The organism is Kocuria sp. KD4, assembly GCF_011769905.1.
Classification (GTDB): Bacteria; Actinomycetota; Actinomycetes; order Actinomycetales; family Micrococcaceae; genus Kocuria; species Kocuria marina.
In genome coordinates, this window is sequence record NZ_CP050449.1 from 455,993 (window position 1) to 570,289 (window position 114,297).

A 114,297-nucleotide genomic window follows, 5' to 3' on the forward strand; every position below is an offset into this window, starting at 1 on the left:
GGTGACCGTGGGCGCCATGGTGCTCACGCTGATCCTGAACGCGTTCATGCTCGCGAACGTATGGAACCAGGGTCCGCAGGTCGTGCACCTGGGGGACTGGGCCGCCCCGTACGGCATCGTGATGGTCGTGGACCAGTTGTCCGCGCTCATGCTCGTGGTCTCCGTGGTGGTGTCCCTCGCGGTGTTGATCTATGCGGTCAGCGAGGGTGTGGCCAGCGGGGACGACGAGGGCCCCATCTCCATCTTCTACCCCACGTTCCTGTTGCTGGTCGCGGGTGTGTCCCACGCGTTCCTCGCGGGTGACCTCTTCAACCTCTACGTGGGCTTCGAGATCCTGTTGACCGCCTCCTACGTCCTGCTCACCATGGGTGGCACGGCGCAGCGGATCCGCGCGGGCGTGACCTACGTGGTCGTCTCGGTGATCTCCTCGATCCTGTTCCTGATCTCCCTGGGGATGATCTACGGCGCCACCGCCACCGTGAACATGGCGGACCTGTCCGTGAAGCTCGCGGACCTGCCGCAGGGCACCCAGATGCAGTTGCACCTGATGCTGCTGATCGCGTTCGGTGTCAAGGCCGCGATCTTCCCGCTGTCCTTCTGGCTGCCCGACTCCTACCCGACCGCGTCCGCACCGGTGACCGCGGTGTTCGCAGGCCTGTTGACCAAGGTGGGCGTCTACTCGATCATCCGCACCGAGACCCTGTTGTTCCCCGGGACGCAGATCAAAGACCTGCTGATGTGGGTCGCGTTGCTGACCATGATCGTGGGCATCCTGGGCGCGCTCGCCCAGATCGACATCAAACGTATGCTCTCGTTCACGCTGATCAGTCACATCGGCTACATGATCTTCGGCATTGCACTGGGCACGCAGGCCGCCCTGGCCGCGGTGGTCTACTACATCGCGCACCACATCGTGATCCAGACCAGCTTGTTCCTGGTCGCCGGGCTGATCGAGCGCCGCGGTGGCTCCACCAACGTGGACCGCCTCGCCGGGATGCTCAAGATCTCCCCGCTGCTGGGGGTGCTGTACATGATCCCGGCCCTGAACCTGGGCGGCATCCCGCCGTTCTCGGGCTTCCTGGGCAAGGTGGCCCTCCTGGAGGCCGGTGTCGAGGCCGGGACGTGGCTGAGCTACCTACTCGTGGGCGTGTCCGTGTTCGTCTCGCTGCTCACGCTCATGGCCCTGATCCGCGTGTGGAACCGCGTGTTCCTGCGCAACGTGGATGACGCCGAGTACCCGGACCCCGTGCTGCGCGCCACCACCGCGGAGGGCCGCCGCCCCCGCACGTCCCGCGCGGTGGCGGGCAAGTCCGGCAGCCGCTTCTCCGGCCGGTCCCCCGTGGTGCTGCTGCCCGGGACCATGGTGGGCGCGACCACCGCGCTCGTGGCGGTGGGTGTGGCACTCACGGTCTTCGCCGGGCCGCTGTTCGATCTCGCGGACAACGCGTCCGAGAACCTGATCAATCCGGATCGATACGTCAATGCCGTGCTGGCCCCCGTGGGTCCCGGTGGCGTGAGCGAGGAGGGCTGATGAGTACGTCCCCGATGCAGCGACGCTCCCGGAACTCCTTGCGGGCCGAGCTGCCCCTGATCCTGTGGCTCGTGGTCGTGTGGGGTGCCCTGTGGGGTGACTGGAGCGTGGGCAACCTGGTCTTCGGGTTGATCCTCGCGGTGTTCGTGACCCGCACGCTCACGCTGCCCCCGGTGCGGTTGTCCGGGCGGTTCAACGTCCTGCATTTCGCGCTGTTCGTGGTCACATTCATCTGGCAGGTGGCCCGGGCCAGCATCCACGTGTTCGGTGTCGCGCTCATGCAGGGCCCCAAGGTGCACAACGCGGTGCTGCGAGTGAAGCTGCGGCAGAACAACGACCTGCTCATGACGGCCGTGGGTCACACCATGGCGCTGATCCCGGGCTCGCTCGTGGTGGAGGTGGATCGCGGCAACGGGATCCTGTACTTCCACGTGCTGGACGTCTCCACGCCGGAGGAAGCGGAGTCGTTCCGGGAGTCCGCGCTTAATATCGAGGCGGCGTGGATCAAGATCATGGGCTCCAAGGAGGACCTCGCGAAACTGGAGGCCTCGGGTGGCGCGGGCGGCGCGGACGCCTCCGGCGCCGTCGCGTCGCCGACCACCAAGATGAACAAGGCCCTGGACGGCCGTGGGGAGGAGCGGCCATGACCATGTTAGACGTCGCCGTGTGGGTGTGCGGTGCGATTCTCACCGTGGCGGCCGCGGGCACGATCTACCGGCTGGCCAAGGGCCCGTCCCTGTTGGACCGGGTGATCGCCACGGACGTGTTGCTCGCGATCGTGGGTGCGGGTCTCGCCATCGAGATGGTGTACAACCACCACTCCAGCAACATCATCCTGCTCGTGATCATCTCCCTGGTGGGCTTCCTGGGGTCTGTGACGGTCGCGCGCAATGTGGGGTTGGAGCGCTCATGAACTGGCACACCGTCCTGGACGTCATCGCGCTGCTGTGCCTCGTGGGGGGGTCCCTCATGTCCCTGGCCGCGGCGGTGGGTTTGGTGCGCTTCCCCGATCTGCTCTCGCGCATGCACGCCGGCACCAAACCCCAGGTCCTGGGGTTGCTCCTGCTGCTCACGGCCGTGGCGATCGAGAGCGGCAATCCCGGCATGATCCCGCTGATGATCCTCGCGTGGCTGTTCCAGCTGCTCACGGTGCCCGTGTCCGCGCACATGGTGGGCCGCGCCGCCTACCGCTCCAAGCACCTGAACCAGAAGAACCTCGTGGAGGACGAGCTGCGCGAGGTCGTCGCTCGCGCCGGCGAGGAAGAATCTCGCTGAGGACGTAATTCTCGGTGGGACCGGGTTCCTTCCGCCCCGTCGCGCCCGGCGCTTCGTATGCTGGGCAACGAGCACGACGTCGTCGGCCGCCCGGTGCCGACGGCACCCACAAGACAAGGAGAACCTCATGAACAAGGCAATGGACATTTTCGGCACGGTGGCGTCCCTGGGTGGTGTGGCCCTGGCCAACAAGGGTCTGTCCGCGGTGTGGAAGCAGGTCACCGGCAACGAGCCCCCCGCCAAGAACCCGGACCCGGACGAGGCATGGACCGGCATCATCATCTGGGCCGTGATCACCGGTGTTGTGGGCACCGTCATCAAGGTGGGGATCTCCCGCCAGGTGGCCAAGTTCGAGTCCAAGGACTCTGATCCTTCCCATAGCTCCCAGAGCGAGATCTGAGCCGCGGGTACCGCGCCCCCCGTACGGGTGGGCCGGGGCCGCGTAGGACGTACGCACGACGGCGGGTGGCCGGGCACGCGAGATGCCCGGCCACCCGCCGTCGTGGTCTAGACTGGCGTCTCAACGACAGGGGAGCGCCACCGCGGCGCTGAGAGTGCGCGTGAGCGCAGACCCTCGAACCTGATCCGGCTCGTACCGGCGCTAGGGAGTCGAGTATCTCAAGGACCCGCTCGCAACGGCGGGTGGTGTTCTTCCCCTCCTGGGATCTTCAGGAGGATTCAGCATGACGCAGGTCGGTAACACCCCCACCCGTACACCGCGCGCAAGCGGCTACCGCAGCTCGTCGTGGCGGGTCGTGGACATCGTGGTCACCGCCGTGCTGGCCGCGGTGTGCGCCGTGATCTTCTGGATGTGGTCCAACCTCCTGTACCCGGCGGTCTCGGCGGGTACGGTGGCCTACCCGCCGTCCGCGGGCCTCATCGCGGGGGGCTGGCTCGTGGCGGGCACCCTGGGCGCCCTGATCATCCGCAAACCGGGCGCGGCCCTGTTCTGCGAGTTGCTCGCGGCCGTGATCGAGGGCTTCCTGGGAACGCATTTCGGGTGGCTCGTGGTGCTCTCCGGTCTGGTGCAGGGCCTCGGTGTGGAGGTCGTGTTCCTCCTGACCCGTTACCGCCGGTTCGGTCCCGTGACCGCGGCGATCGGTGGGGCGGTATCCGGGCTGTTCCTGGGCGTGAGCGAGAACATCATGTACAACTTCGAGTGGGCCCTGGATCAGCAGGTCGTCTACGCGGCGCTGACCACGCTTTCCGGGGCCGTGATCGCAGGGTTGCTCATGTGGGCCGTGATGAAGGCCCTGCAGGCCACGGGTGTCCTCGGAGCACTGGCCTCCGGCGCCGTGCGCCGATGACCGCGGAATCGACCGTGCAACTCACGGGCGCGCGGGTGGTCCTGGAGGGGTTCGGATGGCATCACCCCGGCCGCGAGACGCCCAGTCTGGTGGACCTGGACCTGATCATCGAGCCCGGCGAACGCGTCCTGCTCCTGGGCCCGTCCGGGGCGGGCAAGTCCACGCTCTTGCAGGCGCTCGCCGGTGTGGACCAGGACCCTGACGGCCGCTCCGCATCGGGCGGGTTGACCGTCGGGGGTGTCGACCCGCGCGACGCCCGCGGCACGGTGGGCTTCATGCATCAGGACCCCGAGACGCAGGTGGTCCTCTCGCGCGTGGGGGACGACGTCGCGTTCGGCCTCGAGAACCTCGCCGTCCCTCGCGAGCGGATCTGGCCGCGCGTGCGGGAAGCGCTCGCGCGCACGGGTCTGGAGCTTCTCCTGGATCACCCCACCACGGCGCTGTCCGGGGGGCAGAAACAACGTCTCGCGCTCGCCGGGACCCTGGCCATGTGCCCGCGGCTGCTGTTGCTGGACGAACCCACGGCGAGCGTGGACCACGAGGGGGCGCAGCAGCTGTGCCGCGCCGTGGCCGATGCGGTGCGCGAGGACGGGACCACCCTTGTGGTCGTGGAGCACAGGGTGGCCCTGTGGGAACCGGTCGTGGACCGTGTGATCGTGCTGGGCGACGACGGTCGGGTGGCCTTCGACGGTCCCGCGCAGCAGACCCTGCAGGACGCCCGGGAGCTGCTGCAGCACCAGGGTACGTGGGTCCCCGGCTGGGTGCCGCGCACTCGCACTCCCGTGCATGCCTCGAATGGCATGGATCCCGCGGTACGGCAGACGGCTGTCTCCGCGGCGCCACACGACATCACGCCGCCCGCTGCGCCTACGGAGAATGCGCCGGCCGCGTCGTCGATGAGGGCTTCGGATGTCGCGGAGTCTGCGCAGGATACGGGTGGTTTTGCCGCCGTGCCCGCCGCCGTCGCACCGGGCACCACCTTGTTGAGCGCCCGCGATCTCGCCGTGTCCCGGAGCCAACCGCGCCGGCGGGCGCTCGCGCGGCGGCGTCGTCGGGCGCTCGCCGCGTGGCGGCGCGGGGAAGCGTACCCGGAACCGGACGTGCGCACGGGGGCGGCGCCGGCGGCCGAGAACATCACCGTGGACGTCCGCGCGGGGCACGCGCTGGCCGTCACAGGCGTCAACGGCGCGGGGAAGTCCACCCTCGCGCTGACCCTCGCCGGACTGCTGCTGCCCGTGCGCGGCACCGTGTGGGCCACGGACGCCCTCGCGACCGACGCGCCCGCTGATCCCTCCCTGTGGGACGGCGCGGAACTGGTCTCCCGCGTGGGCACCGTGTTCCAGCATCCCGAACACCAGTTCCTGCGCCCCACCGTGCGCGAGGAACTCGAGTTCGGTCCCCGGCAACGACGACGCCGCGTGGGCCGTCGCGATGCGCGCGCCCTCGAGGCGATGGAGGACCAGGACGACGCCCGGGTGGCCGAGCTGCTGCGACGGCTGCGCCTCGAGGAGCTCGCCGAGGCCAACCCGTTCACCCTGTCCGGCGGGCAGAAGCGGCGGCTGTCCGTGGGCACGGTTCTCGCGGCGTCCCCGCGGGTGCTGATCCTGGACGAACCCACGTTCGGGCAGGACGCCCGGACCTGGAAGGAGCTCGTGGACCTGTTGGTCGAGGAACTGGACGGGGGAACGGCCGTGGTGGTCGTGACCCACGACCGGGATCTGGTCGCGGCCCTGGGTGCGCACGAGCTGAGGCTCGGCTCATGAGCACGGTCGCGAGCGTGCTGCCCGCCGTGGCCCGCACGGGATTGCTCGCCCGGACGAATGCCGTGGTGAAACTGCTCGGGGCTCTCGTGATCACGGCGGTGCTCGTGGTCAGCGCGGACCCCGTGACGAGCGGCGTGGCGCTCGGGGGCCAACTGCTCCTGCTCGCTGCCGCCGGGATCGGTCCGTGGCGGCTGCTCACGACCCTATGGCCGATCGTGGTGGCCGCCCTGATCAGCGGGTGGGGGACCGCGGTGCTCTCCCCGGAGGGCGGTCTCGTCCTGCTACACCTGGGGTGGATCACGATCACCACGGGGTCGCTCGCGGCCGGTGGGGCGATCGCCCTGCGTGGTCTCGCGATCGCGCTTTCCGGGATCACCGTGCTGCTCACGACCGACCCCACGGACCTCGCGGACGGTCTCGCCCAAACCCTCAAGCTGCCGGCACGCTTCGTGCTCGCGGCGCTCGCAGCCCTGCGGCTCGTGGAGGTCATGGTCACCGAGTGGGGTGTGCTCGCGGCGGCCCGGCGCGCCCGCGGTGCGGGGGGAGCGCGGGGCCCGTGGGCCGCTCTCACCGAGTTCGCCGGTCTCGCGTTCACGTTGCTCGTGCAGTCCTTGCGCCGGGCCACGCGCCTGGCCATGACCATGGAGGCGCGCGGTTTCGGGGCGGGTCCGCGCACATGGGCGCGCGTGCCCCGTTTCGGCCGCGTGGACGTGGTCGTGGGGTGTGCCACCGCGCTCATCGCGGTCGCCGCGGTGATGCTGTCCCTGCTCACGGGGGCGCACCGCTTCATCTGGCAGTGATGCGCCGAAGGTGGCGGGGGAGCACTCGCGCCCGGGCATGTCGAGATGGGACGGGCGGTGCGGGCGCGACCACCCGTGACGCGCTCAGCGCCCCGGGCGGCCCAGCAGGAAATCCGTGAGGGTGCGGGTGAGTTGCGGGTCCGAGGCCACGGGCCGCCCGTCCACGCTCGTCACTGGGACCGCGAGCCGCACCGAAGACGTGAGCCACACGGCGCTCGCTGCGAAGAGGTCCTCGGGGTACAGCGGTCCGTAGTCCACGGCCCAGCCGCGCTCGCGGGCGGCGTCGAAGATCCGGGCTTGCGAGGTCCCCGGCAGGACCCCGCGGGACGGTTCGGGCGTGAGCAGGGTGGGCGCAGCGCCGTCGTCGTGCCGTGCGCACACCACCGAGGACGTGGCGCCCTCCAGGATCCTGTGGTCCGTGGAGGTCATGAACACGGCGTCCTGCGCGCCGTGGGCGTGGGCGTAGCGCACCGCGGCCATGTTGACCGCGTAGGACAGGGTCTTGACCCCCGGGAGCAGCCACGGCAACCCGGTGTCCTCCGCGGGGTCGTGGCCGCGCTCGAGCAACACCACGGACACCCCCGTGCGCCGGGCGGCGAACGTCCGCTTGGGGACGGGCGCGACCGTGAGCCACGCCCACGGCTGGTCACCGGGGACACCGCGGCTGATGCTCAACTTGACCGTGTGCTCCGCCCCGAGATCGGCTGAGGGGTCGCTGGCGCCGGGACCGGCCGCCGCGAGTGCCGTCGTCAGGGCCTCGCGCCACGCATCCGCGGACGGTGCGGGCAATTGGGCGGTCCCCGCGGAATGCCCCAGCCTGACCAGGTGGGCGTCGAGCTTGTACGCGGTGCCGTCCAGGACGTGGAGGGTCTCGAAGACGCCGTCCCCGCGGGTGAGCCCCTGGTCCTCGAGGCTCACGTGGGCCTCATGCGGGTCCACGAGCCGCGGCGGGGCACCGATCGGGGAGATCAGCACGGCCGCGGCGGGTCCGGGTGCTGCGGGGGACGGAGCGGGTGTCCCGGCACCGGGCGACATCACGGGGTGTCCCGCTGTTCCGTGCCCGGTTCCTGGGGTGAGGGTCCGGGGTGGAGGATCTCGGCGGACTCCCACACGGGGTCCTCACCGAGGTACTGCTCCTCCTGCTCCGCCCACACGTCCCAGTACTTCTCGTACGTGACGCCGTCCCGGTCCAGGGCGCGCTGTTTGCGCTGTGAGGCGGGAAGTTCGACCCACACCGAGACGTCCAGCAACGCCCGGGCCTCGCGGTGGCACGCCCCGACGCCCTCCACGAGCACGATCTGAGCGGTGCGGGTCAGACGCGGGGTGCCGGGCTCGTTGGTCAGCCAGTCCCACGCAGTCCAGTGGGCATCCTCCTCGCGGCGCAGCGGTTCGAGGATCTCACCGCGGTACCGTTCCATGCCCTCGAGCAGTCCGTTCCACCCAGGGTAGATGTCCTCGAGGTGGAAGCTCACGACATCGTGCGAGCGCTCCAGCACCCGCGAGAGTTGCTCGGTCAGCGTGGTCTTGCCCGCTCCGGAACGGCCGTCGATGCCCACGATGAACGGCTTGCGCGTGGGTGGGGGCAGCAACCGTGCAAGGTTGACGCCTTCCGGGTACTGGGCGATCTCGTCGTCCTGGAAACCCTCGTCCGGGGAGATCACCGCGCGTCGATTCGATCCTCGACCCACGAGACCACGCCCGGGACGGCGGCCGTAATCTGTTCCCACGCGGTGTCGAAGTCGTCCGAACCGCCGTACCACGGGTCGGCGATGTCGAGGTCCGCCTGTGAGTCGGCCACGGCCGGGTCGAAGCTGCGCATGAGCCGGACCTTCCGGGCGTCGTCCGTGGGCAGTCGGCGCTGCAGCTGGTCCCTGTGGGACCGGGTCATGGCGAGGATCAGGTCCGCGTCCGCGAGCTCGGCGTCAGTGATCCTGTGTGCCTGATGCTCGGGCAGTTCCAGGTGGTTCCTGTTCAGGACGGTGCGGGCGCGGGGATCCACGGGGTTGCCGTGTTCCTCGTCACTCATGCCCGCCGAGCTGACGCGGACGCGCTGCGCGAGACCGGCGTCGGTGAGCTCGGATCGCAGCAGGGCCTCGGCCATGGGCGAGCGGCAGATGTTGCCCGTGCAAACCGTGACGATGGAGAACATGACCTCCACTGTACGAAAAATCCGTTCCCCGTGAGTGGCCTCAAGGTGTCGAGGAGCCACCCCACGTCTGACGTTCGATGCCCGCGAGCAGCAGTTCCAGGCCCGCGATGTATTCCGAGCGGTCGTCGTGGTCACCGAACGAGCCCAGCATGGCACGCACCACAGGGAGCATCCCCGGCCCCGAATGGCCCGCCCGTTCCAGCTTTTCGTGCACCTGCCGGGCGGATTCCTCCGCGGCGGGCCGGTTGTGACGGTGGGCGATTCCCGCGCCCGTTCCGAACGCGTAGTTGGCCACGGCGAGGGATGCGTAGAACCGCTGTTCGGCGTCGAGCTCCATGCGCTGCAGCAACTGTCCCGCGCACTCCCACGTGCGCAACGCGTTCTCCTCGCTGCGGGCGGTACTGAGCAGCTGCCCGGCGAGCCACGGGTGCTCGCGCATCTGGGAGAACAAGCACAGGCACAGGCACCGCAGTTCCTCGAGGGCCTGCGCCGTGGCCGCGCTCGTACGGGGATCCGCCCTGGGTGCCGGGAAGGCCTCGAACTCCTCCGGCCCCGGCTCGCCGTCCCCGCACAGCGCGTGGAACTGGCCCAGCGCGCGGCCCAGGACCTCGCTCGTGACCAGGGCCATGAGGTCGTCCTTGCCGGTGGTGTACCAGTAGAGACTCGCCACGCCGCTGTTGAGCTCGGTCGCGAGCCCGCGCAGGGTCAGGCGCCGCGACCCCTCGCGGTCCAGTACCGCGATCGAGGTGTCCACGATCGTCTCCAGGGACAGCGACGCACGACGCTGCTGGGTCCCCTTCCCGCTCGCCCCGCCCGTGCCGGGGGCGCCGGGCGCGTGCTCGCGCGCGGCGTCGTCGGGCCCGTCTCCCGATGGGCTCATGGGCCGGGGCCGGGAATCGGGATCCGGATCGGGGGATCGTGGTGGGCCGTCGTTCATGCGCACCAACGTACGCAGCGTGGCCGTGCGGGACCAAACGGTGTCCCGGTACGCGAACGCGGGGTGCGCGTCCCATGACGTGCACCCCGCGTTCGGGAGGGGGGCCCGGTTCAGCGGGCCATCGGTGTCACTGGTCGTTGCGGTGCTTCGGCGTGGTCTGTTCCCACGGGGCCTCGCCCTCGGGGGTGCCGTCCGCGATGTCGTCGGCGGCCGAGGAGACCCACGCCGACTTGTACGCGAAGTCGGTCTCGTCCCCGTTCTCATCCGTCTGGCGATACCACTCGGTGATCGCCGGATCGTGGGAGTCGAATGTGTTGCCCGCGGCGCGGTGACCCTCGGCGTGCTCCACCTGCAGGGCGAAGTTGTCGCCGTGCTCGGCGAGACCCGCGGACACGGCCTTCTCCACGGCGGACACCGCGAAGCGGGTGCGCAGGCTGGCCGGATCGTTGCGCAGGTCCCGGTACAGGGCGACCATCATCATGGCCACGACCACCGCGAACGGCAGCGCCGAGACGATCACCAAGCGCTGCATGCCGGCCAGGGCGTCGTTGCCCGCCACCAGGATCATGACGATCGCGATGCCGGCGAGGCACGCGCCCCAAAAGATGACGATCCACTTGCTGGGGTCCGGGCGTCCGCGCTGGGTCATGGTGCCCATGACCACGGAGGCGGAGTCCGCACTCGTCACGAAGAAGATGCCGATGACGACCATGGCCAGCACCGAGGTGACGGCCGTGAGCGGGAGCTGGTCGAAGAGTCCGAAGAGCATGGACTCGGCGCCGTTTTCCACGGAGAGGTCCGCCCCGTTCTTCGCGAAGAACATGGCGGAGCCGCCGAAGACGATGAACCACAGGATGCACACCGAGGCCGGGACCACGAGCACGACGGTCACGAACTGGCGGATGGTGCGGCCACGGGAGATCTTGGCGATGAACATGCCCACGAACGGGGACCACGAGAGCCACCAGGCCCAGTAGTACACGGTCCACGTGTTGGAGAACTCGGCGCTCTGCGGGCCCCACGCGGCCGACTGGCCGGTCATGAAGAGGTACTCGGACACGTATGTGGAGAACGTGGAGGGGATCAGCGTCAGCAGGAAGACAGTGGGCCCCACGAGGAACACGAACAGCGCCAGCACGAAGGCGAGTGAGAGGTTGATGTTCGACAGGTAGCGGATGCCGCGCGAAACGCCCGACACGGCGGAGATGATGAAGCCCACGGACAGCAGCACGATGATCACGATCAGCGCGTTGTTGCTGAGCTTGTCGATGCCGCCCACGATCGAGATGCCGGAGCCTATCTGCATGGCTCCCACGCCCAGGGACGCAGCGGTGCCGAAGAGGGTTGCGAAGATCGCGAAGACGTCGATCAGCTTGCCCATGGTGCCGTCCACGCGCTTGTGGCCGAGCAGCGCGGTGAACACACGCGAGATCAGCGGCGCGCGGCCGCGGCGGTAGGCGCCGTAGGCCACGGAGACGCCGACGACGGCGTAGATGGCCCACGGGTTCAGGGCCCAGTGGAAGGCGGACTGCACGAGGGCGTAGACGATCATGGAGTCGCTGCCGGCCTCGGCCGCGTGCGCGAAGCCGGGGATCCCGCCCTCGTAGTAGGTCATCGGCTCGAACGCGCCGTAGAAGACCAGGCCGATGCCCATGCCCGCAGCGAAGAGCATCGCGAGCCAGGAGAAGAAGGAGTACTCGGGCTCCTCGTCGTCGCGGCCCAGCTTGATTCTTCCGGTGCGGGTGAAGCCGATGAAGATCATGAAGACCACGGCCGCTGTGGAGAGCAGGATGAAGAACCAGCCGGTGTTGTCCGTGACCCACGCGAGCGCCGTGGCGGAGACCGTGGAGAGGCTGTCCGTGCTGAGGACACCCCATGCGATGAAGCCCACCACGAGGACCGCGGTGATGGCGAAGACCACCTTGTCGGTGCCGAACTTGACCTTGCGGTCCTCCACGCCGACGCCCGGCACCAGTGCCGGGTGGATGCCGTGGGGGTAGGTGAGCTCGTCGATGATCTTCCGGGGGCGGCTGCGGGCGGTCGATCCCTGGGTGGCGTGGTCGTGGGGCGGGGTGGTCGATGGTTCTCGGTCCGTGGAATGCGGTGGCGTGCTCAAGACAGTTCTCCTGACTGCGGCGGTGGGTGATCGGTGAGCTCGTGTGGTGCGGTGGCGCTCCTGGAGGGGTCGGGGGCAGTGCGGGCCCGGCACGTTTCGCCCTGGGCGTACAAACCCATCAGTGTAACGCGGCTAAGTGTCCACCCCCGTATTGCTGTGGAATTCCCGGCAGCTCGGGCGAGACGCGGTGTGCAGATACTTGAGCCGTTGCGACTCAACTTAGGTTGACAGGGGTAGCTCAAGGTGTAAACTTGAGTCTCGAAAGCTCAAGTCTTGAAGGTTCACGGACGGGCCGCGTCGGTGCCCCTCCCGGACCGCATCGGAACAACGAAGGGATAGAACATGTCTCGTGCAGTAGGAATCGACCTCGGTACCACTAACTCCGTGGTATCCGTACTGGAAGGCGGCGAGCCCGTCGTCATTGCGAACGCCGAGGGCAACCGCACCACCCCGTCCGTTGTCGCCTTCTCCAAGGATGGCGAGACCCTCGTGGGCGACGTGGCCAAGCGCCAGGCCGTGACCAACGTGGACCGCACCGTGGCCTCCGTGAAGCGCCACATGGGCACGGACTGGACCACCGAGATCGACGGCAAGAAGTACACCCCGCAGGAGATCTCCGCCCGTACGCTCATGAAGCTCAAGGCGGACGCCGAGTCCTACCTGGGCGACACGGTCACGGATGCCGTGATCACTGTTCCCGCGTACTTCAACGACGCCGAGCGCCAGGCCACCAAGGAGGCCGGTGAGATCGCCGGCATGAACGTGCTGCGCATCGTCAACGAGCCCACCGCCGCGGCCCTGGCATACGGTCTGGAGAAGGGCAAGGAGGACGAGCTCATCCTGGTCTTCGACCTCGGTGGCGGCACGTTCGACGTCTCCCTGCTGGAGGTCGGCAAGGACGAGGACGACTTCTCCACCATCCAGGTCCGCGCCACCGCCGGTGACAACCGCCTCGGTGGCGACGACTGGGACCAGCGCATCGTGGACTGGCTGCTGGAGCAGGTGAAGTCCAAGACCGGTGCGGACCTGTCCAAGGACAAGATCGCCCTGCAGCGCTTGAAGGAGGCGGCCGAGCAGGCCAAGAAGGAACTGTCCTCCGCGACGTCCACGACCATCTCCCTGCAGTACCTGTCCGTGACCCCCGAGGGCCCCGTGCACCTGGACGAGAAGCTCTCCCGTGCCAAGTTCGAGGACCTCACCAAGGACCTGCTGGCCCGCACCGAGAAGCCGTTCAAGGACGTCATCTCCGAGGCCGGGATCAACGTCTCCGACATCGACCACGTGGTGCTCGTGGGTGGTTCCACCCGTATGCCCGCCGTGGTCGAGAAGGTCACCGAGCTCGCGGGTAAGGCCCCCAACAAGGGCGTGAACCCGGACGAGGTCGTGGCCATCGGCGCCGCGATCCAGGCCGGTGTGCTCAAGGGCGACCGCAAGGACGTGCTGCTGATCGACGTGACCCCGCTGTCGCTGGGCATCGAGACCAAGGGCGGCGTGATGACCAAGCTCATCGAGCGCAACACGGCCATCCCCACCAAGCGGTCCGAGACCTTCACCACCGCGGAGGACAACCAGCCGTCCGTGTCCATCCAGGTCTTCCAGGGCGAGCGCGAGTTCACCCGGGACAACAAGAACCTGGGCACGTTCGAGCTCACGGGCATCGCCCCGGCCCCGCGCGGCATGCCGCAGATCGAGGTCACGTTCGACATCGACGCGAACGGCATCGTGCACGTGTCCGCCAAGGACAAGGGCACGGGCAAGGAACAGTCCATGACCATCACGGGCGGTACCTCGCTGTCCAAGGAGGACATCGACCGCATGGTCAAGGACGCCGAGGCGAACGCCGACGCGGACAAGCAGCGCCGTGAGGCCGCCGACCGTCGCAACAACGCGGAACAGCAGGCGTACTCCGTGGAGAAGCTGCTCAACGACGACGAGGGCAAGATCCCCGAGGACGTCAAGACCGAGGTCCAGGCCGACGTCGACGCCGTGAAGTCCGCCCTCGAGGGTGACGACGACGACGCCGTGAAGACCGCGTTCGAGAAGTTGCAGGCCTCCCAGACCAAGATCGGTGAGGCGCTGTACGCCCAGGCCCAGAGCGAGGGTGCCGCCGGTGCCCAACCGGGTGCCGAGGGCGCTCAGGGTGCGCAGGCCAAGGACGACGACGACATCGTCGACGCCGAGGTCGTGGACGACGAAGACGGTAAGAACGGGAGGAAGTGAGCATGAGCGATTCCGAGAACACCAAGGGTCACGGCGAGTCCGTGCCGGAGGACCCGGATCATTCAGCTCAGGACTCCACCGGCACCGAGCGTTCCGAGGGCGGTGAGGGGCTGACCGTGGACGACATCCTGGACACCCCTCAGTCCCAGGACGCCCAGGCCGGGGACACGCAGGCCGCGGACGCGGCGTCGTCGCAGGACGACGCCGCCCCGGCGGGCGAGTCCGCCGCGCAGAAGCTCGCGGACGAGCGCCTCGAGGACCTGCGTCGGCTGCAGGCGGAGTTCGTGAACTTCAAGAACCGCACCGCGCGGGAGAAGGATCAGCTGCGGGACTTCGTCTCCGGCGAGATGATCACCGCGCTGTTGCCGGTCCTGGACGACGTCGACGCCGCTCGCAAGGCCGGGGACCTCGAGGACGGCCCGTTCGCCGCGATCGCGACCAAGCTCGAGGACGCCCTGGGCAAGAAGGGCCTCACCCGGATCGGGGAGGTAGGGGAGGTCTTCGACCCCACCGTCCACGAGGCCGTGCTGCAGCAACCCACCGACGAGGTGGAACCGGACCACGTGTCCATGGTGCTGCGCTCGGGCTTCCGAGTGGGCGCTCGAGTGGTCCGGGCGGCCCAGGTGGCCGTGGCCACGAAGCCGTAACGCAAGAAATTCCTCGGGGCGGGTCCACATGACGGGACCCGCCCCGAGCCACACAGGGAAGTACCAGGAGGAAGGAGGCGTCATGGCCAGTCAGGACTGGATCGACAAAGATTTCTACACTGTCCTGGGCGTCTCCAAGGACGCATCCCAGGCGGACATCAAGAAGGCTTACCGCAAGCTGGCCCGCAAGTACCACCCGGACCAGAATCCGGGGGATGCGGCCGCGGAGAAGAAGTTCAAGGACATCACCGAGGCCAATTCGGTGCTGTCGGACCCCGAGGAACGCAAACAGTACGACGCGATCCGGGCCATGGGTTCCGGGGCGCGGTTCACCGCCGGTGGCCCCGGTGGTGCGAGCAACGCTGGTGGCGCCGGGTTCGAGGACCTCTTCGGGGGTCTGTTCAACGGCGGCGGTGGCCGCAGGAGCTACTCCACCTCCGGGGGTGGCGGGTTCGAGGACCTGTTCGCGCAGTTCGGCGGCCAGGGCGGCAATTCGCGGTTCGGCGGGGGCTTCAGTGGCGGCCAGGGCGGATTCGGCGGAGGTCAGGGCGGATTCGGTGGCTACCAGGCACCGCCCGCCAAGGGTGAGGACATCCACACCACGACCACGATCCCGCTGCGTTCCGCGTACAACGGCACCACGGTGAAACTGCGCCGGGGCAACGGCCAGTCCACCACGGTGCGCGTGCCCAAGGGCGTCAAGGATGGGCAGCGATTGAAGATCGCGGGCAAGGGACATTCTGGGCCCGGTGGCCACGGGGACCTGTTCGTGACCGTCAAGGTCAAGGAGCACCCGTTCTTCACCCGCGAGGGCCAGGACGTGCACGTGGACATCCCGGTGACCGCTGCGGAGGCCGGACTCGGGACCACCGTGCAGGTGCCCACGCTGGACGGGGGCCACGTGACCGTGCGGGTCCCCGCGGGGACGTCGTCCGGGCACCGGATGCGTGTCAAGGGCAAGGGCTTCACGTCCGGGTCCACCACGGGCAACATGATCGTGACGGTGCAGATCCAGTTCCCGGCAGACCTGGACGATGCCGCACGGGAAGCACTGCAGGAGTTCGCGCGGGCCACCGAGGACTTCGACCCCCGCGCGAACCTGAGCGAGGAGGCGGCGCTCTGACATGGCCATCGACTTCACCCAGCCAGTGTTCGTGATCTCGGTGGCCGCGGAGCTCGCGGACATGCACCCCCAGACCCTGCGCCAGTACGACCGCATGGGTCTCGTGACCCCGTCCCGGGCCTCCGGGCGGGCCCGCCGGTACTCCCAGCTGGACGTGCAGAAACTGCGTCAGATCCAGGAGCTCGCCCAGGAGGGCGTGTCCCTCGAAGGGGTCAAGCGCATCATCCAGCTCGAGAACCAGGTGCAGGCGCTGCAGACCCGGGTCACGGAACTGTCCGAGGAACTCGAACGGGAGCGCCGGGCGCGGCAGGAGCGGGACATGATCTTTACCGCCGGTTCCGCCGGGGATGTGGTGCGTATGGCCCGTGGCACCCGGCGCTCACCCCGCAAGGTGTCCCAGGCGCTCATGCTCTACCGCCCGGCCAAGCCCGAGGCTGCGGCCACCGGCCGGGACGCCATACTGGGCCGGGATACGGCCCCGGGCTGGGACGCGGCGTCCGCGCGGCGGGATGCGACGTCGTCGTCGACCACGAAGCGGCGCGGCTCGCAGAAGTAGACGACCCGCGAACGGCGAGATCCCCGCGGCTCCTCTCGGGAGGGGCCGCAGGGATCTCGTCATCCGGGGGTACCGCGAAGGACTACTCCTGGATCGTGTTGCCGTCGAAGAAGTCGTCCGTGGTGGCGTTGGGGTGCTTGGCCAGCGGGGTCACCTTGACGTTCATGTATGCGAACATGGGGAACCCGGACAGGACGGTCTGCAGCTCGTCGTTGTCCTCGACGTCGTAGATCGAGTAGTTGGCGTACTCGCCCACCACGCGCCAGATGCCCTTCAAGACACCCGTGCGCTGGAGTTCACCGGAGTAGGCCTTCTCGCGGTGCTGGTAATCAGCCTTGGTCTCGTCGGTCATCGATTCCGGGAAGACCACGTCCATGCGAGCCAGGAACAACATGCGGGGCTACTTTCTCTCGGGGTCCGTGGAGGGTGCGTCGGGTTCCACCCTAGGCGCTGCCGCGCGCTCGCCGGGGTGTACGACGTCGTGCGAATCGGTGAACTCGCCCGTCTCGTAGTCGTAGGCCACGGGGTTGCCGTCCTCGTCCGTGCGCCGGTACCACTCGGTGACCTCCGGGGCGCTCGAGTCGAAGTCCGCGCCCGCCGCCCACTTGCTGTCCGGGGCGCGTTCCACCGAGAACGTGAAGTCGTCCCCGTACTCGTCGATGCCGTGGCGTACGGACTTGTCCACGGCCCAGCGCGAGTACTGCTCGCGGATGACCATGGGGTCCCGGCGCAGGTCCTTGTGGAAGGCCACGGCCATGACGAACATGATCAGCGTGAACGGCAGGGCCGTGACGGTGATCAGGTTCTGCAGACCCGTGAGTGCGTTCTGTCCGCCGATCAACAACATCACCACGGCGATCCCGGCCATGCACAGTCCCCAGAACACGGTGATCCGCCGCTTGGGGTTCGGGTTGCCCCGCTGGGACATCTGGGACGTCACCACGGAGGCGGAGTCCGCGGTGGTGATGAAGAAGATGGCCAGCATGAGCACCACGATTCCCGCCATGATGCCGGCCGCGGGCATGCCGTCCAGGACGGTGAAGAAGATCTCTTCCGGGGCCGGCAGGGTCTGCGCGGTGCCGTCCGGGGCGATCGCGTGGTCCTGCATCTGCTGGTGGATGGCGGTCCCGCCGAGCACCGTGAAGGCCATCACCACGATGGACGAGGGGATGAACAGCACCCCCAGGATGAACTGGCGGATGGTGCGGCCCCGGGAGATCTTGGCCACGAAGACCCCCACGAAGGGTGCCCAGGAGACCCACCAGGCCCAGTAGAACGTGGTCCACGAGGACAGGAACGCCTGCATCTCGGGGCCGTCCGACATGGACGCGGACAGCATGGTGGGCAGCTCGGCGAAGTACGTGACGATCACGGAGGGCACGAAGTTGAGCAGGAACGTGGTGGGTCCCAGGACGAAGAAGAACAGTGCCAGACCCACGGCGAGGACCATGTTGATGTTGGACAACCATCGGATCCCGCGGGCCACGCCCGAGACCGCCGAGGCGATGAACCCCGCGGTGAGCACCGCGATGATGACGACCGCCGCGGCGTTGCCCGAGGGGCCCAGACCCGTGAAGATCTCCACACCGCGCCCGATCTGCAGGGCACCGATGCCCAGGGACGCCGCGGTGCCGAACAGGGTGGCCAGGATCGCCAGGATGTCGATGATCCGGCCGGCCAGGTTGTCGGTGTTGCCGTTGTGGAAGAACGGTGCGAACACGGAACTCATGAGTGGAACGCGTCCGCGCCGGTAGGACGTGTAGGCCACCGCCACGCCCACGAGACCGTAGATGGCCCACGCGTTGAGCCCCCAGTGCAGCGCGGCCTGCGCGGAGGCCTTCTTCATGGCGTCCACCGTGCCGGGGTCCGCGGAACCCGGGCGCGGGGACAGGAAGTAGGTCATGGGCTCGAAAGGGCCGAAGAAGATGATCCCGATCCCGATCCCCGCCGCGAACAGCATGGCCGCCCACGACGCCGTGGAGTACTCGGGCCGGTCCCCGTCCAGGCCCAGCGGGATCCGCCCGTAGCGGGACACCGCGATGTACAGCAGGTAGAGCAACAGCCCGATCGCCAGGACGTTGAACGCCCACCCCATGTTGAGCATCGTCCAGTTCAGCGCCGCACCGGACACGGCCGTGAGTGACGCGGTGTCCACGACACCCCACCCGATGAACGCGACGATCAACCCGCCGGCCACGCCCACCACGATCTTGTCGATTCCGTAGCGCACCTTCTGGTCCTCCACGGACACGCCCGGCACCACGGCCGGGTGGATGTTGTGGGGGTAGTTGATCTCGTCGAGGAACGAGCGCGTGGCGTCCTTGCGGTTCGCCGGTTTGCGGGCGCCCCCGCGTGGCGAGGGCTCGGGCTCCGCGTCCGACGGGTGGGACGGTCGTGTACTGGAGGACACCGGGACTCCTGCGGGTCGGTCGGTCAGGGACCTTCCCACAGTAGGCCCCCGGACCGGTTCGCCCCGGGTCCGGCTAACGACGGCGGTAGGTCAGGTCCCGCGGGATCCGCCCGGCTTCCGTGGCTTTGCGTTCGAAACTCGTGAGGATCCGGCCCTCCCAGCGCGGGGCCCACCCGGCGTCCGGGTGCTCGTCGTCCGCGAGCGGACCCGGATGCACGTTCTCGAAGTCCGCGTCCGCGTCGTCCAGGACCTCGCGCATCACCACCGCGTACTCCTGCCAGTCCGTGGCCAACCGCCACAGTCCACCCGGTTCCAGGACGCGGGCGGCCAGTTCGGCGAAACCGGGGGAGACCAGGCGCCGCTTGTGGTGGCGGGTCTTGTGCCACGGGTCCGGGAAGAAGACCCACAGTTCGTGCACGGAACCGGGTTCCAGCATGTGCTCGAGCACCTCGGGGGCGTTGGCCTGCGCCACGCGCACATTGGTCACGCCGGCCTGGGCGGCCTTCATGAGTAGATCCGCCACACCGGGCTTGTAGACCTCCACGGCCAGGTGGTCCAGCTCCGGGTGGGCCGCCGCATGGGCCACGATGGCCTCGCCCAGGCCCGAGCCCACCTCCACGACGACCGGTGCCACACGGCCGAACACGGCCTCCCTGTCCAGTCGGTAGGCCGGATCCACGGAGGTGTCGGTCATGACGCGGGGGATGTCCAGGACCCACTCGTCCGCATGCTCGTCCCACGCCTTCTGGCGCTTGGGGGACAACCGGTCACCGCGGCGCACGAACGAGTACGGCTGCCGCGGGAACGCCACGCCCGCGGGGGCACCGCCGGTCGCCGCGGCGGGACCCGCGGGAGCGTCGTCGCCTGTCGTAGCGGCGTCGTTCGTCGGGGTGGCATCGGCATCGGTGTGCTCGGATGACGATGGCGCGGCACCGGCCGCACGGGCCTCGGCGGGCTGTTCGGTGCGGTGTTCGGGGGCCGGGGACGCCTCCGGGGCGCTGCCCGGGGAGTCCGGGAGGGCCGCGTCGTGCGCGGACGTGTCAGGGGTGCGATCGCTGGATTCCATCGTGGATCATCCTAGGCGCGAGGGCGTCGCAGGAAGGGATCGGGTGACCCGCGGCACCTACTATTTGAACAGCCCACCCACCCCTCAGCGCCCAGGCGCGTGCCAGGAGAGCCCGCATGACCCAGAACCCCGCGTCCCCCGAGCCCGGTCGCAGCAGGCTGGGATTGAGCCCGCGCCTGGACTGGATCGTGCTCGTGGGCGCCCTGGGCATCCTCTCCGCCGTGAGCCCGCTGGCCACGGACATGTACCTCGCGTCCATGCCGGAGATGGGCGAGTGGTTCGGCTCCCCGGCCAGCATGATCCAGCTGACCCTCACTGCGTACATGGTGGGCATGGCGCTGGGTCAATTCCTGCTGGGCCCGCTCTCGGACGTGCTGGGGCGGCACAAACTCATGGTCACGGGGAACCTGATCTTCCTGCTCGCGTCCGTGGGGATCATCGTGGCCCCGGACATCCACTGGGTGCTCGCCCTGCGGTTCGTGCAGGGTCTCGCCGGGGCGGCGGGCGTGGTGATCGCCCGGGCCGTGGTCTCGGACATCGCCCATGGCCACCGCGCGGCCCAGCTGTACTCGGTGCTCGCGCTCATCACGTCCCTGGCACCCGTGGTCGCACCGCTCGCGGGCGGTGTGATCGCGACCGTGGCCGACTGGCGTGTGGTGTTCTGGGTGCTCGCGATCTTCGGGGCCGTGATGCTCGCGTGCTCCGTGTTCATCGTGCCGGAGACCCTCCCGCCGGGGCAGCGCTCGCGGGGCGGGCTGGGGCGCATCCTGCGCAACGCCGGGCAGGTGATCAGTGATCGGCACTTCACGCTCTACGCCCTGAGCTTCGCCTTCGCGTTCGGTGCGCTGTTCTCCTACATCTCCGCGTCCTCGTTCGTGATCCAGAACGTGCTGGGCTTCAGCGCCCTGGTCTACTCCGTGATCTTCGCGATCAACGCGTGCGGTTCGATCACCATGGGAGTGGTCAACACCAAGCTCGTGGGCAGTCGGAACCCCTCCTCCCTGTTGCTCGTGGGGGTCACGGGACTCGCAACCTTCTCCGTGCTCAACATGGTCCTGGTGCTGCTGGGCGTGGTCGGAGCGATCACCCTGGTGCTGTTGTTCCTGGCCCAGTCCTGCATGGGACTCGTCCTGGGCAACGCCGTGGCTATGGCCCAGCGCCAGGCCCAACGGCTGCGCCTCTCCGGCACAGGTTCCGCCGTGGTGGGCATGGCCCAGTTCATCCTGGCCGGGCTCGTCACGCCCCTCACGGGCCTCGGCGGGGAGTACACCGCGGTGCCCATGGTGCTGAGCATGGCGGCATGCGCCGTGATCTCCGTGGGGCTGGTCCTCACGGCGCGCCGGCAGGGGACGCCCGTCGGGTGAACCACCCGGCGCTGCGACGTCGTTCGTCGGGCGGACGTCCCGGCCGCGTCATCCGGAGGGTGAATGTCCCGACCCGGCGGTGTCGCCCGTCGGGTGAATGCCCAGACCCGGCGGCGTCGTCCCGCGAGCCGTGGAACATGGCCCCCGCTCCGCGCGCCGACGGGCCCGGAACCGCGCGGGATGTGGTTCACTGTCCGGGACAGTGACATTGTTCACACACCGTCCGTGGCATCCTGCCCCAGTTGAACGAGGGACACCTTCATGCTCGATTCGCTCCAATCCATTCTCGACACGATCGGTGGGTTCGTGTGGGGGCCGTTCCTCCTGATCCCGCTGCTGCTCGGAACGGGCATCTACCTGACCATCCGGCTGTCCGGACTGCAGATCACCAAGTTGATCCCCGCACTGCGCCTCGCGTTGTTCGAACGCAAGGACAAGGACGCCCCCGGCGGTGACGTCTCCCAGTTCCAGGCATTGACCACGGCGCTCGCCGCGACCGTGGGTACCGGCAACATCGTGGGCGTGGCCACGGCCATCTCGATCGGCGGCCCCGGCGCCCTGTTCTGGATGTGGGTCACGGGCGTGCTGGGCATGGCGTCCAAGTACTCGGAGGCCTTCCTGGGCGTGCGGTTCCGCACCCGAGACGCCAAGGGCGAGATCTCCGGCGGTCCGCAGTACTACCTGTTCCGCGGGATCCCCAACGGTTTCGGCAAGTTCCTCTCCCTGTTCTTCGCGATCGCCGCGGTGCTCGCGTCCTTCGGGATCGGCAACATGACCCAGGGCAACTCCATCTCCGCGAACGTGGAGTCCTCCTTCGGTGTGCCCGTGTGGGTCACGGGCCTCGTGCTCGCGGCGCTGACGCTGCTCGTGCTCGTGGGCGGGATCAAGTCCATCGGCAAGGTCACCGCCGCGCTCGTGCCCATCATGATTGTCTTCTACGTCCTGGGCGCGCTCTACATCCTGGCGGTCAACATCGAGTCCGTTCCCGCGGCGTTCGGGAGCATCTTCAGCACGGCCTTCACGGGGCACTCCGCGGTGGGCGGCTTCGCCGGATCCGCGATCATCCTGGTGGTGCAGATGGGTGTGGCCCGCGGCATCTTCTCCAACGAGTCCGGCATGGGGTCCGCGGCCATCGCCGCAGCGGCCGCGCAGACCACTCACCCCGTCCGTCAGGGGCTGGTGTCCATGACCCAGACGTTCATCGACACCATCATCGTGGTGACCTGCACGGGCCTCGTGATCGTGACCACCGGCGTGTGGGACCAGGGCAAGGACTTCGCGGCCACCATGACCGGGGACGCCTTCAGCCATGGGCTGCCCGGCGGGTGGGGCCACCTGATCGTGACCCTGGGCCTGATCCTCTTCGCGTACTCCACGATCCTGGGCTGGGCCTACTACGGCGAGCGCTGCATGGAGCGGCTGTTCGGCCGCAGGTCCGTGATGCCGTACCGCGTGTTCTTCTCGCTGATCGTGTTCGTGGGCTGCAGCGTGCCGTTGGCCATCGTGTGGTCCTTCGCGGACCTCATGAACGGGCTCATGGCGCTGCCCAACCTGCTGGGTCTGCTCATCCTCTCCGGGCTGATCGCCCGCGAGACCAAGCACTACCTGCGCAACGACCCGCAGTTGCGCGCGGACAAGCTGCAGATCGACGGGTTCATGGAGGGCCGCCCCGGGGCCATCGACAGCTACGTCTCCACCGACTCCGGACGCCCGGACCGGGCGCAGCGCGTGCGTTGACCGCCACTCCGCCCGCTCGCCGAGCTTGTCGGGGCCCTCGGTCCCGACGGCGCTGAACAGCCAGGGCCCGAAACGGCATGTGATCCGCGGATCACCTGCCGTTTCGGGCCTCAGCTGTTCCCGACACCCGGGCGCAGGCCCCGCTACGGTTGGGCGCCCGCCCGGGAGTACCCTCTGACTCCATGACGAACAGCTCCACCGCGGTGTCGTCACCGCACACGCACTCCGAGCCCAGCAGGGGCCTGAGCAATCGACACATCCAACTGATCGCGATCGGCGGTGCGATCGGCACCGGGTTGTTCATGGGATCGGGGCGCACCATCTCCCTGGCGGGCCCGGCCGTGGTGTTCATCTACGTGGTGATCGGTTTCTTCCTCTTCTTCATGATGCGCGCCATGGGCGAGCTGTTGCTGTCCAATCTGCGCTATAAGACCTTCGCGGACTTCGCCGCCGATCTGATCGGCCCGTGGGCGGGGTTCTTCGTGGGTTGGTCCTACTGGTTCTGCTGGATCGTCACGGCGATCGCCGAGCTCGTGGCCATCACGGGCTACGTCCAGTTCTGGTGGGCGGCCGTCCCGCTGTGGCTGCCCACCGTCCTCGTGGTCCTCATCGTGTTCCTGCTCAACGCCGTGAGCGTGAAGAACTTCGGGGAGATGGAGTTCTGGTTCGCGCTCATCAAGATCGTGGCCATCCTGGCCCTGATCGTGGTGGGTGCGATCATGGCGCTGACCCACTTCGCATCTCCGGACGGGCACACCGCCCAGCTCGCGAACCTGTGGAACGACGGCGGGTGGTTCCCGAACGGCGCCATGGGCGTGGTTGCGGGGTTCCAGATCGCGGTCTTCGCGTTCGTGGGCATCGAGCTCGTGGGCACCACCGCGGCCGAGGCCCGTGATCCCCGCACGACCCTTCCCCGGGCGATCAACTCCGTCCCGGTGCGCATCCTCATCTTCTACGTGGGATCCCTCCTGGCCATCCTGGTGGTCACCCCATGGCGCTCGATCAACCCCGAGCAGTCCCCGTTCGTGGCCATGTTCGCGCTGGCCGGGCTCGCGGGCGCCGCGTCCGTGGTGAACTTCGTGGTGCTGACCTCCGCGATGTCCTCGTCCAACTCCGGGGTGTTCTCCACGTCCCGGATGATGTTCGGTCTCTCCGCGGAGGGCAGCGCACCCGGAATCTTCAAGGGTCTCAACCGCGTGGGCGTACCCGTGCGGGCCCTGTACCTCACGGCGGGCATCCTGCTGCTGACCATCCCCGTGCTCTACGCGGGGGACTCGATCATCGAGGCGTTCACGCTGATCACGTCCGTGGCGTCCCTCTTGTTCGTGTTCGTGTGGTCCATGATCCTGATCTCCTACATCCGCTACCGCATGAAGTTCCCCGAGCGTCACGCCACCTCCGAGTACAAGATGCCCGGCGGCGTGGTGATGTGCGCTGTGGTGCTCGCGTTCTTCGTGTTCGTGGCGTGGGCGCTGAGCACGGATCCCCAGACCGCCACGGGGCTGGTAGCGGTGGCCGCGTGGCTCGTGGTGCTGGGAATCTCGTGGGCCTTCGTACGCCGCACGGAGTCCCACCGGCAGACCTTCGAGTGGTTCAAGCAGGAGATGGCCCGCCCCGTGGAGCACGAACACCCGTCCCGATAGAACACACCTGGCCCCCTGTTCAGCACGCACCCCATGCTTAAGCTGGGGACATGACTCGACTGCCGGAACCCCTGTCCCTGTCCTGCGCCGACGGCTCGGGATCCGTCCTGAGCTACGGCGCGCACGTGGTGTCGTGGGCACCGGAGGATCACGAGCCCGTGCTGTGGGTCTCCTCCCGCTCCTACAACGAGACGGGCAGAGCGGTCCGCGGCGGTGTCCCCATCTGCTTCCCGTGGTTTGGCCCCGGGCGCACGGGGGACATGGACCCCGCGCACGGGTTCGCGCGGATCACCGAGTGGCAGCTCGCCGAGCAGGGGGAGGACACCGAGGGTCACGCCTACGCCGAGTTCACCCTCACGCCCGCGGACGTGGCCGAGCACCTGCGCGAGACGTTCCCCCACGAGTTCGAGGCCCGGTTCCGGGTCACCGTGGGCGCCCGCTTGCGTATGGCGCTCACCGTGACGAATACCGGCACCGGGACCTTCGACTTCGAGGAGGCGCTGCACAGCTACCTCCACGTGGGCGATTCCCGGCGCGTGAGCGTGACCGGCCTCGACGGTGTCTCCTACTACGACAAGCTGGCCAAGGAGCAGCGGCGCCAGAGCGGGGAACTCACGATCACGGGCGAGACCGACGCCGTGTTCGCCCATCGCGGCGAGGTGCGGGTTTCCGACCCCGAGCTCGGTCGCACCCTCGTGATCACCAAGGAGGGCTCGGACAGCACCGTGGTGTGGAACCCCTGGGCGGACAAATCCGTGGCCATGGCGGACTTCGCGGACGACGAGTGGCAGCAGATGCTGTGCGTGGAAGCGGGCAACGTGATGGGCTCCCCGGTCCGGCTCGCCGCCGGCGAGTCACACACCCTCGTGCAGAGCATCGAGGTGCAGGAGCTCACGGCGCAGGATCCCGCCGCCCACGACGCCTGAGCGGGCACCCGTCGCCCACGACACCTGAGCGCGCTCTCGCCACGCGACGTCGCTGGCGCCCGGCGAGAGCGCCGGGGAGACCGCCGCTCGGCCCGTCCCGCACCCCGCGGGGAACGCCCCGGTGTGGGAATGACCCGGGGCGAAAGCCCCGGGGTGCGGGACCGTCAGTCGCGCTCGGCGGACGACGCCGCGGCGTCGCCCCCCGGTGCCGCACCGGTAGCGGCCCCGGCGCGCGGGGACTCGGCGGGCGGGACCACGGGCAGCGTACCCGTCTCCGACAGCGCCGGGTTGGCCGAGGAGAGGTCCACCGTGTGGTGGATCTGGGCGTCCAGGGCACCGGGATGGGTGCCCATGAACGCGTCGATCTGATCGGTCGTGGCGTTGAACTTGGGATCGTTCTTCAGATACAGGTTGGTCTCCCGGACCACCAGGCCGGAGAGGATGATCAGCCCGATCAGGTTGGGGATGGCCATGAGCCCGTTCATGATGTCCGAGAAGGACCACACGAGCGTGAGCGGGGCGAGGGCGCCCAGACCGGCCGCGAGGGAGAAGATCACGCGGTACACGATGGCCGCTCGGGCCCCCGCGAGGCGTTCCACGTTGCGCTCGCCGTAGTACGCCCACCCCAGGACGGTGGAGTAACCCAGCAGCACCAGGCATATGGTGACCACGATCCCGCCCCACGAACCGGGCAGGCCCGTGGAGAACGCCACGGAGGTCATGGTCGCGGTGTCCGCGCCGTTCCACACCCCGGTCGTGAGGATCACGAAACCGGTGATGGAGATGACCACCAGGGTGTCCACGAAGGTCTGGGTCATGGACACGAGACCCTGACGCACGGGGTGGCTCGTCTGCGCCACGGACGCGGCGATCGAGGCGGTGCCCATGCCGGACTCGTTGGAGAACAGGGAGCGGGCGGCACCCATCTGGATGGCCATGAGCACCGTGGAGCCCACGAAACCGCCGGCGGCACCCATGGGGGTGAACGCGCCGGTGAAGATGAGGCGCAGCGCCTCGGGGATCCCCTGGAAGTTCACGCCGATGATGTACAGCCCCGAACCGATGTAGAGCACGATCATGAGCGGGACCATGTATGTGGTGACCTTGGCGATCGACTGGATCCCGCCCAGCAGGGCGAGCCCGGTGCCCACGGCCAGGACCACGGCCGTGATCACGGGGGAGACGTTGAAGGTGTGTTCCAGGTTGGACGCGATCGCGTTGCCCTGGGTCATGTTGCCGATCCCGAACGTGGCCACCACGCAGCACACCGCGAACATCACGGACAGGAAGCGGCCGAACTTGTTGGGGATGCCGCGGGCCAGGTACACCTGCGGTCCGCCGGTGAGCTGACCGGCGGTGTCCCGGGTGCGGAAGCGCACGCCCAGGAAGCACTCTGCGTACTTGGACGCCATGCCGAACAGCGCGGTGATCCACATCCAGAACAGGGCGCCGGGGCCGCCAATGGACATGGCCGCTGCCACACCCACGATGTTGCCCGTCCCCACCGTGGCGGCCAGCGCCGTGGACATCGCTGCGAAGGAGGAGATGTCGCCCTTCTCCCCGGTGGCCCGGGAACGGCGCCCGAATCCCAGGCTCATGGCCTTGGTGAAGAGTCGGAACTGGATGCCGCGCAAGCGGAACGTCAGGAATATCCCCGTTCCCAGCAGCAGGGGGATCAGGAGCCACGGCCCCCAGATCAGGTCACGAACCAAGTCCAGATTGTGTTGGAGGGTTTCCATGGGGGTACGGAGCTTTCCGTGAGCAACGGTGCGAATTGCTGACTAACGTAGCAGCTCGGCGCGCGTCCCGGGGGGCGGTCCCGGCAGGGAAGACGACGACGCCGCAGTGGCGGACCACTGCGGCGTCGTCGGGAAAGCGTGGTGCTTGCGTTACTTCTGCAGCACGAGGGCCGCGCCGATGGCGGCCAGGAACGCGTCCTTGGACAGCGTCAGGCCCTGCTCGGACGGGCGGATGCCATCCTCCTGGGTCATGTCCGAGTTGCGGAAGTACATGCTCAGCAGCCCGGCGCTGAAGGCGAGCAGGCCCGCGCCGGCCAGGCGCTTGGACACGAACGGGGTCAGCAGGGCGGTGCCCAGGGCCAGTTCGGTGCCGGCGATGAACTTGGTGAAGGTCTGGGAGTCCCAGTCCGCGAACTGGGGGACACCGGTGGAGGCGAACTGCTTGAGGCCCTCGGCGGACTCGGCGTCCATGCCGAGCTTGCCGTAGCCGGACTGGAGCAGGAACGCGCCGGGGACACCGCGCAGGATGGCGTTGGAAATGCGCATGACTGAGCCTTTCGTCGGGAGGTGCGGTGGGGGCGGAGCAGGGCCCTGGGTACCCACCGGGGATCGCTGTTCATCCTAACAGCGGGCCTTTTCACGGCGGCGGGGTGGGTGCAACATGCCGACAGTGAACGCACGGACGCCGCCCACGGTGCGATGTCTACTGTGGTGCCACGTCGCGCGCACCGCGCGCCCTCGGAAAGGAGAACCATGGACATCGAGACCATGAAGAAGATCCTCCTGGTGCTGACCAGCCAGGACACCCTGGGAGACACGGGGGAGGCCACCGGTTACAACGTGGCCGAGGCGTCCCACCCGTGGAAGGTCTTCCGGGACGCCGGCTATTTCGTGGACTTCGCCTCGATCGCCGGGGGTCAGCCCCCGCGTGACGAGGTCCAGGAGGACGACCCCGTCCAAGTGGAGTTCACGCAGGATGAGACCGTCAAGGCGTCCCTCTACAACACGCCGCGGGTCTCCGTGGTGGACCCCTCCCAGTACGACGCCGTCTACCTCGTGGGCGGGCACGGCACCATGTGGGACTTCACCGGGGACGCGGACCTGCAGAAGCTCATCGCGTCCGTCTACGACTCCGGTGGCGTGGTGGGCGCGGTGTGCCACGGCCCCGCCGGCCTCGTGGACGTGGAGCTCGGCACGGGCGTGGCGTTGCTGTCCGGGCGCAAGGTGGCCGCATTCACCAATGCGGAGGAGAAAGCCGTGGGCAAGCAGGACGTGGTGCCGTACCTGCTCCAGGACAAGCTCGAGGAACAGGGCGCCACGGTCAAGCTCGCCGACAACTGGGAGGAGAACGTCCAGGTGGACGAGCGCCTCGTCACGGGGCAGAACCCCCAGTCCGCCGCGGGTGTGGCCAAGGAGATGACCAAGCTGCTCACCGAGGTCGTGCGCGAACAGAAGGCGGAGGAGGAAGAGGCCGCCCAGAAGCTGCGTGCGGAGCGGGACGCGGAGAAGGCCGCGGAGGACGACGAGTGACGGCGTCCTGACTCATTGCCGCACGCCCTGGTGGTCGGCGGCGACACGGGTGAGACTGGAAGCGGTCCCCATGGATTCGACGCCAGGAGTTGTCATGCCAGAGTTCACGTCCCGTGTCGCGCTGGTCACCGGCGCCGCCTCCGGTATCGGTGAGGCCATTGCCAAACACCTGGCCCGGCAGGGCGCCAAGGTGGTGGTCACGGACATCGATGCCACCGGGATTGACGACGTGGTCCAGGCCATCATGGCGGACGGCGGGGACGCCGCCGGGATCCACCAGGACGTCTCCAAGCGCGAGGACGCCGTGGCCGCCGTCGACTTCGCGGTGCAGACCTACGGCGGACTGCACTACGCCGTGAACAATGCTGGCGTGGGCGGGCAGATGGCGGCCCTCGGGGAGACCGATATCGAGGCGTGGGAGCGCACGCTCGCGATCGATCTCACCGGCGTGGCCTACGGGATGCACGCCCAGCTGCCCGTGATCGAACAGCACGGGGGAGGGGCCATCGTGAACATCGGCTCCATCCATTCCACCGTGGCCACTGCCGTGGGCAACAGCGCGTACACCGCGGCCAAGCACGGTCTGGTGGGTCTCACCAAGCAGACGGGCGTGGACTACGCCCGACGCGGCGTACGCGTGAACGCGGTGGGTCCCGCCTACATCGACACCCCGCTGCTCAAGAACCTGCCCCCGCAGACGCTGTCGGAACTGATCGACAAGCACCCCATGGGGCGGCTGGGCACCTCGCAGGAAGTGGCTCAGCTGACCACGTTCCTGCTCTCGGACGGCGCGTCCTTCATCACCGGGGGCTACTTCCTGGTGGATGGCGGGTACACGGCGGTCTGAGTAGCGGCGACACCCGCGGGTCACGGGTGTTCCGGCACGCGTGTAGAATGGTCAGGTTCCCCCGTACACAGTGCGGGGTAGAGGCGCGCCGGTCCGAGGCGCGCAGTTCGCGCCCCAACATGGCGCGTGCGCGCGGAATCGTTTCGCGCGGACCAACCTGAAAGACGTTCTTTGTCTCATTCCTTTGAAGACCTCGGTGTATCCGAGGCGCTTTCCGCTGACCTCGCCCGCGTGGGCATCACGGAAGCTTTCCCCATCCAAGAGAAAACTCTCCCCGATTCACTGTCCGGGCGTGACGTGCTCGGCCGCGGCCGCACCGGCTCGGGCAAGACGGTCGCGTTCGCGCTGCCGCTCGTGTCCCGGCTCGCGGGACTCGCCCCCGGTTCGTCCCGCGTGGCCCGCCGGGCGAACCGCCCCACCGGCCTGGTGCTGGCTCCCACGCGTGAGCTCGCGACCCAGATCGATCGCACGGTGGCGCCCCTGGCCAAGGCCGCGGGGCTGAACACCACCGTGATCTTCGGCGGTGTCTCCCAGAAGCACCAGGAGAAGGCGCTCGCGGGCGGTGTGGACATCGTCGTGGCCTGCCCGGGCCGGCTCGAGGACCTCATCAAGCAAGGTCTGCTCACGCTCGACGACGTCCGCGTGACCGTCCTGGACGAGGCCGACCACATGGCCGACATGGGCTTCCTGCCCGTGGTCACCCGGATCCTGTCCCGCACCCCCAAGGGCTCCCAGCGGTTGCTGTTCTCCGCAACCCTGGACAACGGCGTGGACATCCTGGTCAAGAAGTTCCTCAAGGACCCGGTGCTGCACTCGGCGGACAACGCCCAGGCCGCGGTGACCACCATGGACCACCACGTCCTGGTCACCGACAGCGATCACAAGCAAGCGCTGATCGAGACCCTCGCGTCGGGCACCGGTCGGCGGATGATGTTCACCCGCACCAAGTATCGCGCCAAGAAGATGGCCAAGAAGCTCAGCCAGGCGGGGATCCCCGCGGTGGACCTGCAGGGTAACCTGTCCCAGGGCGCGCGGGACCGCAATCTCGCCGCGTTCTCCGCGGGTGACGTGCGGGTCCTCGTGGCCACGGACGTGGCCGCGCGCGGTGTCCACGTGGACGACGTCGAACTCGTCGTACACATCGACCCGCCCGCCGAGCACAAGTCCTACCTGCACCGTTCCGGCCGCACGGCGCGGGCCGGCGCCTCCGGGTCCGTGATCACGATCGCGACCACCGAGGAGCGCTCGGACGTCAACAAGCTCATGAAGAAGGCCGGTGTCACGCCCCGCGTGGACCAGGTCGCACCCGGTTCCGAGGTCGTGAAGGACCTCGTGGGCGAGCGCGCCGAGCGCGTTGCGCCGGGTGCCACCCCGACCGGCGCGACCGGTGGCTCGCCTTCCGCTTCCCGTTCCGGCGGGGGTGCCTCCGGGTCCCGCCGCGGTGGCCGTGGCGGTTCGGGCCGGGGCCGCGGTCGCGGTTCCGCTCAGGCCGCCGGACGCGGCAACGGTACTCGTTCCGGCGACGCCGGTGCCGGGCGCGGTCCCTCGAACGGGCGTTCGCAGGCTCGCTCCAGTGAACGACGCCGCGGTGGCAGCGTCGATGGCGCGGCCTCCGGTAGCGCACGCCCCGGCGCGTCCCGCTCCGCCCGCGGCGGTTCCGCCCAGCGCGGCCACGGGGCGGACCGGGTTCCGGACCGCGCCACGGCGGCGGCGCAGCGGCGTCGTGAGAACAACCGGGCGGGTCAGCCCACTCGCTGATCGCTCGGCGAGGGTCGCCGCGAGCGCTGTCCCACCTCGACCCCGGGGTGGAACGGTGCTCGCGGAACTGCGCTTCCCAGTGGAGAACTCCCGGTCCGATGAGTCATCGGACCGGGAGTTCTCCATTGCTGGTTCGGACCGGGGCGGTTCCGGCATCATGCCCGCGGGCCTACTCCGGAGGAGTGAGCGAGCGCAGGAAGTCCAGGGTGACGTCCTCGTGCGCGTTGACGAACACCCGGTGCGGGCCGTCAGGGACGGGCTTGTCACCCGGGACGACCACCACGGTCATGCCCGCGGCAACCGCACTGCGCACCCCCGGTTCCGAGTCCTCGATGGCCACGCAATTCCGCGGGGCGACCCCGAGCAGTTCGGCACCCGTGAGGTACGGTTCGGGATCCGGCTTGGGACGGGTCACGTCGTCCTGGGAGACGATCCGGGTGAGCACGTCCGGGGCACCAGCGGCGGTGGTCCCCGCGACCGAGCTCAGCGCGTTCGTGACGATCGCCGCCGGGATACCGGCCTCGCTCAGTTCGCTCAACAGCGAGCGCATGCCGGGCAGGAAGGGTACACGGTCGCCCATGCTGTCGATCACGTGCTCGGCGAGTTGCTGCGTGATGTCCTCGACGGAATCGGTGGCCCCGCGTTCCACGAACTTGCGGGCCGCATCCGGCACGGTCCCCCCGAGGGTCGCGTGATCGTCCTCCACGGTCCAGCTCTGGTCGTACCGCTGCGCGACCTTGCGCTTGGCGGCCGCCCATTGGGGCTCCGTGTCCACGAGGGTGCCGTCGTGATCGAAGAGCACAGCCAGGGGGTAGGTCATGGCCACCTTTCGGAAGCATCGGGGGTGGGATATGGGACCCCAGTTTACCGGCGAACCCCGGGGCCGGAGGCGGCGTCGTCGGGATGCCGCCGCGCTATGCAGGGGCCAGACCGCGCAGGAAGTCCAGGGTGAGCGCCGCGTGATCGGCCACGTGCACGATGCCGGGTCCGGGCAGGACCTGCTGCACCCCCGGGACCACGACCGTGGTGATCCCCGCGGCCACGCCGGACGCCGCGCCGGAGGGCGAATCCTCCACGACCACGCACGCCCCGGGCGCCACGCCCAGACGCCTGGCGGCCTCGAGGTACGCGTCCGGATCCGGTTTGGGCCTGACCCCCTGGGCCACCTCCTGGTCCCCGATGATCACCCGGAACAGGTTGTCCGGGGCCAGGGACGCGGTGTAGCGGGCCACCTCGGAGGTCGCGTTCGTGACGATCGCCGCGGGGATCCCGGCACGGTCCAGGTCCTCCAGGAGAGGTACGACCCCGGGAATGAACGTGGGCGGGTTCTCCTCCAACACCGCCTGCAGCACCCCGTAGAACTCGCGGTAGACCTCGTCCAGCGACCCCGGTACGCCCAGCGCGCTCAACCGCTCCACGGTGGTCGCGAGCGGCCTGCCCAGGGTGTCCTGGGTGTCCCGCTCGGTCCACTCACCCCCGTGCGCGGCCACGATCCGCTGCTTGCCCAGTTCCCACAGCGGTTCGGTGTCCACCAGGGTGCCGTCGTGGTCGAAGAGGACGGCCTGCGGGAAGTCGTGGGTGCTCATGACCCCACGGTACGTGCCCGCCCCGACACGGACCGCGCCCTACGATGGACGTATGAGTGCTTCCGATCCCGCGTCCGCCCATCACAGACCGGGATCCGCGCTGTCCGGCGCCTTCCCGGTGATCATGATCGCGGTGGCCGCGGCGTTGGCCCTGTGGGTCGGCTTCGGCCGGGGCGTCGCGGGTCTGCTCGGCTCCCTCACCCCGGTCTACGCGGCGGCGATCGGGCTGCCCATCCTGCTGTTACACGTCATCGCGGCGGCGCTGTTCCGCCGGGACGCACTCAGCTACCCGTCCCACGCCATGAGCCGGCGGGGCATGCTCACTGCGGTGGCCTCATGGGCGATCACGCTGTGCTTCGGGTTCTTCCTCCCGGATTCCACCGCCCACGGTATGCAGTCCCTGTTCACCCATACGGTCGGCGCCGAGTACGTGGAGTTGAGTTACGGGTTTGTCAACATCTTCGGCGTGCTGTCCGTGGCGCTCGCGGTCGCCCTGGTGTTGCTCGCGCTCACGGATCTGCGCGTCACGGCGCGCCGGCTGCGCGGTGAGCCCCTCACGGAGGACGAGCGCCTGGACCGCCTTGAGGCGCACCCCCGCGGTCTCGACGCTGCCTCCGACGCCGACGCCGCCGGTGCCGGGCCCGCGCCGGCGAGCGCGACGTCGTCGTCCCGGGAACGACCGTGACGGTGCCGCTGCGCACGCCGCGACTCATGCTGCGTGCCTACCGCGCGGACGACGCCGCGTTCGTGCGTGACCTGTATGCACGCGCCGAGGTGCAGCGCTACATCGGGGACGGCACGCAGCGCGTGAGCTCGGACGGGCAGGCCCGGGAGAAGATCCGGGGCTGGGACCAGGGCTACGCGCACGAGCCGGTGCTCGGTGTGTGGGCCATCGTCGACCCGGTCGGCGCCCTCGCGGGGACCCTGCTGCTCAAGCCCATTCCCGATTCCGGCACGAACACCGCGACCGACGTGGAGGTCGGGTGGCATCTGCACCCGCGCGCGTGGGGACGCGGATACGCCACGGAGGCGGCCCGTGCCGTGCTGGCCCACGCCTTCGAGCACGGTCAGGACCGGGTGGTCGCCGTGACGCACCCAGCCAACCGGGCGTCGCAGGCCGTGTGTCGTCGCCTGGGCATGACCCACCGCGGTCTCAGCCGAGCGTACTACGACGCCGAGTGCGCACTCTTCGAGCTCCGGGCACCCACCGCGCACGAAGGGGAGGCAGCATGAGTGATCCCGATCTCGTGATCGGTGCGGACGGTCTCGCCCGGCCCAGATGGGCGGCCTCGGACCCACTGCTCAGGGAGTACTACGACCACGAGTGGGGCGTGCCGGTGCGGGACGAGACCGGGCTGTTCGAGCGCGTGACGCTCGAGGCGTTCCAATCCGGGCTGTCATGGCGCACGGTGCTCGCGAAACGGCCGGCGTTCTGGGAGGTCTTTCACGGCTTCGACCCGGAGGCCGTGGCGGCCATGGACGAACGGGACGTCGAGCGGCTCCTGGGGGACGCGCGGATCATCCGCAACCGGCGCAAGATCGAGGCGACCGTGACGAACGCGCGAGCCACCGTGGCTCTGCGCGAGGACGGCGGTCTGGCGGACCTCGTGTGGTCCTTCATGCCGAGCAGTACCCCGCATCCCGATCGCTTCGCGGACGTCCCGACCACCTCGGATGAGAGCAGGGCCCTGTCCCGCGAACTGAAACGGCGCGGGTTCGTGTTCGTGGGTCCCACGACCATGTACGCGCTCATGGAAGCGATCGGGATGGTGGACACCCATTTGGTGGGCAGTCACCGCCGCGGGACCTCCGGGGTCTGGACGTGAGACCGGGTGCCGCGGGCGCTAGCGATCACGACGGCGCAGATAGCTGCGGCCGTCGGAATCCCTGACCATCTCGTAGTCGTCCTGGAGGTTGCGGTACCAGTCCTGGGCCTCGGGGGTCATCTCGGTGTTGCCCCGCAGGTTCATGGAGCTGCGGTTGGCCGGTCCCACGAAGCGCATCACCACCTTGTTGAAACGCTGCAGCCGACTCGGCTTGCGCGGGGTGGTCTCATCGGACGGTGAATCGGTGTCCACGGCGGGTTCCTTTGGAGACTGCGGGTGGGGAGAGAACTCTGGGGAGCGCACGCGCGTCCCACCTCCATTATGCCCGACGCAGGGGTGAGAAAGGCCCGAGGGCCCCTGACCGTTCCCGGTCAGGGGCCCTCGGGTGCGATTACGAGCGGATCAGGCCCGCTGCGTGTCGTCCTTGACGTTTTTGGCGTGCTCCTGCGCGGAGCCCTTGAGCTGGCCGGCTTCCTGCTGACCCTGCTCCTTGACCTCCTGGGCGCCGGACTGCGCGGTCTGCTTGACCGACTCCGCAGCCTCCTTGGCCGGTTTTTTCAGGTCGTCCGCGATCTCCTGCGCGGCTTCCTTGGTGGAATCCATGGCGCTCTGCAGGTGCGGCTGGACGCGGTCGGCGGCCTCGGCCACGAGCTCCTGCTCCTTCTGGCTCGAGGGCAGCAGGGAACCGATCAACCAACCGGCACCGAGGGCGATCAGGCCCGCGGCCATGGGGTTGCCACGGGTCTTGGCCCGGGCGGCCGCCGGGGCGTTGCTGATGGCATCGCCGGCCTGGTCCATGCGGTGGGAGGCCTCGTCACGAAGGTCGCGGCCTGTGTCCCGGGCGTCCTCTGCGGAGCCCATGATGGACTCACGGACGTCCTGGATCTTGTGGCGGGCCTTGCTCTTCTGACGGTCGACCACCTTTTCCGGGGTCACCTTCTCCGCCACGGCGTCCACGTCCGCATTCAGGCGTGCACGGGTGGCTTCGATATCGGCGCGGATCTGATCAGGGTTCTGCTGGCTCATCGGGTCTCCTTGGAAGGCTTCACGGTATCCGGAATTTCGCTGACGGTTTCGCGGGTTCGGGGCAGCGGGTCCTTGGTGGCCTGGGCCATCTTGCGCTTGCCGCGGTCCAGGTTCTTCTTGCCCACCGCGGCGAGGATCGCGGCGATGATCGCCCAGATGACCGCCACGATCACGGCCGACCAGCCAAGACCCACCAGGTTGCCCAGGGCCCACATGAGGGCCAGGGATAGGAACAGGAGCACGAAGTGGCCGGCCACACCGGCGCCTCCCAACAGTCCCGCGCCCTTACCTGTGACCTTTACGGAGTCCGTGGCCTTCTGGATCGCCATGTTCGCCTCGGCCTTGGCCAGCGCGATCTCCTGCTGGATCAGGGTGGTCAGGTTGGTGCTCAGAGACTTGAACATCTCACCGAGCGACTCGTGCTCCGCCCGCTCTTCGGGTTCCGACGGGGGAATGGGGTGACTCATCGACGCTCACTGCCTTGTCCGGGGTAGGTGGTGCCGGGGACCTGGGTGTCGCCCTGACCGGGGTACGTGGTGCCGGGAACCTGCGCGTCGCGCTGATCCGGGTAGACCGTGCCGGGAACCCGGTCGGTGTAGGTGCGGGTGCCCTCGCCACGGGTGTCGTTGCGGTACGCGTACGTGTCACCCGTGCTGGGGGTGCCGTACGCGGGTGCCTGGGTGCGGGCGACGGTGTCGTGGTGGTCGTTGCCGATCTCGTCGCTGTCCTTGGCGCTGCGCGTGGCGCGCCCGGCGAGCAGACCGATGCCGGCCGCGATGGCCAGGAAGGTCCCGGGACGGCGGGCGGCGAAACGGCGTACGTCACCGAGCAGCTGCTGCGGGTCCTTGTTCTCCAGCGAGGACGCGAGGGAGTTCACGGTGCCCGAGGCGTTGCCGAGCAGGCCACTGACGTACTCGGTCTCCGGCTTCTTGCCCTGGGAGATGGCGTCCACCTCGTCGCTCACGGAGCGGACGGTCGATGCGAGGCGCTCCTGCTGCGGGCCCACGTAGCCCTGTAGGTCCTCCTTGAGGCGGCCCCACAGGTCGTGCGCCTGGCCCATGGCCTCGTCCTTGGCGGCGACGGCCTGCTCCTTGGCGGTCTCTTTCACGCGGCGGCCGGATCCAGCCGCCTCGTTCTTGAGCTGTTGCGCCTCGACCTTGCCGGATTCCGCGGCGACGTCCTTCTTGGACGGGACCTCGGTGGAACCCTGGGAGTGGGTCTGTTGACCAGCTCGACGCTGATCGTTGTTGTTGCTCATAGTGGCACCTTTCCTGCAGTATGTGGTCGATTTAATAAGGTTACATATTATCGAGGGATCAGTATAGAGCATTCGATAATCCACTTCCACCCGAAGGGGCCGAAAATGCGGAATAAAAAATGAATTAACAAATCATTTCGCACTGAGCAGAATGTCGGGCTTCCCGTACCAAGTTGAGCGTGGTAGACTCAAGTTAACTGAAGTCAACGTCATCACTACTGTCGGAAGGAGCCGCCGTGGACACCAAGTTCACGACCAAGTCCCAAGAAGCCCTGAGCGCTGCAGCGTCGAACGCCGCGACCGCGGGCAACCCCAACATCGAGCCCGCCCACGTCCTCAAGGCGCTCATGGACCAGCGCGACGGCGTGGCCGTCGCCGTCCTACAGGCCACCGGTGCCAACGCGGACGCCGTGTCCATCAAGGCGAGCAACATCATCCACGAGATGCCCAGCGCATCCGGGACCTCCACGGCCCAGCCCCAGCTGAGCCGCACCGCGCTGCAGGCACTGCAGGCTGCGGAGAACTACGCGCGTGAACTCAAGGACGAGTACGTCTCCACCGAGCACCTGCTCTACGGTCTGGCCGCGGGACGCGACAAGACCGCCGAGGCGCTGCAGGCTGCGGGCGTGACCACGGAGGCGCTCGCACAGGCCATCCCGCAGGTGCGCGGTGACCGCCGGGTCACCAGCCCGGACCCGGAGGGGACCTTCCAATCCCTCGAGAAGTTCGGCACGGACCTCACGGCGATCGCCCGCGAGGGGAAGCTCGATCCCGTGATCGGGCGTGACTCGGAGATCCGCCGCGTGGTTCAGGTGCTCTCGCGCCGAACCAAGAACAACCCCGTGCTGATCGGTGAGCCCGGTGTGGGTAAGACCGCCGTGGTCGAGGGGCTCGCCCAGCGCATGGTGGCCGGGGACGTACCCGAGTCGCTGCGCGGCAAGACCCTGATCTCCCTGGACCTGGGGTCCATGGTGGCCGGCGCCAAGTACCGCGGGGAGTTCGAGGAACGTCTCAAGGCCGTCCTGGACGAGATCAAGAAGTCCGAGGGTCAGATCGTCACGTTCATCGACGAGATCCACACGGTCGTGGGCGCGGGTGCGTCCGAGGGGTCCATGGACGCGGGCAACATGCTCAAGCCCATGCTGGCCCGCGGTGAGCTGCGCCTGATCGGTGCCACCACGCTGGACGAGTACCGCGAGAACATCGAGAAGGACGCCGCCCTGGAGCGTCGGTTCCAGCAGGTCTACGTAGGGGAACCCTCGGTCGAGGACACCGTGGCGATCCTGCGCGGGTTGAAGGAGCGTTACGAGGCGCACCACAAGGTGCAGATCGCGGATTCGGCCCTCGTTGCCGCCGCCCAACTGTCCCAGCGTTACATCCCCAGCCGTCAGCTCCCGGACAAGGCCATCGACCTGATTGACGAGGCCGCGTCCCGGTTGCGCATGGAGATCGATTCCGCCCCGGAGGAGATCGACGAGCTGCGCCGCTCCGTGGACCGCTTGACCATGGAGGAACTGGCCCTGGACGGGGAGACAGACCCCGCGTCCGTCGAACGTCTGGCCGCTCTGCGCCAGGACAAGGCGGACAAGGAGGCCGAGCTGGATGCCCTCAACGCGCGGTGGGAGGCCGAGAAGGCCGGACTCAACCGCGTGGGTGACCTCAAGGCGCAGATCGACGACCTGCGCTCGCAGGCCGAACGCGCCCAGCGCAACGGTGACCTGGGGGAGGCCTCCCGCTTGCTGTACGGCGAGATCCCGGCTCTGCAGAAGGACCTGGACGCCGCACAGGCGCAGGAGGAGGCCGGGGCCCGGCATGACACCATGGTCTCGGAGGAGGTTACCGCGGACGACATCGCCGAGGTGATCTCCGCGTGGACCGGTATCCCCGCGGGCAAGATGCTGCAGGGCGAGTCCGACAAGCTGCTGCACATGGAGCAGCTGCTGGGCAAGCGCCTGATCGGGCAGAAGCCGGCCGTGAGTGCGGTCGCGGACGCCGTACGGCGTTCCCGCGCGGGGATCTCGGACCCGGACCGCCCCATCGGCTCGTTCCTGTTCCTGGGTCCCACGGGCGTGGGCAAGACCGAGCTGGCCAAGTCCCTCGCGGACTTCCAGTTCGACGACGAGCGCGCCCTGATCCGCATCGACATGTCCGAGTACTCGGAGAAGCACTCCGTCTCACGCCTGGTCGGTGCCCCTCCGGGGTACGTGGGCTACGACGAGGGCGGGCAGCTGACCGAGGCCGTGCGGCGTCGTCCGTACTCGGTGGTGCTGCTCGACGAGGTCGAGAAGGCCCATCCCGAGGTCTTCGACATCCTGCTGCAGGTCCTGGATGACGGTCGCCTGACCGACGGGCAGGGCCGCACGGTGGACTTCCGCAACGTGATTCTGATCCTGACCTCGAACATGGGCAGCCAGTTCCTGGTGGATCCCACCATGGACGAGGAGGCCAAGAAGAACGCCGTGATGGGCGTGGTCAACGCCTCGTTCAAGCCGGAGTTCCTCAACCGGTTGGACGACATCATCATGTTCGACCCGCTGAGCACCGAGGACCTGGCCAAGATCGTGGACATCCAGGTGGCCCAGCTCGCGCACCGTCTCGAGCAGCGGCGCCTGTCCCTGGAGGTCACGCCCGGGGCTAGCGAGTGGCTGGGCATCACGGGCTACGACCCCGCCTACGGTGCCCGCCCGCTGCGCCGGCTCGTGCAGCGCGAGATCGGTGACCGCTTGGCGCGCGGGCTGCTCTCCGGCGCCATCACGGACGGGGACACCGTGCTCGTGGACGTCAACCCGGACGTCGCCCAGGACGGCCTGACTGTCACCGCTTCGCACGGCGACGACCCGCAGGACGACGACGCCGCGCACGCCCACGACGCCGCGGCGCGGGACAGCGGCGACGACGTCGTGGACGCGGAGATCGTCGACGAGTGACACCCCGGCCACCGCGGATGCGTTCGCGGTGACCGAGACCGCCCGAGGAGCCTAGTGCTGCTCGGGCGGTCGTCCGTTCCGGGGCGACCGCTCATCCACGGTGGGCCTCTCGCCCGCGGCCGGCTGATCGGCCACGGCCGGCCGCGCGTCCACGTAGGTGTCCTGACGGTAGTCGTACTCCACGGGCTGATCGTTCTCGTCGGTGCGCTGGTACCACGAACTCATGCGCTCCCCCGTGGAGTCCACGTCGTGACCGGCCGCGGCGGGGCCCTCCTGGTGGCGGACCTCCAGGGCGAAGTCGTCCCCGTGCTCGTCCATGCCCTGGCGTACCGCGTTGTCGAGCGCCGTGCGCGCGTAGTGGTGGCGCAGACTCATGGGATCGGTGGAGAGGTCCCGCAGGAACGCCGGGATCAGGGCCAGCAGGATCACCGCGAACGGCAGCGCCGCCACGGTCACGAGGTCCTGCAGACCCTGCAGGGCGTTCGCCCCGCCCACCGCGAGCATCACGGAGGACACCCCGGCCAGGGCCACACCCCAGAAGATGATGATCTTCCGGTCCGGTTCGGGCTTGCCCTGCTGGGACATGGACGCCATCACGAGCGTCGCGGAGTCCGCGGACGTAATGAAGAAGACGGCCAGCAGCACGATGATCGCAATGGGCATGATCTGCGCGAACGGCAGGGCGTCCAGGACGCGGAAGAGCATGTCCTCGGGGGACGCGGCACCCGCGATGTCCACGCCGTCGCGCTGCAACCAGATGGCGGTGCCGCCGAAGACCGAGAACGCGAGCACACAGATCACGGTGGGTGCCAGCAGTACCACGCTCACATACTGGCGCAGGGTGCGCCCGCGGGAGATGCGGGCCACGAACACGCCCACGAACGGCGCCCACGAGACCCACCATGCCCAGTAGAACAGGGTCCACGAGCGCATGAATTCCTCGGCCTCCGTGCCCCAGGACGCGGAGAGGGACAGCATCTGGAACATCTCACCGAAGTACGTGCCCACGACCGAGGGGATGAAGTTCAGCAGGAACACGGTGGGGCCCGCCACGAACAGGAAGAACGCGACCACGGCCGCGAGCACCATGTTGAAGTTCGAGAGCCTGCGGATCCCCTTGGCCACGCCGGAGACCGCGGAGATCAGGAACACGCACGTGAGCACCGCGATGATCGCGATCAGCACCGCGTTGCCCACCTCACCGAGACCGGTGATGATCTGCAGACCGCGGCCGATCTGCAGCGTGCCCAATCCCAGGGAGGCGGAGGTCGCGAAGAGGATGCCCACGATCGCGAACATGTCGATGAGCCGCCCGCCCACGCTCAGGTGCGCGCGCTGGCCGAAGATCGCGGACATCAGCAGGGGCCGCCCACGGCGATAGCCCGCGTAGCCCACGGCCGCCCCCACGAGCGCGTAGATGGCCCACGCCTGCAGTCCCCAGTGGAAGATGGTCTGTGCGAGTGCGGAATGCATCGCGTGGTAGCTCTCCGCCGCGGCGCGTCCCGGGGGAGGGGTCATGTAGTACGTGACGGGTTCGTAGACACCGAAGAAGATGAGCCCCACGCCCATCCCCGCCGCGAAGAGCATGGCGATCCACGACCCCATGGAGTAGGCCGGTTCCTCGCCGTCCTTGCCCAGAGGGATCCGGCCGTAGCGTGAGAACCCCACGAAGAGCAGGAACAACAGCATCACGGCGGCCAACAGGGTGAAGACCCATCCGCCGTAGGTCACCACCGCGTCCAGCGCACCCTTGGACACCGTGGTGAGCGATTCGGTGGAGACCGCACCCCACACCACGAACCCCACGATCAGTGCTCCGGCGACCCCGAACGTGATCTTGTCCGTGCGGTAGCGCACCCGCTGCTCCTCCACCGAGACCCCGGGCACCAGGCCCGGGTGGGTATCATGGGGATACGGACTCTCGGAGGGCGGGACCCTCCGCAGGGATGAACTCATGGCAAACCTGCTCTGGTGCGGGGAATGTGCGGACTGCGCCGCCGGGGCCGTTTCACTGTACCGGCCGAATTCGCCCCGCGAGTTTCCTCGAACGACGCCGTGAGGGCCCGGGATTCGCCCGGGGTGGACGCACGGGGTGCGGGTGCGCGAGAAGCGTCCAAAACATGTACCCTGGACACACGAAAAACTGACAAGACACTCCGGGGCCGTACTGTGTGCTCAACACGGTACCGCCGATCGGACACGAGACGCAGAGGGGGTCACGCCATGGGGCGCGGCCGTCAAAAGGCGAAGGCGACACGACAGGCGCGGGAGATGAAGTACTTCAGCCCGCAGACCGACTATTCGGCGTTGCAGCGGGAGTTGCGCAGCAGCAAACCGTCCTCCCGAGCCATGGATCACGAGGAACGTCCCGAGGATGAGGACGACTACTCGACCTACGCGGAGAAGTACTCGGACTACGACTGATCCGCTCGCCGCGCCACCGCGGCGGCGTCGTCATCGTGACCAGCAGAGCAAGGAACCGCCCACACGAGCGTGTGGGCGGTTCCTTGCGTGCCCGTCGCGTCGCGGGCGCTCGGTGCGCGTTCAGAGGGCGTAGTCACCCGTCATGAGCACGCCGCCGCCAGCCACGCCCTTGGCGCCCTGCACCCAGTCACTGCCGTGGCGGGAGGCGTCCGGGTCCACGGGACCCACGCGGCCCATGATCCAGGACGGCAGCCCGCGTTCGGTGAGGTGGGCCACGGCGGCGTCGGCCACGGCGGGGTCCACGATCGCGACCATGCCCACGCCCAGGTTGAGCGTGCGCTCGAGGTCCGCCAGGGGCACCTGACCGAGCTGCGCCACGAGCTGGAACACGGGCGGCAGGGACCACGTGGAGCGCTCCACCGTGGCCTGCAGGTCCGCGGGCAGAACACGCGCCAGGTTGGCCGCGAGACCACCGCCGGTCACGTGGGAGAAGCCGCGCACGCCGTGGCCCGTGGTGCCGTCCGGACCGTTCACGGGGAACGCCCGCGCGAGGTCCAGGACATCCGCCGCGTAGACGCGCGTGGGTTCGAGCAGTTCCTCGCCCAGGGTCCGGCCCAGTTCGCTGACCTGGCGGTCCAGCTGCCAACCGGCCACGTTGATGACCCGGCGCACCAGGGAGTACCCGTTGGAGTGCAGCCCGGAGGACGCCATGCCGATCACGACGTCCCCGTCACGCACGCGCTGCGGGCCGAGCAGTTCGTCCGCCTCGATCACGCCGGTGGCCGCACCGGCGACGTCGTACTCGTCCACGCCCAGCAGCCCGGGGTGCTCGGCGGTCTCTCCGCCCACGAGGGCGGTGCCCGCGGCCTCGCACGCCGCGGCGATGCCCCGCACGATGTCCGCGATGCGTTCCGGGACCACCTTGCCGGTCGCGATGTAGTCGGTCATGAACAGCGGCTTGGCGCCCACGACCACGATGTCGTCCACGACCATGCCCACGAGGTCCCACCCGATGGTGTCGTGGACGTCCAGGGACTGGGCGATCGCGACCTTGGTGCCCACGCCGTCCGTGGACGTGGCCAGGTAGGGCTTGCGGTAGCCGGTGAGCTCGGAGACGTCGAAGAGCCCGGCGAAGCCGCCCACGCCGCCCACCACGCCGGACGTGTGGGTCGCCTTCACGGCGGACTTCATGAGTTCGACGGCGCGGTCCCCGGCCTCGACGTCCACCCCCGCGCTCGCGTAGGTGACGGCTTCCGTGCCGTGGGCTCGGGACTGGCTCATGCGGTGGTCTCCTCGTGGGCGGTGTCGGTGCGCGGTGCTGGGTCCACGAGGTCCTCGGAGGGTTCCGCGTGAGCCCCGGGGGATTCCAGCACGGACTTGCCGAGCCGGTCCGCCTTGGGCAGGGCCGTGGGGTAATCACCCGAGAAGCACGCGGTGCACAGGGTGGAACGGGGGCGGGCGGTGGCCTCGATCATCCCCTCCTCGGAGATGTACCCCAGGGAATCGGCGCCCAGGGAGGCGCGGACGTCCTCCACGGCGAGCCCGTTGGCGATCAGCTCCGCGGGGGACGCGAAGTCGATGCCGTAGAAGCACGGCCACTTGATGGGCGGGGAGGAGATCCGCACGTGGATCTCCGCCGCCCCCGCTTCACGCAGCATGCGCACGAGGGCCCGCTGGGTGTTGCCGCGCACGATCGAGTCGTCCACGACCACCAGGCGCTTGCCCGCCACGATCGAACGCAGGGGGTTGAGCTTGAGCCGGATCCCGAGCTGACGGATGGTGTCCGAGGGCTCGATGAACGTGCGGCCCACGTAGGAGTTCTTCACGAGTCCGTGTCCGAACGGGATGCCCGAGGCCTCCGCGTATCCGATCGCGGCGGGGGTCCCGGACTCGGGGGTGGGCATCACGAGGTCGGCGTTCACGGCGTGCTCGCGCGCGAGTTGTCGGCCCATCTCCACGCGGGACTCGTACACGGAGCGCCCGGCGATCGTGGTGTCGGGGCGGGCCAGGTACACGTACTCGAACACACACCCCGCGGGCTTCGCCTCCGCGAAACGGCGCGAACGCAGGCCGTTCTCGTCGATCGCGATGAACTCACCGGGTTCCACCTCGCGCACGAGGGAGGCGCCCACGATGTCCAGCGCAGCGGTCTCGGAGGCCACGACCCAGCCGCGTTCCAGTCTGCCCAGCACGAGGGGACGCACGCCCAGGGGATCGCGCGCGGCGTAGAGTGTGGCCTCGTCCATGAACGTGAGACAGAAGGACCCCACGAGCCGGGGCAGCAGCATCATGGCCGCCTCCTCGAGCGAGTTCAGGGGGTGCTCCGCGAGCAGCGCGGTGATCAACGCGGTGTCCGTGGTGTTGCCCCGGGCGATCTCACCGCGGGACGGGAACCCGGACTTGTCGAGCAGCAGGTCGTAGAGCTCGGCGGAGTTGGTCAGGTTGCCGTTGTGCGCGAGCGCGAGCGTGCCGTGCGGGGTGGCACCCAGGGTGGGCTGGGCATTGGCCCAGTGGGACGCACCCGTGGTGGAGTAGCGCGCATGTCCCACGGCCAGGTACCCCTTGAGGGTGTTGAGCGTGGTCTCGTCGAAGACCTGGGACACGAGCCCCATGTCCTTGTAGACCGAGATCCGTTCCCCGTCGGACGTCGCGATGCCCGCGGACTCCTGCCCGCGGTGCTGCAGCGCGTACAGGCCGTAGTACGTCAATTTGGCGACGTCCTCGCCCGGGGCCCACACGCCGAACACGCCGCACGCGTCCTGGGGGCCTTTTTCTCCGGGCAAGAGGTCGTGAGAGAGTTTTCCGTCAGCTCGAACCACGCAGACAGTGTCTCATGTGCCGGGGCGCTCGTCCGCCCCGTGAAGATCCTGGACCTCCGCGGTCACGTGCCGGGAGCGTTTGAGGGAGATCCGGTCCAGGACGAGTGCCACCACGGCGCCCACGGTCGCACCCACGATCAGGAACGTCATGAGGAAGAACCCGATGATGGCCCCGCGGGTGTAGGCGAGCGATCCGGGGCCCAGCGCCCCCACGAGCAGTCCCGCGATGGCCCCGATGGCCGCGCCCGTGATGAGGAACGCGATCATGTTGGGGGCGCGGCGCACCGTCATCCGTTCGGTGGCGGAACCGGGCTGCGGGGCGGGCGCGGGCGTCTCGGGATCGGCGGAACTCATGGTTTCCAGGTTATCGCGCATCCGGGCGTGCGCGGGCCACGCGATGTCGTCGGTGGGGCGTGGGTGGTGCCTCAGCCGAACAGCGGGAGCCACGCGCTGAGGTCGGTGCGCGTCCCGGACGCCGCGACGCTGCCCTCGCGGACGCTGTCGGTCCACCGTGCGCGTCCGGTCGCGAGCGCGAGCCACGTGGTGGCGTCGGTCTCCACCACGTTGGGTGGGGTGCCGCGCGTGTGGCGCGGACCGGGGACGCACTGGGTCACGCCGAAGGGCGGCACGCGCACCTCCACGGAATTGCCCTCCGCGCGACTCGCGAGTTCCTCGAGGCAGTAGCGCACCGCGGTGGCCGTGGTGCGGCGGTCGGCCTCGTCAGGGGATCGGCGCCAGCGCGCGAGCGCGAGGCTGCCGTCCGCCGGGTCGACCTTGCGTCGGATCGTCATGGCCCACCTCTGGGATCGTGGATCTCGGATTGAGGATCGGGGGGGGCGGTCAGCCCAGGAGTTCCCGCATCGGCTCGGCGAGCTGGATGGCACCCACGGGCCGCCCGGCCCCGGTGATCGGGTGCGTGACGCGTTCGAGGACGCGATCGGCGTCGGCCCGGGAAACGGCACCCGCGTGCGCGAGCAGCGTGAGGCCCACGAGTGAGTTGGCGCGCGAGGAACCGTCCAGCATCTTGATGGCCACGGACCACCCGGAACGGGTGCCCAGCCCCAGCACGCCCTCCGCGCCGAGCTTGGTGATCACGTCCAGCTCCTCCATGATCACGGTGTTCGAACGCCCCGGGCCCTGGACGTACTCGGGGTAGTCGAGCATGGACGTGGCCACGGTCGCGGCGCGGGCGTCAGCCTGGACGTTGCGTGCGGCGCGCCCCAGCGTGGAGTACATGCGGGCGAGGCCGGTGAGGGTGATCGCCGTGAGCGGTGCACCGCAGCCGTCCACGCCCACGTGCTGGGCGCGCTCGCCGGAGAACTCCTCGATGGTCTCGATCACGAGCTGCTGCAGCGGGTGCTCGGGATTCAGGTAGGAGTCGATGGGCCACCCGTTGGTCACGCACGCGAGCAGGAACGCCGCGTGCTTGCCCGAACAGTTCATGCACATGCGGTTGCGGCCGCGTTCGGTGCGGATCAACCACGCGCGCGTGTCCTCGTCCTGGGGCCAGTCCGGCGGGCACTGCAGCGCCTCGGGGCCCAGCTCGGCCGCCTTGAGGATCGAGTTGACCGCGTCCAGGTGGTCGAACGTGGCGGTGTGCGACGCCGCCGCGATCGCCACCTGCTCGCCGCGCAGCGGGGCCCCGGCCTTCATCGCGGCGATCGCCTGGAACGGCTTGAGGGTCGAGCGCGGGAAGATCGCATCGTCCGGAGCGCCCACGGAGAACGCCACGGATCCGTCAGGTGCCAGCACCACGGCGGATCCGCTGTGCCGGGACTCCACGAAGCCGCTGCGTTGCACCACGGCGAGTTCCACGGCCTGGTCCGAGCTGAAGGTCTGCATACCCTCCAGTATGGCAGCGTGGCCCGCGCAATCGTTGCCCGGGCGGGGGCTGTGGCCGATACGCTGAGCGCGTGAAGGTTTTGGTGGTGGGCCCAGGGGGCCGCGAACACGCGATGATCACGTCCCTGTTACGGGACCCGCACGTCAGCGAGGTGCACAGCGCACCCGGTAACCAGGGGATCGCCCAGGACGTCCCGGTACATCCCCTCAACGCGCAGGACCCGGAGGCCGTGGTCGCGCTGGCTCGGGAGTTGGACGCTGATCTCGTGGTCGTGGGACCGGAGGCACCGCTCGTCGCCGGTGTCGCAGACGCCCTCACTCGTGCGGGCATCCCCGTGTTCGGTCCGTCCGCACAGGCCGCGCGGATCGAGGGCTCCAAGGCGTTCGCCAAGGAGATCATGGCGGCGGCGGGTGTCCCCACCGCGCGATCGGTGGCCACGACGGATCTCGCGGACGTGCGGGCGGCCTTCGAACGTTTCGGTGCGCCCTACGTGGTTAAGGACGACGGGTTGGCCGCGGGCAAGGGCGTGGTGGTCACGCCGGACCGGGACCGTGCCGAGGCCCACGCGCGCGAATGCCTGGACGCGGGCGGTGCCGTGGTCGTCGAGGAGTTCCTGGACGGCCCGGAAGTGTCCCTGTTCGTGCTCAGCGACGGCGAGAACGTGGTCCCACTGCAACCGGCCCAGGACTTCAAGCGCGTCCGCGACGGTGACCAGGGCCCCAACACGGGTGGCATGGGCGCCTACACGCCGCTCGAGTGGCTGCCCGAGGGGTTCACGGACGAGGTTGTGCGCCGCGTGGCCCGCCCCGTGATCGACGAACTGCGACGCCGCGGCACCCCCTTCGTGGGGGTGCTCTACTGCGGTCTCGCCGTGACCGAGCGCGGCATCCAGGTCATCGAGTTCAACGCCCGCTTCGGCGATCCCGAGACCCAGTCCGTCCTGGCGGTGCTCGAAACCCCGCTGGGCGAACTGCTGCTCGACGCCGCGCAGGGCCGGTTGTCCGAGCGCGAGGAGCTTCAGTGGGCCTCCGGCGCGTCCGTGACCATCGTGCTCGCGGCCCACAACTACCCGGGCGCCCCGCGCAAGGGAGACGTGATCACGGGGCTGGCCGAGGCTGCCCAGGACCCGGACACGTGGGTCATCCACGCCGGCACAGACCGCAACGCCGCCGGGGAGATCGTCTCGGCGGGCGGGCGCGTGCTCGCCGTCGTCTCCCGCGGGGCGGACCTGCGGGAAGCGCGCGAGCGTGGCTATCGTGGGATGGAGCGCATCACCCTTCCCGGATCGCACTACCGCACCGACATCGCACTGGCCGCGTCCGAGGGACGGATCACGGCCCCCGGGGGCCAACCGGGTCCCGGCACCACGGACGCCCCGGGCGGGACGCCGGGTCGCACCGGGGCGCCCACCGCGACCACAGCAGAGGAGCAGGCATGAGCGAGCACGGCACACCCCTCGAGATCCCGGGCTGGAAGCACGTCTACTCCGGCAAGGTTCGGGAACTCTACGTCCCGGACGAGTCCCGCCTCAGCGCCACGGGTGTGGCGATCCACGACGACGCCGAGTACCGGGCCGGTGCCGTGCTCGTGGTCGCGAGCGACCGGATCTCCGCGTTCGACCAGGTGCTGCCCACCACCATCCCGGACAAGGGCGTCATCCTCACCCAGTTGTCCCTGTGGTGGTTCCAGCAGTTGGACGGAATCGCGAACCACATCCTGACCACGGACGTTCACGAGTCCGTGCGCGGTCGCGCGGTCGTGTGCAAGAACCTGTCCATGTTTCCCGTGGAGAACATCGTGCGCGGGTATCTCACCGGCTCCGGGCTCAAGGACTACCGCGCCACCGGGTCGGTGTGCGGGATCGAGCTGCCGGAGGGCCTCGAGGACGGCGACCGGCTGGAGCAGCCCATCTTCACCCCCACGGGCAAGGCCGAACTGGGGGAGCACGACGAGCCCATCACATATCAGGAAATGGCGAACGTCGTGGGCAATTCCGTGGCGGACCGGTTGCGGGAGCTGTCCCTGAAGATCTACTCGAGCGCCGAGCGGATCGCCCGGGAGCGGGGGATCATCGTGGCGGACACCAAGGTGGAGTTCGGCCTGGACTCCTACCGCGGGGCCATCACCCTGGGGGACGAGGTGCTCACCCCGGACTCCTCACGGTTCTGGGACCTGGAGACCTACAAGCCGGGCCGCCCGCAACCGTCCTTCGACAAACAGTACGTGCGGGACTGGTTGCGCTCGGACGCCTCCGGATGGGACGGCCAGGGCCCCGTGCCCGAGCTGCCCGAGGAGGTCGTGGCCAAGACACGCGAGCGCTACGTGGAGGCGTACGAGCGGCTCACCGGTCGGGTGTTTGACGCCCGCGGCCCGTTCTTCGAGGTCGCCGGCCCGCCCGAGTACTGATCCGGCCGAGTACGGATCCTGCCCGGCGCTAGGTCGGCGGCAGCGCGGGTCCTACTTCGTCGAGACTGATGCCTCGGCGCGCTCACGCGCCGGTGCTCACCGGCCGTCCCAGCGCCCGGTGCGCATATCCACGCGGACCCAATGGGCGTCGGTCTCGCGCAGGGGCGTGCCCTCGCGTTCGTAGTGTTCCCGCGCAGTGATCTGCAGGTGGTCGGGCAGCGTGCCGTCCGCGCGCACCACACGCCACCACGGGACGTCCGTCCCGGCCAGGCCCATGGCCATGATCCGCGCCGCGAGCCGCGGGGTGCTCAACCACGCGAGTTCCGCCACGTCCCCGTAGCTGAGCACCGCGCCCGGTGGGATCGCGACGACGACGCCGCGCACGGCCTCGACCGCGTCCGTCCCGGTCCTCGGGGCGTCCGGGGTGTCACTCACGCGACCGGGATCCGCACGTCCAGGTGCCACACGGCATTGCGCGGACCGTACTCCACCTGACCGTTGAGCAGGGCGACCCGTTCCTGGATCCCGCGCAGCCCGAACGCGGAGGTCAGTTCCCTGCGCCCGGAGTCGGTGCCGGCACCCCGGCGGATCTGGTTCTCGGCGTGGACGTGCACGGCGCCGTCCCGGACGAACACCCGCAGGGCGCACCGGGAACCCGTGGGCGCGTACTTGATCATGTTGGTCGAGGCCTCCTGCAGCACCCGGGCCGCGGTGCCGCGGATGGACGTGGGGATCTCGTCCAGGCCGTCACCCAGTTCGAGCTCCGGCACGAGTGCGGCGCGTTCGAGGCTCGCCGCGAGTGCCCGGGCCACGCCGTACAGGGACCCCGTGGTGAGCCCGGAACTGCTGTCCCGCTCGTCCGGGGCGCCGGGGGAGTCCCGCAGGATGTGCAGCAGCGTGCGCAGCTCATGCAGCCCGGAGCGGGCGGCGGAGTCCATCATGTCGATCGTGCGGTGCAGTTCCCCGGGGTCCTGCTGCCGGTGGGACCCCGCAGCCTGCATGGTCACGAGGGTCAGTTCGTGCGCGACCACGTCGTGCAGGTCCCGGGCCAGGGCGAGCCGTTCCTGCTCCCGCAGCCGCTGGTGGGTGACCTCCAGAACCGCGAGGCGGCGGGTGTTGAGCCGGTACTGGGTCACGAAGAACCGCACGGCCGCACCGATCAGCGCGGACACACCCAGGGGGATGCCCACGGTCCACACGAAATCGGAATTGCGCAGCACCCCCGCAGACACGACTATCCACGTGGCGGTGACCGCGAGGTGGGCCAGCGCGGTCCCGCGGGAGAGCATCGCGAGCACCGCGACCATCACGACGCACCCGCACAACAGGGCCAGGGCGTAGTCGTGCAAGACCGTGGCCAACACGTACGACAGCGTGATGGCCACGGCGCTCGCGAGGGGCGACCATGCGAGCAGCGCCACGGCCCCGTAGCTCAGGACCAGGAAACTGCTCGAGAGCACGGCGGGTGCCGGGGGCATGAACGACCACGGCATGGACCGCAGGTCGTCGAGCAGTGCCACCGCGGCGAAGAGCACCACGACGACGCGCAGCCAGCTCGGCATACCGCCGGATCGAGGGGCGGGGTCCACCCCGATAGCAGTACCCCCCGGGATCACCGGTTGGGGCAGAGAACGGGCCAGTAGTGGCAGATCACGTTCGTGGGGCCGCGCGGGACCGTGGGGGACGCGGCGTGCGCCGGCGCCGCGCTGAGGATGAGGGCTCCGCTTAGCAGGGCCGCGGTGGCGGTGCGCACCCAGCGTGTGCGGGTCGAAGTGGTGGTGGTCACGGGGGACGAGTGCTCAGTCATGCGCTCAGTTTATGATCAGGCCATGGATTTGTGCAGGCTTCTCTTGGTGGACGATCATCCGCTCATGCGTGACGCCCTCGCGAACCTGTTCCGCGCGGAACCGGGTTTCGAGGTCGCGGGGGAGGCCTCGGACGGCGCGGAGGCCGTGGCCACGTGCCTGGAACTGCGCCCTGACGTGGTGCTCATGGACATCCGTATGCCGGGGATGGATGGGATCGAGGCCACCGGGGAGATCGTGCAGCGCTGCCCGGAGACCAAGGTGCTCGCGCTGACCACGTTCTCGACCCTCGAGTACGTGGTCCCCGCTCTGCGCGCGGGAGCCTCCGGGTACCTCGTCAAGGACGCCCGGCACGACGAGATCGTCTCCGCCGTGAGCCTGATCCGCGAGGACGAACTCGCGCTGTCCCCGTCCGTGGCCAGCTCGCTGGCCAACAACGTGCTGGGGGACGTCCCGGTGCCCTCCGTGCGCCGCGGTCACCTGCGCGCGGCGGCGGCCGGCGCCGTCGAACCCGCACCCCGGGGATCCCACCCGGACGCGCCCAAGCTCTCGCCGCGCGAACTCGAAACGCTCGAGTGGATCGCCAAGGGGCTCAACAACAATGAGATCGCCGAGCGCATGTCCGTCTCGCACGGCAGTGTGAAAGCCTACGTGTCCCATCTGTGCGAGAAACTCGCGGTGCGGGATCGGGTCCAGGTGCTGATCTCGGGCATCCAGTGGGGCCTCGTGTCTCCCGAGCTGGACGACGAGCGGTACCCCCGCCTGACCTGATTCCCAGGTTACCTTCAGGTTCACGCTCGAAGACTGGCCGAATGGCCATGGTGGCGCGGGTCCCCGGTACGGCACAGTTAGTGGTGGACATCGGAAGAGATGTCCACCGCTCCACGGGGGTCGAGCGAGTGTACGGCGTGCGGCCCCGAGTAGGAGCGGACCGCTGAACTCGCGGCGGGGGTCCTCGTTCCCCCTTGTGACAGAGCTCCGCGAGGCCTGGATCACCTCGCGTGCAGTTCCGAGGTCCTCCGTCGCGTCAGCGGGCCAGGGCGGATGCAAGCCTGACCCCGGCGCCTCCCGGCCAGGAGGCGCCGGGGTTTTTCCCTTCTCAGGGGAGTGCCGGGGAGTTTCCGACGTGCGGGTCAACGGCGCCCCTTCATCGATCCGACGCTGACGCCCGGGTCGGTCGTGGCCGGTCTCGGGACCGTTCGCTGCCGGGCCGTTCAGTCCTGTTCGGCTCGGTTTCTACCCGGCTCAGTCCCGTTCAGTTCAGTCCTGCCGGGCCCGGCCCTGTTCGGCGCGGTCGTGGTTGGCTCGGTGCTAGTCGGCCGTGCCGGTCGCATCCGGCACGAAGCCGTAGAACCACATGATGTGCTCGCGCAGCAGGCGCGCGGTCAGGGCGCCGTCGCGTTCGGTGGTCGCGCGCAGGATTGCGCGGTGCTGTTGCTGCAGGTGCGCGCGGATCTCCGGCCAGCCCGTGACCTTCGCGACCGTCTCCTGGACGTACCCGATCGTGGCCTCGCGCAGGGACGCCATGATCGTCTCGAGCACCACATTCCCGCTCAGGGATGCGAGGCGCACGTGGAACTGCGCGTCCAGCGCGTGGAACTCGGCGTCGCTCACCTCGGGGTCGTCCATGCGGTCGAGCAGTTCGCCGGCCTGCGCAAGGATCTCGTCCCGGTGCGGATCGGTCGACGACGCCGCCTCAAGACTCGCGTGGCTCTCCAGCAGCACGCGTGTGCCCACCACGTCCGCGACCGGCAAGGAACGGGTGGCAATGTGCATCCGCAGGGCCCAGCCGAGCGCCGCGGAGGGGTCCGAGATAACGGAGGCCCCGGACTGCGGGCCCGAGCCCGTGGCCGTCCGTACGAGCCCCATGGCCGCGAGGATCCGCACGGCCTCCCGTACCGACGCCCGGGAGATGCCGAAGTCCTCGGCGAGCGCGCGTTCGGCGGGGAGCTTGTCGCCCACGTGCAGCCCGCCCGTGCGCAACTGGTGTTCGAGCCAGTCCAGCACGAGGGTGTAGGCGGGGGTGGTGCTCATTGATTCCTCTCGGGGCGGGTCCGTGGTCCGTTGCGGCGAGGTGCCGCCGGACCGGGCTCCTCACTGTGCCCACAGGGTTGCGGGTGCCATGGCGTGCTGAGCCCCATGGTGCTCGGCGTCCCCGAGGTGCCCGCAGCTCCGCGGCGCCCGGACGGTCTGGTATCTCAGGAGTGCTCAGGCGGCGGGCAGCATCCATGCGAGCACGTTGGACTGCAGGAACACCAGGCAGCACAGCACCAGCAGCATGCCCAGGGACCACGGGACCACGGAGCGGAAGATCTGAGACTCCTTGCCCTGCATGCCCACCGCTGAGGACGCGATGGCCAGTGACTGCGGCGAGATCATCTTGCCCACCACACCGCCGGACGTGTTCGCGGCGGTCATCAGGTACGGATCCAGCCCAGACCCCAGGGCCGCGGTCTTCTGCAGGTTGGCGAACAGTGCGTTGGCGGACGTGTCCGAACCGGTGACCGCGGTGCCCACCCAGCCCAGCACGGGGGAGAAGAACGCGAACGCCGCGCCAAGACCGGCCACGAACGTGCCGATCGCCAGGGTCTGGCCGGAGAAGTTCATCACGTAGGCCAGTGCCAGCACGGACATGATGGTCAGGGCGGAGAAACGCATCTTCCAGAAGCTGCGTCCGATTTCGGCAAGGGCATCCGCGATCGAGAGTCGGAACATCCCGTGGTGGTTGAACAGGGCGTAGATCACGGCCACCAGCAGGCCGGTGATGAGCAGCAGCGTGCCGGGGCTGGAGAGCCATTGGAAAGAGTAGACCGTGCCCGAAATGGCTTCGCCCTTGGCATTGAGCAGGTGCCCGTTCAGGCCGGGCCACGGGATCTTGACGTCCGTGGACGCCAGCGCCTTGGGCACATTGACCCCGGCGGTCCAGAGCTTGGCGACGCCGAAGACGGCCACCACCAGCAGGTAGGGCAGCACTGCCATCCACACGCGCCCGGCCGTGAGCACCGCAGCATCCTCCGGGCGGGAGACGCCCAGGTCCGCGCGCACGGCCTCGGCGCCCTTGGGACGCCAGAAACGCATGAGGATCACCACACCGGCGAGCCCGGCGAGGGACGCCACCACGTCGGTGAGCTCGTACGAGAAGTGCGTGGCGCACCACCACTGGGCGATCGCGAAGCTGCCGCCCACCACGAGGGCGGCGGGCCAGGCCTGCTTGAGACCGCGGGTGCCGTCGACGATCAGCAGCAGGAAGAAGGGGACCACGAACGCGAAGAACGGGGCCTGGTGACCCACCACGGCACCGATGTGGGCCGGGTCGAGGTCCGTGAGCGTGCCCGCGGTGGTGATGGGGATCGCGATCGCGCCGAAGGCCACGGGGGCGGTGTTGGCGATCAGCACCAGCGTGGCCGTCTTGAGAGGCTTGAGCCCAAGGGCCAGGATCATCGTGGCGGTGATCGCCACGGGGGCGCCGAAGCCTGCGAGAGCCTCGAGCAGACCGCCGAAGCAGAACGCGATGAGCATGGCCTGGATGCGCAGGTCACCGCCCCCGATGGTGTCGAAGATGGTGCGCAGGTCCTCGAAACGCCCGGAGAGCACAGTCACCTGGTAGAACCACAGGGCCATGACCACGATCCACACGATCGGGAACAGTCCGTAGACGGCGCCCTGGGTGGCGGTCAGTGCGGCGAGGTGCGCTGGCATGCCGAAGCCCAGGGTGGCCACCAGCAGGGCCACGGCGAGGGACGTGAGACCCGCCACGTAGGCGCTGGCCTTGAAGGCCAGCAGCATCACGAAGAAGGTCAGCAGGGGCAGGCAGCCGACCAGGGCGGACAGCCCGACGCTGCCTCCCACGGCGTCGGTCGCGGCGGTAAAGGTATTCACGCGTTCTCCAAGGGGTGGGGCCGGATCGGGACCGTGGTTCCCGGATCGAGAGTGTGGTCTCGGCGGGGCGGTGTGCGCCACGTCCGGGCAAGTCGTACGATGAGTGGTCAGACCACATTGGTCCTACCGCACAGCGTACATGATGCAGGTCACATGGTGAACACCTCGCTCCCCGCCGCGGGGAGCCCGCGCGGCCTTTCATGCCTGTCCCATGCCACGCCGTACGTTGTTGTGACCGGGCTCACGGGCGTAGCCTGGTATGGCCACAGAGTATGGACCGGGGCAGACGGTTAGGAGACCACACACATGAAAATCGCGCTCTTCGCCACATGCATTGTGGATGCCATGTATCCCAAGGTGGCGCTGGCCACCGTGCGGATCCTCGAGCGGCTGGGACACGAGGTCGTGTTTCCCCAGGGGCAGGGCTGCTGTTCCCAGATGCACGTCAACAGCGGGTACTTCCAGGACGCTGTGCCGGTGATCCGCAACCACGTGCGCGCGTTCACCAGCGTGGACTACGACGTCGCCGTGGCCCCCTCCGGCTCCTGTGTGGCCTCCCTGGGGCACCAGCAGCCGATGGTTGCGCGCCAGTGCGGCGAGGACGCCCTGGCCGAGGATGCCGCCATGGTGGCCAAGAACACCTACGAGCTCTCCGAGCTGCTCGTGGACGTGCTGGGCGTGACGGACGCCGCCGAGCAGCTCGGCTCCTGGTTCCCGCACCCGGTGACCTACCACCCCTCGTGCCACGGCATGCGTCTGCTGGGACTCGGGGATCGCCAGAAGGACCTCGTGCGTTCCGTAGCGGACATCGAGTTCCATGAGCTACCCGACGCCGAGGAGTGCTGCGGCTTCGGCGGCACGTTCTCCTTCAAGAATCCGGACGTCTCCGGTGCCATGGCGGACGCCAAGCTCAACAACATCCGCAGCTCGGGCGCCTCGCTGTGCACCGGCGGGGATGCCTCGTGCCTGCTGCACCTGGGCGGAGCCGCATCCAAGCGGAACGTGGACGTCCAGACCGTCCACTTCGCGGAAATCCTCGCCTCCACCCGGGCCAACCCGCTGCAGGTAGAGGGCCCCGTTGAACTGTCCATCCCCCAACCCGGCCGTCGCGCGGCGAGCCCGGCCACCACTGCAGGAGCAACTCGATGAGCGTCACGTCCCTCGGCATGCCCGCCGTGCGTCCCGTGCACGGGCAGGGCAACCTGCACGCGCAGGTCGCCTTCCCCAAGGCCGCCAAGAAAGAGCTGCAGAACAAGCAGATGCGCGCCAACATCCGGCACGCCACCCACACCATCCGCGCCAAGCGCGCCGGCGTGGTGGGGGAAGTCCCGGACTGGAGCGAGCTGCGCGACGCCGGCTCCGCCATCAAGGAGACCGTGATGGCGGAGCTGCCCGAGCTGCTCGAGCTGTTCGAGGCGAACGTGACGGCGCGCGGCGGCGTCGTCCACTGGGCCCGGGACGCGGACGAGGCGAACGCCATCGTGACCCGCCTGGTCCAGGAGCAGGACACCACGGACGTGATCAAGGTGAAGTCCATGGCCACCCAGGAGATCGGGCTGGACGAGCACCTCTCCGAGCACGGGATCACCGCCACGGAGACGGACCTCGCCGAGCTCATCGTGCAGCTGGGGCGGGACAAGCCCTCCCACATCCTGGTGCCCGCGATCCACAAGAACCGCGAGGAGATCCGCGAGATCTTCAGCCGCGAGATGCCCGGCGTCACCGAGGAGCTCACGAGCGAGCCCCGAGTGCTCGCGGAGGCTGCGCGGCAGCACCTGCGGGAGAAGTTCCTCACCTCCAAGGTGGCCATCAGCGGCGCGAACTTCGGCATCGCGGACACTGGCACCCTGTCCGTGGTGGAGTCCGAGGGCAACGGGCGCATGTGCCTGACCCTGCCCGAGACCCTGATCACCGTGATGGGCATCGAGAAACTGTTGCCCACCTACCAGGACCTCGAGGTGTTCTTCCAGCTCTTGCCGCGCTCCTCCACTGGCGAACGCATGAACCCGTACACCTCCCTGTGGACCGGCGTGACGCCCGGGGACGGCCCCAAGAACTTCCACGTGGTGCTCCTGGACAACGGGCGCTCCGCGGTGCTCGCGGACCCGCAGGGTCGCTCCGCACTGCACTGCATCCGGTGTTCCGCGTGCCTGAACGTGTGCCCCGTGTACGAGCACGCGGGCGGGCACTCCTACGGCTCCACCTACCCCGGTCCCATCGGGGCGATCCTCTCGCCGCAGCTCACGGGCATCACGTCCGAGAAGAATGCCTCCCTGCCGTACGCGTCCTCCCTGTGCGGGGCGTGCTACCAGGTGTGTCCCGTGAAGATCAACATCCCCGAGATCCTCGTGCATCTGCGGGACGAGGACATCCGCACCCAGCACGGGCAACGCGCGGACCACGCCCACCCTGCACCGGTCTCCAAGGACCCGGCGGTGGGCGGGGCCGACAACTGGCGCGAGGAGAAGTCCCTGACCGCGGACGAGGGCCGGGGTGGGCAGGACACTGCCCCCCAGAAGGGCACCCTCCAGGAGCTCGGTTCTCGGGCGCGTCGCGCAGGACGCCGCATCCGAGGAGCCGTGCCTTCCCGCGGTGTGCCCACGCAGATGGACGCCATGATGAAGGGCGCTTCCTTCGTGATGTCCTCTGGTCAGCGGATGTCCTTGGCGGAGCGCGGGCTACCCATGGGCCGTGTCATCGCCGGCCGCGACCGCGCCATCGGTTGGCTGCCCGGCATGGTGGGCGGCTGGACCGCCGAGCGCGACATCCCCGAGCCCCCCAAGGAGTCCTTCCGCAACTGGTGGAAGAAGCACGAGGGGGAGACCGGGGAACGACTCGAGCGCGACGGCGTCACTGCGGCGTCGGGAACCGCGCGCACCGGTGTGGGGCTCGCGGAGGACCACCCGGCGTCGTCCGTCGAGGTGGCAACCCCCCAGGGCCCGCACGGCGAGTCCAAGGCCGCCCGGACCGAGGAGACCGCGGCCGGCACCGGCCAGGACGCCGCCAACCCGGGTGCTGGCGCGGATGCCGTGGCCGGGGCGTACAGTGCTGCCACGGGCGACCCCCACGAGGACAACATCGCACCCCGCAACGGCCACGCAGGCCGCGGGAACCAGGACGGAGAGCCGGCATGAGCGCCGACGCCAAGACCGAAATCCTCGAGCGGCTCAACGGTGCGCTCGCGGACCACCCGCGGGCACCCCACGTGCCCCGCGACTACCGGCACACCTCGGACCTCGGGCGGGACGAGATCATCGACATGCTCGAGGACCGGTTGCTGGATTACAAGGCCAACGTCTACAGGGAGACCGCGCAGACCGTGGCGCAGCGCGTTGCCACCCAGCTCGGGACCTCCGCGCGCTACGTGATCCCCGAGGGCCTCGACACCGCGTGGTTGCCTGAGGAGACCGCCGCGCGCCGGGCCATCGTGGACCCCAATGACGGTCGCAAGGCCTCCGCGCTGACCGTGCGGGACCTCAACCAGGTGGATGCCGTGGTGACGTCCTCCACGGTCTCGTGCGCGCAGACGGGCACCATCTTCCTGTCCGGGCGCCCGGACGAGGGTCGGCGCGCCATCACCCTGGTGCCGGACCACCACATCTGCATCGTGCCGCTGGACTCCGTGGTGGAGCTCATCCCGGAGGCCATGGCCCGCGTGGAGCCCACTGCGCCCACCACCATGATCTCGGGGCCCTCTGCCACCTCGGACATCGAGCTCGAACGCGTGGAGGGTGTCCACGGTCCGCGCACGCTGGACGTGATCCTGCTGGGTTGAGGCCGCGCGGTCCTGTCCCGCATACTTCGAGAAAGGTCCCCGTCGCCCGCGTTACCGCGGTGACGGGGACCTTTGAGTTCACACGTTGCTCACCAGCAGCGATCGCTCACGAGGAGCTGCCGCGCGCTACAAGCGATCAGTCAGTCCAACGGCTATTCACCACGAACCGCTGGACCTCATGGCGACACACGCGCGGAAACCGCTCCTTGAGGAGGAGCTGTGATCGAACGGGTCAGTAGCGCGGCAGCGCCGGGTCCACCCGGTCGATCCACGCGAGCACCCCGCCGTCCAGGTGCTTCACGGTGTCCTCCCGCAGGGCGTAGTCCCTGCGCAGTGCCGCGAGGGCCTGGGCGGAACGGGCACCGGCCTTGCAGTGCAGGATCACGGTGCCCTCCGCCTCATCCGGAAGAGCCGTGACACCCCGGTCCAGGACGTCCTGCAGCGGCACGTGCACGGATCCGGGGATGGCCACGAGTTTGCGCTCCCAGTCCTCGCGCACGTCCACGAGCGTGAAGGACGTCTCCCCGAGGGACCGGGCGGTCAGTAGCTCGGCCAGCTCCGGGGCGGTGACGGTCTCGTGGGGGGCGGGAGCGGCGTCGTCGTCGGAGGGCAGACCGCACGCGAGCGCCACTCGCGAGAGATCCGTGACGGGCGGGCGGTGCGGGTCCGGCAGGACCGTGAGCTCGCGCCACGTCTGGGCCAGGGCGTCGTGGATGAGGACCCTGCCGAGCAGGGGACGGCCGATGCCCGTGATGAGTTTGAGCGCCTCGGTGACCATGACCGAGCCGATCGTGGCCGGGAGCATGCCCAGCACACCGCCCTCGGCGCACGAGGGGACCTGGCCCGGCGCGGGCGCTTCCGGGAACAGGTCGCGGTACACGGGGCCGTGACCGGACCAGAACACGGAGACCTGGCCGTCGAAACGCAGGATGGAGCCCCACACCACGGGGATGCCGGTGAGTTCGGCGGCGTCCGAGACCAGGAAGCGTGTGCCGAAGTTGTCCGCGCCGTCCATGATCAGGTCGTAGCCGGAGAAGATCTCCAGGGCGTTGTCGGTGCTCAGCCGCTCGGGATGGCGGTGCACGGTGACCAGGGGGTTGAGCCGGGCCACGGCATCCGCGGCGGAATCGACCTTGGGCCGGCCGATGTCGGCCATCCCATGGACCACCTGGCGTTGCAGGTTGGACACGGATACGACGTCGTCGTCGACCACGCCGATGGTCCCCACCCCGGCGGCCGCGAGGTACTGCAGCGCGGGAGCGCCGAGCCCGCCCGCGCCGATCACCAGGACGCGTGCGTTCTTGAGCCGACGCTGCCCCTCCTCGCCCAGTTGCGGCAACGTGAGGTGGCGTGAATAGCGTTCGAGTTCCTCGCGACTCAGATCGGAGGCGGGGGCCACGAGGGGTGGTAGTGGGGTGCTCATGAAACCTGCGATTCCAGCTGTGGGGTGGTGGATGAAGGCGCGGGCCAGTCCCCGCGGGGCGCGTCGGCGGTGTCGATGCGCCCGGCCATGGGCGAGGACGCCACGGCGTGCGTGCGCCGCGCGATCCGCCCCGCGCCGCGGGCCAGGTGCCCCGCGAGCACGGCGTGCTTCATGGCACTCGCCATGGCCACGGGATCCTGCGCGCGGGTCACGGCGGACGCGAGCAGGACGGCGTCGCACCCGAGTTCCATGGCCAGGGCCGCCTCGGACGCCGTGCCGATCCCGGCATCCAGCACCACGGGCACGGACGCGCGGGACGCGATGAGTTCGATGTTGTGCGGGTTGAGGATCCCCAGACCCGTGCCGATGGGAGCACCGAGGGGCATCACGGCCACGGCCCCGGCGTCCTCGAGTCGCAGCGCGAGCACGGGGTCGTCGGACGTGTACGCGAAGACCTTGAAACCGCGCCGAGCGAGTTTCTCGGTCGCGTCCAGCAGCTCCACACCGTCCGGGAGCAGGGTGTCCTCGTCCGCGATGATTTCGAGCTTGACCCAGTCCGTCTCCAGCGCCTCGCGCCCCAGTTCAGCGGTCAGCAGGGCGTCCCGCGCGGTGTAGCACCCCGCGGTGTTGGGCAGCACCCGGATGTCGTTGCGGCGCAGCAGCCCGTACAGGCTGTCCTGCGGTGTCCCGGTCGACGACGCCGCTGCGCCACCTCCCGCGCGACCGCTCGCCCGGTTCGCCGTGCCGGATGCTTGCGCGCCCGCTGGCGAGGCGGGGCCGGGCGCGAAGCGGCGCAGGGCCACCGTGGTCAGTTCCGTCCCGGAGGCCAGCAGGGCCCGTTCGAGCATTGCGAAATCGGTGAGGCCCCCGGTACCCATGATCAGCCGGGACGAGAGCTCCACCCCGGCCACGGTCAGGGGGGTTCCGTGCGTGGTCATGTTCAGCCTCCCTGCACCGCGGTGACGATCTCGACGGATTGACCCGCTTCCACGGGGGTCGTGGCCCACAGGGAGCGGGGGATTACGGCGTCGTCCACCGCCACGGCGATCCCCAGGGGATGACCGTCCGCGGCGGTGCCCTCGGGTGTGATCTCGCGGCCCGTGAGGTCGACGACGGCGCTCGCGACCGTCAACCCCGGGGTCACCGTCACGGGGGAGCCGTTCACGACGGCCGTGGAGGAATTGTCTGTGGTCTCGGGCGCGATCATTCGAGTCCTCCATGCATCTGGGGATAGCTCTCGGGTGTGGTGAACGGGGCCTCGGGGGCGGGGTTCGAGTGCCGGGCCGGGTCGGTGTCAGCGAGGAACGCGGCGTCGGACTCGTGGTCCGCGAGCGGGTCCAGGACGCCGGTCACGAGCTCCGCCGCGAGCCGGGACGCCACGGGGGTCAGCAGGATGCCGTGACGGAAGTGACCCGTGCTGATCACGAGCCCGGCCACCGGGGTCTTGCCCACGTACGGCAGGTCGTCGGAGGTTCCCGGGCGGGCGCGGGCCATCATCTCCAGGACGTCGCAGTCGTCGATCGCGGGGACCACGGCGCGCGCGTCCCGCAGCAGTTGGTGCACGCCACCGGCCAGCACGGATTCGCGCCCGTCCTCGCGGCTCGTGGCGCCCAGCACCAGGGTCCGGTCCTCGCGGGGGACCATGTACACGGGCCGGCCCAAGACCTGGGCGCGCACCGTGCGCGTGAGCAAATGCGATTCCCCGGGGGCCAGGGCGGTCTCGGGAACCCGCAACCGCAGGATGTCCCCGAACACCGGGCGCAATCGGAGGTCGAGTCCCTCGGGCAGCCCGCCCATGGTGTTGGCGGTCAGCCCGGTGGCCACGACCACGGCGTCCGCGGGGATCACTTCACCGGAGTCCACCTGCACGCCCGTGGCCTGCCGGGGTTCCCTGCGGGACGTCAGCACGGTGTCCACGCGGGAGGTCAGCCACTGCGCCGGTCCGGCGTCGGGGACGTCCCCGATGGTGGTCAGGTGCGAGCAGTTCAGGGTCTCCACCAGGGCGGCCGCGAGCATCCGGGGGTCCACCTGGCGGTCGGAGACGATCCGTACCGCACCGCTCAACCGCGGCGCAAGAGCCGGTTCCAGGTGCCGGGCCTCCCGCGTGGAGATCTCCTGCACGTCCATCCCGGAGGCGATCTGGTGTGAGGCGAGGTCGGAGAGGGATTGGGCGTCCGCGGCGTCGGCGGCCACCACGAGCGTCTCCTCGGTGCGGTAGCCCGTGGGCAGGCCCGTGGCCGCGGTGACGCGCTCCACGAAGTCCGGGTACTCCGCGGCGGAGGCCCGCATGAGGGGGTAGAGGCGTTCCTGGCCGTACTGGGTCTCGGCGATCGGTGCGAGCATGCCCGCGGCCGCGCGGGTGGCGCCCCACGCCGGGCGGGGATCGACGACGGTCACGGCGGCCCCGCGGCGTCGTAGTTCGAAGGCCGTGGCCAGGCCCACGAGACCAGCTCCGGCCACGACCACGTGGTCACCGAGGTGCTCGGGCATTGTTCCTCCCTCCGGCGGCATGATCCGCATCAGGTGATCCGGTCGGCGGCTCACGCCCTCTCAGCCCGCTGCGGTGGTTGTTGCCAACGTGTGCGGACTCCCGTGGAGTTCGTCGAACGGCGACGAACGGCCCTGCCAGTCTAATCACCCCTAGCTGTGGAACGCAGGGGGACTTCGCGGCGGGCTGATCGGGCGAGGTGTCCGCGGGCGCGCGGTTCGTGCCACGATGGCCGCATGGGACACACGAGCCAGACGGGTACCGGGCGCCGCGCCGCCCTCGAGAACGCGCGACTGTACGTGTGCGTCACGGCGCGCCGCGAGCGCGGTGACCTGCGGGAATTTCTGCATGCCGCGTACGAGGGCGGGGTGGACATCATCCAGTTGCGGGACAAATCCCTCGAGGCCGCCGCGGAGATCGAGGCCATCGAGGTGCTCGCCGGCGTCGCCCGTGAGCACGGCGCACTTTTCGCCGTCAACGACCGCGCGGACGTCGCGCTGCTGACCGGCGCGGACGTGTTCCACGTGGGCCAGGGCGATCTCACCACCGCGCAGGCTCGGCGGGTCCTGGGGGACGACGTGGTGATCGGGCGGTCCTGTCACTCCCCGGCCCAGGTGGACGCCGCCGTGGCCGACGCCGGGCTCGACTACTTCTGCACCGGGCCCGTGTGGGAGACCCCCACGAAGCCGGGTCGCGCGGCCGTGGGGCTCGAGCTGCCGCGCTACGCCGCTCAGCACGCGGGGGACAAGCCCTTCTTCGCGATCGGCGGGGTCGACACCGCGCGGTTGCCGTCCGTGCTCGACACGGGTGCCTCGCGCATCGTGGTCGTGCGGGCCGTGACCGATGCGCAGGACGTCACCGCGGCGGCGCGGGCGCTGCGGGACACGCTGCCCGGGTGAGCCCCGATCTTTGAACGCGGTGGAGCGGCGGCGCCGCGGTGGATGGCACCGCTCGGGTGGCGACGTGTTCGGTGGGGTGGTGCGCGTCGGGGCGGAGTCATGGAGTCATGGCGCCGCAGTGTATTGCCGTCGCGCGGGTGGCACGGCTCGCTCGGTACGCGGAGCGGAACCGTTACGGGGTCCCGCACCGCCCGGGGTGCTGCTGGCACCACGGGGTGACACCGGGGAACTTCCCCCGGTGATCGGCCACCCACCGGTACACGCGGTCCTGGACCCACCGCACGGGCGGTAACCGGTAGAACGGCTCGAACACCCGGATGCCCAGGGCGGTGTCCAGGGTCACCGCCACCGCGTGCGCCCCCGAGGATCGCTCACCGGAACGGGATAGGACGGCCCACACCGACGCGTTGCCCTCCGCATTCGTCAGTCCGAACCGCTCCAGTACGCCGGGGACCTGGTAGGCGTGCAGGGCGATCCGGTCATGGCGGTCCAGTGTCCGGGCCCATCCCACGCAGCGCGTGCAGAACCCGCAGTTGCCGTCGAAGACCAGGTGCAGGGACGCGCCCTGCTCGGTGCCCGGGGGGTTCACAGCAGCACCGTCCCGTCGATGCGCGCGGTGCAGTGTCCGCCCACGAACACGTGGTCCCCGTCCGACGTCACGGTCACGAGGCCGCTGCGTCCCATGAGGGTGCCCTGTCGGGCGATGTAGTTCGCGGGCGCCCGGTCCGTACGGATGAGCCACTGGGCCAGGCTCGCGTTGAGGCTTCCCGTGACGGGGTCCTCGTACCCGCCGGTCCCGCCCACGAAGGCGCGGACCTCGAACTGGTGCGGACTGCTCTGCGGGTGGGGACCCACCACGCCGATCTTGGCGCCGTGGAGAGCGGGAAGGTCGGGCTCGATCGCCAGGACGTCCTCGGCGCCGGCCAGAAGCAGCGCGGCCCAGCCGGGGCCGTTGTCGACCCACTGATGGGCGACGACCTGCTCGTCCCGCAGGCCCAGGGCCGCGGTTACGCCCCCGAGCAATTCCGGGCCCAGGTCTCCCGTGCGGTCGGTGGGTGGGGCCTCGAAGGTCAGTGCGCCGTCGTCGGACGGGCGGATCCGCACGAGGCCCGCGGCGCATTCCTGGACGATGACGTCCTTGGCACGCGCGGTGTTGCCCGCGGTGAGCCATGCGTGGGCCGAGCCCAGGGTGGGGTGACCGGCGAACGGCAGCTCACGGTCCGGGGTCCAGATGCGCAGCCGGTAGTCGGCGTCCGGGTCCGTGGGTGGGAGCACGAACGTGGTCTCGGACAGGTTGGTCCAGCGCGCGAAGCGGGCCATGGCGTCGTCGGTGAGATCGGTGCCATCCAGGATGACCGCCACCGGGTTGCCCAGATAGGGCTCCCGGGAGAAGACGTCGACCTGGGTGAACGGGCGCGGACGAGGTATTGGGCTCATGGGGTGATTCCATCACGATGCGCCGACGGGGTGTCATCTCGCGCCCGGGCCTCACACGGCGCGGCCAGAGACAACATGTCCGGCGCACACGCGTGCCGGACGGGCGTCCGGCACGCGATGCCCCGCACCCCCGGTGGGCTCACCCCCGCCGCAGCACCACACCGCGGCGGGGCTGCAGCACCAGGTGGGACCCCGCCGCCCGACCCCGGACGTCGACCATGCCGCGCGGCACCCGGACGCGGCGGCGTCGTCGGCGGTCGGCGTTGAAGTTCACCGCGGCCCAGCCGTGCGTGAACTCGCGCCACCACGTGTGACCGCGGCGCACGGGGTCCTGCACCGGCGCGCCGAGGTCCCAGTCGAGCTGCGCGGTGTGCTGGGTGCGGCTGTAGTCGTCGTGCGCCGTGGCCGCGTACGCGCCGCGGCCCGCCCCGAAGATCCAGAACGCGGCCAGACCGTACTCGACATTGGGGTGGTCGTCGTCGCCGTCCGTGGGCACCCGCAGGATGCTGAGGCCCGGCCCGTCCGCCTGGGGCAGCTGCGCCTCGGTGGTCTCCGGGTCGAACAGGTCCACCGGGCTGAAACCCAGCCACACCTCCTCGAATCCGCCGCCGTAGGCCGCGTGACTCGCCCAGCGGCCGGGCTCGCGCCGCGATTCCGCGATGTTCGGGACCAGGATCTTACCGACCTCGTTCAGAGCCGTGCCCGCGGCATGCACCAATTCGCCCGCGCCGTCGCGGAAATCCGCCATCGTCCGGGCATGACGGATGGGCAGGTCCAGGCCGTAGTAGTCGTCGAACACGTCGTTGTCCGCCATCACGCCGTCGAACGGCGAATCCCGCAGCTCGGCGACGACGTTGCGCACCCAGCGCTCGCGGTACTCGGGCGACCACACGGTCATCTGCCAGTGTCCGCCGTAGCGGGCCCACTCGATGCGTTCACCGTCCAGGCGCCGCGCGAACCACCGGTCCGGGGCCTCTGCGTACGAGACCCCGGAACTGTGGATCGGGCCCGGTTCGTAACTGCGGGTCGAGGACAGGCACTTGTAGCACAGCACCGTCATGTCCGGGCGGCGCCGCTTGAGGTCCGCGGCCGCCGCCGTCTCCCACGGCTGCAGGATCGCCGCCCGGTAGTGCTGCGCGGCGAAGTCGAGCTGCTCGGGGCTGATCGGGCCCCCGTACCGGATCCAGGCGCCGACGCCGCTCACTCGCCCGCGCCCGCCAACGGCGCCTCGAGCGCCGGTTGACGCAGGTCCGAGTACTCGAAGTTGCGCTTCTCACCCATGTTGCCGAGCATCCGGTAGATCTTGTTGTAGGAGGACATGACCTCGTGGAGCTGGAAGAAGTCCTCCACGCGGCCGCGGGCGTTGGTGCTGTAGGAGCGGTAACGATCCACGTTCCCGATCACGGCCTGGACCTTGTCCGCCATGGCCACGATGTCACCGGGTGCGAGCAGTTCACCGCACGGTCCCCACGTACGGCCGTCGGGGGTCACCAGGTCGTCGCCCACGAGCTGGCTCATGCCACCCACGTCCGAACCCACCGTGGGGATGCCCGCGGCCATGGCCTCGAGCACCACGATCGGCTGGCCCTCGTTGTAGCTCGGGAGCACCAGGAGGTCGAACTGGTCGAGCATGTCCCGTACGTTCACGGTCCCGTGGATGGTCACGAGGTCGTGGAGGCCCAGGGCCTCGATCTTCTCGAGGCACGCCTCGTAGTACTCGGGCACATGCTCGGTGGGGCCCAGGACGTCCAGGTGGATGTTGGGGTACCCGCGATCCCGCAGGATGTCCATGCTGGAGAGCAGATCCATGAGTCCCTTGATGGGCACCACGCGGGCGATGTACACGAGTCGCCAGGTGTGTTCCTCCGGGGACTGCGCAATGCGCTCCACCGCGGCTTGGCGGGCGTGGTACTTCTCCTCGAACTCCTCGATGATCATGCCGTTGGGCAGCACCACGGACTTGTCCACGTCCGCGCCCAGGCTCGCGGCCTCCGTGATGGCCGTGGGGTAGAGGTAGGTCACGAGCTCGGCGCTCGGGTAGCAGAAGTGCCCGATCTCGATCCACCACGCCATCCACGCCCGGTCCTCGGCACTGACGTCGAACGTGCGGTAGTCCTCGGACGTGATCGACAGCGCCATGTTGCGGTCGAGCAGGGTGTTCACGGTGTCGCGCACGTACAGGTTGTGCTCGGTGAGCAGGAACGACGTGCCGTGATCGCGCGCGGCCGCGGCACCCAGCAGGGACGCGTAGCCGGTCGTGTGCGCGTGGTACACCCGGGCCCGGGGCATGGTCTCGCCCAGGATCGCGTGGGCCAGGGAGAAGAATCCGCGCAGCAACCAGAACGATTCGGACAGGGAGAGCCCGAGCTGCGGCATCCGCTCCGTCAGCGCATGCAGGAACTCGCGGGAGCCCAGGACGGCCCACAGCGGGTACTGCCGGGTGCGTTCATTGAGCCCCTCGTCGATGAGCTCCCACAGTGGTTCGGTGTCCTGGGCACCGGCCAGGGCGTAGATCGCGTCGAAGATCCGGTGGGACAGCACCGTGCGCTGCTCAGCGGTCATGCCCAGATCCTTGGGGCGCACGGACATGAAGTCGTCCCGGTGCTCCTGCATGCTCAGGTAGACCACGCGGACCCATTTCACGTTCTCGGGCATGGAGTAGAGGTCCTCCTGGGGTGCCTCGGAGTCCCAGGAGATGTGGATGATCCCGTAGCTCAGGTCGGGGTTCCCCGTGACGATGTCGTGGACGACCGCCGAGACCCCGCCCTTGAGGAAGGGGTAGGTGGATTCCATGACGATGGCGACATCCACGTCCTCGTACTGCTTCTGGCGCTGTTGCGCGGCGGGGGACAGGCGGGCGGGTTCCGCGACGGCCACGGACTTGGTGGCGCGGTGCTTGGCGTGTGAGCGCGTGTAAGGGTACATGTCGGCTATTCCTCACGGGATGAAAGGGTCCGGGGTCGCAATGTGGCGACCAGTCGGGACGTGCAATGGGGGCCGGGAGCGGGCAGGACTGCGCCCGGGCGCGGCGGATGCGCTTGATAGAAAGCGCTTACGTGGACTGCGTTACCAGGACGTGGCGTGGCGCCAGAAGAGGGTGTACTCGGGCTGGGCCCAGTGGCGTTTGTACAGCGCCCAGGCACCGGCGACCAGCACCAGGTCCGCGAGCAACAGGAGGGCGTACGCCCCGTTGGTGGAGAACACCGCGAACGCGAGGACGCTCACGACCAGGTGCACCGCACCCAGGGCCTGGGCCGTGATCTTCTCCCCGATGTAGTCCAGTTCGTAGCTCAACAGGGTGAGCATCATGAACGTCCATGAGGCCACGGCCACGGTCACCGCGAGGAGGACGTGGTGGGGCTGCAAGCCGCCCAGTAGCAGGGCGGCAGCCAGGGTCAGCACCATGCCCACCGCGCCGGTGCGCAGGACGGAGCGGTCCACCACGTAGCTGAGCAGCGTGGAGCGGGAGGCCAGCACGGGCAGTGTTTCCTTCTCGATGGCCCGGTGCAGTCCGCTGACGGCGCGGTCCACGTGCGGGGCCATGTTGACGAAGTAGAAGTTGTAGGCGAGCACCGCGGGGAGCATGGCCATGAACACCACGATCACCTGGAAGGCCCCGTCCGTGGCCAGGAACAGCACGAACTTGTCCGCCCACAACACCGATCCGAGCAGCAGTCCGCGCAGGGCGTCCGCGGCGAAGTTGCGGTGGTCCAGGCGTTCGAAGACCCGCACGTGGGACAGCTGACGGCCCATTGCCGCGATCTGGGTGGCCGCGGCGACCAGGGGCGGAAGGATCCACACGGTGGGAACCACGGCCAGCGCCAGGGCGTAGGCGCCCCATGCCACGGCCCACAGGCCGCGGCGTTCTCCCACGTTGGCGAGGACCAGGGACTGTACGAACAGCACGTGCGCGCCCAGCAACAGCAGGTAGGCGCCCATGGCCTGCCAGGACCAGCCGGTGGCCAGCCACAGCGGCAGTGCGAACAGCCCGGCGAGCGGGAGGGTCTGCAGGAACATGGCCGGCCACACCTCGCAGAAGCGCCGGGTGATCTTCTGCATGTCCCGCTCGGCCATGAGTTCACCGATCGCGCGGTACGCGGGCATGCACGCGGCCTGCGCAAGCCAGGGCACGGTGATGGAAGAGGCCAGGACCACGTGGGTCAGTTGGACCCCACCCACGGTCGCCTCCGCCATGCGCGGGCTCACGAGCGGGAAGACGATGTTCAGGAAGATCACCGGCGAGAGGTAGAGCAACAGCTCCACCCCGCCGCGGGAGCTCACGGCGGTTTCCGATGCGTGCTCGGTGTCCGCCGGACGGGAGCCACGCAGCACTAGGAACGCGGTGAGCAACACCAGCAGTCCGCCAGCGATGACCAGGACCTCGGCGTGTGAGCCCACGAGTTCGAGCACCACGGGGACCAGCCCCGTGAGCAATAGGGCCACGACGATCGTGGCGGTACGAGTGCGACTGAAAGAATCGTGCACCAAAGTTCTCAGAGCTGTCACAGCTGTCCCCCGGGGATCCTGGCGCTTCCCGTCAGCCCCCGCTGACGAGAATTCCCCCATGCAAATGATGTGAAGGCGATGAGGCCAGTTCCACTGTCGCCGCAGTGAATATATACAGTTCATGTGTGCACTAGCAAACCAATAGATGAATTGTGTCTGAACCGGAGGGGCTCGTCGTCAATGCTTGTCATCGTGGAGTTCCCCGGTGCACCGGGGGCTGATGGCGGATTACCGGTTAGCTACGCGATCATGACCGGAATGCATATCGATTCAGACAATGAATGATTATGCATAGGTTTCTACGTGCCGCTGCCGAGTATCGCCGGGCCGGAACATATCCGGGAAGAGGCTCGGAATGGGTTTCCGGGATCCGGGTCCATGGGGAAACGCAGAACACCCGGACCCACGAATCGTGGGTCCGGGTGTTCATGTGGTCGGGATGACAGGATTTGAACCTGCGACCTCGTCGTCCCGAACGACGCGCGCTACCAAGCTGCGCCACATCCCGATGTCACACGGCAGAGCCGCGAACAACTGCTCCAGCATAGCGGCAGCACGGGAGGAATGTGAAATCCCCGAGTCACCGAAAACGTCCGAGCGCGATGTCAGCGGCTGACCCGCTCCAGCACCTGCAGGACGTGTTCGTAGGGTTTGCCCGTGGCCTCGGTCATGCCTTGCTCACACGTCCGATTCAAAGATGCATATGCATCAAAGTCTCCGGCCTGTACTTCCGCCGCCTCGGGAGCCGTGGCGGCCGCCGTGAGCTCGGGATGCAGCATGCCGCGGTCGCCCGCGTACCCGCAGCACCCCCACGCGAAAGGAACGGTGGCGTGCTCGGCACATGCGCCAGCCACGCGCAAGAGGTGATCGTTGATCCCCAGTTGCACGGACGAGCACGTGGGGTGCACCGCGAGCGCGCCCACGGGCGAGGACACGGTCAGCCGGTCCAGCACGTTCTCGGCCACGAACTGCACCGCGTCCACGAACCGCAGTCCGGCGTACCGGGGCGAGTTCGCCGCTAGTTCTCGCATGGTGACGAGCCCCTCGGTGCATGAGGAGGCATCACACACCACCGGGAGTGTGCCGTGCTCGGAGGCCTCCCACAGGGTCTCGAGGGTCCGCCGGGACATGGTCTCGTATCCGGAGGGTAGGCCCTTGGACTTCCACGGCGTGCCACAGCACGTGGAGGTGATGCCCTCGGGAACATGTACGTCCACTCCGGCGCGCTCGCACAACATCAGGAACGCCTCGGACACCGACGGTCCCTCCCCGTGCACCGTGCCGAACATGGCCCCGATGCACGCGGGGAAGAAAACGGCTTGGGCGCGGTCGGCACGGACGTTCGCGGGCGCCGTCGTCAATCCGGCACGGGAGCGACCGCCCGCGGGCAGGCGAGGGGAGTAGCGGGGGACGGTGTCCGTCCCGAGCGCGGCGCGGGCCACCGACGTCGCGCTGACCGGGAGCGCGGCGGGCATCCGCCGGGCCAGGGACAGCGCGAAGGTCGCACCAGGAACGGTCACGGGCCACGCCCGGGCGAGCCCCGCCCACACGAGGTCCGCCACGGCGGAACGGTTCTCCGACCGCAGCCGACGCACCAGGTCACCCGTGTTGATGTCCACGGGGCACGCGGTCACGCACATGCCGTCCACCGCGCACGTCTGCAGCCCGTCGTAGTCGAACTCGCGCCGCATCCGACCGGCCAGTTCGTGCTCACCGCGCGCTTCGGCGTCCGCGATCTCGCGGCGCCCCACGATGCGCTGGCGCGGCGTGAGCGTGAGATCCCGGGATGGGCACACCGGCTCGCAGTATCCGCATTCCACGCACCGGTCCACCTCCTCCTCCACGGCCGGCGCGGTCTTGAGATCGCGCAGGTACGCGCGCGGGTCCTCGGTGAGGATCACCCCGGGGTTGAAGCGGTTGCCGGGATCGATCAGGGCCTTCAGCTCCACCATCACCGAGTACAGCTCGTCCCCGTACTGCCGCCGCACGAACGGGGCCATGATCCGCCCGGTCCCGTGCTCGGCCTTGAGCGAGCCCCCGCGGCCCAGGATGAGCTCCACCATCTCCTCGGTGAACTGCTCGTAACGGCGTAGCGAAGCGGGATCATCGAACTGCTCGTTGAGCATGAAGTGGACGTTGCCGTCCTTGGCGTGGCCGAAGATCACCGAGTCCCGGTAGCCGTGGGCGTCGAAGAGTCCGGTGAGCTCCTCGCACGTGCCGCCCAGCTGGTCCACCGGCACCACCACGTCTTCGAGCAGCGCGTTGGTGCCCTGCGGTCGGTTGCCCGCCACAGTGGTGTAGAGCCCCTTGCGCACGGTCCACAGGCTCGCGCGCTCGCGGGGGTCGGTGGTCAGGGCCACCGGCCCGGCCAGCTCGAGCGCATCGAAGGTGGACGCCGCCGCCTCCGCCAGTTCCCGCACACCTGCCGCGGTGTCGTGCTGGTACTCCACGAGCAGCGCGGCCTGCTGGCCCACCGGGATGTCCATGATCGCGGGCGGCGCGAGTCCGGTGCGCTGCGAGACCGCCAGGGACGTGGCGTCCATCAGCTCCAGGGTGGCGCACTGCGAGCCCACCAGCTCCGGAACGGCACTCGTGGCGGCCACCACGGTGGGGAACACCAGCAGGCCGGTGGCCACGTGCGGGTGCACGGGCACGGTGCGCAGGGTCGCGCTCGCCACGAACCCCAGGGTGCCCTCCGAGCCGATCATGAGGTGCTCCAGGATGGCCACGGGGTCCTCGTGGTCCAGGAACGAGTTCAGCCCGTAGCCCATGGTGTTCTTCATGGCAAACAGTCGCTGGATGGTCCGCACGGACTCCGGATTGCCCCGCACGCGGTCCCGCAGCCGGAGCAGGCCCTCGAACAGGTCGGGCTCTCGGGCCCGCAGCTGCTCACCAGCATCCGGGGCGGCGGTGTCCAGCACCGTGCCGGAGGGCAACACGAGCACCATGGACTCCAGGGTGCGGTACGTGTTGAACTCGGTGCCGCACGCCATCCCGGAGGAGTTGTCGGCCACCACTCCGCCCAGCGTGCACGCGGACTCGCTGGCCGGATCCGGGCCCAGCGCCCGCCCGTGCGGAGCCAGCCGCGCATTGACCTGACGCACGGTGACCCCCGGTTGCACGCGCACGCGGGCACCCCGATCCAGGACCTCCACGCTCTTGAAGTGGCGGCGGACGTCCACGAGGATCTGGTCCGTGACGGACTGCCCCGACAGGGACGTGCCGCCCGAGCGCAGGGTCAGGCCAGCGTCCGTGTCCGCGGCCGCGGCGAAGATCCGCCCCACCTCGTGCGTGTCCCGTGGGCGCAGCACCGCGCGGGGCTGCATCAGGTAGTGGGAGGCGTCGTGGGCCACCGCGCGCCGCTCCAGCTCCCCGGTGACGACGACGCCGCTGCCGCACTCCCGTTCGATCCTCGCCACCGCGCGGTCCAGCGGAGAGTCGCTGGGAGCCGGGGCGGCGTCGTCGGGTCGGCGCGTGGGGAGGGGGAGTCGAATCGGTGCCATGGGAAGAACCTTAGTCCGTGAGCGTAACCAGAACGGCCTGTGGTGGGCAGAAAAGCCGCACCGGGGCGAAGCGGGACTCGCCCAGGCCCTGGGAGATGTTCACCGGGACGCCCCTGTGGGAGATCAATCCCTTGCACATCGCGGGATCCAGGTCGCAATTGCTCACCAGCGCGCGGCCCCCGGGGAGGCAGACCTGACCGCCGTGGGTGTGACCCGCGAAGACGATGTCCGCACCGTGGGCGGCGAAACGGTCCAGCGTGCGCACGTACGGCGCGTGCGCCACGCCGATGCGCACGTGGGCCGGCCCGTCTTGCTCACGCGGGAAGCCCGGGTGCCGGTCGAAGCGCAGGTGGGGGTCGTCCACGCCGGAGAAGTCGATGACGGTGTCGGCAATGTTGAGCCGCTCGGCGCGGTTGATGAGCCCGGTCCAGCCGCGTTCGTCGAACGCGCGGTGCATGTCCTCGGTGGGCAACCGCGGGGCCTCGTCCGATTTCTCGCCGCTCGTGGTGCGCCACAGGTAGCGCGCGGGATTCTTGGGCTGCGGCGCGAAGTAGCAGTTGGACCCCGGGACGTACACACCGGGGAACGCGAACAGCGGCTCCAGGATCTCGAGCAGATACGGCAGGGCGCGCAGGTGCGAGAGGTTGTCACCCGTGTCGATCACGAGGTCCGGGCGCAGTGCGGCGAGCGAGTGCACGAAACGCTTCTTGGCCTCCTGCCCGGGCACGGTGTGCAGGTCGGAGATGTGCAGGATCCGCACGGGCCGGGAGCCCTCCGGGAGCACACGCACCGTCTCCTGGCGCAGTTGGAATCGACGTCGCTCCCCGAGTGAGGCCCACGCGAGCGTCCCGGCGCCAGCGGCGAACAAGCCCGCTCCGGCCGCGGCGAGGGAGCGGGCAACCGGGGCGGATGCGGTGGAGTCCGCCACTACTTGCGCGCCGACATCACGCTGGGCGTCGGCGAGGAGAACCGGGAGGTGTCGTAGTCGGGGGCCACGGTGCGCATGTAGTTCTGCCACTGGCCACCCGCGTACGTGGCACCGTCCACCCACTCGGTACCCGAACCGCCGGTCCGCCCGCCGATGCTCAGGCCGTTGAGGGAGCGGGAACCGAACTCGTAGTTACCCACCCACGAGGCGGTCGCGAGGCCCTTGGTGTAGCCGAGCATCCAGGTCTGGGTCGAGTTGTCGGTGGTGCCGGTCTTGGCGGCGGAGGCATCCGGCAGCCCGATCGAGCGCTGGTACCCGGAACCGCGCACGAGCACCTGCTTGAGCACCTCGTTCACGCCCTGGGCCACCTCCTTCTTGATCACCTGCTGGCAGCTGTCACCGGGGACGTCGTAGTTCTTCCCGGTGTAGTCCACGACCTTGGTGACAGCGCGGGGCTCGCACATCACGCCGTCGTTCGCAAAGCCGGAGAAGGCACGCGCCATTGTCATGGGGGAGATGTCCACCGAACCACCCAACAGGGAGGACAGGACGGTGGTGTCCACGGGATCACCGGTCTTACCGTCGTGGATGCCCATGGCCTTGGTTAACTCACCGATCTCGCACAGGTCCAGGTCCGCGGCCATGGCGTACAGCGCCGAGTTGATGGAGTTGTAGATGCCGTAGTCCACGTCCATGACCCGGTCGTATCCCTCGGTCGCGTTCTGGAAGCTGAACCCGTTGCCGTCATCACCCGGTTCGATCTTGTACCCGTTGGGCAGACACGAGGCCTTCCAGCGGAAGTCCGCGGGATAGTGCAGACGACGCGCGTCCACGCTCGCCTTGATGCCCTTGCCCGCGTTGATCCACTGGGCCAGGGTGAACGGCTTGAACGTGGAGCCCACCTGGAACCCACCGGCACCGCCCATGGAGCTGTCCACGTTGAAGTTGTACGTGGTGTTGGAGGTGCCCTCCGCGGCGGAGTAGTTGGTGTTCTGCGCCATGGACACGATGTGACCGTTGCGCGGCTCCAGGGAGACCAACGCCGTGGAGACGTTGTCCGGGTTGTCGTCCTTGGGCTGGGTCGCGTTCACCTGGGTGTCCGCGGCCCGCTGGGCCTTGGGGTCCAGGGTGGTGGTGATCGTCAGACCACCGCGCTGCAGCGTGGCCAGGCGCTCCTCCGGCGTGGCACCGAACGAGTTGGACTGCATGACCTGGTTCTCCACGTAGTCACAGAAGTAGGGAGCGGTCCGCGCGGCCGAGCACCCGGAACTCGTGGGGTGGATGTCCAGGTTCAGGGGCTCGCGGGCCGCCTGGTCCGCTTGCTGCTGCGTGATCGCGCCGGTCTGCACCATGGTGTCCAGCACCACGTTGCGCCGCTGCACCGAGGCCTCCGGGTTGACCTGCGGATCGTAGTAGTTGGGGGACTGCACCATGCCCGCGAGCGTGGCGGCCTGCGCGATGCTCAGCTGGGAGGCCGGGATGCCCCAGTAGTACTCGGAGGCCGCCTGCACACCGTAGTTCTGCCCGCCGAAGAGCACGATGTTGAGGTAGCCCTCCAGGATCTCGTCCTTGGACTTCTCCTGCTCCATGGACAGCGCGAGCTTGATTTCCTTGATCTTGTCCACGATGCCCTTGTCCGCACCGATGGTGCTGGCCTGCTCGCCGGCCCGGACCTGCTGATCGATGATCAGGTTGTTCACGTACTGCTGCGTGACGGTGGAGGCACCCTGGCGGTTGCTGGGGCGCAACACGTTATTGCCCATGGCACGCACGATGCCCCAGGGGTCCACACCGCCGTGGTCGTAGAAGTCGCGGTCCTCGATGGACAGCAGCGCCTTCTTCATGTTGGGGGAGATCTGGTTCAGGGAGACCGGTTCCCGGTTCTGCGCGAAGAACGTGGCGATCTCGGAACCGTCCTTGGCCACCACGGTGGAGGAACGGGAGAGGGGGCCCATTTCCATGTCCGCGGGAAGGGACTTGAACCAGCCGATGGACGCGTTGGCGGCCAGTCCGGCGGCCGCGGCGGGGGGAACGAGGAGTCCGGCCGCCACCACCCCGGCAACCACCGACACGGCGATGAACGCCACGATGTTGCCCAGTACCGAGGTGGGCTCGGAGCCCGAGTTGTTGCGTGATGCCATTGGGCCAGTCTATAGGCCGGGTCCTGTGCGAATCGTGTACCGGAGAGGGGGGCACACGGCCCGCGAACCTCGTGCGGGAACGCTCCCGGCGCGCTGCGGGGGGGGCGGGACCAGTAGTGTGGTGGCCATGACCACATGGGAATACGCCACCGTTCCGTTGATGATCCACGCCACCAAGCAGATCCTGGACAACTGGGGTGAGGACGGCTGGGAGCTCGTGACCGTCCTGCCCGGCACGCAGGCCGCGGACACCCCCGCGGGCAACGTGAACGCCCCCGTCCAGACCAACCCGATCGCCTACTTCAAGCGGCCCAAGAACTGACCCGCGGGGAAGAGGACATCATGGACAAGAGCTACGAAGACCGGCTCGCGCAGCTGGGTCTGGAACTGCCGGACGTGGCCCGGCCGCTCGCGGCCTACGCCCCGGCCGTGGTGAGCGGGAAGCACGTCTACACCGCAGGCCAGCTGCCGCTGGTGTCCGGGTCACTACTCGAGACCGGCGTGGTGAGCGATTCCGGCGCCGAGGGGACCGTGTCCCCGGAACGGGCCGCCGAGCTCGCCGAACGCTGCGCGCTCAACGCCCTGGCCGCGGTGAAGTCCCAGATCGAGGACCTGGACCGGATCCAACGCATCGTCAAGGTCACGGGTTTCGTGGCCTCCGCGACCGACTTCTACGGTCAGCCCGCCGTGGTGGACGGCGCGTCCACCCTACTGGGCCGGGTGTTCGGGGACGCCGGCGTGCATGCCCGCTCCGCCGTGGGTGTCAGCGTGTTGCCGCTGAACTCCCCGGTGGAGGTCGAACTGATCGTCGAGTTCCACTGACGATGAGCGGGGGCCGCGGGAACGAACGCATCTTCGCGGTGCCCCGCGCCTATTCCACGGCCGCCCGGGCCTGGATGGAACGGGGGTTGGGGCTGCACGGTTCCGCCCCCCGCCACGGCGCCGCCACCGTGTTCGTGCGGGACGGCGAGCACGGCGTGGAGACCCTCATGCTCCACCGCCCGGGCCGCCAGTCCATGGGCACGCTCTCGTTCCCCGGCGGGGTGTGCGAGACCAGCGACGACGAACCCCTGGACTGGCACGGCCCCACCCCCGCGCAGTGGGCCCACAAGGTGCTCTCGGAGGACATCGGCCGCACGCGCCGCAGCGTGGTGGCCGCCGCGCGCAAGGTGTTCGTGGAGACCGGGATCCTGCTCGCGGGAACCCCGGGTCACGGTGTCGCCGAGAGCGTGGACGGCGCGGACTGGATGACCTCGCGGGAACGGCTGGCAGCAGAGGAGTTCTCCTTCGCGGACCTGCTGGCCAAGCGCAGTCTCACGTTCCACAGCGAATGCCTCCGGCCGCTGTCCCACTGGATCACCTCGGACTTCATCCACCAGCGCGTGGACCTGCAGTTTTATTCGGCGGCCGTTCCCGTGGGCCAGCGCCCCGTGCCTCTGGCCACGCAGCGCGGTGTGGCGTGGCTCGATTGGGTGGACGCGCGCGCCCTGTTCGAGGACCCGTGGTCCACACCGGTGCCGGAGCTGTTCCGGCGCCAGTCGGAGGAAGCCGGCCTCACCGACGACCCCTGGCACTTCGACCTCAACGAGCTCACGACCCCCGGGGTGCAGTGCGCCCTCGAGGCGGTTGCGCACGCCGGCTCGGCAGTGGCGTTCCTCGCGGCCCGGCGGGACCTGCGGGTCAAGAGTCCCCGACTGGATCTGCGCGACGGCGAACCCGTCCTCGTCCTGGACGAGTGACCTCCCGGGTGGGTCGCGTCCCGCGCGCCCTCACGCACCCCGTACGCATCCCGTGTGAAAGGCGACGGCGCCCGTGGCGGGTGCCACGAGCGCCGTCGGCGGAAGAACCGGTGTCAGCGGGAGCGCTGCTTGAGGCGCTGCAGGTCCAGGATGACCACGGCGCGCGCCTCGAGGCGGATCCAACCGCGCTGGACGAACTCGGCCAGGGCCTTGTTCACGGTCTCGCGGGAGGCACCCACGAGCTGGGCGAGTTCCTCCTGGGTAAGCTCGTGCGCCACCAGGATGCCGTCCGTGGCGGGGCGGCCGAACCGGTCCGCGAGGTCCAGCAGGGCCTTGGCCACGCGGCCGGGGACGTCCGAGAACACTAGGTCCGCGAGGTTCTCGTTGGTGCGGCGCAGGCGCCGGGCGAGCGCCTGCAGCAGCTGCGCGGAGACCTCGGGGGAGCGCTGGATGACCTTGCGCAGGTTCTCGTGCTTGAGCCCGTCCAGGCGGGTCTCGGACACGGCGGTCGCGGAGGTCGAGCGGGGGCTGGGGTCGAACAGGGCCATCTCGCCGAAGATCTCACCGGGACCCATGACGGCCACGAGGTTCTCGCGACCGTCGCTCGCGGTGCGCCCAAGCTTCATCTTGCCGGAGACGATGAAGTAGAGCTGGTCCCCCGGATCACCCTCGTAGAACAGGGTGGCACCGCGGGAGAGGTTTACCTCGGTGATCTCCTCGGTCAGAGCGGCGAACGCCTCATCGTCCAAGGAAGCGAACAGCGGAGCGCGGCGTAGGACGTCTGTATCCAAGGTAAAACTCCTCACGGATTGCGGATGAGCCCGGACAGGGGCACATGATCTGAGTACGTTCCATCGTAACGAATTTCACACCGCCCGGGTCCACCCCGGTGGTTATGCCCGGTGTGAACGCGCTGCGAATTCCGGGGGTTCCCGCTCGTGTTCATCCACCGTTCACGATCCACGATTTACCCAGCCCCCCACCGTATGCTCGGCTGAGCACGCACCCGATCCCCGCGTGTTCCCCCTCCGTGAGGACTTCGATGACTCTGTCCCTGAACATCCTGGACGTGCTGCTGATCGTGGCGCTGGTGGCGTATCTCGTCGCAGGGCTGAGCCGAGGGTTCTTCCGCTCGTTCGCGTCCCTCGTGGGGCTAGTGCTCGGCGCCGTGGTGGCGTTCTGGGCCGGCCCCGTGGTGTCCGCGTACGTCTCGGACGAATGGCGGATCCCGGCCGTGCTGCTCACCGTCCTCGTGGCCCTGGCCCTGGGTCAGTGGCTGGGGTCGATCGCGGGTAACGCCCTCGCGCGGATCACCGAGAGGACGGGACTGGGGATCCTGGACCGCGTGGGCGGCGGGGTGCTCAACGTGGTCGTGGCCGCCCTGGTCATGGGGCTCGTGGGTTCGCTCGTGGGTCAGCTGGGCCTTCCCGCACTGTCCCAACAGGTCGCGTCCTCGCAGGTGCTGCGCGGTATCGAGCGGGTCACCCCGGAGCCCGTGCGCCAGGCCATGACACAGACCCGCAACGCGATCAGCGGCGCCCAGGGCATCCGGCAGCTGGACGAACTGCTCTTCCCGTCCCAGGCCGCCCCGGACCCCACGGACACCCCGGACACCCAGAGCGTCGCGGACGCGGGCCAGTCCGTGGTCCAGGTCTACGGCACGGCGGCCCAGTGCGCCCAGAACCAGACGGGTTCGGGATTCGTGGCGCAGCCCGGCACGGTGGTGACCAACGCCCACGTGGTCGCGGGCGTGGACCAGCCCGTGGTCCAGACGCGCGACGGTCGCGTCTACCGTGCGCAGGCCGTGCAGTACGACGCCGCGTCCGACCTCGCGGTGCTGCGCGTCCCCGATCTGCCCGAGGCACCCCTGGCCCTGCAGGGTTCGGTGACGAGCGGACAGACCGTGTCCTTCGCGGGCTACCCGCTGGGCGGTCCCTATACGCTGCGCCCGGCCACGATCCAGGGTCAGGCGGTGGCCCCCGTGCAGAACGTGACCACGGGGCAGACCCAGACCCGCAGCATCATCCAGATCGCGGGCAACGTGGAGCAGGGCAACTCGGGCGGTCCGCTGCTCAACGCGGACGGTGAGGTCGTGGGCGTGGTCTTCGCCAAGGCCGTCACGGACCAGGTGGGGTATGCGATCCCCGTGGCTCGTGTCACCGAGATCCTCGCCGCGGCGGGGGACTCCACGGAGTCCGTCCCCACGGGTCAGTGCGTGGTGTCCTGAGCGGACATCCTGTCGGTAGCAGCTGAACACCGACAAGCAGCGGCTGAGCACCGATGACCGGCGGTCGAGCACGGACGAGCGGTGGCCGGGTACCGAGTGCGCCAGCAGGGAGGCGCGGTCCGGGGCCAAGAACACATTCAGGGGATCACGCAGCGGGCGCAGGTCGTACACGTCGTAAAGGTACTGCGGTTGCCACAGGGCAGTGACGAACCAGTCCTCGTCCGCCATGCGCCGGTCGACCGTGTCGATGATGGCCCGCGGGTCACCGATCTCCTGGCGCCACCTCAGTACACCTCATGGCCGCCGGGCAACCACGCATCGGCGAACAGCTCCACGTCCCCGGGGGCGGCCACCTGGTGGAAGGACTCGTCGATGTGCCTGTACACCAGGGGCACACCGGACCGTGGATCTGCTGCGGTCAGGGTGCGTCCTAACTCTCGATGTTCTTACCCAGTTCGTTGGCGATCACCTGCACACCCAGTTCGTACCCCAGGACACCGGCACCGGCGATCACGGCCGTGGCCTGCGGTGACACGAAGGACGTGTGCCGGAAGGCCTCCCGGCGGTGCACGTTGGAGATGTGCACCTCCACGATCGGCATCTCGCACATCTCCAGGGCGTCGTGCAGGGCCACGGAGTAGTGGGTCAGCGCCGCGGGATTGATCACGATCCCGCACGCCTCGGTGCGCGCCCGCTGGATCCAGTCCACGAGCTGCCCCTCATAGTTGGACTGCTCGAACACCACGTCCAGCCCGTACGACTGCGCGCGGACGCGCACATTGCGTTCGACGTCCGCAAGGGTCGTGTGCCCGTAGATCTCGGGCTTGCGGGTGCCCAGGGTGTTGAGATTGGGCCCATTCAGGACGTGGATCGGCAGCTCACTCATGGCTCCATTCAACAACACGGTCACGTGGAGCGACACGGCACCTCCGAACAAGGCGGCGCCGACCAACAGTGCGGCACCGACGAACAGTGCGGCGTCGTCGAACACCCTGACAACAACGGACGACGCCGCCACGATGACCTCTTCACGCGAGGCACCGCAGCGGCGTCGTCCGCCGGGGCCGGGGTTACTTCTGGCCGAGCGAGTCCACGATCTGCTGCATGACCGTCTGGTCCGCGAGCGTGGAGACGTCACCCACGGGGCGGTCCTCGGCGACGTCCTTAAGCAGACGGCGCATGATCTTGCCCGAGCGGGTCTTGGGCAGCTCGGGGACGATCAACACCTTCTTGGGCTTGGCGATCGGGGAGATCTCCCGGCCCACGTGCGCGCGGATCTCCTCGGCGAGCTCGGCGGCGTCCCGGTTCTCGGCGGTGGCCTGGTCCGAGAGGATCACGAAGGCGAAAACCGCCTGGCCCGTGGTCTCGTCCTGGGCGCCCACCACGGCGGCCTCGGCCACGGACGGGTGGGAGACCAGCGCGGACTCGATCTCGGGGGTGGACAGGCGGTGGCCGGAGACGTTCATGACGTCGTCCACGCGACCCAGGATCCAGACGTCCGCGTCCGCGTCCCGCTTGGCACCGTCGCCGGCGAAGTACTTGTCACCGAACTGGCCCCAGTAGGTGTTGACGAAACGGTCGTCGTCCCCCCAGATGGTGCGCAGCATGGACGGCCACGGCTTGCGGACCACCAGGAAACCGTCGGTCTCGTTGGGCAGGGAGTTGCCGGCGTCGTCCACGACGTCCACCGCGATTCCCGGCAGCGGGACCTGCGCGGAACCGGGCTTGGCGTGGGTGACCCCGGGCAGCGGGGAGATCATGATCGCGCCGGTCTCGGTCTGCCACCACGTGTCCACGATGGGGCAGCGCTCGCCGCCGATCACACGGTGGAACCAGGTCCAGGCCTCGGGGTTGATGGCCTCGCCCACGGTGCCCAGCAAGCGCAGCGAGCTGAGGTCCCACTCGCCGGGGATCTCCTCGCCCCACTTCATCATGGTGCGGATGGCGGTGGGGGACGTGTAGAGGATGCTCACGCCGTACTTCTGCACGATCTCCCAGAACCGGCCGCGGTGCGGGGAGTCCGGGGTGCCCTCGTAGATCACCTGGGTGGCGCCGTTCACGAGCGGCCCGTAAGTGATGTAGGTGTGGCCCGTGACCCATCCGACGTCCGCGGTACACCAGTAGACGTCCGTCTCCGGCTTGAGGTCGAACACGTTCTTGTGGGTGAATGCCGCCTGGGTGAGGTAGCCGCCGGTGGTGTGCAGGATGCCCTTGGGCTTGCCGGTGGTGCCGGAGGTGTAGAGGATGAACAGCGGATCCTCGGCGTTCTGCTCCGAGGGCGTGTGCTCGGTGGAGGCGTTCTCGGTGACCTCGTGCCACCACACGTCACGGCCGTCCTGAAACGCGACGTCCTCGCCGTTGCGCTTGACCACCACCACGTGTTGGACGGAGCTCCCGCCCTTCTCCAGGGCGGCGTCCACGGCGGGCTTGAGCGTAGTGGGCTTGCCGCGGCGGTAGGAGCCGTCCGCGGTGACCACGAGCTTGGCCTCGCCGTCCTCGATGCGCGAGCGCAGGGCGTCCGCGGAGAAGCCGCCGAAGACCACCGAGTGGATCGCTCCGATGCGCGCGCACGCGAGCATGGTGGCCACGGCCTCCGCGATCATGGGCAGGTACACGGCCACGCGGTCGCCCTTGCCCACGCCGAGCGCCTCGAACGCGTTCGCGGCCTTGGAGACCTCGTCCTTGAGCTGCGCGTACGTGTAGGACGCACTGTCCCCGGGCTCGCCCTCGAAGTACAGGGCCACGCGGTCCCCGTTGCCGGCCTCCACGTGGCGGTCCACGGCGTTGTACGCGGCGTTCAGGGTGCCGTCCTGGAACCACTTGGCGAACGGCGGGTTGGACCAGTCCAATACCTCGGTGAACGGGGTGGACCACGTCAGCAGCTCGCGGGCCTGGTCCGCCCAGAACTCCTCACCCTGCTCCTCGGCTCGCGTGTACAGCTCCGCGGTGGCGTTGGCCTGGGCGGCGAACTCCTCGCTGGGTGCGTAGGTCTTCGACTGGGATGCTGCGGATTCCGGGGACATGGTGCTCCTTACCTGGGCCGTGTCGTGCCGCTCGCGGGCACGTGGTGCAGTTCACATTCTCGTTCTCCAGCGTAGTCGAGGTTCCCGCCCGTGCTCGATCCATGGCGGCCGGTGTCGCGCGCACCGTCACGGCGGCCGCGCGGTTTGACCCCCGCCACGGCGGCCACCATGATCGAGGACATGGACTCCCCGGCCGCCGCTGCCCACGTGCGCTTCGTGCCCCCGCGCCAGGCCGAGCAGGCGGCCGCGCGGCGTCGTCGTACCGGGGGCGAAACGCGGTTGGCAACGACGCGGCGGGCGCGGCGGATCCAGCGCGAGCTCGCGCGCAGCTATCCGTACGCCGTGGCGGAATTGGATTTCGACGACGCGTGGCAGCTGCTCGTGGCCACGGTGCTCTCCGCGCAGACCACCGACGTGCGCGTCAACTCGGTGACGCCGGGGCTGTTCGCCGCATACCCCGGGCCTTGGGAGCTGGCCGAGGCGCCGGCCGAGGACGTCGAGCAACGGGTGCGCTCGCTCGGGTTCTACCGGTCCAAGGCGCGTTCCATTCAGGGGCTGGCCACGCGGATCGTGGACGAGTACGACGGCCGCGTCCCGGGTACGCTCGCCGAGCTCGTGACCCTGCCCGGCGTGGGGCGCAAGACCGCGAACGTGGTGCTCGGCAATGCGTTCGGGGTCCCCGGGATCACGGTGGACACGCATTTCGGCAGGCTCGCGCGCCGCTTCGGCTGGACCGACCAGGAGGACCCCGTCAAGGTCGAGACGGACGTGGCCGCCCTGTTCCCGCCCGCGGTGTGGACCGAGCTGTCCCACGAACTGATCTACCACGGGCGGCGGATGTGCCACGCGCGCAAACCGGCGTGTGGAGTGTGTCCGGTCGCGGATCTGTGCCCCTCCTACGGCACGGGCCCCACCGATCCACTGGCCGCCCGGAAACTGTTGGCCTACGAACTCGCCCCGGGCCGCGAGGAGCTGCTCGCGGGCTTCCTGGCCGGGCGCACGCGCCGCGAACTGCGCGCCGACGGACACACCCTCGGCGCGTGAAAGGACTTCGCATGACCCCCTCCGACCCTCACGGTGCCGACCCCCGTGATCAGCTCGTGGAGCTCGCCCGGCACGGTGATTCCGTGATCATGCACGACCGCGAACCGTGGCGGATCGGCGAGCTGGACGAGAACCACCGGCACTCCGCGGTGCTCATCCTCTTCGGCGCGCTGGACGCCGTGCCCTCGCACTACGCCGAGCACACGGACGGGCCGGGACGTGACCTGGACGTGCTGCTCGTCCAGCGCGCCGCGACCCTGCGTGCCCACCCCGGCCAGGTCGCCTTCCCGGGCGGGCGCCTCGATCCGCCCGACGGCGAACCCGGCACCTTCCTGGACGTGCCCGGCGGGCGCGTGAGCGCACCCCATATCCGGGCGGCACTGCGGGAGGCCCACGAGGAGACCGGGGTGGACCCGGACGGCGTGGAGGTCCTCGGTGCACTGCACCCCGTGCCGCTGCCCGTGAGCAACCACCTGGTTACGCCCGTGATCGGCTGGTGGCGCAGCCCGTCCCCCGTGGACGTGGTGGACCACGCCGAGTCCTCCCTGGTGTTCCGGGTGCCGGTGCTGGACCTGATCAACCCCGCCCACCGGTACTACGCGACCGTGACCCGCGGGCAGCACACCTACGAGTCCCCGGCGTTCGACGTGCGCGTGGCGGGCGTGGCCGAGCCCATCACCGTGTGGGGGTTCACCGGCGTCATCATCGACCGCGTGCTCGACTGGCTCGGCTGGTCCGTGGAGTGGGACCGCTCGATCAAGCGCCCCGCGCCGAGGTTCGGGCCGAAGGCGTAACCCTTTCAGCGCCGTTCACCCTCGGTCCCCGTCGAGGCGCATGGTGCGGACGGTCCGCGAGGTCACCAGCAGGACGCTATTCACGAGCGGGACGTCTCAGCGTAATGCTGGTGCGCGCAGCCGCGGTCACTTCGCATCCGCGTACGACGTCACCACCGTCGTGGCCACCGGGACCGCCACGGGTACCCTGCCGAACACCGTGATCACCGCTTGTTCGGCCGCCTGCGTCACGAGGTCCCGCACCCGGGGCGCATGCTGCTCGGCACAGTGGACCATGACCTCATCGTGCAGGAAGAACACGAGCTGTGCGTCCAGGCCGGCGTCGTGCAGACCCTGTCGGATGTGCCCCAACCACGCGAGCGCCCACTCGGCGGCCGAGCCCTGGACCACGAAGTTCCGGGAGAACCGGCCGTGACCGCGCGCGGCCTGGGTGGCCCGGCGCTCGCCGGCCTGGGTGGCCGTGGCGCGCTGCACCTCAAACCATTCCGCCCCGGGAACGGGTGACCAGCGGCCCAGGTAGGTGCAGACCTGGTGCCCCAGCTCGCCCACGCGCGCGGCGTGTTCCACGTAACCCACGGCGCGCGGGAACATTCGGGCCAGGTGAGGCATGAACCGCCCGCCGGCCCCGGACGTCGCACCGTACATCGCGCCCAGCAGCGCGAGCTTCGCGTGCGCCCGCTCCTTGAGTTCCGAACCGCGTGCCTCGCCCTGCAGTGCGATGGACTCGTAGAGGTCACGGTCGCGCGACGCCTCGGCCAGAGCGTCGTCGCGCGCGAGGATGGCCAGAACGCGCGGCTCGAGCTGGGCGGCGTCGGCCACGACGAGCGCGCAGCCGGGATCCGCGCGCACGGCGCCGCGGATGTACTTGGGGATCTGCAGCGCACCGCCGCCGCGCGCGGCCCATCGTCCGGTCACGACGCCGCCCACGACGTACTCGGGGTGGAAGCGCTCCTCCCGCACCCATGTGTCCAACCAGTGCCACCCGGTCGCGGAGAAGATCCGGGAGAGTTTCTTGTACTCGAGCACCGGTTCCACGATGGCCACGCGCTGCTCCTGCGGCCGGCCGTTGACGAGGGCCCAGTCCTGCAGTCTCCACGCGCGCGTGGTGTCCACGTCCACCCCGGCGTTGCGCAGGGCCTTGAGCAGCTCCACGGGGGAGTCCGGGTTGAGGGTGGGGGCGTCGAGCACGTCACGTACCCGCCGGGCGAGTTCTTGCATGCGCGCGGGCCGCTCCTCACCGACCGGACGGGGGCCGAGCAGCTCCTCGAGGATCTCCTCGTGGGCCCGGGGGCTCCAGGGGACGCCGTGGTGGCGCATGTCCGCGGCCACCAACGCGCCCTGGGACTCGAGGGCCAGCAGGCGTTCGATCCGCCGGGGATAGCGCGCGGTCTCGCACGCCCGGTTCTGCGCGGCGAGCTCCGCGATCAACTCGTCCGTCCCGGGCCCGCGCTGCTCGACGACGGCGAACAGCGACCCCTGGCTGCTCGGTTCGGCCGGGGCGCGCGGACCGGGCACGCGGCGCGGGTCCGCGGGTTCGATCACGGGACGGTAGTCGAGTGGGCGGGGCTCGTCCGAGGTGGGATCGGGCGCGCCGGATCCGGGGGCGGTCGCGGCCGTGGCAAGGATCGTGGCGCACAGTCCCAGGTCCCGGCAGCGGGTCACCCACACGCCCGCGGCGAGCAGCAGTGCGGCGGGGACGGAAGTCTCGAGCCACGTCCACACGGGAGGCACCACGCCCGCGGCACGTGCCGCGTTCTCGCGCCGGGCGACCTCGAAGGCGAGGCCCTCGTCCGTGACGGTGTGCGGTTCCCCGGCGGGCTTGCCGTTCGCGGAGGCCACCCGCAACACCCAGGACCCGGGCTCTGCGGCGGCCACCACAATGTGCATGCTCCCAGTATGGGGCGTGGATCGGGTACGCCCGGGCCTCCTGGCGGAGCCGCGCGGGATAGGCGTAGTGACCTGCATCACAGAGACCTCATGACAATTGAATACGCGTTACTTCGAAGAGCGACATGAACGTTCACAACGAGGTGATGGATCCGGAACGAACGGGACTGGGTGAACCTCATCCCGTGCAGATGATCAGTCTCAGCGGCGAGCGTCTGTCCCCGAACGGATACGAGCTCGATACCCTCGAGATGACCGACCTGATGACCATGTACCGATCCATGGTCCTGTTACGCAGATTCGACCAGGAGGCCACGGCTCTCCAGCGCCAGGGCGAGCTGGGACCGCGGCCCAGGCACCCGGGGCCGAGAACACCACCATGACCCTGGCCGCTGCCACGAACCGGGGACTGCGCAAGGCCCTCGAGGACGATCCCAGGGTCGTGCTGTTCGGGAGGACATCGGCGCGCTGGGCGGGGTCTTCCACATCACGGACGGACTGCAGAAGGACTTCGGTGACCAGCGGGTCATCGATGCTCCCCTCGTGGAAGCGGGCATCGTGGTGACCTCCGTGCGCAAGACGGGTCGTCTCGTGATCGTCCATGAAGCGCCCACGAGTTTCGGTGAGGGCGCTGAGATCGCCGCGCGGGTCGGGGAGAAATGCTTCTACGACCTCGAGGCACCCGTGATCCGCGTGGGCGGGTTCCACACCCCGTACCCGGCGTCGCGTTCCGAGCACCACGACCTGCCCGACGTGGACAGAATCCTCGACGGGATCGACCGGGCTCTCGAGTATGGAGGAGGAGATCATGAATACAGCCCAGTTCAAGCTCCCGGACGTCGGCGAGGGCCTCAGGGACGCGGACATCCCGACCTGGAAAATCGCCGCCGGTGACGCCGTTAAGGTCAACCAGGTGATCGTGGAGATCGAGACCGCCAAGCCGGTCGTGGAACTGTCGTGTCCCACCGCGGGATCGGTGGCGACGATGCTCGCCCCCGAGGGAGCCACGGTGGAGGTGGGGACGCCCATCATCGACATCGTGGCCGAGGACGCCGGGGTGAATCTCGCCGCGCTGACCGGAACGGGTCCGGCCGGCGAGGTCACCCGCAGGGACCTTGCGCAGCACCTGGTAGGCACCGGTGGTCTCCCGGAGGTCGCGCCGACGACGTCGCCCGGCGCCCCGGAGGGCGACGAGACGTGGACCATCCCGTTGAAGGGCGTCCGCAAGGCCACGGCGCAGGCGATGTGACTTCTGCGTTCACCGCGCCGCACGTCACCGAGTTCCTGGACGTGGACGTCACGCGCACCATGGAGCTCGTGGCGCGCAGCCGCGGTGCGGAGGGATACGCCCGGGTCAACCCCTGGCCGTGCTCTCGCGGGCCATGTGCTGGACCCTGCATCGGACTCCGGAGCTCAACGCCTCGCTGCAGGGTGAGCAGATCACGGTCCCCCGCCGCGTGCACCTGGGGATCGCCACGGCCACGGACCGCGGTCTCATGGTCCCCCTGGTCCCGGACACGCACGCGCTGTCCGTGGGCGAGCTCGCGCTGCGGATCCGCGTGGGAGACTCGGGGCCATGAGTGCCGAGCCTACTGAGACCCACGACGTCCCCTGGGCCATGCAACTGGTGGTGTACCGGGATCGTGGGCGCCCCGCACGGGAGGTGGACGTCGCGGAAGCGGCGGCGCGCGCCGTCGTGATGCTGCTGGCCGACGAACGCAGCGCCCCGGGTGGGCCATGGCACGAGGCCGTGCGGACGTGGCGGGACGTGCAGATCCGCAAACTTGTGCGGCGCGCGGACGGCAAGCGCTGGGAGGACGTGCAGGCGTTACCCGGGGTCACGGTAGCGCAGAAGGCGCCGACTACGGCAGCGGACGAGCACGGCACCGCGGCCGTGAGGGCGTTCGTGCCCGCACCCGTGCAGCCCCTGCCCAAGCAACTGCACAAGCTGCAGGTGTCCGGCACGCAATTCCCGGCCGTCGGGGCCTCGGCCACGCAGAATGCCGTGGTCACCGTGGAGGTGGCCCCGGGACTCGGGATCTCGAGCGGCAAGCTCGCGGCGCAGTGTGGGCACGCCGCGCAGCTCGCGTGGGAGGCCATGCCCGAAACAGTGCGGGAACGCTGGCGCGTGGACGACTACCGGGTGCGCGTGGAGTTCCCCTCGCGGGAGGAGTGGGGCGGGGTCCAGAGGCCGGTCACGGTCACGGACGCGGGGTTGACCGAGCTGGACGGCCCCACCGACACCACCCGGGCGTGGTGGGTGGAACCCGCCTGAGCGGCGACTCAGCTGAGAGCCGGGCCTCATGGGGCATGCACCGCGCCCGGTCGGGCGGTGCTCAGGTCACGCTCGTGTGCGTGCGCTCGGCCTCCCGTGCCACGCCGCGGAACAGCAGGGACAGGTTTCCTTCGCTCCGGGCCCGACCCAACAGTTCCAGTGGCATCCGAGGACGCGAGGTCGCCACGATCTGCGACGCGGTCTCCGAGACGGGTCGCAAGACGAATCGGACGCGCGCGCCCCACGACGAGAACGTGATTCCCACCGAGATCCGCCCGCCCTGCGCATCGAGTTCTCGCAAGCCCAGTTTCGCGTGCTGGGCGCAGGCACGCTCGACCAGTCTCCGAAGTTCGGAGACGGGCACCGGTACCGTGAGTTGCCCTTGGCTGCGGGCACCGCATGAGGTGATGATGTAGTCCTCGCCCCGCTCGGTCTGCGGGCGCAGAGCGAAGAACCCGGGGATGATGACGGCCAGGAGAAGCAGAGCCACCACCATGATGCTGACCCGGCCCCAGTGGAATACCCAGAGCAGCAGGGCGAGCACCAGCAGGCAATAGAGCACATTCAGGATCACCGCCTCGACGGCCGATGTTCGTGTCACAGGGTTGAGGTCCATCAGCTCATGGTGGTGCTTCCCCGGACAACTGTGCACCACCGGTGACCGTTCCGTAATACTCGGCGAGCGCGCACGACGGGAGGGAACCCTCCGTCCCCGCGGCGGGCGATCTGCACAGCACCCGGCACGCCGCGGCGGGTGCCCGCAACGCTGCACAGTGCGGGCCAGCGGGCGCGGAACGTGGGTGTCACCGGCCAGGTTGGTGCCATGAACACCGCATCCATCACGGCTCCCGTCGACCCTCCGGGCGCCTCGCGTCGAGCCCGCCGCGCGGCCAGTCGGTCTTACGCAGCCTTTGACAGTGGCCATGGCGATCAGGGGTGTGGTCCGCTCCCTGCCGGGCCGGTCCCTGCGGATCGCGAGTCCCCGATCGCGGCGCGCTCGCGGGTCAGCGCAGCGGGGGGACGTGCACCGATGGGAAGCACGGCGACGGGCAGCGTGCAGTTGCTCAGCACCACCCCTGACCTCGTGGAGGCCGTTGAGGCCGTGTGTATCGGCGCCGGGGTTGCGCTCAGGGTGACGGACGACAGTGCGGGGGCGCGAGCGGCGCCGTCGGACGTCGTGCTCGTGGATGCCGCCTGGGCCGGGGACGTCGTACCCCGCGGGGCGGTGGTCGTGGCGCTCACCGAACACGCCGACGCGTGGGACACCGCGGTGAGGTTCGGGGCGTCCGCCGTGGTGGTGTTACCCCACGCGGCCGCGTGGCTCGCGGACATGATCTCCCGCTCGTCCGTTTCCGAACTGCCACGCACGACCGGGCGGGTGTACGGCGTCGTCGGCGCTACCGGGGGAGTGGGCGCGTCCACGGTGGCGTGCTGGCTCGCGGGGCACTTCGCGGCCCGGGGGGTGGGCACCGCGCTCGTGGACGGTGACCCCCTGGGCGCGGGCCTCGATCTCGCGCTGGGGGAGGAAACCACCGACGGGCTGCGGTGGCCCGAGCTCAATCAGTTCTCGGGCACCGTGGCGGCCGATCAACTGTGGGCGGCCATGCCGCGCCTGGATGCCCTGCGGTATCTCTCATGGGATCGCCACGCGAGCCTAGCGCACACCGTTCCGATGGCCACAGTGATCGCCGCGCTGCGTGGCGCCGCTGCGGTCCAGGTGGTGGATCTGTGCCGCTCGGACCTCGAACGGCAAGCGCGCTGGTGCGATGCCGTGCTGGTCCTGGCTTCCCGCACCGTGCGCGGGATCCTGGCCGCGGAACACACGGTGCGGCGTTGCGCACCCGTTCCCGTGGTGAGTGCGGTGTGCGGGGTCAACGTCGCGGACGTGGATCCCCCGGTCGTGGCCGAGGCCATCGGCGTGCCGTGCGTCGCGGCCGTTGCGTTCGACGCTCGCGTGCCCCAGCACCTCGACGATGGCACCGTCCTACGTCGCGGCCGGCACACCCGCCACGCGAAGACCGTGGCGCAGATCGCCCGGGCATTGGAGGAGCTGTCATGACGGTCTCATGCACGGTATCCCACGATCACGACGCCGCCCGGCCCGGTCCGCGCGACGCGTCGGGGTCGGAAGTAGTCGACCACACCGCAACCCGGTCCGGCCCGTGCGTCACGCCAGGACCGGAAGCTGCCGCGCACGACGCCGCGTTCGTGGACCAGGTGCGCGAACGCCTCCTGGCCGAGGGCGGTCCGGTCACCGACACCAGGATCGCCAAGGCCGTGCGGGAGACGGGCCGGGTGCTCGGGGCCGTCGGCTCCGTCCGGGCCGCCCAGCACGTCAAGGCGCAATTGACCGGGCTCGGGCCGTTGGAGCCACTACTGCCGGCGACCGGACTGAGCGACGTCTACGTCAACGGCCACGAGAACGTCTTCGTGGAGACCCACGACGGGATCCAGCGTGTCACGAGCCCGTTCACATCCGAGGCGCACGTGCGTGCGCTCGCGGTGCGGCTCGTGACCGCGGCCGGGCGAAGGTTGGACGACGGCCACCCGTGCGTGGACGTGCAGACCGCCACCGGGCTTCGGGTGCATGCCGTGATCCCGCCAGTGTCCACGTCGGGGACACTGCTGTCCATCCGTTTCCGGGCTCCGCAGCGGCTGTCGCTCGCGGATCTGGTGCACTCCGGGACCGTGCACCCGTTCCTCGCGGACGTCCTCACGGATGCCGTGGCCGCACGGGCGAATCTCATGATCAGCGGCGCCACTGGTTCCGGAAAGACCACCGTGCTGTCCGCGCTACTGTCCCAGTGCGCGCCGAGACAGCGCCTCGTGCTCGTGGAGGACGCCGCGGAGCTGAACCCCGATCATCCCCACGTGGTCGGCATGCAGTCCCGGCAGGAGAACGTGGAGGGGGCCGGTTCCGTGGACCTCACGGACCTGGTCCGGCAAGCGTTGCGGATGCGCCCGGATTGGCTCGTGGTGGGGGAATGCCGTGGCGCGGAGGTCCGCGATTTGCTGACCGCCCTGAACACGGGGCACTCCGGTGCGGGAACCGTGCACGCGAACTCCGCGCGGGCGGTTCCGGCCCGGCTCGCCGCCCTGGGGTCCCTCGCGGGACTCAGCCGTAGCGCCGTGGATCTGCAGGCTGCCAACGCGCTGGACCTCGTGGCCCACGTGAGCCGCACCCCCGCCGGACGCAGGCTGGATTCCCTGTGCACTCTCCACCTCGAGGACGGTGTGCTGAGCACCCGGCCCGCTCTGACCGTGGAGTCCGGGCATCCGGTCGAGGGGCCCGGGTGGTCACAGCTGGCACGGCTGCTGGCCCGAGGGCGTGACGCGTCATGATGCTCGCGTTTCTCCTCTTCGTCCTCACCGCGGCCGCGTTGCTCGTCTGGAGCAGTGGCGGCGCGCGCGGGGGCAGCCTCGCAGTACCCGCACACCGCTCGGGTGATGACGACGCCGACGGCGGTGCCGAGCGTTCGGTGGGCCCGGGCGTGTTCGCACGGTGGCGTCGTCGTGATCGTGCCGCGGAAGCGATGCAATGGGTGACCGTGGTGCGCCGACTGGCCGCGCTGCTGCAAGCGGGGCGGGCACCCGCCCGGGTGTTCGGCGAACTGTCCGCGGTCTCCACGGGGTCGGGACCTACGGGGCGGTGGATCGCCCGGATGTGCGGGGACGTCCACGCCGCCGCCCAGGTCGGGATCCCGGTGTCCGCCAGTCTGACGCGCTTCGCGAGTGCTCCCGTGCCCGTGGGTGATCGCGCCCTCGCAGCCACCGCGCGGTCCGTGTGCGCCCAGCTCGCCGCGTGCTGGGAGATCTCGGAGCGTTCCGGGGCACCCCTGGGACGCACGCTCTCGGGCGTGGCGGAGTCCCTAGAATCGCAGCTGGACGCGCAGGCCGCCCGGGACAGTGCCCTGGCAGGACCGCGGGTCACGGTGCGGACGCTGTCGTGGCTGCCCGTGCTCGCGCTGGGGCTCGGTGTGCTCATGGGCACGGATCCGATCACCACGCTGCTGACCACGTGGTGGGGTCGGCTCGCGCTCGCGGCGGGTGCCGCCCTCAGCATCGCCGGGCGATTGTGGACCCGGGCCCTGATGCATCGCGCCGAAGTGGAGAGCGCGTCATGATCGGGGCGCTGATGGCGGGTGTTCTCGCGGGATGCGGTGTGCTCGTGTGGCTTTCTCCCGGCTCGCGGCTGCGGATCCCCCGCGGACGACGACGTTCCCCGCGTGAGCTCGGGTCGTCCCGTTCGGGGTTGAATGGTGGGTTTCTTCGTCCTGGCTCAAGGGCCACGTCGACCGTTCACGGCGGATTGGCCCGGGGCGGGGACATCGGATCGACCGGGGTGAACGGGTGGTCGTCTGGGTCATCCACGACCCCGGGAGCGACCGGGGATGCTCGGAGTGTGGCGACCTGGGCAATGCCGGCGGACGCATCGCTGGGTCCCTCGGTCCGTGCAGCAACTGCGACGGCGGCGTCGATCCCCCCTCTACCCGCCGCGGCACTCGTGGAACTCACGGCATGCCAGCTTGAGACCGGACTGCCCCTCGCGGAGGCCGTGTCCGTCCTCGCGAACAGCTGCGCTGGAGCCGTCCACCAGCAGCTGGGTCGGGTCGCGGCCGCCCTGCGACTCGGGCTCCCGTGGGACGCGGCGTGGCCCGCGGATCAAGAACTGTCCCGGGACATGCGCGACTTCCGCGACGCTCTCGAGTTCACGGCCACCTCCGCCACGGCCTCGGCGTCCGTCCTGCGGGGTCAGGCGGACCTCGTGCGGCGAGCGCAGTACCGTCGCGCCGAACGGGCGGCCGAGGCGCTCGCCGTGAAGCTCGTGCTGCCGCTCGGCCTGTGCTTCCTGCCCGCGTTCATGTGCTGGGGTGTGGTCCCCGTGCTCATGAGTTTGCTGCCCAGGGTCTTCGGATCATGACCGGCCACGCGCGCCTGCACGGCGCTCACGCTGCGGGGAGGGGGAGGGGGCCGCCCGCAGGATGCTGCGCCCCGATCTAGACACGTATTTGCAACCTTCCACTTGTCACGAAGGCGGGTGCGCGACACCGCTGCCATCTCACCCCTCAACACATCACGAACACCCAACGAACAGGAATACCACCATGTCCACGATCACGCTTCCCGCCTGCACCACCGCGTTCGACGATCCCACGGAGATCCCCGTGGAGGATGCGACCCAGTCGATGCCGACCGCCGAGGTGCGGCCCCGCACCGCCGTCGATCCGGACGACCCGGACCTCGGGGCGTCCACGGCGGAGTACGCGGTCATCGTGCTCGCGGCCGCCGCGTTCGGCGGCGTCATGGCCGCGGTGCTGTCCTCGGACTCCGTGTCGGGCATGTTGCTCGGCATCATCCAGAAGGCCCTGGCCGTCTGAACCGCGCACCCACCGGGCCCGGGCCGTGGGAGGGCCGCGTAGGACCGGCCACCCTGCGGCCCGGGCCCGGTGCCAGAACCGCATACACCCGAACCACTCCGAGCCCCCGGGCCTGCCGCGCTTCTGTTCCGGCGGACCCGTTCGTCGGAGTGGGGCCACCACCACGCCGCCCGGAACTGCCACGGTCCCCAGTTACACCGTGGTTCGAACACCGTGGAGTGCCGGTGAGCGAGCGCGTGGCCGTCGGTAGAAGGAGGACTCCCATGAGAAGGTCAAGAACCGTGCCGGCGCACGATCGCGCCGAAGCCTCACCGGGACAGCCGGAGCACCCACCACGACATCCGGATGCCGGAGCGGTCACGGTGGAAACGGCCGTGATTATGCCCGGTCTCGTCCTGCTCCTGGCCGTTCTGCTCGCGGCCGCAGCTGCCGGGATGACGACCGTGCGCTACGAGGAAGCCGCCCGGGCCTCCGCGCGCGCCGCCGCCCGGGGAGAAACCGGCGAGGTCGTGGAACGCACGGCGCGTGAGATCGCCGGGGACACCGCCGTCGTCCGGGTGAGCGTCGCGGACGACCGGGTCACGGTCGCGGTGAACGGCCCCGCCCCGGGGATCCTGGGGACGTGGAGTGATTGGCGCTTGCAGGCCACGGGCAGCGCGGCCGTGGACACCGCTCTCGGAACCACCGGGGGTCCGAGCGCCGGGCCGGGGACGCTTGATCATGCGAGGCCGTGACATGACGTCGGACGAGGTGCACGAGCATCATCGGACTCGAGCAGTGGGCGCGGGGGATCATCGCGACGAGGGGTCCGGCACGGTGCACGGTCTGACACTGGCCGTGACGCTGTGCTTTGTCCTCGTGGTGGTCCTGCTCGTCGGGCAGGCCGCGATCCTCACGCACCGTGCGGCCAAGGCGGCGGATTTGGCAGCACTCGCCGCGGCCGACGTCGCTCGCGGCCTGAGCCCCGGCGTCCCGTGCGATGTGGCTGCGCGGGTGGCCGCCGACAACGGGGCGCAGTTGTCCGAGTGCGCGGTGGTGGCCCCTGAGAACACGATCGTGGACGTCACCGCGGTGATCGAGTTGCCGCAACCCCTCGCGTCACTGGGCCCGGCCACCGGGGTGTCCCGGGCCGGACCGCCGCCGGGGGAGCCGTGAGCTCCGGGAACTTCACCCCCGGAGCAGCCATCAGCCCCGCAGCAGGCGCCCGCCCCGGAGTGGTCCCCCACCTCGGAGTAGTCAGCCATTGCGGGACGGCCACCCGCCGCGTGACAGCCGCGAGCGCATCACGGCGCGAAGGACAGCACCCCGTTGAGCAGCTTGAGCGCCCCCGCCTTGTCGAGCGGATTGTTGCGGCTGCCGCACTTGGGGGACTGCACGCACGAGGGGCAGCCGGACTCGCATTCGCACTGCGCGATCGCGTCCCGGGTGGCGGTGATCCAGTGCCGGAACATGTCGTACCCGCGCTCGGAAAAGCCCGCACCGCCGGGGTGGCCGTCGTGCACGAAGATCGTGGGCAGTTCGGTGTCCACGTGCAGGGCGGTCGAGAGCCCGCCCACGTCCCACCGGTCACAGGAGGCCAACAGTGGCAGGAGCCCGATCATCGCGTGTTCCGCGGCGTGCAGGGAGCCGGGGATGTCCGGTTCCTCGATCCCCATCGCGGCCAGCTGACCCCCGGAGACCGTGAACCATGTGGCCGTGGTGGACAACTGGCGGGGCGGCAGATCCAGGGGTTCCTCACCCGCCACCTCGTTGGACGCCACCAGTTTGCGTTGATAGCTGACCACCTGGGTGGTCACGTCCACGGCCCCGCGGTGGATGCTCACGGGACCCCACTGCATCGAATCGCGCACGTCCCGCACGCGGACCTCGGTGATGTCCCGCGCGACCGTGTAGAAGTCCGGGAACGCGCGGCGTACCGCCGCCACGTGTAGTTCCTCGTCCAGTTCCTCCACCAGATAGGTTCGGCCCTGATGCACGTAGACCGCGCCCGGGTGGGCTTGGTAATGCGATTGCGGAGCGCCCATGGTGCCGAGCACCGAGCCGGTCTCCGAGTCGATGATCTGCACGGGACCGCCGTCCCCGGAACGGATCGACACCATGGTGGCGGGCTGTTCGGACCGGGTCCAGAACCACCCGCTCGGGCGTCGGCGCAGGTGCCCCGCGCCCGTGAGGGAGTCGACGACGTCGCGCGCGGTGGGCCCGAACAGCTCGAGTTCGTCGGGGCGCAGGGGCAGTTCTGCGGCGGCCGCGCACAGGTGCGGTGCGAGCACGTAGGGGTTGGAGGCCTCGAACACCGTGGCCTCCACGGGGACGTCGAAGATTGCCTCGGGGTGGTTGACCAAGTAGCCGTCCAGGGGATCGTCACCGGCGATCAGTGCCGCCAAGGCGTGCTGGCCCGCCCGCCCGGCGCGGCCGATCTGCTGCAGGAAGGACGCGCGGGTGCCGGGCCACCCGGCGACCAGGACGGCGTCGAGCCCCGCGATGTCGATCCCGAGCTCGAGTGCGGACGTGCTCGCGACCCCCAGCAACCGCCCGTCCCGCAACTGCTGTTCCAGCTCGCGGCGTTCCTCCGGCAGGAATCCCGAACGGTAGGCGGCCACGCGATGACCGAGCGAGGGGTCCACCTCCTCGAGCTGCCGATGGGCCGCCTGTGCGATGGTCTCCGCGCCGCGGCGGGAACGGATGAAAGCGATCGTGCGGATCTGACGCAGCACCAGGTCGGTGAGCATGTCGGAGGCCTCGGCTGTGACCGTGCGGCGACGGGGCGCGCCGTTGTCCGAACCGCCGGGCGACTGTTCCGGCTCCCACAGCACCACGGTGCGCGAACCGTGGGGCGAGGTGTCACGGGTCACCGCCGTCACGTCCTGTTCGGACGCGCCGATGAGCTTGGCGAATGACTGCTGCGGGGACGCACTCGTGGCGGACGCCCCCACGAACACGGGGGAGGCCCCATAATGCGCCGCGACCCGGACAAGTCGGCGCAACAGGACGGCCACGTGCGAACCAAAGACCCCCCGGTAGGAATGTGCCTCGTCCACGATCACGAACCGCAGCCGCCGGAAGAACCGCGACCAGCCGATGTGATGCGGCAGGATCCCGTGGTGGAGCATGTCCGGGTTGCACAGGATCACGTCCGCGTGCTCCCGGATCCAACGGCGCTCGCCGGGATCGGTGTCCCCGTCGTAGGTCGCCGCGCGCACGTCCGCGAAACCGAGTGCACGCAGGGACGTGAGCTGGTCCGCGGCCAGGGCCTTGGTGGGCGAGATGTAGAGGGCCGTGGCCTCGTCCGGATGGTGCAGCAGGCCGGGGCGTTCGGCCACCGCGAGTTTGCCCCGGTGCACGGCGTCGAGCACGAGGGACTGGTAGACCAGGGACTTCCCCGAAGCGGTGCCCGTGGCCACGATCGCGTGTCGCGGAGCGGCCAGCGCAGCGACCTGGTGCGCGTACGGTTCATGGATACCCAGCCGTTCATATGCGCTGACCACGTCCGGGTGCAGCCATTCGGGCCAGGGCGCGTGGGTGGGTTCGCGTTCCGGGATCTCGCGCACATGACGTACCTGCTCGGGGCGGGGTCCGCGTCCGAGCAGGTCCACCATCTCCTGCGAAGTCGTCACCGTGACATTGTGGCCCACACCGGGCGGGGACGACGCCGCCCGGCCACCAATGCGCGGGGCCCGCCACGCGTCGTCGGCTCCCTGCCTGTGCGGGGACCCGGTGCCGGAATCCGATGCGGGGAAGACACCGCCACCTGGCCCACGTCCCGTACCCGCATGGAATCATGGGGGTATGAGCAACGCTGAGCACCCGCACCCCATGAACATCGCCCACGAGCACGATGACGCGTCCCAGGTCCCGCCCATCACCGAGCTGAGCGAACAGGAGAGCTGGGAGCTGCTCAAGCAGGCACGCTTCGCGCGGCTGGCGACTCGCGACGGCGACGAGATCGACATCACCCCGCTGAACATCGTGACCGACGGCGAGAAGATCTTCTTCCGCTCCGCCAAGGGCACCAAGGTCCTGCACCTGCAACTGAACCCGAACGTGACGGTCGAGATCGACCGCGCCGCCGGTTCACAAGCGCACTCCGTGGTGGTGCGCGGCACGGCCGAGATGATCACGGACACGGACCGGATTGCGTACGTGGAAGAGCTTGGTCTGCGACCGTGGTTGGAGACGGAGAAGATCGAGTTCGTGGAGATCACGCCCACGCGCATCACGGGTCGTGCCTTCCGGTTGGGTCACTGACGGGTGGTCTCTTCCTGTCCCAACGACGCCGTTCCCAGGCCCGCGTTCAGCGTGGTCCCGGATGCCCCGCGCTCCGATGACCCGGAGCTGATCGCCCGCCTCCACGACGACCTCGTGGCCGCGGGGTTCACGGTGGACGGGGTCACGGACCTCGTGGGCGAGCAGGCCATGTCCGCGTGGTCGCGGGACCAGGCGGTCCCTGCCCGTCGCGCCCTGCAACGGCGCTCGCAGGACCTCGGTTCGGTGCCGGGCGGTGCGGAAGATACTCGCTCCTCACCGCGCGGCGTCGGCAACGCTGCGGATTCCGCGGGCCATGACGTCGCCGCGTTGATCACCCTCGCCGCGTTCTTCCTGCTCGGGGACCCCGTAACGGCCACATCGCTCGACGCCGCGCTGCCCTCCGTGGGCGCTTCCGGCCTGCAACGGTTGGGTCTGGTCGAGGCCGGCGTTGAGCGGGCCGATGGTGCCGCCGACGCTGCTGCGCGCGGGCTCCGTGAGAACTGCCCGTCCCACGCGAACCCGGACGAGAGCGCAGCGGCGGATACCCCCGCGCCCTGCGTCACAGTGCGCTCCGCGGTGGATCTGCGGCCCTACGCCACGGATTCCTCGGCCGAGCTGTACGTCGCGAGCGACCTGGGTGCGTTCCAGCGACCGGGCGTGCTGCGCCATGACCACGTGCTGGGCATCGGGGGTGCATCGCTGACCCTCGTGCAGTCCACACCGCGCCGGCCCGTGGACACCGCCCTGGATCTGGGGACCGGATGCGGGATCCAGACCTTCCACCTCTTGGCCCACGCGCGCCACGTCACGGCCACGGACATCTCCGACCGCGCCCTGGCCACCGCGCGGTTCAACCTGATCCTCAACGCCGAGGCATTGGACGTGGACCCGTGGGACTTGCCCGCCCGGGTGAGCCTGGAGCGGGGGAGCCTGGTGGAGCCCGTGGCAGATCGCCGGTTCGACATGGTCGTGTCCAACCCGCCCTTCGTGATCACGCCGCGCAGCCCGGACGAACACGCCGAGGACCGCTTCACCTACCGGGACGGCGGTCTGCCGGGGGACCGGCTCGTGCGGGAATTATTGGGCGCGCTGCCCACCGTGTTGAACCCGGGGGCCACCGCGCACCTGCTCGCGAACTGGGAGATCCCGCGCGATCCGCACGAGGAGCCCTCGACCACGTGGTCCCGCGGGCCGGCATCGTGGGTGCCGCCGGGAACCGGCGCGTGGCTCGTCCAACGTGAAGTGCAGGACCCGTGCGAGTACGCCGAGACCTGGTTGCGGGACGCGTCCCAGCAGCGTGACGTCGCCGACTACGAACGTGCCTACGCGGCCTACCTGGACGACTTCGACTCCCGGGATGTGGCCGCGGTGGGCTTCGGCATGGTGTGGTTGTACCGCCCGGGTGAGGAAACACCGGATATTGCACCGCGGATCTTCGAGACCGTCCCGCACCCGATCCAGCAACCCATCGCCCCGGCGCTCGCCGCGGAGTGGGAGCGCATGCTGCGCATGGCGCGCGACGAGGCGGACCACGGCGCTCGCGGCCCGGCAGCGGCGTCGGGCACCGATCCCGCGTGGCTCGCGCGGCACTACACCGTGGCGCAGGACGTGACCGAGGAACGCCACGGCACACCCGGGGCCCCGGACCCGGCCCTGATCCTGTTGCGGCAGGGGGCGGGACTGCGTCGGAGCGTAATCCTCTCGAGCGAGGCGGCGGGCTTCGCGGGCGTGTGCGACGGCGAGCTCAGCGCGGGGCAGATCCTCACGGCCCTAGGATCGCTGCTGGGGTGGCAGGACGGCCCGGCACCCCAGCTGCTGCGTGAAATCAAAGGCCTGATCACACATGGCTTCCTGACGGAGGTGTAAGACTGAACCCATGAGCGAGAACCTGAATCCCTTCCGGGTCATGGATTCCCAGCGGGTCTGGGAGTTGTTGGGCGACATGCCGTACGGCCGCCTTGCCGTCCAGGGCGCGGGCCTCGTGGACATCTTCCCGGTCAATCACGTGGTCAATCAGCGAAAGATCTATTTCCGCACGTCACAGGGCACCAAGCTGGCCAGCCTGGTGGTGAACAACCACGTGGCGTTCGAGGTGGACAAGGTCGAGGGCACCCACGTTGAATCCGCGGTGGTCCACGGCCGGGCGCGCCGGTTGGAGACCCGGGCGGAGGTGGAGGCGGCGGAACAATTGCCGCTGACCCCGTGGGCACCGAACTACAAGTTCCACTACGTGGTCCTGGAGCCGGACGACGCCACCGGACGCGAATTCACCATGGGTGAGGAACCGGATCACGACCTGTAGTGATCCAGCGTGTCGTACGCTGACGTCCCGGGCACGGAGTGAACGCGGCGCGCGGAGGAATCGAGCGCCGTCGCCCACGCCCACCGGCCGATCAGCATGAACGGCCAGCATTGAACACAGACCCGCCCCGCAACCACGGGTCATGACGAGGAGCACCTTTGGCATCCAAGGCCACCAAGAACGCCGGTACGGGCAAGAGCCTGCTGATCGTGGAGTCACCGTCCAAGGTGAAGACGATCGCGGGGTACCTGGGGGACGCCTATGAAGTGGAGTCCTCCATGGGCCACATCCGTGACCTGCCGCAGCCCTCCGAGCTGCCGACGGACATGAAGAAGGGCCCGTACGGCAAGTTCGCGGTGGACGTGGAGCACGAGTTCGACCCGTACTACGTGGTCAACCCGGACAAGAAGAAGAAGGTCACGGAGCTCAAGCGCAAGCTCAAGGACGCGGACGCCCTGTACCTGGCCACGGATGGTGATCGCGAGGGTGAGGCGATCGCGTGGCACCTGTTGCAGGTGCTCAAGCCCAAGGTCCCCGTGTACCGCTTGACGTTCCCGGAGATCACCCGGGAGGCCATCGAGCGCGGGTTCGCGCAGTTGCGGGAGATCGACCAGGACCTCGTGGACGCCCAGGAGACCCGCCGCATCCTGGACCGGCTCTACGGCTACGAGATCTCCCCTGTGCTGTGGCGCAAGGTTTCCTCGGGGCTCTCCGCCGGGCGCGTGCAGTCCGTGGCCACCCGCCTGGTGGTCCAGCGCGAACGGGAGCGGATCGCGTTCGTGCCCGCCGACTACTGGGACCTCACCGGCACCTTCTCCCGGCCCGAGGGGCAGGACGCCGGGCGGGCCTTCACCGCGCGGTTGAGCTCCCTGAACGGCCGCCGCGTGGCCACCGGCAAGGACTTCACGGACCGCGGCGAGCTCAAGGCCTCCGGTCAGAACGCCCCCGCCGCGCTGGACGAGACCGTGGCCACGGCGCTCGCGGCCGGATTGCAGGACGCCGAGTTCTCGGTCCGTTCGCTCGAGACCAAGCCCTACACGCGCCGTCCCGCCGCACCGTTCACCACCTCCACGCTGCAGCAGGAGGCCGCTCGCAAGCTGCGTTTCACCTCGCGCACCACCATGCGGGTCGCGCAGCGGTTGTACGAGAACGGCTACATCACGTACATGCGTACCGACTCGGTCGCGCTGTCCGATCAGGCGGTCAACGCCGCGCGCTCACAAGCCAAGGAGCTCTACGGCGCGGAGTTCGTCCCCGCCTCCAAGCGCGTGTACGCGTCCAAGTCCAAGAACGCGCAGGAGGCCCACGAGGCCGTGCGCCCCGCGGGGGACACCTTCCGCACCCCGTCGCAGGTGCGCTCGCAGCTGTCCGTGGACGAGTTCAAGCTCTACGAGCTGATCTGGAAGCGCACCGTGGCCTCCCAGATGGAGGACGCCAAGGGCAACACCGCGACCGTCCGCCTGGGCGCCACGGCCACCTCCGCCGCCGGGGAGCATTCCGGGGCCGACGCCGAGTTCTCGGCTTCCGGGACCGTCATCACCTTCCGGGGGTTCCTGGCCGCGTACGAGGAAGGCCGGGATGTGAACCCGGATCTCGCCCATGAGAACTCGAAGCAGTCCGAGAAGTCCGAGGACAAGCGGCTGCCCGTGATGGCCGAGGGTGACGCCCTGGACGCCTCCGAGGTCACCGCGGACGGGCACACCACCACGCCCCCCGCCCGCTACACCGAGGCCTCCCTCGTGAAGACCCTGGATGAACTGGGGATCGGGCGGCCCTCCACGTACGCCGCGACCATCTCCACGATCATGGACCGCGGTTACGTGCAGGTGCGAGGCTCGGCGTTGATCCCGTCCTGGCTCGCGTTCTCCGTGGTGCGGTTGTTGGAGGAGCATTTCTCCGACTACGTGGACTATGACTTCACGGCGGAGCTCGAGGAGGACCTGGACCGGATCGCCCGTGGCGAGGCCGAGCGGGTCAAGTGGCTCGAGGGGTTCTACTTCGGTGACACCGCCTCCGAACCAGGACTCAAGCCGCTCGTGGACGACCTCGGGGAGATCGACGCCCGCGCCGTGAACTCGATCCCCGTCACGGACGAGATCACGTTGCGCGTGGGCAAGTTCGGTCCGTACCTCGAGACCGGTGGCACGGTGGATCCGGAGACGGGGGAACTGACCGACCCGGTGCGCGCGAACGTCCCGCTGGACCTCGCCCCGGATGAGCTCACGCCCGAGAAGGCGCGGGAACTCATGGAGATCGGCAAGGCGGACGGCCGTGAGCTGGGCGTGAACCCGGACACCGGTCGGATGATTGTGGCCAAGGACGGCCGTTACGGTCCCTACGTCACGGAGGTGATCCCGGAGCCCACGCAGGAGGAACTGGACGCGATCCCCACCGAGTACTACAAGAACGGCAAGCCCAAGCCCAAGAAGGTCGAGCGGCCCAAGCCCAACACGGCATCCCTGTTCTCGTCCATGAACCTGCAGGACATCACCCTGGACGACGCCCTCAAGCTGCTGTCCCTTCCCCGGGTACTGGGTGAGGACACCGACGGTGAGACCATCACGGTGCAGAACGGGCGTTACGGCCCGTACCTGAAGAAGGGCTCCGACTCCCGGTCGATCGGTTCCGAGGACCAGATCTTCACGATCACCCTGGACGAGGCCAAGACCATTTACGCGCAGCCCAAGCAGCGCGGTCGCCAGGCCGCCAAGCCCCCGCTCGCGGATCTGGGTGCGGATCCCCTGACCGAGAAGCGCATGGTCATTAAGGAAGGCCGCTTCGGCGCGTACATCACGGACGGGGAGACCAACGTGACGGTCCCGCGTGCCGAGGCGATCGAGCAGATCACCGCGGCCCGCGCGTCCCAGTTGCTCGCCGAGAAGCGGGCGAAGGGCCCGGCGCCCGCCAAGACGACGTCGCGCTCTCGCAGCTCGGCCAAGAGCGGCACGGCCAAAAGCGGGACGGCGAAACGTTCCACGGCCAAGGGTGCGACTACCAAGAGTGGCGCGGCCAGGAAGACCACGCGCAAGACCGCCGGCGCGGGGCGTTCCGCGAGCAAGTAGGACCGGTTCGTGCGGCGGCGTCCCGGCGGCGTCGTCCCCGCGGTCGTCCCGAAGCCCCGCGATCCGGTCCGGCCCAACGGCCCCCACCCAACGCCTCCACCCAGCGAGCGAAGGAACTCACATGCGGCTCTCCGTCCTGGACGTCGGCTCCAACACGGTGCACCTGCTCCTGCTGGACGTCTACCCGGGGTCGCGGCCGGAACCGTACGCGTCCCACAAGATGGCGCTACGGCTCGTGGACTACCAGGACGACGACGGTCGGATCACGGACGAGGGCCGTGACCTGCTCACCAGGTTCGTGGTGGAGGCGCGTGACTTTGCCGTGGAGCACCGCGCGGAGGACCTGCTCGCGTTCGCGACCTCCGCGATCCGGGAGGCCACCAACGGCAACGCCGTGCTGGACCACGTCCAGTCCACGTCCGGGGTCACGCTCACGGAACTGTCCGGGGACCAGGAGGCAGCCGTGACGTTCTCCGCGGTGCGCCGCTGGTTCGGCTGGGGCGCCGGACGCGTCCTGGATTTCGACATCGGCGGAGGGTCCTTCGAGATGGCGATCGGCACCAACGCGTTGCCCACGGTCGCCACGTCCGTCCCGCTCGGTGCGGGTCGGCTGTACCGGGCATATCTCGCGGGGTACGACGTCGCACCCCCGGCCCGCTTCAAGGCCTTGCGCAAGCACGTGCGCACCACGCTGCGTCCCGCCGTGGACCGGATCGCCGCCGGGGGACAACCGAATCTGGTCGCGGGCACGTCCAAGACGTTCCGCTCGCTCGCGCGGATCTGCGGGGCGGCGCCGTCGGGCCAGGGACCGTACGTGCAACGCGTCATGCACCTGGAGGACCTACGCTTGTGGACGCGGCGCATGGAGGCCATGACCGTGGCCGAACGCGCGGACCTGCCCGGTGTCTCCGAACACCGTGCCGCGCAGGTGGTGGCCGGGGCGATCGTCGCGGAGACCGCCATGGACCTGCTCAAGGTGGAGTCGCTGCGGATCTCCCCGTGGGCCCTGCGGGAAGGACTCATCCTGCGGCGCATGGACCGGCTGCTGCGGGACTCCACGAGCTCGACCGTCGATCCCAAGGACCTGGTGACCAGCTCATGACCGACACACCCGTCTACCGCCCGCACGTGGCCCTGTCCACGAGTTCGCTGTACCCGCAGGGTGTCCCCGAGACGTTCGACGCCGCCCAGCGCCTGGGCTACGACAGCGTGGAAGTGCTCGTGACCCACGAGCGCATGAGTCAGCTGACCCACCAACTGCTGGACAACATCCAGAAGTACCAGCTGCCCATCTCCACGATCCACGCGCCCACGCTGCTGTTCACGCAACAGGTGTGGGGCAAGGCGTGGACCAAGATCCAGATGGCCGCCAAGCTCACGCACCAGGTGGGCGCGGAAGTCGTGGTGGCCCACCCGCCGTTCCGGTGGCAGCGCAAGTACGCGCGCAACTTCGTGGCCGGTGTGCGTGAGGTCTCCCGGATGACCGACACCAAGATCTCCGTGGAGAACATGTACCCGTGGCGCGTGGGCGGGCGTGAGGCCGTCGTCTACTCGCCGCATTACAGCCCCCTGGGTCAGGACTACGACTGGGTCACGTGGGACTTCTCCCACGCGGCCACCGCCAAGATGGATTCGCTCGCGGCCGTCAAGGAACTCGGTTCCCGGTTGGGCCACGTGCACCTCACGGACGGTTCCGGTCAAACCATGGCAGACGAGCACCTCCTGCCGGGGCGGGGCGTACAACCGGTCGCCAAGACCCTCGAGTACCTGCGTGATCAGCGCTGGCAGGGTGTGGTGGGGGTCGAGGTCTCTACACGCAAGACCAAGGACGCGGACGAGCGGGACGAGTGGCTCGCCGAAGCCCTGTCTTTCGCGCGCCGCCACATGACGGTGGAGGGCTAGCCCGTCGGACCCCGGACCCGGTGCACCGCGGCGGGCCGGCGCCGCCACCCCTTCCGCCTCACACCGCCTTGCACCGCCACCCGTCCATGGTGGCGCGCACATCTGCGCTGCGATACGCACGGTTTCGGCCCCGAATCCGTGCGTTCTGCAGCGAGGATGTCCCGGGCCGCACCGGCGTGGGAGCGGGCTGAGGTTGCCGCTTCCGCCCGGTCACCAGGGGCGGATACACATAAGTCCCGGAACAGCCGCCTGGACACGGGATCCGTGTCTTTTCGGGCCATGAATGTTCGCAGCCGCGGGGCGCGGTGCTTCCCCGGCCCCGTATGGAGTGCTCCCCGCCGACCCCCACGGCACGGAGTCCCATCCGGCGCGCTCGCGGGGACCGTCCGTCGCGCGATACCGTTCAAGGAGAGTTCCGTGACCGCAACAACACCCCGTGAGCCATACTGCGCGGCAACAGCACGAGAGGGCCCCCGGACGGGTGTGAAAGGACTGATGGCATGAGCGAGCTGACCCTGGCGTTCCTGGGAACCGGTTCCATGAACGGTGCGATCCTGCGAGGGGTCCTGGCGGGCGGCACCGAGAAGGGGGCGGTGCGCGCGACGACCCGATCGGCGTCGTCGGGGGAAGAGCTGCGTGACGAGACCGGCGTGTCCGTGTTCGCGGGCGAGGAGGACGCGGAGGCGAACCGCACTGCCGTGAAGGGCGCGGACGTCGTGCTGCTGGGGGTCAAGCCGTACGCGATCCTGGACCTGGCGCGCGAGATCGCACCCGCTCTGGACCCCGGGACCGTGGTGGTGTCCGTGGCCGCCGGTGTCACGCTGGACGCCCTGCAGAAGGCCCTGCCGCAGGGGCAGCCGGTAGTGCGCTCGATGCCCAATACGCCGTCGAGCGTGGGCCGTGGCGTGCTGTCCGTGACCCCGGGTGAGCACGTGTCCCGCGAGCAGCTGGACGCGGTGAAGGACGTGCTGGCCGCCGTGGGCACGGTCGTGGAGGTGCCCGAGAACCTGATCCGCGCGGTCACGGGTGTGTCCGGCTCGGGCCCCGCGTACGTGTTCTACCTGGCCGAGGCCATGCAGCACGCGGGGGAGCAGCTGGGCCTGGACCCGGAGACGGCGCGCGTGCTCGCGAAGGAGACGGTCTCCGGCGCGGGCGTCCTGCTCGCTCCCGACGACGCTGATCCCGCCGCCCTGCGCAAGGCCGTCACCAGCCCGGGCGGCACCACGGAGCAGGCGATCACCACGTTCGACGAGAAGGGCCTGCGCGAGATCATCACGGCCGGCGCGGAGGCGTCCGCGACGAGGGGTGACCACATGGAGAAGGAATACGGCGGCGAATGACGCGAACCGCCCGGCCCACCACACGAGACCACGCAAGGCGGTAGCACCATGAGCACGTTCGGCATCGAGGAAGAGTTCCTGCTGGTGGACCGCGGGGACAACCTCCCCGCACGGCCCACGCCGGAACAGTCGGCGCAACTGATGTCGCTGACCGCTGGCGGCGGTGCGGCCACCCCGGAATGGCTCTCGTGTCAGGTCGAGGAGACCTCCCCGGTGTTCCGCGACGCCGCCACGGCAGTGGACTCGCTCGTGGAGTTCCGCACGGCGCTGCGCGAGGCCACGAACGCCATGGGCATGGACGTGGTGGGCGTCGCCGCAGCCCCGGACGTGCGGCCCGAGCCCGCGCAGATCACCCACGACGCCCGCTACCAGCGACTTGCCGGCCAGACCCCGGCCATCGCGGCGGACCAGTACATCAGCGGGATGCACGTGCACCTGGGGTTCCCGGGCCTGGAGGCCGCGGTGCGCGCCCTGAACGGGCTGCGGGGCTGGTTGCCCGTGCTCGTGGCCATCGGTGCGAACTCGCCCGTGTGGCGGGGCGTGGAATCCGGGTTCGAGAGCTGGCGTTCCATCCACTATCGCCGCTGGATGACCAACGGCGTGCCGCCCCACTTCCAGGACCTGCACGACTACGACTCGCGCGTGGCCATGCTCACTGCGTTCGACGCCGTGGAGGGCCCCGCGAGTCTCAGCTGGCTCGCCCGGTTGTCCCACCGCCACGGCACCCTGGAGATCCGCGCGTGCGACGTCCAGTTGGAGGCCCAGGACTCGGTGGCCATCGCGGTGCTCACGCGCGCCCTCGCGAACTACGCGCTCGAGACACCGCCCGCGGTCGCGTTCCCCCAGGAGTACCTGGACATCGCACTGTGGCAGTCCGCCCGGTGGGGGCTGAGCGGTCGGCTTTTGGATCCTGTCACGGCCACCCTGGTCCCGGCCGAGGAACTCGTGAGCACCCTGCTGGAACGGGTGAGCGGGCACTACACCTCGCAGGAGGACCGTCGCTTCGCCGAGGCGGGGGTGCGCCACATCCTCGAGCGCGGAAATGGGGCGAGCCGTCAGCGCCGGGCGTTCGGCCGCGCCGGCGTCCCCGGGATCATGGCGCTCGCCACGCGGGCCATGACGGCCGCGCCGTCGGATGCTGAGTAACGCGGGGTAGCGTCACGCGCGTACGCCGTAGCGTGGGACGACGTCGCTCGGGGGCGTCGGTCACGCCGGTCACCGAGGAGCGCGTGCCGGTCGACGCTGACCGACGCTGACCGGCGCCGACCGGCGTCGGGCCGTGATGCCGGATCACAACGGCCCGCCGAGACGCAACCGGGTCAGGGGCGTGCGGCGAACCGTTCGATCAGGTCAACGTGCCCGGACACGATGAGCAGGTCCCGCGAGCTGACCGTGGTGTCCGGGCGGGCGTAGGTGAAGTCCTCGCCCGGGGACTTCACACCCACCACGGTCACGCCGTACTTGGAGCGGATGTCGGACTCGCCCAGCGTGAACCCCTGCGTCTCCCGGGGCGGGTACATCTTGACGATCGCGAAGTCGTCGTCGAACTCGATGTAGTCCAGGAGCCGCCCGGAGACCAGGTGGGCGGTGCGGCGCCCGGCGTCGGCCTCGGGGAAGATCACGTGGTGGGCGCCGATGCGCGCGAGGATCTTGCCGTGGGCGGGGGAGATGGCCTTGGCCCAGATCCGGTCGATCCCCAGGTCCACGAGGTTCGCGGTGGTCAGCACCGAGGACTCGATGGACGTGCCCACACCCACCACGGCGGAGGAGAACTCGGCGGCGCCGAGCTGGCGCAGGGCGTCGATGTCCGTGGCGTCGGCCTCGACTACGTGGGTGAGCTGGCCGGACATCTTCTGCACGAGGGCGGCGTCGCGTTCCACGCCGAGGACCTCGCGCCCCTGCTGGATCAGCTGCAGGGCCGTGGCCGAGCCGAAGCGCCCGAGGCCCACCACCAGGACGGGGACGGAGTGGGAGGAGTTCTTAGCCAATGATAGGCCTCTCTTCCGGGTACGTGTAGAGCCGGCGCCGCGAGCGCAGGGCCAGGGCCGTGGCCACGGTGTTGGTACCGATGCGGCCGATGAGCATGATGACGGACAGCACGTACTTCCCGGCGTCCGGGGCGCCCGCGGACACACCGGTGCTGAGACCGCACGTGGCGTACGCGGAGATGACCTCGAACAGTACGTGGTCCAGGGGCATGTGGGTCAGGGCGACCATGATGCTCGAACCCAGCAGCACCACGGAGGCGCCCATCATGATCACGGAGATCGCGATGCGCAGCACGGAGTCAGGGATGGTGCGGAAGAACGCGATCACGGACTGGTCGCCGCGGGCCTCCGCGAGGATGGCCAGGAAGACGACGGCGAGTGTGGTCACCTTGATCCCACCGGCCGTGGACGCGGAACCGCCGCCGGCGAACATCATGGCGTCCGTGAGCAACAGCGTGACCTGGGACGTGTCGGTCATGTCCACCAGGTTGAAACCGCCCGAGCGCATCATCACGGACGCGAAGAACCCCTGGAAGATCCGCTCGGGGACGGACTGTCCGCCCAGGGTGTCCGGGTTGGCCCACTCGATGGCCGTGAACAGCACCCACGCCAGCAGCAACAGTGCGGCGGTGGTGACCACGGTGAGTTTGGCGTTGAGGTTCCACCGGGTGAACCGGAACCCCACCTGACGCAGCACCAAGATCACGGGGAAGCCCAGGGACCCCACGATCACCCCGATGCACACGGGCAGCAGGATGAGCCACGCGGTGGGCCCGGCGTGGTCGTAGGGCACGAGCCCGTCCGTGTGGGGCGTGAACCCGGCGTTGTTGAAGCTCGAGATCGCGTAGAACACCCCGTGCCACAGGGCCGTTCCCAGGGGTTCTCCTTCGGCGAGGAACCCCACGGAGAGCACGAGCGCCAGGGCGGCCTCGATGCTCACGGAGGTGATCACGATGATCTGCAGCAGCGAGCCGACCTCACCCAAGCGCCCGATGTTGAGGGCCTCCTGAGTGATGAGCTTGGACTTGAGCCCGAGCTTGCGCCCGATGGCCAGCGCCAGGATGGACGTGAGCGTCAGGGTGCCCAGACCGCCCACTTGAATGGCGATCAGGATGACTACCTGGCCGAACACGGACCACTGCGCGGCCGTGGACACCGTGGTCAGTCCGGTCACGGTCACGGCGGAGGTCGCGGTGAACACGGCGTCCACGAACCGGGTCTCCTGACCGGGATTGGCGGACAAGGGCAGCCACAACAGGGCCGCGAAGCCCAGGTCCACGATCACGAACACGATCACCGCGAGCCGCGCGGGCGAGGAACTCGCGATCTGGTCCACGAAGTCCCGGATGCCTCGCGCCGTGCGTGTGGTCAGCGGTTCATCGGAGGGCGCGGGGGATGCAGGCTCCTCGACGGCGTTGGGTTGTTCGAGCTCGCTCACGGCACCTCCTCGCGGGATCCGATGGACGGTCGGGTCACGCGGAATCCTACGGTCCCGCGGGGGTGGATCGGCGCAACGACCCCTAGTATCCCCCGTCACAGTGCGCTGCAGCGACTGCCGCACGCGCGTGAGTGTTCTAATGGAGGTGTGAGCTCCGCGACAACGGGCAAGGATGCCGTCTACCCCACCAGTGTCTACTGGGATCCCCGGTTGCTCCAGTACGACTTCGGGGACTACCACCCCATGAGCCCCACACGCCTGGACGCGACCATGCGGTTGGTGCACAACCTGGGCCTGGACACCGCGCCCAACGTGCGGGTCACCGTCCCCGAGGTCCCGGACGACTCCGTCCTGGAACTCGTGCACACCAAGACCTACGTGCAGTCCGTGCGCGCCGTCTCGGAGGACCCCACGCGGCAGATCCCCGAATGCGGTTTGGGCACCGAGGACACTCCCGGCTACGAGGGCATCCACGAATCGAGTGCGCGCCTGGTGGGCGGCAGCTACCAGGGTGCCGTGGACCTGCTGAGCGGTTCCGTGGTCCACGCCGTGAACTTCGGCGGTGGCATGCACCATGCCGCGGCGGACAAGGCCTCAGGTTTTTGCGTGTACAACGACTGCGCCGTGGCCATCCAGCATCTCTTGAACAACGGAGTGCAGCGCGTGCTCTACGTGGACGTGGACGGCCACCACGGGGACGGCACCCAGTCGATTTTCTACGACGAGCCCCGCGTGATGACCGTGTCCCTGCACGAGACGGGCCTGTCCCTGTTCCCGGGCACGGGCTTCGCCAACGAGATCGGCTCCGGGGCGGCGGCCGGCACCGCGGTCAACGTGGCCATGCCCACGCGCGCGGACGACTCCCAGTGGCTTCGAGCGTACGACGCCGTGGTCCCCCCGATCGCGCGCGAGTTCCGTCCCGAGGTGATCGTCTCCCAGCACGGCTGTGACTCCCACTTCCAGGACGAATTGACCCATTTACGCATGAGCGTGGACGGGCAGCGTCAGATCGCGTTGGCGGTGTCCGAGCTCGCGGCGGAATTATGTGAGGGCCGGTGGATCGCCACGGGTGGCGGCGGGTACGACTGCCACGACGCCGTTCCCCGCTCGTGGGCGCACCTCGTGGGGGTCGCCTCGGGATACCCCGTGGACGTGAACACGCCGGTCCCGCAGGCGTGGCGCAGCTACATGGCCGAAAAGTACGGCGGGCGCCCGCCCGAGCGCATGGGCGACGACGTCGACATCTGGTGGCGCTCGTGGGAGATCGGCTACGACCCCAGTGACGAGACCGACCGCAGCATCATGGCCACGCGCAAGGAGGTCTTTCCCCAGTGGGGACTGGACCCCTGGTACGACTGACCCTGGCAGGGCTGACGCTGGTGGGACCGACCCGTGACGGGAAGGTCTGATTGGGTCGGGGTGGGCAGCCCGTCTAAGGTGAATCCCATGTCCCACGACGCATATTCCGCCTTGTCCGACCCCACCCGACGCCGCATCCTCACGGCCCTGTGCGGCGGGCCCCAGCCGGTGGGCGAACTGGTCACCGCGCTCGAGGTCTCCCAGCCCACGGTGTCCAAGCACCTCAAGGTCCTGCGCGACGCCGGGATGGTCACCACGCGCGCCCAGGGACAGAAGCGCTTCTACAACCTCACCGCCGAGCCCTTCGTGGCCGTGCTCGACTGGGTGAACGAGCTGGTCGCCGCCGCGAACGAGGCGGACACTCCCGTGACGGATACGCGCGAGTCCGCCCCGGCCGAGGGCGATGAGCCCGCCATGGCGAACGACGTCGCTGCGCAGCTGGCCGTCGACGACGCTGCGCAGCTGACCACGGACGCCTCCGCCGAGTCGACCGACCATGACGCCGCACCGTCGCCCGAGGACGCCCCGCGCCCGGAGCCCGTACGTGTCGAGGCCGCTGACCTCGACGCCGCCCAGGAACCTGTGCGCGAACCCGAGCGGTCCCTGCCGTGGTTCACGGCGGAGGTCACCGACGTCACGACGGAGGCCGCGGAGGCCACCAACACCTCGGACGATCCCGAGGTCCTGGACATCCCCGCTCCCACGGTCACCCCCGGATCCCCGGTCGATGATCCCCGTCCGGAAGAAAATTCAGGCGAAGCAGAGACGCCCGCAGAAGCCGAGTTTTTCAACGAATCATCCCAGGAGTCCGAGAAAGTCGTGCAGTTCAGCTCGGGAGTCACCGAAGAAGATATCAATTCCGCTGATCTGGAGGGCCTGGCCAGCGAGCGGGAGGCCCAGGTCACAGGGGATAGTCTGGACGACGGTGCCCACACCGAGCCCGGTGCGCAGCCCCGTGCCGCGCATGATGCAGAGCCCCACGATGCAGAGCCCCGCGCTGTCTCGCCGGAGACGAACTCGCCCGAGATCGCGGAGCTCATCCGACCTCGCGGGGCCGCGCATCGCCGTCAGAGTGGTCTGCTGTCCACTCTGACGGGTTTCCGGCGCCGCAACCGCGGTTCACGCCGCGGTTGAGTGGGAGCCGCAGACCTTTCAAGAGGGCAGGAGAGACATGCACGAGAAACTGATCCCCATCCGACAGATCGTCACGGCGCGCAACCCGGGTGAGTCCGAGTTCCACCAGGCCGTGGACGAGGTCTTCGAGTCGTTGGGTCCCGTGGTGGCTCGCCATCCGGATCTGTTGGACTCCGCGATCGTGGAGCGTATCTGCGAACCCGAACGTCAGATCATTTTCCGTGTGCCGTGGATGGACGACCAGGGCCAGGTGCACATCAACCGCGGGTTCCGGGTGGAGTTCAACTCCGCGCTGGGTCCTTACAAGGGTGGCTTGCGGTTCCACCCGTCGGTGTACCTGGGCATCGTGAAGTTCCTGGGTTTCGAGCAGATCTTCAAGAATGCGCTGACCGGCATGCCCATCGGCGGCGGCAAGGGTGGATCGGACTTTGACCCGTCCGGGCGCAGTGACGCGGAGATCATGCGGTTCTGCCAGTCCTTCATGACCGAGCTGTACCGCCACATCGGTGAGTACACGGACGTCCCCGCCGGTGACATCGGCGTGGGCGGGCGTGAGATCGGGTACCTCTTCGGTCAGTACAAGCGCATCACCAACCGCTACGAGTCCGGTGTGCTCACGGGCAAGGGCCTGTCCTGGGGCGGTTCGCTCGTGCGCACCGAGGCCACGGGCTACGGTGCGGTGATGTTCGCGGAGGAGATGCTCAAGACCCGCGGGTTGGACCTCGAGGGCCGGGACGTGATCGTCTCCGGTTCGGGCAACGTGGCGATCTACGCGATCGAGCGGGCCCAGTCGCTCGGCGCCAAGGCGCTCACGGCG

General features: G+C 69.3%; 106 protein-coding genes, 1 tRNA gene, 1 pseudogene and 2 riboswitches (2 of these 110 only partly in view). Of the genes and pseudogenes, 59 read left to right on the forward strand and 49 right to left on the reverse strand.

What is annotated here, in order from left to right; translation table 11 throughout:
- The 8 genes from HBK84_RS02055 to HBK84_RS02090 all read left to right on the forward strand — a co-directional run.
- Positions 1-1,531: the 3' portion of a Na+/H+ antiporter subunit D gene (locus HBK84_RS02055; RefSeq protein ID WP_167318067.1), read on the forward strand. It extends 104 nt beyond the left edge of the window; the window shows 1,531 of its 1,635 coding nt (coding positions 105-1,635); its start codon lies off the left edge, out of view; it ends in the stop codon at positions 1,529-1,531.
- Positions 1,531-2,178, forward strand: a complete 648-nt coding sequence (locus HBK84_RS02060) for a Na+/H+ antiporter subunit E (RefSeq protein ID WP_085106152.1) — start codon at positions 1,531-1,533, stop codon at positions 2,176-2,178. The genes HBK84_RS02055 and HBK84_RS02060 overlap by 1 nt, the downstream gene beginning before the upstream one ends.
- A gap of 2 nt (positions 2,179-2,180) precedes the next feature.
- Complete coding sequence (locus tag HBK84_RS02065) at positions 2,181-2,444, forward strand: monovalent cation/H+ antiporter complex subunit F (protein WP_085106263.1); 264 nt, start codon at positions 2,181-2,183, stop codon at positions 2,442-2,444.
- The gene (gene mnhG / locus HBK84_RS02070; RefSeq protein ID WP_085106153.1) at positions 2,441-2,806 is read left to right on the forward strand and encodes a monovalent cation/H(+) antiporter subunit G; all 366 of its coding nucleotides are present in this window, start codon (positions 2,441-2,443) and stop codon (positions 2,804-2,806) included. The genes HBK84_RS02065 and mnhG overlap by 4 nt, the downstream gene beginning before the upstream one ends.
- Positions 2,807-2,933: 127 nt before the next feature.
- Positions 2,934-3,206, forward strand: coding sequence for a DUF4235 domain-containing protein (locus HBK84_RS02075; RefSeq protein WP_167318068.1), 273 nt, complete (start codon positions 2,934-2,936; stop codon positions 3,204-3,206).
- Between the two features lie 118 nt (positions 3,207-3,324).
- Positions 3,325-3,431, forward strand: a riboswitch (TPP riboswitch).
- A 58-nt stretch (positions 3,432-3,489) separates the two neighbouring features.
- Positions 3,490-4,113 (forward strand): ECF transporter S component, encoded by a 624-nt coding sequence (locus tag HBK84_RS02080; RefSeq protein WP_167318069.1) that lies wholly within the window; start codon positions 3,490-3,492, stop codon positions 4,111-4,113.
- Complete coding sequence (locus tag HBK84_RS02085) at positions 4,110-5,876, forward strand: ABC transporter ATP-binding protein (protein ID WP_167318070.1); 1,767 nt, start codon at positions 4,110-4,112, stop codon at positions 5,874-5,876. The genes HBK84_RS02080 and HBK84_RS02085 overlap by 4 nt, the downstream gene beginning before the upstream one ends.
- Positions 5,873-6,676 (forward strand): energy-coupling factor transporter transmembrane protein EcfT, encoded by an 804-nt coding sequence (locus tag HBK84_RS02090; RefSeq protein ID WP_144931740.1) that lies wholly within the window; start codon positions 5,873-5,875, stop codon positions 6,674-6,676. The genes HBK84_RS02085 and HBK84_RS02090 overlap by 4 nt, the downstream gene beginning before the upstream one ends.
- An 84-nt stretch (positions 6,677-6,760) precedes the next feature.
- Here HBK84_RS02090 and HBK84_RS02095 read toward each other — a convergent pair whose 3' ends face one another.
- The 5 genes from HBK84_RS02095 to HBK84_RS02115 form a co-directional block, all read right to left on the reverse strand.
- Positions 6,761-7,711, reverse strand: a complete 951-nt coding sequence (locus HBK84_RS02095) for an aminotransferase class IV (protein ID WP_144997419.1) — start codon at positions 7,709-7,711, stop codon at positions 6,761-6,763.
- Entirely contained in the window at positions 7,711-8,337 is a 627-nt protein-coding gene (locus HBK84_RS02100; protein WP_167318071.1) for a hypothetical protein, read from the reverse strand. The genes HBK84_RS02095 and HBK84_RS02100 overlap by 1 nt, the downstream gene beginning before the upstream one ends.
- Positions 8,334-8,825, reverse strand: coding sequence for a low molecular weight protein-tyrosine-phosphatase (locus HBK84_RS02105; protein ID WP_167318072.1), 492 nt, complete (start codon positions 8,823-8,825; stop codon positions 8,334-8,336). Before HBK84_RS02105 ends, HBK84_RS02100 begins: the two co-directional genes overlap by 4 nt.
- A 40-nt stretch (positions 8,826-8,865) precedes the next feature.
- On the reverse strand, positions 8,866-9,705 hold the full coding sequence (locus tag HBK84_RS02110; RefSeq protein ID WP_167318073.1) for a TetR/AcrR family transcriptional regulator: 840 nt from the start codon (positions 9,703-9,705) through the stop codon (positions 8,866-8,868).
- Between the two features lie 184 nt (positions 9,706-9,889).
- Positions 9,890-11,878: a BCCT family transporter gene (locus HBK84_RS02115; RefSeq protein WP_167318074.1), complete on the reverse strand. Its 1,989-nt coding sequence runs from the start codon at positions 11,876-11,878 to the stop codon at positions 9,890-9,892.
- A gap of 342 nt (positions 11,879-12,220) precedes the next feature.
- On the opposite strand from HBK84_RS02115, the gene dnaK reads away from it, so the two are divergent.
- The 4 genes from dnaK to HBK84_RS02135 all read left to right on the forward strand — a co-directional run bounded on the left by dnaK (position 12,221) and on the right by HBK84_RS02135 (position 16,424).
- Positions 12,221-14,098: a molecular chaperone DnaK gene (gene dnaK / locus HBK84_RS02120; protein ID WP_085106162.1), complete on the forward strand. Its 1,878-nt coding sequence runs from the start codon at positions 12,221-12,223 to the stop codon at positions 14,096-14,098.
- The gene (locus HBK84_RS02125; protein ID WP_064846334.1) at positions 14,095-14,745 is read left to right on the forward strand and encodes a nucleotide exchange factor GrpE; all 651 of its coding nucleotides are present in this window, start codon (positions 14,095-14,097) and stop codon (positions 14,743-14,745) included. Before dnaK ends, HBK84_RS02125 begins: the two co-directional genes overlap by 4 nt.
- Positions 14,746-14,827: 82 nt before the next feature.
- Positions 14,828-15,868, forward strand: coding sequence for a J domain-containing protein (locus HBK84_RS02130; RefSeq protein ID WP_167318075.1), 1,041 nt, complete (start codon positions 14,828-14,830; stop codon positions 15,866-15,868).
- A gap of 1 nt (position 15,869) precedes the next feature.
- Entirely contained in the window at positions 15,870-16,424 is a 555-nt protein-coding gene (locus HBK84_RS02135) for a heat shock protein transcriptional repressor HspR (RefSeq protein ID WP_167318076.1), read from the forward strand.
- An 82-nt stretch (positions 16,425-16,506) separates the two neighbouring features.
- On the opposite strand, the gene catC is transcribed toward HBK84_RS02135, so the two are convergent.
- From catC to trmB, 3 genes are all read right to left on the reverse strand, one after another.
- A complete protein-coding gene (gene catC, locus HBK84_RS02140; protein ID WP_035964097.1) occupies positions 16,507-16,818 on the reverse strand; it encodes a muconolactone Delta-isomerase in 312 nt (103 codons plus the stop codon).
- A 6-nt stretch (positions 16,819-16,824) separates the two neighbouring features.
- Positions 16,825-18,834 carry a BCCT family transporter gene (locus HBK84_RS02145; RefSeq protein WP_167318077.1) on the reverse strand — a complete coding sequence of 670 codons (2,010 nt, stop codon included), beginning with the start codon at positions 18,832-18,834 and terminating at the stop codon, positions 16,825-16,827.
- A gap of 73 nt (positions 18,835-18,907) precedes the next feature.
- Positions 18,908-19,900, reverse strand: coding sequence for a tRNA (guanosine(46)-N7)-methyltransferase TrmB (gene trmB / locus HBK84_RS02150; protein WP_240919064.1), 993 nt, complete (start codon positions 19,898-19,900; stop codon positions 18,908-18,910).
- Positions 19,901-20,016: 116 nt separating this feature from the next.
- On the opposite strand from trmB, the gene HBK84_RS02155 reads away from it, so the two are divergent.
- The 4 genes from HBK84_RS02155 to HBK84_RS02170 all read left to right on the forward strand — a co-directional run bounded on the left by HBK84_RS02155 (position 20,017) and on the right by HBK84_RS02170 (position 25,570).
- Positions 20,017-21,264 (forward strand): multidrug effflux MFS transporter, encoded by a 1,248-nt coding sequence (locus HBK84_RS02155; RefSeq protein ID WP_167318078.1) that lies wholly within the window; start codon positions 20,017-20,019, stop codon positions 21,262-21,264.
- 261 nt (positions 21,265-21,525) lie between these two features.
- Entirely contained in the window at positions 21,526-23,001 is a 1,476-nt protein-coding gene (locus HBK84_RS02160) for a sodium:alanine symporter family protein (protein ID WP_131332317.1), read from the forward strand.
- 182 nt (positions 23,002-23,183) lie between these two features.
- Positions 23,184-24,644, forward strand: coding sequence for an amino acid permease (locus HBK84_RS02165; protein ID WP_167318079.1), 1,461 nt, complete (start codon positions 23,184-23,186; stop codon positions 24,642-24,644).
- Positions 24,645-24,694: 50 nt separating this feature from the next.
- The gene (locus HBK84_RS02170; RefSeq protein WP_167318080.1) at positions 24,695-25,570 is read left to right on the forward strand and encodes a D-hexose-6-phosphate mutarotase; all 876 of its coding nucleotides are present in this window, start codon (positions 24,695-24,697) and stop codon (positions 25,568-25,570) included.
- 164 nt (positions 25,571-25,734) lie between these two features.
- Here the strand turns inward: HBK84_RS02170 and HBK84_RS02175 are convergent, their stop codons facing one another.
- Both HBK84_RS02175 and HBK84_RS02180 read right to left on the reverse strand, forming a co-directional pair.
- Positions 25,735-27,309 carry a sodium:alanine symporter family protein gene (locus HBK84_RS02175; RefSeq protein WP_085106170.1) on the reverse strand — a complete coding sequence of 525 codons (1,575 nt, stop codon included), beginning with the start codon at positions 27,307-27,309 and terminating at the stop codon, positions 25,735-25,737.
- A gap of 150 nt (positions 27,310-27,459) precedes the next feature.
- Positions 27,460-27,855, reverse strand: coding sequence for a hypothetical protein (locus HBK84_RS02180; protein ID WP_085106171.1), 396 nt, complete (start codon positions 27,853-27,855; stop codon positions 27,460-27,462).
- 207 nt (positions 27,856-28,062) lie between these two features.
- Here HBK84_RS02180 and HBK84_RS02185 point away from each other — a divergent pair, with 207 nt between their 5' ends.
- From HBK84_RS02185 to HBK84_RS02195, 3 genes are all read left to right on the forward strand, one after another.
- Positions 28,063-28,839, forward strand: coding sequence for a type 1 glutamine amidotransferase domain-containing protein (locus tag HBK84_RS02185; RefSeq protein WP_098053724.1), 777 nt, complete (start codon positions 28,063-28,065; stop codon positions 28,837-28,839).
- A gap of 94 nt (positions 28,840-28,933) precedes the next feature.
- On the forward strand, positions 28,934-29,686 hold the full coding sequence (locus tag HBK84_RS02190; RefSeq protein WP_167318081.1) for an SDR family NAD(P)-dependent oxidoreductase: 753 nt from the start codon (positions 28,934-28,936) through the stop codon (positions 29,684-29,686).
- A 171-nt stretch (positions 29,687-29,857) separates the two neighbouring features.
- Positions 29,858-31,444, forward strand: coding sequence for a DEAD/DEAH box helicase (locus HBK84_RS02195; protein ID WP_144931730.1), 1,587 nt, complete (start codon positions 29,858-29,860; stop codon positions 31,442-31,444).
- A 169-nt stretch (positions 31,445-31,613) separates the two neighbouring features.
- Here the strand turns inward: HBK84_RS02195 and HBK84_RS02200 are convergent, their stop codons facing one another.
- A complete protein-coding gene (locus HBK84_RS02200) occupies positions 31,614-32,264 on the reverse strand; it encodes an HAD family phosphatase (RefSeq protein WP_167318082.1) in 651 nt (216 codons plus the stop codon).
- Between the two features lie 94 nt (positions 32,265-32,358).
- Positions 32,359-33,030, reverse strand: a complete 672-nt coding sequence (locus HBK84_RS02205; protein WP_144997273.1) for an HAD family phosphatase — start codon at positions 33,028-33,030, stop codon at positions 32,359-32,361.
- 52 nt (positions 33,031-33,082) lie between these two features.
- Between HBK84_RS02205 and HBK84_RS02210 the strand changes: the two genes are divergently transcribed.
- From HBK84_RS02210 to HBK84_RS02220, 3 genes are read left to right on the forward strand one after another with little or no spacing between them, the layout of a single operon-like run.
- Entirely contained in the window at positions 33,083-33,715 is a 633-nt protein-coding gene (locus HBK84_RS02210) for a hypothetical protein (RefSeq protein WP_240919065.1), read from the forward strand.
- Positions 33,712-34,263, forward strand: a complete 552-nt coding sequence (locus HBK84_RS02215) for a GNAT family N-acetyltransferase (protein WP_276207482.1) — start codon at positions 33,712-33,714, stop codon at positions 34,261-34,263. Before HBK84_RS02210 ends, HBK84_RS02215 begins: the two co-directional genes overlap by 4 nt.
- Positions 34,260-34,856 carry a DNA-3-methyladenine glycosylase I gene (locus tag HBK84_RS02220; RefSeq protein ID WP_167318083.1) on the forward strand — a complete coding sequence of 199 codons (597 nt, stop codon included), beginning with the start codon at positions 34,260-34,262 and terminating at the stop codon, positions 34,854-34,856. Before HBK84_RS02215 ends, HBK84_RS02220 begins: the two co-directional genes overlap by 4 nt.
- Positions 34,857-34,874: 18 nt before the next feature.
- Here the strand turns inward: HBK84_RS02220 and HBK84_RS02225 are convergent, their stop codons facing one another.
- The 4 genes from HBK84_RS02225 to HBK84_RS02240 all read right to left on the reverse strand — a co-directional run bounded on the left by HBK84_RS02225 (position 34,875) and on the right by HBK84_RS02240 (position 37,140).
- On the reverse strand, positions 34,875-35,108 hold the full coding sequence (locus HBK84_RS02225) for a hypothetical protein (RefSeq protein WP_064846347.1): 234 nt from the start codon (positions 35,106-35,108) through the stop codon (positions 34,875-34,877).
- Between the two features lie 150 nt (positions 35,109-35,258).
- Positions 35,259-35,882 carry a DUF3618 domain-containing protein gene (locus tag HBK84_RS02230; protein WP_085106177.1) on the reverse strand — a complete coding sequence of 208 codons (624 nt, stop codon included), beginning with the start codon at positions 35,880-35,882 and terminating at the stop codon, positions 35,259-35,261.
- Positions 35,879-36,349, reverse strand: coding sequence for a phage holin family protein (locus HBK84_RS02235; protein ID WP_064846349.1), 471 nt, complete (start codon positions 36,347-36,349; stop codon positions 35,879-35,881). Before HBK84_RS02235 ends, HBK84_RS02230 begins: the two co-directional genes overlap by 4 nt.
- Positions 36,346-37,140, reverse strand: a complete 795-nt coding sequence (locus HBK84_RS02240) for a hypothetical protein (RefSeq protein ID WP_064846350.1) — start codon at positions 37,138-37,140, stop codon at positions 36,346-36,348. Before HBK84_RS02240 ends, HBK84_RS02235 begins: the two co-directional genes overlap by 4 nt.
- Positions 37,141-37,376: 236 nt before the next feature.
- Here HBK84_RS02240 and clpB point away from each other — a divergent pair, with 236 nt between their 5' ends.
- Positions 37,377-40,067: an ATP-dependent chaperone ClpB gene (gene clpB / locus HBK84_RS02245; protein WP_167318084.1), complete on the forward strand. Its 2,691-nt coding sequence runs from the start codon at positions 37,377-37,379 to the stop codon at positions 40,065-40,067.
- Positions 40,068-40,118: 51 nt separating this feature from the next.
- Here the strand turns inward: clpB and HBK84_RS02250 are convergent, their stop codons facing one another.
- Complete coding sequence (locus HBK84_RS02250) at positions 40,119-42,023, reverse strand: BCCT family transporter (RefSeq protein WP_167318085.1); 1,905 nt, start codon at positions 42,021-42,023, stop codon at positions 40,119-40,121.
- 267 nt (positions 42,024-42,290) lie between these two features.
- Between HBK84_RS02250 and HBK84_RS02255 the strand changes: the two genes are divergently transcribed.
- On the forward strand, positions 42,291-42,491 hold the full coding sequence (locus tag HBK84_RS02255) for a DUF3073 domain-containing protein (protein WP_064846353.1): 201 nt from the start codon (positions 42,291-42,293) through the stop codon (positions 42,489-42,491).
- A 120-nt stretch (positions 42,492-42,611) separates the two neighbouring features.
- Here HBK84_RS02255 and purM read toward each other — a convergent pair whose 3' ends face one another.
- The 5 genes from purM to HBK84_RS02280 all read right to left on the reverse strand — a co-directional run bounded on the left by purM (position 42,612) and on the right by HBK84_RS02280 (position 47,152).
- A complete protein-coding gene (gene purM, locus HBK84_RS02260; protein ID WP_064846354.1) occupies positions 42,612-43,772 on the reverse strand; it encodes a phosphoribosylformylglycinamidine cyclo-ligase in 1,161 nt (386 codons plus the stop codon).
- Positions 43,769-45,310: an amidophosphoribosyltransferase gene (gene purF / locus HBK84_RS02265; protein ID WP_064846355.1), complete on the reverse strand. Its 1,542-nt coding sequence runs from the start codon at positions 45,308-45,310 to the stop codon at positions 43,769-43,771. Before purF ends, purM begins: the two co-directional genes overlap by 4 nt.
- A 12-nt stretch (positions 45,311-45,322) precedes the next feature.
- Positions 45,323-45,664 (reverse strand): DUF3169 family protein, encoded by a 342-nt coding sequence (locus HBK84_RS02270; protein WP_167318086.1) that lies wholly within the window; start codon positions 45,662-45,664, stop codon positions 45,323-45,325.
- A gap of 71 nt (positions 45,665-45,735) precedes the next feature.
- Positions 45,736-46,101 (reverse strand): sterol carrier family protein, encoded by a 366-nt coding sequence (locus HBK84_RS02275; protein WP_064846357.1) that lies wholly within the window; start codon positions 46,099-46,101, stop codon positions 45,736-45,738.
- 49 nt (positions 46,102-46,150) lie between these two features.
- On the reverse strand, positions 46,151-47,152 hold the full coding sequence (locus tag HBK84_RS02280; RefSeq protein WP_167318087.1) for an asparaginase: 1,002 nt from the start codon (positions 47,150-47,152) through the stop codon (positions 46,151-46,153).
- Positions 47,153-47,223: 71 nt separating this feature from the next.
- On the opposite strand from HBK84_RS02280, the gene purD reads away from it, so the two are divergent.
- Positions 47,224-48,591: a phosphoribosylamine--glycine ligase gene (gene purD, locus HBK84_RS02285; protein ID WP_085106184.1), complete on the forward strand. Its 1,368-nt coding sequence runs from the start codon at positions 47,224-47,226 to the stop codon at positions 48,589-48,591.
- Positions 48,588-49,559 carry a phosphoribosylaminoimidazolesuccinocarboxamide synthase gene (locus tag HBK84_RS02290; protein WP_085106185.1) on the forward strand — a complete coding sequence of 324 codons (972 nt, stop codon included), beginning with the start codon at positions 48,588-48,590 and terminating at the stop codon, positions 49,557-49,559. The genes purD and HBK84_RS02290 overlap by 4 nt, the downstream gene beginning before the upstream one ends.
- A gap of 96 nt (positions 49,560-49,655) precedes the next feature.
- Here HBK84_RS02290 and HBK84_RS02295 read toward each other — a convergent pair whose 3' ends face one another.
- From HBK84_RS02295 to HBK84_RS02305, 3 genes are read right to left on the reverse strand one after another with little or no spacing between them, the layout of a single operon-like run.
- Positions 49,656-49,994, reverse strand: coding sequence for an MGMT family protein (locus HBK84_RS02295; RefSeq protein ID WP_231885550.1), 339 nt, complete (start codon positions 49,992-49,994; stop codon positions 49,656-49,658).
- Complete coding sequence (locus HBK84_RS02300) at positions 49,991-51,121, reverse strand: sensor histidine kinase (RefSeq protein WP_144931717.1); 1,131 nt, start codon at positions 51,119-51,121, stop codon at positions 49,991-49,993. Before HBK84_RS02300 ends, HBK84_RS02295 begins: the two co-directional genes overlap by 4 nt.
- Positions 51,122-51,171: 50 nt before the next feature.
- Entirely contained in the window at positions 51,172-51,366 is a 195-nt protein-coding gene (locus tag HBK84_RS02305; protein WP_064846363.1) for a hypothetical protein, read from the reverse strand.
- Between the two features lie 22 nt (positions 51,367-51,388).
- Between HBK84_RS02305 and HBK84_RS02310 the strand changes: the two genes are divergently transcribed.
- On the forward strand, positions 51,389-52,135 hold the full coding sequence (locus tag HBK84_RS02310) for a response regulator transcription factor (protein ID WP_206069180.1): 747 nt from the start codon (positions 51,389-51,391) through the stop codon (positions 52,133-52,135).
- A gap of 540 nt (positions 52,136-52,675) precedes the next feature.
- Here the strand turns inward: HBK84_RS02310 and HBK84_RS02315 are convergent.
- On the reverse strand, positions 52,676-53,398 hold the full coding sequence (locus tag HBK84_RS02315; protein WP_035964141.1) for a FadR/GntR family transcriptional regulator: 723 nt from the start codon (positions 53,396-53,398) through the stop codon (positions 52,676-52,678).
- Between the two features lie 174 nt (positions 53,399-53,572).
- Positions 53,573-55,243 carry an L-lactate permease gene (locus HBK84_RS02320; protein ID WP_167318088.1) on the reverse strand — a complete coding sequence of 557 codons (1,671 nt, stop codon included), beginning with the start codon at positions 55,241-55,243 and terminating at the stop codon, positions 53,573-53,575.
- A 306-nt stretch (positions 55,244-55,549) separates the two neighbouring features.
- Between HBK84_RS02320 and HBK84_RS02325 the strand changes: the two genes are divergently transcribed.
- The 3 genes from HBK84_RS02325 to HBK84_RS02335 are packed head-to-tail and all read left to right on the forward strand — an operon-like array spanning position 55,550 to position 59,018.
- Positions 55,550-56,392: a (Fe-S)-binding protein gene (locus tag HBK84_RS02325; protein ID WP_144931716.1), complete on the forward strand. Its 843-nt coding sequence runs from the start codon at positions 55,550-55,552 to the stop codon at positions 56,390-56,392.
- Positions 56,389-58,377, forward strand: a complete 1,989-nt coding sequence (locus HBK84_RS02330) for a LutB/LldF family L-lactate oxidation iron-sulfur protein (RefSeq protein ID WP_167318089.1) — start codon at positions 56,389-56,391, stop codon at positions 58,375-58,377. Before HBK84_RS02325 ends, HBK84_RS02330 begins: the two co-directional genes overlap by 4 nt.
- Positions 58,374-59,018, forward strand: a complete 645-nt coding sequence (locus HBK84_RS02335) for a lactate utilization protein C (protein WP_064846367.1) — start codon at positions 58,374-58,376, stop codon at positions 59,016-59,018. Before HBK84_RS02330 ends, HBK84_RS02335 begins: the two co-directional genes overlap by 4 nt.
- A 232-nt stretch (positions 59,019-59,250) precedes the next feature.
- Here HBK84_RS02335 and moeB read toward each other — a convergent pair whose 3' ends face one another.
- The 4 genes from moeB to thiO all read right to left on the reverse strand — a co-directional run bounded on the left by moeB (position 59,251) and on the right by thiO (position 62,931).
- Positions 59,251-60,441 carry a molybdopterin-synthase adenylyltransferase MoeB gene (gene moeB, locus HBK84_RS02340; protein ID WP_144997301.1) on the reverse strand — a complete coding sequence of 397 codons (1,191 nt, stop codon included), beginning with the start codon at positions 60,439-60,441 and terminating at the stop codon, positions 59,251-59,253.
- Entirely contained in the window at positions 60,438-61,379 is a 942-nt protein-coding gene (locus HBK84_RS02345; RefSeq protein WP_052160824.1) for a thiazole synthase, read from the reverse strand. Before HBK84_RS02345 ends, moeB begins: the two co-directional genes overlap by 4 nt.
- Positions 61,380-61,381: 2 nt before the next feature.
- A complete protein-coding gene (gene thiS / locus HBK84_RS02350) occupies positions 61,382-61,648 on the reverse strand; it encodes a sulfur carrier protein ThiS (protein ID WP_144997303.1) in 267 nt (88 codons plus the stop codon).
- Positions 61,645-62,931, reverse strand: a complete 1,287-nt coding sequence (gene thiO / locus HBK84_RS02355) for a glycine oxidase ThiO (RefSeq protein ID WP_144997305.1) — start codon at positions 62,929-62,931, stop codon at positions 61,645-61,647. Before thiO ends, thiS begins: the two co-directional genes overlap by 4 nt.
- Positions 62,921-63,045, reverse strand: a riboswitch (TPP riboswitch). Its footprint overlaps the gene before it by 11 nt.
- A 120-nt stretch (positions 63,046-63,165) precedes the next feature.
- On the opposite strand from thiO, the gene thiE reads away from it, so the two are divergent.
- The gene (gene thiE, locus HBK84_RS02360; RefSeq protein WP_167318090.1) at positions 63,166-63,828 is read left to right on the forward strand and encodes a thiamine phosphate synthase; all 663 of its coding nucleotides are present in this window, start codon (positions 63,166-63,168) and stop codon (positions 63,826-63,828) included.
- Between the two features lie 172 nt (positions 63,829-64,000).
- On the opposite strand, the gene HBK84_RS02365 is transcribed toward thiE, so the two are convergent.
- From HBK84_RS02365 to HBK84_RS02405, 9 genes are all read right to left on the reverse strand, one after another.
- On the reverse strand, positions 64,001-64,417 hold the full coding sequence (locus HBK84_RS02365) for a thiol-disulfide oxidoreductase DCC family protein (protein WP_240919067.1): 417 nt from the start codon (positions 64,415-64,417) through the stop codon (positions 64,001-64,003).
- Entirely contained in the window at positions 64,414-65,265 is an 852-nt protein-coding gene (locus HBK84_RS02370; RefSeq protein WP_167318091.1) for a PhzF family phenazine biosynthesis protein, read from the reverse strand. The genes HBK84_RS02365 and HBK84_RS02370 overlap by 4 nt, the downstream gene beginning before the upstream one ends.
- A gap of 139 nt (positions 65,266-65,404) precedes the next feature.
- Positions 65,405-66,469: a putative glycoside hydrolase gene (locus HBK84_RS02375; RefSeq protein WP_167318092.1), complete on the reverse strand. Its 1,065-nt coding sequence runs from the start codon at positions 66,467-66,469 to the stop codon at positions 65,405-65,407.
- Positions 66,466-68,190, reverse strand: a complete 1,725-nt coding sequence (gene pelF / locus HBK84_RS02380; RefSeq protein WP_167318093.1) for a GT4 family glycosyltransferase PelF — start codon at positions 68,188-68,190, stop codon at positions 66,466-66,468. The genes HBK84_RS02375 and pelF overlap by 4 nt, the downstream gene beginning before the upstream one ends.
- A gap of 141 nt (positions 68,191-68,331) precedes the next feature.
- Positions 68,332-69,750 carry a hypothetical protein gene (locus HBK84_RS02385; protein WP_167318094.1) on the reverse strand — a complete coding sequence of 473 codons (1,419 nt, stop codon included), beginning with the start codon at positions 69,748-69,750 and terminating at the stop codon, positions 68,332-68,334.
- 452 nt (positions 69,751-70,202) lie between these two features.
- Positions 70,203-70,279, reverse strand: a tRNA-Pro gene (locus tag HBK84_RS02390).
- Positions 70,280-70,376: 97 nt separating this feature from the next.
- Positions 70,377-73,274, reverse strand: coding sequence for an FAD-binding and (Fe-S)-binding domain-containing protein (locus HBK84_RS02395; RefSeq protein ID WP_167318095.1), 2,898 nt, complete (start codon positions 73,272-73,274; stop codon positions 70,377-70,379).
- A 10-nt stretch (positions 73,275-73,284) separates the two neighbouring features.
- Entirely contained in the window at positions 73,285-74,202 is a 918-nt protein-coding gene (locus HBK84_RS02400) for a metallophosphoesterase (RefSeq protein WP_167318096.1), read from the reverse strand.
- Positions 74,202-76,343, reverse strand: a complete 2,142-nt coding sequence (locus HBK84_RS02405; RefSeq protein WP_167318097.1) for a transglycosylase domain-containing protein — start codon at positions 76,341-76,343, stop codon at positions 74,202-74,204. The genes HBK84_RS02400 and HBK84_RS02405 overlap by 1 nt, the downstream gene beginning before the upstream one ends.
- 127 nt (positions 76,344-76,470) lie before the next feature.
- Between HBK84_RS02405 and HBK84_RS02410 the strand changes: the two genes are divergently transcribed.
- Genes HBK84_RS02410 through HBK84_RS02420 form a run of 3 tightly spaced genes read left to right on the forward strand, consistent with a single transcriptional unit; the run spans position 76,471 to position 78,082 of the window.
- Positions 76,471-76,665, forward strand: a complete 195-nt coding sequence (locus HBK84_RS02410) for a DUF4177 domain-containing protein (protein ID WP_035965209.1) — start codon at positions 76,471-76,473, stop codon at positions 76,663-76,665.
- Positions 76,666-76,685: 20 nt separating this feature from the next.
- On the forward strand, positions 76,686-77,165 hold the full coding sequence (locus HBK84_RS02415; RefSeq protein ID WP_085106203.1) for a RidA family protein: 480 nt from the start codon (positions 76,686-76,688) through the stop codon (positions 77,163-77,165).
- 2 nt (positions 77,166-77,167) lie between these two features.
- Complete coding sequence (locus tag HBK84_RS02420; RefSeq protein ID WP_144932586.1) at positions 77,168-78,082, forward strand: hypothetical protein; 915 nt, start codon at positions 77,168-77,170, stop codon at positions 78,080-78,082.
- 113 nt (positions 78,083-78,195) lie between these two features.
- Here HBK84_RS02420 and HBK84_RS02425 read toward each other — a convergent pair whose 3' ends face one another.
- Positions 78,196-78,873, reverse strand: a complete 678-nt coding sequence (locus tag HBK84_RS02425) for a Crp/Fnr family transcriptional regulator (protein ID WP_085106205.1) — start codon at positions 78,871-78,873, stop codon at positions 78,196-78,198.
- A gap of 251 nt (positions 78,874-79,124) precedes the next feature.
- Between HBK84_RS02425 and HBK84_RS02430 the strand changes: the two genes are divergently transcribed.
- On the forward strand, positions 79,125-80,309 hold the full coding sequence (locus HBK84_RS02430) for a MarP family serine protease (protein ID WP_064846629.1): 1,185 nt from the start codon (positions 79,125-79,127) through the stop codon (positions 80,307-80,309).
- Between the two features lie 108 nt (positions 80,310-80,417).
- Here HBK84_RS02430 and HBK84_RS13110 read toward each other — a convergent pair.
- The 3 genes and pseudogenes from HBK84_RS13110 to acs all read right to left on the reverse strand — a co-directional run.
- Positions 80,418-80,597: pseudogene (locus tag HBK84_RS13110) on the reverse strand (glycine betaine ABC transporter substrate-binding protein); the annotation flags it as partial.
- Between the two features lie 142 nt (positions 80,598-80,739).
- On the reverse strand, positions 80,740-81,195 hold the full coding sequence (gene aroQ / locus HBK84_RS02440; RefSeq protein WP_064846707.1) for a type II 3-dehydroquinate dehydratase: 456 nt from the start codon (positions 81,193-81,195) through the stop codon (positions 80,740-80,742).
- Positions 81,196-81,379: 184 nt separating this feature from the next.
- Positions 81,380-83,332 (reverse strand): acetate--CoA ligase, encoded by a 1,953-nt coding sequence (gene acs / locus HBK84_RS02445; RefSeq protein WP_167318098.1) that lies wholly within the window; start codon positions 83,330-83,332, stop codon positions 81,380-81,382.
- A gap of 180 nt (positions 83,333-83,512) precedes the next feature.
- On the opposite strand from acs, the gene nth reads away from it, so the two are divergent.
- Positions 83,513-84,376 carry an endonuclease III gene (gene nth / locus HBK84_RS02450; RefSeq protein ID WP_144932606.1) on the forward strand — a complete coding sequence of 288 codons (864 nt, stop codon included), beginning with the start codon at positions 83,513-83,515 and terminating at the stop codon, positions 84,374-84,376.
- Positions 84,377-84,387: 11 nt separating this feature from the next.
- Positions 84,388-85,170: a CoA pyrophosphatase gene (locus HBK84_RS02455; protein WP_206069181.1), complete on the forward strand. Its 783-nt coding sequence runs from the start codon at positions 84,388-84,390 to the stop codon at positions 85,168-85,170.
- A 126-nt stretch (positions 85,171-85,296) separates the two neighbouring features.
- Here the strand turns inward: HBK84_RS02455 and HBK84_RS02460 are convergent, their stop codons facing one another.
- Positions 85,297-87,057 carry a bifunctional 3'-5' exonuclease/DNA polymerase gene (locus HBK84_RS02460; protein ID WP_167318099.1) on the reverse strand — a complete coding sequence of 587 codons (1,761 nt, stop codon included), beginning with the start codon at positions 87,055-87,057 and terminating at the stop codon, positions 85,297-85,299.
- Between the two features lie 570 nt (positions 87,058-87,627).
- On the opposite strand from HBK84_RS02460, the gene HBK84_RS12790 reads away from it, so the two are divergent.
- The 4 genes from HBK84_RS12790 (at position 87,628) to HBK84_RS02480 (ending at position 89,332) form a co-directional block, all read left to right on the forward strand.
- Positions 87,628-87,951, forward strand: a complete 324-nt coding sequence (locus tag HBK84_RS12790; RefSeq protein ID WP_370520627.1) for a transketolase C-terminal domain-containing protein — start codon at positions 87,628-87,630, stop codon at positions 87,949-87,951.
- Positions 87,866-88,306 (forward strand): biotin/lipoyl-containing protein, encoded by a 441-nt coding sequence (locus HBK84_RS02470; protein ID WP_167318100.1) that lies wholly within the window; start codon positions 87,866-87,868, stop codon positions 88,304-88,306. Before HBK84_RS12790 ends, HBK84_RS02470 begins: the two co-directional genes overlap by 86 nt.
- A 118-nt stretch (positions 88,307-88,424) precedes the next feature.
- Entirely contained in the window at positions 88,425-88,637 is a 213-nt protein-coding gene (locus HBK84_RS02475; RefSeq protein ID WP_167318101.1) for a 2-oxo acid dehydrogenase subunit E2, read from the forward strand.
- A complete protein-coding gene (locus HBK84_RS02480) occupies positions 88,634-89,332 on the forward strand; it encodes a peptidyl-tRNA hydrolase (RefSeq protein WP_206069182.1) in 699 nt (232 codons plus the stop codon). Before HBK84_RS02475 ends, HBK84_RS02480 begins: the two co-directional genes overlap by 4 nt.
- Before the next feature lie 61 nt (positions 89,333-89,393).
- Here HBK84_RS02480 and HBK84_RS02485 read toward each other — a convergent pair whose 3' ends face one another.
- On the reverse strand, positions 89,394-89,948 hold the full coding sequence (locus tag HBK84_RS02485) for a hypothetical protein (protein ID WP_167318102.1): 555 nt from the start codon (positions 89,946-89,948) through the stop codon (positions 89,394-89,396).
- A 414-nt stretch (positions 89,949-90,362) separates the two neighbouring features.
- Here HBK84_RS02485 and ssd point away from each other — a divergent pair, with 414 nt between their 5' ends.
- From ssd to HBK84_RS02520, 7 genes are all read left to right on the forward strand, one after another.
- Positions 90,363-91,391 carry a septum site-determining protein Ssd gene (gene ssd, locus HBK84_RS02490; protein ID WP_167318103.1) on the forward strand — a complete coding sequence of 343 codons (1,029 nt, stop codon included), beginning with the start codon at positions 90,363-90,365 and terminating at the stop codon, positions 91,389-91,391.
- A complete protein-coding gene (locus HBK84_RS02495; protein WP_167318104.1) occupies positions 91,388-92,674 on the forward strand; it encodes a TadA family conjugal transfer-associated ATPase in 1,287 nt (428 codons plus the stop codon). The genes ssd and HBK84_RS02495 overlap by 4 nt, the downstream gene beginning before the upstream one ends.
- Positions 92,671-93,456 (forward strand): type II secretion system F family protein, encoded by a 786-nt coding sequence (locus HBK84_RS02500; protein ID WP_240919068.1) that lies wholly within the window; start codon positions 92,671-92,673, stop codon positions 93,454-93,456. The genes HBK84_RS02495 and HBK84_RS02500 overlap by 4 nt, the downstream gene beginning before the upstream one ends.
- Positions 93,457-93,836: 380 nt before the next feature.
- Positions 93,837-94,253 carry a type II secretion system F family protein gene (locus HBK84_RS02505; protein WP_240505565.1) on the forward strand — a complete coding sequence of 139 codons (417 nt, stop codon included), beginning with the start codon at positions 93,837-93,839 and terminating at the stop codon, positions 94,251-94,253.
- A 184-nt stretch (positions 94,254-94,437) separates the two neighbouring features.
- On the forward strand, positions 94,438-94,710 hold the full coding sequence (locus HBK84_RS02510; protein WP_085106218.1) for a DUF4244 domain-containing protein: 273 nt from the start codon (positions 94,438-94,440) through the stop codon (positions 94,708-94,710).
- Between the two features lie 374 nt (positions 94,711-95,084).
- The gene (locus HBK84_RS02515) at positions 95,085-95,444 is read left to right on the forward strand and encodes a TadE family type IV pilus minor pilin (protein WP_305047379.1); all 360 of its coding nucleotides are present in this window, start codon (positions 95,085-95,087) and stop codon (positions 95,442-95,444) included.
- 1 nt (position 95,445) lies between these two features.
- Positions 95,446-95,865, forward strand: coding sequence for an Rv3654c family TadE-like protein (locus HBK84_RS02520; RefSeq protein ID WP_085106219.1), 420 nt, complete (start codon positions 95,446-95,448; stop codon positions 95,863-95,865).
- 128 nt (positions 95,866-95,993) lie between these two features.
- Here the strand turns inward: HBK84_RS02520 and HBK84_RS02525 are convergent, their stop codons facing one another.
- A complete protein-coding gene (locus HBK84_RS02525; RefSeq protein WP_167318105.1) occupies positions 95,994-98,324 on the reverse strand; it encodes a DEAD/DEAH box helicase in 2,331 nt (776 codons plus the stop codon).
- A 172-nt stretch (positions 98,325-98,496) separates the two neighbouring features.
- On the opposite strand from HBK84_RS02525, the gene HBK84_RS02530 reads away from it, so the two are divergent.
- The 8 genes from HBK84_RS02530 (at position 98,497) to HBK84_RS02565 (ending at position 108,707) form a co-directional block, all read left to right on the forward strand.
- Positions 98,497-98,955: a pyridoxamine 5'-phosphate oxidase family protein gene (locus HBK84_RS02530; RefSeq protein WP_082943346.1), complete on the forward strand. Its 459-nt coding sequence runs from the start codon at positions 98,497-98,499 to the stop codon at positions 98,953-98,955.
- 3 nt (positions 98,956-98,958) lie between these two features.
- The gene (locus HBK84_RS02535) at positions 98,959-100,821 is read left to right on the forward strand and encodes a methyltransferase (RefSeq protein WP_167318106.1); all 1,863 of its coding nucleotides are present in this window, start codon (positions 98,959-98,961) and stop codon (positions 100,819-100,821) included.
- Between the two features lie 10 nt (positions 100,822-100,831).
- Positions 100,832-101,257: a pyridoxamine 5'-phosphate oxidase family protein gene (locus tag HBK84_RS02540; RefSeq protein ID WP_085106222.1), complete on the forward strand. Its 426-nt coding sequence runs from the start codon at positions 100,832-100,834 to the stop codon at positions 101,255-101,257.
- A 158-nt stretch (positions 101,258-101,415) separates the two neighbouring features.
- Positions 101,416-104,319: a type I DNA topoisomerase gene (gene topA, locus HBK84_RS02545; protein WP_167318107.1), complete on the forward strand. Its 2,904-nt coding sequence runs from the start codon at positions 101,416-101,418 to the stop codon at positions 104,317-104,319.
- Between the two features lie 121 nt (positions 104,320-104,440).
- Positions 104,441-105,421: a Ppx/GppA family phosphatase gene (locus HBK84_RS02550; RefSeq protein ID WP_167318108.1), complete on the forward strand. Its 981-nt coding sequence runs from the start codon at positions 104,441-104,443 to the stop codon at positions 105,419-105,421.
- Positions 105,418-106,221, forward strand: a complete 804-nt coding sequence (locus HBK84_RS02555) for a sugar phosphate isomerase/epimerase (protein ID WP_167318109.1) — start codon at positions 105,418-105,420, stop codon at positions 106,219-106,221. Before HBK84_RS02550 ends, HBK84_RS02555 begins: the two co-directional genes overlap by 4 nt.
- A 500-nt stretch (positions 106,222-106,721) precedes the next feature.
- On the forward strand, positions 106,722-107,561 hold the full coding sequence (gene proC, locus HBK84_RS02560) for a pyrroline-5-carboxylate reductase (RefSeq protein WP_167318110.1): 840 nt from the start codon (positions 106,722-106,724) through the stop codon (positions 107,559-107,561).
- A 48-nt stretch (positions 107,562-107,609) separates the two neighbouring features.
- Positions 107,610-108,707, forward strand: coding sequence for a YbdK family carboxylate-amine ligase (locus tag HBK84_RS02565; protein ID WP_167318111.1), 1,098 nt, complete (start codon positions 107,610-107,612; stop codon positions 108,705-108,707).
- Positions 108,708-108,880: 173 nt separating this feature from the next.
- Here HBK84_RS02565 and HBK84_RS02570 read toward each other — a convergent pair whose 3' ends face one another.
- The gene (locus tag HBK84_RS02570) at positions 108,881-109,549 is read right to left on the reverse strand and encodes a TrkA family potassium uptake protein (RefSeq protein ID WP_035965130.1); all 669 of its coding nucleotides are present in this window, start codon (positions 109,547-109,549) and stop codon (positions 108,881-108,883) included.
- The gene (locus HBK84_RS02575) at positions 109,542-110,987 is read right to left on the reverse strand and encodes a TrkH family potassium uptake protein (RefSeq protein WP_085106228.1); all 1,446 of its coding nucleotides are present in this window, start codon (positions 110,985-110,987) and stop codon (positions 109,542-109,544) included. The genes HBK84_RS02570 and HBK84_RS02575 overlap by 8 nt, the downstream gene beginning before the upstream one ends.
- A 147-nt stretch (positions 110,988-111,134) precedes the next feature.
- Here HBK84_RS02575 and HBK84_RS02580 point away from each other — a divergent pair, with 147 nt between their 5' ends.
- From HBK84_RS02580 to gdhA, 3 genes are all read left to right on the forward strand, one after another.
- The gene (locus HBK84_RS02580) at positions 111,135-112,346 is read left to right on the forward strand and encodes an acetoin utilization protein AcuC (protein ID WP_240919069.1); all 1,212 of its coding nucleotides are present in this window, start codon (positions 111,135-111,137) and stop codon (positions 112,344-112,346) included.
- Between the two features lie 87 nt (positions 112,347-112,433).
- Positions 112,434-113,480, forward strand: a complete 1,047-nt coding sequence (locus HBK84_RS12620; RefSeq protein WP_206069183.1) for a metalloregulator ArsR/SmtB family transcription factor — start codon at positions 112,434-112,436, stop codon at positions 113,478-113,480.
- Positions 113,481-113,517: 37 nt separating this feature from the next.
- A protein-coding gene (gene gdhA, locus HBK84_RS02590) for an NADP-specific glutamate dehydrogenase (protein ID WP_085106230.1) crosses the window boundary here: on the forward strand, positions 113,518-114,297 show its 5' portion. 561 nt of this gene lie beyond the right edge of the window; the window shows 780 of its 1,341 coding nt (coding positions 1-780); it begins with the start codon at positions 113,518-113,520; its stop codon lies off the right edge, out of view.

Coding starts and splice junctions, on each gene's coding strand:
- HBK84_RS02335 (WP_064846367.1), top strand. CDS start 58,374: ATGAGCGCCGACGCCAAGACCGAAATCCTCGAGCGGCTCAACGGTGCG.
- HBK84_RS02105 (WP_167318072.1), bottom strand. CDS start 8,825: ATGTTCTCCATCGTCACGGTTTGCACGGGCAACATCTGCCGCTCGCCC.
- HBK84_RS02255 (WP_064846353.1), top strand. CDS start 42,291: ATGGGGCGCGGCCGTCAAAAGGCGAAGGCGACACGACAGGCGCGGGAG.
- HBK84_RS02230 (WP_085106177.1), bottom strand. CDS start 35,882: ATGAGCCAGCAGAACCCTGATCAGATCCGCGCCGATATCGAAGCCACC.
- HBK84_RS02210 (WP_240919065.1), top strand. CDS start 33,083: ATGAGTGCTTCCGATCCCGCGTCCGCCCATCACAGACCGGGATCCGCG.
- thiS (WP_144997303.1), bottom strand. CDS start 61,648: ATGATCGCGCCCGAGACCACAGACAATTCCTCCACGGCCGTCGTGAAC.
- HBK84_RS02250 (WP_167318085.1), bottom strand. CDS start 42,023: ATGAGTTCATCCCTGCGGAGGGTCCCGCCCTCCGAGAGTCCGTATCCC.
- HBK84_RS02275 (WP_064846357.1), bottom strand. CDS start 46,101: ATGACGATCCGACGCAAGGTCGACCCGGCGGACGGCAGCCTCGCGCTC.
- HBK84_RS02310 (WP_206069180.1), top strand. CDS start 51,389: ATGGATTTGTGCAGGCTTCTCTTGGTGGACGATCATCCGCTCATGCGT.
- HBK84_RS02485 (WP_167318102.1), bottom strand. CDS start 89,948: ATGGACCTCAACCCTGTGACACGAACATCGGCCGTCGAGGCGGTGATC.
- HBK84_RS02060 (WP_085106152.1), top strand. CDS start 1,531: ATGAGTACGTCCCCGATGCAGCGACGCTCCCGGAACTCCTTGCGGGCC.
- HBK84_RS02565 (WP_167318111.1), top strand. CDS start 107,610: ATGAGCACGTTCGGCATCGAGGAAGAGTTCCTGCTGGTGGACCGCGGG.
- HBK84_RS02395 (WP_167318095.1), bottom strand. CDS start 73,274: ATGGCACCGATTCGACTCCCCCTCCCCACGCGCCGACCCGACGACGCC.
- HBK84_RS02550 (WP_167318108.1), top strand. CDS start 104,441: ATGCGGCTCTCCGTCCTGGACGTCGGCTCCAACACGGTGCACCTGCTC.
- dnaK (WP_085106162.1), top strand. CDS start 12,221: ATGTCTCGTGCAGTAGGAATCGACCTCGGTACCACTAACTCCGTGGTA.
- HBK84_RS02205 (WP_144997273.1), bottom strand. CDS start 33,030: ATGAGCACCCACGACTTCCCGCAGGCCGTCCTCTTCGACCACGACGGC.
- HBK84_RS02290 (WP_085106185.1), top strand. CDS start 48,588: ATGAGCGAGCACGGCACACCCCTCGAGATCCCGGGCTGGAAGCACGTC.
- HBK84_RS02065 (WP_085106263.1), top strand. CDS start 2,181: ATGTTAGACGTCGCCGTGTGGGTGTGCGGTGCGATTCTCACCGTGGCG.
- HBK84_RS02090 (WP_144931740.1), top strand. CDS start 5,873: ATGAGCACGGTCGCGAGCGTGCTGCCCGCCGTGGCCCGCACGGGATTG.
- HBK84_RS02405 (WP_167318097.1), bottom strand. CDS start 76,343: ATGGCATCACGCAACAACTCGGGCTCCGAGCCCACCTCGGTACTGGGC.
- HBK84_RS02200 (WP_167318082.1), bottom strand. CDS start 32,264: ATGACCTACCCCCTGGCTGTGCTCTTCGATCACGACGGCACCCTCGTG.
- HBK84_RS02110 (WP_167318073.1), bottom strand. CDS start 9,705: ATGAGCCCATCGGGAGACGGGCCCGACGACGCCGCGCGCGAGCACGCG.
- HBK84_RS02185 (WP_098053724.1), top strand. CDS start 28,063: ATGGACATCGAGACCATGAAGAAGATCCTCCTGGTGCTGACCAGCCAG.
- purM (WP_064846354.1), bottom strand. CDS start 43,772: ATGAGCCAGTCCCGAGCCCACGGCACGGAAGCCGTCACCTACGCGAGC.
- HBK84_RS02240 (WP_064846350.1), bottom strand. CDS start 37,140: ATGAGCAACAACAACGATCAGCGTCGAGCTGGTCAACAGACCCACTCC.
- pelF (WP_167318093.1), bottom strand. CDS start 68,190: ATGTACCCTTACACGCGCTCACACGCCAAGCACCGCGCCACCAAGTCC.
- acs (WP_167318098.1), bottom strand. CDS start 83,332: ATGTCCCCGGAATCCGCAGCATCCCAGTCGAAGACCTACGCACCCAGC.
- HBK84_RS02155 (WP_167318078.1), top strand. CDS start 20,017: ATGACCCAGAACCCCGCGTCCCCCGAGCCCGGTCGCAGCAGGCTGGGA.
- aroQ (WP_064846707.1), bottom strand. CDS start 81,195: ATGAGTGAGCTGCCGATCCACGTCCTGAATGGGCCCAATCTCAACACC.
- HBK84_RS02330 (WP_167318089.1), top strand. CDS start 56,389: ATGAGCGTCACGTCCCTCGGCATGCCCGCCGTGCGTCCCGTGCACGGG.
- nth (WP_144932606.1), top strand. CDS start 83,513: ATGGACTCCCCGGCCGCCGCTGCCCACGTGCGCTTCGTGCCCCCGCGC.
- HBK84_RS02235 (WP_064846349.1), bottom strand. CDS start 36,349: ATGAGTCACCCCATTCCCCCGTCGGAACCCGAAGAGCGGGCGGAGCAC.
- mnhG (WP_085106153.1), top strand. CDS start 2,441: ATGAACTGGCACACCGTCCTGGACGTCATCGCGCTGCTGTGCCTCGTG.
- trmB (WP_240919064.1), bottom strand. CDS start 19,900: ATGGAATCCAGCGATCGCACCCCTGACACGTCCGCGCACGACGCGGCC.
- thiE (WP_167318090.1), top strand. CDS start 63,166: ATGGGACACACGAGCCAGACGGGTACCGGGCGCCGCGCCGCCCTCGAG.
- HBK84_RS02170 (WP_167318080.1), top strand. CDS start 24,695: ATGACTCGACTGCCGGAACCCCTGTCCCTGTCCTGCGCCGACGGCTCG.
- HBK84_RS02085 (WP_167318070.1), top strand. CDS start 4,110: ATGACCGCGGAATCGACCGTGCAACTCACGGGCGCGCGGGTGGTCCTG.
- HBK84_RS02500 (WP_240919068.1), top strand. CDS start 92,671: ATGATGCTCGCGTTTCTCCTCTTCGTCCTCACCGCGGCCGCGTTGCTC.
- HBK84_RS02315 (WP_035964141.1), bottom strand. CDS start 53,398: ATGAGCACCACCCCCGCCTACACCCTCGTGCTGGACTGGCTCGAACAC.
- HBK84_RS02130 (WP_167318075.1), top strand. CDS start 14,828: ATGGCCAGTCAGGACTGGATCGACAAAGATTTCTACACTGTCCTGGGC.
- HBK84_RS02460 (WP_167318099.1), bottom strand. CDS start 87,057: ATGCACATTGTGGTGGCCGCCGCAGAGCCCGGGTCCTGGGTGTTGCGG.
- ssd (WP_167318103.1), top strand. CDS start 90,363: ATGGGAAGCACGGCGACGGGCAGCGTGCAGTTGCTCAGCACCACCCCT.
- moeB (WP_144997301.1), bottom strand. CDS start 60,441: ATGAGCACCCCACTACCACCCCTCGTGGCCCCCGCCTCCGATCTGAGT.
- HBK84_RS02510 (WP_085106218.1), top strand. CDS start 94,438: ATGTCCACGATCACGCTTCCCGCCTGCACCACCGCGTTCGACGATCCC.
- HBK84_RS02075 (WP_167318068.1), top strand. CDS start 2,934: ATGAACAAGGCAATGGACATTTTCGGCACGGTGGCGTCCCTGGGTGGT.
- HBK84_RS02270 (WP_167318086.1), bottom strand. CDS start 45,664: ATGAGTTCCGCCGATCCCGAGACGCCCGCGCCCGCCCCGCAGCCCGGT.
- HBK84_RS02555 (WP_167318109.1), top strand. CDS start 105,418: ATGACCGACACACCCGTCTACCGCCCGCACGTGGCCCTGTCCACGAGT.
- thiO (WP_144997305.1), bottom strand. CDS start 62,931: ATGCCCGAGCACCTCGGTGACCACGTGGTCGTGGCCGGAGCTGGTCTC.
- HBK84_RS02530 (WP_082943346.1), top strand. CDS start 98,497: ATGAGCAACGCTGAGCACCCGCACCCCATGAACATCGCCCACGAGCAC.
- HBK84_RS02160 (WP_131332317.1), top strand. CDS start 21,526: ATGCTCGATTCGCTCCAATCCATTCTCGACACGATCGGTGGGTTCGTG.
- catC (WP_035964097.1), bottom strand. CDS start 16,818: ATGTTGTTCCTGGCTCGCATGGACGTGGTCTTCCCGGAATCGATGACC.
- HBK84_RS02415 (WP_085106203.1), top strand. CDS start 76,686: ATGGACAAGAGCTACGAAGACCGGCTCGCGCAGCTGGGTCTGGAACTG.
- HBK84_RS02190 (WP_167318081.1), top strand. CDS start 28,934: ATGCCAGAGTTCACGTCCCGTGTCGCGCTGGTCACCGGCGCCGCCTCC.
- HBK84_RS02430 (WP_064846629.1), top strand. CDS start 79,125: ATGACTCTGTCCCTGAACATCCTGGACGTGCTGCTGATCGTGGCGCTG.
- HBK84_RS02095 (WP_144997419.1), bottom strand. CDS start 7,711: ATGTCGCCCGGTGCCGGGACACCCGCTCCGTCCCCCGCAGCACCCGGA.
- HBK84_RS02180 (WP_085106171.1), bottom strand. CDS start 27,855: ATGCGCATTTCCAACGCCATCCTGCGCGGTGTCCCCGGCGCGTTCCTG.
- HBK84_RS02175 (WP_085106170.1), bottom strand. CDS start 27,309: ATGGAAACCCTCCAACACAATCTGGACTTGGTTCGTGACCTGATCTGG.
- HBK84_RS02325 (WP_144931716.1), top strand. CDS start 55,550: ATGAAAATCGCGCTCTTCGCCACATGCATTGTGGATGCCATGTATCCC.
- HBK84_RS02420 (WP_144932586.1), top strand. CDS start 77,168: ATGAGCGGGGGCCGCGGGAACGAACGCATCTTCGCGGTGCCCCGCGCC.
- proC (WP_167318110.1), top strand. CDS start 106,722: ATGAGCGAGCTGACCCTGGCGTTCCTGGGAACCGGTTCCATGAACGGT.
- HBK84_RS02305 (WP_064846363.1), bottom strand. CDS start 51,366: ATGACTGAGCACTCGTCCCCCGTGACCACCACCACTTCGACCCGCACA.
- HBK84_RS02300 (WP_144931717.1), bottom strand. CDS start 51,121: ATGCCGAGCTGGCTGCGCGTCGTCGTGGTGCTCTTCGCCGCGGTGGCA.
- HBK84_RS02495 (WP_167318104.1), top strand. CDS start 91,388: ATGACGGTCTCATGCACGGTATCCCACGATCACGACGCCGCCCGGCCC.
- HBK84_RS02135 (WP_167318076.1), top strand. CDS start 15,870: ATGGCCATCGACTTCACCCAGCCAGTGTTCGTGATCTCGGTGGCCGCG.
- HBK84_RS02410 (WP_035965209.1), top strand. CDS start 76,471: ATGACCACATGGGAATACGCCACCGTTCCGTTGATGATCCACGCCACC.
- HBK84_RS12620 (WP_206069183.1), top strand. CDS start 112,434: ATGTCCCACGACGCATATTCCGCCTTGTCCGACCCCACCCGACGCCGC.
- HBK84_RS02480 (WP_206069182.1), top strand. CDS start 88,634: ATGAGTGCCGAGCCTACTGAGACCCACGACGTCCCCTGGGCCATGCAA.
- HBK84_RS02280 (WP_167318087.1), bottom strand. CDS start 47,152: ATGCAGACCTTCAGCTCGGACCAGGCCGTGGAACTCGCCGTGGTGCAA.
- HBK84_RS02470 (WP_167318100.1), top strand. CDS start 87,866: ATGAATACAGCCCAGTTCAAGCTCCCGGACGTCGGCGAGGGCCTCAGG.
- HBK84_RS02520 (WP_085106219.1), top strand. CDS start 95,446: ATGACGTCGGACGAGGTGCACGAGCATCATCGGACTCGAGCAGTGGGC.
- HBK84_RS02345 (WP_052160824.1), bottom strand. CDS start 61,379: ATGACCACGCACGGAACCCCCCTGACCGTGGCCGGGGTGGAGCTCTCG.
- HBK84_RS02165 (WP_167318079.1), top strand. CDS start 23,184: ATGACGAACAGCTCCACCGCGGTGTCGTCACCGCACACGCACTCCGAG.
- HBK84_RS02220 (WP_167318083.1), top strand. CDS start 34,260: ATGAGTGATCCCGATCTCGTGATCGGTGCGGACGGTCTCGCCCGGCCC.
- HBK84_RS02540 (WP_085106222.1), top strand. CDS start 100,832: ATGAGCGAGAACCTGAATCCCTTCCGGGTCATGGATTCCCAGCGGGTC.
- HBK84_RS02370 (WP_167318091.1), bottom strand. CDS start 65,265: ATGAGCCCAATACCTCGTCCGCGCCCGTTCACCCAGGTCGACGTCTTC.
- HBK84_RS02080 (WP_167318069.1), top strand. CDS start 3,490: ATGACGCAGGTCGGTAACACCCCCACCCGTACACCGCGCGCAAGCGGC.
- HBK84_RS02455 (WP_206069181.1), top strand. CDS start 84,388: ATGACCCCCTCCGACCCTCACGGTGCCGACCCCCGTGATCAGCTCGTG.